Source organism: Streptomyces sp. NPDC057743 (assembly GCF_042798755.1).
GTDB lineage: Bacteria > Actinomycetota > Actinomycetes > Streptomycetales > Streptomycetaceae > Streptomyces.
In genome coordinates this window covers 113,814-223,380 of record NZ_JBHVJX010000010.1, presented here as the reverse complement: position 1 = coordinate 223,380, position 109,567 = coordinate 113,814, and the positions used below count along the sequence as shown (strand labels likewise).

The window sequence follows — 109,567 nt, the reverse complement described above, 5'->3', positions numbered from 1 at the left end:
CGTCGGTGGGCGGGGTGTGCATCATGCGTCCTTTCCTTCTCGGTCTTCCTGGGTCTTCCTCGCTCCAGCTCGCTCTTCCTTGCCGTTCCTCTCCTTGCCCTTCCTCGCTCCTGCTTGGTCGGGGCGTCGTGCGGGGGCGGCGCGGCGCGGACGGGAAGCTAAAAGCAATCTGTTTGCGTTAAGTCGAGAGTAGAGGCTATCGTCGGCTAAAGCAAACAGTTGGCTTTTAGTTGTGAGTGTGTCCGCACGCGATGCAGCGGAGCAACGGATCAACGGACCGATCAGGAGACGACACACATGCCTCTGCCCACCGCCGCACTCACGCCTCCGGAGGTCGCCCGCTGGGCCGCGCGCTCCGGGCTTCCGCTGCCCGACGATCGCCACGAGGCAGTGGCGGCCGTCGCCGCCCACATCGATTCCGTCGTCTCGACCCTGCGGGAGCTGGACTTCGCGGACGTGCCGCCCGCCGCCTCCTACCGCGCGGGAGAGGAGAAGCCCGATGCAGCCGCATGAGCTCTCCCTCGCCGCCGCGGCGGACGCGATCCGCGCCCGGCGGCTGTCGCCCGTCGAGTTGGTGGACTCCGTGCTCGACCGCATCGAGCAGGTCGAGCCACAGCTAGGCGCCTACGTGACCGTCACCACGGAGCGGGCCCGACGCTCGGCGCGCGCGGCGGAACGGGAGGCCGTGGCCGGCCAGTTCCGCGGCCCGTTGCACGGAATCCCCATGGGGATGAAGGACCTGATCGATGTCGCCGGCCTGGCGACCACGGCCAGTTCCCGGGTCCGCAGCGGCCACCACGCGGACGAGGACAGCACGGTCGCCGCGCGCCTGGCGGCGGCCGGGGCGGTGCTCGTCGGCAAGACGCACACCCATGAGTTCGCCTATGGACTGACCACCCCTCAGACCCACAACGCCCGGGACCGGAGCCGGACCGCGGGCGGCTCCAGCGGCGGTTCGGCCGTCGCGGTGGCCGCGGGAGCCGCCGGCTTCGCCCTGGGGACGGACACCGGGGGATCGATCCGGGTCCCCGCCGCGCTGAACGGGATCGTCGGCCTGAAGCCGACGTACGGCCTGGTCCCGCGGCACGGAGTCACCGCGCTCTCCTGGTCGTTGGACCACGTCGGCCCGCTCACCCGCACCGTCGAGGACGCTGCCCTGGTCCTGCCCACGCTGGCCGGGCCCGATCCGCGCGACCCCGCTTCCCTGGCCACGCCCCTCGCCGAACACCTGCCGCCCAGCGGTACCGACCTGACGGGACTGCGCGTCGGCGTCCCCCGGAACTACTTCTTCGACCGGATCGATCCGGACGTCGAGGCCGCAGTCCGGAGCGCCGTCGACCAGTTGGAGGCGCTCGGCGCGCGGCTCGTCGAGGTCGAGATCCCGATGGCGCGGTACATCCAGGCGACCCACTGGGGGTTGATGGTCCCCGAGGCCACCGCCTACCACGAGCAGACCCTCCGGACCGTTCCCGACCACTACGGCGACGACGTCCGCATCCTCCTCGAAGCCGGCGCGCTGATGCCCGCCGGGGACTACCTACGCGCCCAGCGCGCCCGCACCCTGATGCGGCAGGAGTGGGGGCGGCTGCTGGCAGAGGTCGATGTGATCGCCGCCCCGACCGTCCCGATGACCGCGGTGCCGGCCGGCCAGGAGACGGTTGCCTGGCCCGACGGCACGGTCGAGGGCGTCTCGGACGCCTATGTGCGGCTCTGCGCGCCGGCCAACGTCACCGGCCTGCCGTCGCTTTCGATACCGGTGGGCCACGATCGGGCGGGCATGCCGATCGGCATGCAGCTGCTCGCGCGGCCACTCGGGGAGCCCCTACTGCTGCGGGCGGGCCACGCCTACGAGCAGTCCGCGCCGGCCCGTGCGCTCACCCCGGTGGCGGGGTGCGGCCGGGTGGGCGAGGCGTCCGTGTCCCGCGCCCGCTAGGCCCTGTCGTCAAACTCCCGTCGCCCGCCCTCCGGGCGACGGGAGTTTGACGACAGGGCCTAGACGCAAGTGTTTTGCGTTAAGGGCTTAGAGTGAGGGTATGAGTCCCCGACCGATGGTGCGCCCCGGTGGTCGTAGTGCCCGCGTTCAGGAAGCGGTCCACACCGCCGTGCGCGAACTCGAAACCGAGCTGGGCCGCGACGCGTTGACCGTCCCGCTGGTCGCCGCACGGGCCGGTGTCACCCCGTCGACGATCTACCGGCGCTGGGGCGACCTGCGGGAGCTGCTCTCCGACGTGGCCGTGGAGCGCCTGCGTCCGGAGTCACCGCCCGAGGACCGCGGCAACCTCGTCTCCGACCTGCGGACATGGGCCGAGCATTTCCTCGACGAGATGGCGTCGCCACCCGGCCGCGCCTACATCCGCGACGCACTGCTCGGCGACCCGGACGGCAGCAACGCCGGCCAGTGCTCCGCCTACGCTGCCGACCAGATCGACATCATCCTCGCCCGCGCCACCGACCGGGGCGAGCAGGCGCCCGACGTCGACGTGGTCCTCGACCACGTCGTCGCCCCGATGATGTACCGCATCCTGTTCCGCCCCGGCCCTCTCGACGCCGACTACGCCCACGACCTGGTGGCCGGCCTCCTCGACGAACGGGCGTAGCGGCGGCTGCCCTGCCCTCCCGGACGTCATGGAAGGGCAGGGCAGCCGCCCAACGCCCGGGTCAGCCGTGGGTCTTGGCGAGCAGTTCCAGGATCTCCTCGGTGGTACCGCGCTCGCCGAGCCGGGGGAAGATCTTGCCGATGCTGTGCTGGTGAGCGTCCGCGTCCAGGTCGGTCATGGCGTCGGTGGCCAGCGTGAGGTGGTAGCCGTGCTCGTGCGCGGTACGGGCGGTGGACTCCACACCGATGCTGGTGGCCACCCCCGTCAGCACGATCTGGGTGACACCTCGACGTCGCAGGTGAAGGTCGAGGTCGGTGCCGTAGAAGGCCGACCAGTTGCGCTTGGTGACGGTGATGTCCCCCGCGTGGCCGGCGAGTTCGGGCACGATCTCGTCCCAGCCGGCGGGCGGGGTCTGGGCGCGGCGCGGCTCCTCGGTCCGGCCCGGAACGACATCGGCGCCGTCGGGCGCGAAGCTGACGCGGACCAGGACGACGGGCAACTCCCGGGCACGAAAGGCGTCGGCGAGCTGGACGTTCCGCTCGATCACCTCGCTCAGGGTGTGCGGCGCGCCCGGCACGCCCCGCAGGCCGTTCTGAAGGTCGATGACGACCAGGGCGGTCTTGGGGTCCAGGGCGCTGACGGTCATGGTGGGGTCTCTCCAACTGTGTGAAGTGCGCGAATTGCCTGCTGATTGCCGGTACTTGGGCATCTCGTGTGGTGTGGTGCGGCGGCACGGGCCTGAGGTAGGCCGGCGTGGCGATCAACGGCCGGTCGCCCGACTCCCGGGAGACGAGCCGACGTTGTCGGCATCGGCATTGGGGTCAGCATCCGTATCCCCGGCCCGACCGATGCGGTGCAGCGAGCGGTCGGCGACGCTCGCCACCAGGAACAGTGCGGCGGCGACGAGCAGGAGCCAGCCCAGGTGGCGCAGGCCGTCGGTGGTGGCGCCGTGCCGGAAGAAGGCGGCGTTGGCGGCCGAGGCCGCGAGCGCGCCGAGGTAGGTGAAGGTGCGCAGCAGCCCGGCGGAGGACCCCATCCGGGCCGGATCGGCCTGGGCGTACAGGGCGTTCTGGTTGGCCAGGCCGTTGAGCCCCTGCGGGATGCCGACTACGGCGGCGATGAGCGCCAGCAGCCACAGGGGGCTTGCCGCGTCGGCGAACAACAGGGCCGCACAGCCGACGAGTTGGACCACGGCCCCGACGATCAGCTTGCCGCGGACCGCGGCGCGCCGGCCGGTGATCGCGGTGACCACCACGGCCACCGCCGACATCGGCAGCAGGAGCAACCCGGCCGCCTTGGCGCTGAGCGAGCGCCCTTCTTCCAGCCACTGCGTGAAGCCGTACAGGAAGGCGTAGGCCGTGGTGTAGGCGAGCAGTTGACGGCCGTAGGTGGCCAGCAGCGGGGCGTTGCCGCGCAGGACCCGGAGGTCGACGAACGGCTCGGACGTGCGCAGTTCCCGCGCGGCGAACGCGGCGCCCGCCACCGCGCCGAGCGCCGGCAGGTACCAGGTGCCGACCCGCGGGTCCATCAGGAACAGCATGAAGGCGGTGAGCGTGACCGCGAACAGCGCCATCCCGGCGACGTCCGTCCGTCGCGCGGGACGGACGCCACTGACCTCCTTGAGGGTGGCCAGCCGCGGCAGGTGCAGCGCGCCCAGCACCAAACAGGCGGCGGACAGCGGCACGTTGATGCCGAAGATCAGATGCCAGCCGCCCGCCGAGATCAGCAGCCCGCCGACGGTCGGGCCGATGACGGCGATGACCTGGCCGCAGACGGACAGCGCGGCGAGGATGCCGCCGGGGCTCTTCAGGCCCGTACGGTCCGACTCGGCGCGCAAGAGGAACATCGATGCCGGGTAGGCCGCCGACGTACCGAATCCGAGCAGCACCCGGGAGAGGATCAGCACCCCCAGGTTCGGCGCGAACGCTCCCAACAGGCCGGCGATGCCCACCAGTGCGGTGCCGATCAGGTACAGCAGGCGGGGCCCGTAGGAGTCCACCAGGCGTCCGAGGACCGGTTGGCCGACGGCGGTGGCGAGGTAGAGCGCGGAGACCAGCCAGGCGGTCTGCGCGGGCGGGGCGCCGAAGGACTGCCCGATGGGGATCAGGGCCACGGCGAGCATCGAGGAGTTGACCGGGTTCAGGACCGTGCCCAGGACCATCGGCGCGATCAACTTCCGATCGAAGCCGGATCCGTCGCGGCCCGCGGTGTGCCGCGATGCGTGGAGGCGTATGGCGGGCCTCGTCATGCCCGGGCCGCCTGGTCCGGCAGCGTCATCGCCTCGATGAACATGCGGAGTTGCGGCCCTGACTGGAGGCCGTCGCGGCTTTCGCTCATGCTCTGCACGCTAAATATGTTCAAGCTGGGTTGTCAATGTTGGCTGATCAGATGGAGTTGAGGGGAGGTGGTGCTCGGGCGCTGCAGGTCAAGCTTTAGGTTGACCAAGTGGAAAAATTGAACTGTTGCACTTTTGTACTCGTTGAGTCTACGGTTCAGGGAGGAGGCGCTACGCCGGCGCCGACCAACGGGCGCTACGCCTGCGCCTACGGAAAGGACCCCATGACGACGAACAATCCACGCATCGCGATCATCGGCGGCGGCCCCGCCGGGTTGCTCTGTGCGCGCATCCTCCAGAACCACGGCATCGAACCGACCGTCTACGACGCGGACGACGCCGTGGACTCCCGCGACCCCGGCGGGACGCTCGACCTGCACGCCGACTCCGGCCAGATCGCCCTGGAGGACGCCGGACTGATGGACTCCTTCCGGGCGTTGGCGCGCCTCGAAGGGCAGGCCAAGAGCCGCCGCGACCACCACGGCACCGTGCTCGTCGCGTTCGTCCCCGAGGAGGGGGACGCGGCCGCGCCCGAGATCGACCGCGGGCAGCTGCGGGCCATGCTCCACGCCAACGTGCGGCCGGGGACGGTCCGTTGGGGACACAAGCTGGTCCGGGCGATGCCGGTCGGCGGCGGGGTGCACCGGCTGGAGTTCGCCAACGGGGCGGCAGCCGAGGCGGATCTCGTCATCGGGGCCGACGGCGCCTGGTCGAAGGTGCGGCCCCTGGTGACCGATGCGGCGCCGCGCTACCTGGGGGTCGCCTTCCTCGATGTCCGGTTCGACGACGTCGACGCCCGGCATCCCGAGGTTGCCGCACTCGTCGGCGACGGGCATCTGTTCACCACCGACGGGGACGGCCGCGCGGTGATCGTCCAACGCAACAGCAACGGCGTGGTCCGCGGCTATGTGGCGTTCCGCGCCCGGCCCGACTGGCACGTCCGGGCCGGCCTGGATCTCGCCGACCCCGCGGCCGTCCGGCCCTTTCTGCTACGGGAGTTCGGCGGCTGGTCCGCCGACCTGCGCCCGCTGCTCACGGACAACGACGGCGACTACGTTGCCCGTTCCTTCTGGGCCCTGCCCGCCCCGCTGACCTGGGACCGCGTCCCCGGCGTCACCCTGATCGGTGATGCCGCCCACCTCATGGCCCCCTTCGGCGGCCACGGCGCCAACCTCGCCCTGCTCGACGGCGCGGAACTCGCGCACGCCCTGCACGAGGAGGCCACCGTCGAGGACGCGCTCGCCCGCTACGAGGCGACGATGTTCCCCCGCTCCGGAGAACTCGCCGCGGGCGCCAATACCGGGCTGGAACGGTTCTTCGCCACGACCCCGCCGGACGCCCCGCACCTCCCGCCGGACCACGCCCAGGAGTACCGCAACTACCAGGCCAGGGCGGCGGAGTACCGGCGCCGACGGGCCGAAGAGCGGACTGAGGGGTGAACCGCGCGGCGGCGAGGAGGCGCAGGAGCGCTTCGACCGGATGACGACGTCTGACCCGACGCGCTCCCGTACAGCACGAGCTGCGCCGGGCTGTGCCAGCCACCCGCCCGATCACGGGCCGTGCGGTTTCCCTGCTTCCCCCCTTGCGCGGCCAGCCGTCGCTGGCTAGTTCGCCGCCTTCCGTTGCCCTGCCGACCAGCCCCGTTCGAGCAGGGCGAAGGCGCCGTTGACGACGGCCTCGGGGTCCGGGCTGTCGTGGCCCAGGTCGCGCGCCTCCAGGGCGAAGTGGGCGAGTGCGCGGCACATCGGGTCGTCGGCGGGCACGCCGCTCTCCTCGGCGATCACCGCGGCCAGATCGATCTCGTGCTGCATCCACATGCGCCGGGCGTAGGCGCGCAACGCGGGGGTGGCGTCGACGAGTTCGAGGAGTTGGACGAAGCGCGGATCGGCGTCCGCCCCCTTGGGGAGCCGGGCGCGCAGGACGTGGTCGCGCAGCGCGCGGGGGATGGACTGCCCGGCCGGCCGCTCGCGCACGGCGGCGAGCAGCGCGGCCTTGATCTCGTCGCCCTCGTCGAAGACCAGCGCTTCCTTGCTCGGGAAGTGCTTGAACAGCGTGGTGGTCGAGACATCGGCGGCCTCCGCGATGTCCCGGATGCCGACGTGGTCGTAGCCCCGCTCCGCGAAGAGCCGCAGGGCGGCATCGGCAAGCGCCTGGCGGGTGGCGGCCTTCTTGCGCTCGCGGCGCCCCAGCGGTGCGCGCTCACTCGCGGTATCGGTCATGTCCCCATCCTATGGGTGGGGTGACCTGGCCAAAAAGTTGCACGGTTGAGCCGGGGCCGGGGAACGCTGCAGGGGTCTTCTCGAACGTCGCGAACGCCGGTCTACGTCCCGCTGAAGGCTGACTCCTCTGGCCAGGCACACGATTCTCTGACCAAGGTCAGGGAATGGATATGGTGCAGATCGACCAGGTGCGGAAGTTCAACCGCACCGTCGCCGAACGTGTGGGCGTGCTCCATGACCACTACCTGGGCCGCGACCGGCCCATCGGTGAGGCCCGGCTGCTCTGGGAGATCGGCGAGAAGGGCCAGGACGTGCGGCAACTGCGCGAGCACCTCGCGCTCGACTCCGGGTACGTCAGCCGGCTGCTGCGCTCCCTGGAGTCCGACGGCCTGGTGACCGTGGAGCCACAGCCCCGGGACAGGCGGGTGCGCACCGTCCGGCTCACCGACGCAGGCCGCGCCGAGCGCGCTGTGCTCGATGGCCGCAGCGACGAGCTGGCCAGCTCTCTCCTGGAGCCGCTCAACATGGCCCAGCGCGCCCGGCTGACCGCCGCCATGGCCGAGGTCGAACGCTTGCTGACCGCCGCGACGGTCACACTGGACACGGTTGATCCAGACCACCCCGACGCCCAGCACTGCCTGCGGTCCTACTTCGACGAGGTGCAGGAACGCTTTGAGGCCGGCTTCGATCCCGCGCGGAGCCTGCTGCCCGACGCGGGCGAACTCCGGCCACCACACGGCCTGTTCCTGGTTGCCCGGCTGCACGGCGAGCCCGTCGGCTGTGCTGGCCTGAAGCTGCCCCCCCGACGCCCCGGCCGAGGTCAAACGCATGTGGGTTGCGCCCAGCACCCGGGGGCTCGGTCTCGGCCGCCGGTTCCTGGCCGAGTTGGAGACCCGAGCCGCCCAGCAGGGCTGCGGCGTACTCCGCCTGGACACCAACAAGGCGCTCACCGCGGCGATCGGTCTCTACCGCTCCAGCGGCTTCCGGGAGGTCGCTGCCTTCAACGACGAGCCGTATGCCCACCATTGGTTCGAGAAGCGGATCACCACACCGCCGTCGGGATGAGGGCCGAGGTGGACTGGCGGCCTGTCAGGCGGCTCTGGCCCGCTTCTGTGCGCTGTGGCACCGGTCATGGATGACGTCCAGCCAGGGAGGGGCAGTGCTACGAGCCGAACGCCGGCCAGTTGGCCCCCGCAGTGTCCGTTGGTGGACATGACGGGGGCCGGTCCGGACGCGTGGTGACTGGTCAGCCGTGCGACTTGGCGAAGGCGACGAGCCCGGCGAACGCCGAAGGGGTCAGCGTGAGTTGCGGGCCGTTCGGGTCCTTGCTGTCGCGGACCAGAACCTCGCCCGTGGCCGCTGCGTGCTCCGGCGCCCATTCGACACACTGGCCGCCGTTGTTGCTGTAGGTAGACCTGACCCAGTGGAGGGAGTCGGTTGTCACGGGGTGCCCCTTCTTAGCCGGTGGATCATGGCGACAGATGCTGTCTGGCTGAGCGCTTCAGCCTGCATCTGATGGTAGGCGGTAAGTATCACTGCTGCGGCGTCGCTTTCCCTGTCCAGGTGGCCGCGCTGTGCGGACTCGGCATAGGTCATGAGCTGCCGGTTCGGAAGAGTCAACACGGTGACCGGCAGATCGAAAGGGCGATGCTCGCCCATCTCGAACTGGGCTACCTGAAGCGTGGTGTTCGGCATCCTGGCGAACTCAAGCAACCTGTCAAGCTGAGCGTTCATTACGGCAGTTCCGCCAACGGGTCGGCGGAGGCAGCTTTCATCGAGCACGGCTAAGACCATGGGCGGCCGTGGGCGGGTGACTGCCGCTTGCCGCTTGGCGACGAGCGAGACCCGTTCATCGGCCTCGTTCTGCGTGATCGCCCCACGCATGACAGCGCTCTGGGCAAGTGCGGCTGCATACTCCGGGGTCTGAAGTAGCCCAGGTATGACGCCTACCTCGTACAGGCGGATCTCTACTGCGCGGCCTTCGTGATCTACGAACTCGGGGAAGCCCTCCAGCAGCGCACTTCCCCGAGTCACACGGCACTGCCGTTGTAGCTGATCGCCCGTACCGAGCGCCTTGTCAGCACTTGCCGCGAAGCGGGGAGTTGGCGAACGACGGCCAGTTTCTACGGCCGAAATGTGCGTGTCGGAACACCCCATGCGCTTCGCTAGCTCTTCCTGCGTCCAGCCGTGCTCATCCCGCAGCCTGCGTAAGAGCTTCCCGAAGCGCGCGTTGGGCGACTGGTCGGGATCGAGTTCTTTGCGGTTCACTATCTGGGCAGCCAACTCCCCAATCAAAAGCCGCAAGTTGAGGACATGACGACTGTAGTCCACGCTGAGGCAACCCGGTAGCGGAATGGCTACTGAGAGCCAAGGAGGCGAGTATGCGTGCTACCCCTGTCCCGGCCCGACTGACGGTCGAAGAGTTGTGCAAGCGCCTGCATGATGCGCTGCAAGCGGCCGGTTTCCTCGCTGCTGAACCGGTCGTCGCCACCATGAAGAGGGGCGACGGCACCCGCGTGGACAACGTCGTTCCCCCGCCCCTCTCCGACACGGACACCGAGCGCCTGTGCCGGATTCTGGAGGCGGCGCGACGGTGAGCGGAACGACTGACGACGTGAGCAGGAAGACCAAAGAGGTCAACAAGCGGAGCGAAGGCAGCGACAGCGGCAAGAACACCGGCCGGAAGTGGTGGCCGTGACCTACATCCCTGACGAATTCCGTGCCCAGGAAGAGCCCGTAACGCTGCGCGAACTCCCCGGGCTGGACCCGAACCCCACCCCGGATTGCAATAAGTGCCGGTCCTGGGACGAGAAGCGCAAGCAGGCGCGCGCTCACGGCGACTACGCGGCGGCTGCTGTTGCCAGCGAGGAGATGTGGCGACACCAGCTCAGGGCGAGGTGCCGTGGCTGAGTCTGCGGGGGCGACACGAGCGAACCGGAGCGCAAGATCACCGGATGCTCCCAGGGCATCGAGTGGCGAAACGTGGGAACTGCCCCGTGCGTGCGCTCTCCCATGGTGCGCGACGGGGCTTCGCTACCCGCTGACTAGGGATGCCCCGTGTCGATGACGCAGAAGCGGTTGCCCTCGGTGTCGGCCAGGACCACGAAATCGGCGTCGTCCGGGTAGTGCGCCCAGTCGACGCGCTCGGCACCCAGGGACAGCAGGCGCTCGACCTCGGCGGCCTGATCCGCGGCGTCTTTGGCGTAGAGATCGAGATGGACCCGCGGAAGCTCCTGCACGGGCGTCTCGCTGAGCCCGAGCGAGAGTTGGACGCCGGGCCCGTCTACCGGCACCAGGACCACCCAGTCGTCGGCTATCTCCTCGCGCGGGGCATATCCCAGCGCCGCGGTCCAGAACGCGGCCGCGCGTCGTACGTCCGATACACCCAGTACCACGGAACCCACTGTCAGCATGCGGCGATTGTGTCGCATGCGGCAGCCCCGCAACCAGCACTGTGGATAAGCGCCCGGTCTGCGGTGGAGGGGCGACCGGGACGGGCCGATAATGAACCGAAACCCGTTTCGGCTCTCCGTACGACGGGAGGCCGCGATGCGGATGTGCGTGGCGCGAATGCGCCTGGTCCGTGGCCGAGTTGGCCCCATGGGGCCGGTTGCCCCCTTGGCCATGGTCCTGGTGTTGGCCGGTGGGTGCGCCGCCTCGTCCGGTTCCGGTGCGGGAGGTGGTGGCGGCTCTTCGGGCGCACCCGTCCGCGTCGTCGCCTCGACCAACGTCTATGGGGACCTGGTGCGCACCATCGGCGGCGACCGGGTCACGGTCTACTCGATCATCAGCGACCCGGCGCAGGACCCGCACTCGTACCAGGCCAGCGCCTACGACCGCCTGGAGTTGGCCAAGGCACGGCTCGTCGTCGAGAACGGCGGCGGCTACGACGACTTCGTCGGCAGGCTCTTGCAGGGCGCGGTCAACCCTTCGCCCACGGTCATCGACGCGGTGCGGGTGTCGGGCAGGATGCCGAAGGCGGGCCGGGAGCTCAACGAGCACGTGTGGTACGACCTGCCGTCGATGGGGAGACTGGTGGAGCGGATCGCCGGTGTCCTCGGGAAGGCCGATCCGGCGGACGCGCCACGTTTCCGGCGCAACGCGGCGGCGTTGCAGGGTGAGTTGACGGCGTTGGAGCGGCGCGAGGCGCGGGTCAAGGCGGAGCACGGCGGTGCGGCGGTGGCGGTCACCGAGCCGTTGCCGCTCTACATGACCGGGGCCATGGGGCTGCGGAACGTCACGCCCGGCGACTTCAGCCGGGCCGTGGAGGACGGCAATGACGTCTCCGCGCGCACCCTGGAACGGACGCTCGCGCTGTTCACCGGCAAGCGCGTCAAGGCGCTGGTCTACAACGCGCAGACGTCCGGGCCGCCGTCGGAGAAGGTCGAGGCGGCGGCCAAGGAGCATGGCGTCCCGGAGGTCCCGGTGAACGAAACCCTGCCCCGGGGGCAGCACTACCCCGGCTGGATGTCGGCCAACATCGCGGCGATCGCGGACGCGTTGGAGCGGCGATGAGACGCGCGGAGTTCCGCTCACCGCTCCCGGGAGCGACGGGCCGGCGGGCCGGCCCGGGCGATGCTCCCGGGGCGCCGGTGATGAGCCTGCGGCAGGCGAGTCTGGCGTACGGCGATCGCGTGCTGTGGCACGAACTCGATCTGGACGTCGGCCCCGGGGAGTTCCTCGCCGTCCTGGGCCCCAACGGCGCGGGCAAGACCAGCCTGTTGCGGGTGCTGCTCGGCCGGCAGCGGCTGACCGGCGGCTCCCTCGCCGTCCTCGGCCAGCCGCCCCATAGCGGCGATGCGCGACTCGGCTATGTGCCCCAGCACACCCTCCAGCCCGCGCACACCCCGCTGCGCGCCCGCGACCTGGTGCGCCTGGGGCTGGACGGACACCGCTGGGGGCCACCGTTGGCCCGGCGCGGGCTCCACCGCCGCGTGGACGAACTGCTGGACGCCGTCGGGGCGGGTGCGTTCGCGGACCGCCCGATCGGGCAGCTGTCCGGGGGCGAGCAGCAGCGCGTCCGGATGGCGCAGGCGCTTGCCACCGACCCGCGCATTCTGCTGTGCGACGAGCCGTTGCACTCCCTGGACCTCAGGTCCCAGCGCACCGTCACCGACCTGGTCGGTGAACGGCGTCGCTCCGCCGGCACCGCCGTGGTCTTCGTGACGCACGAGATCAACTCCGTGCTGCGGCTGGTGGATCGGGTCCTGTACCTGACCCGCGGTGGGCACCGGATCGGGCCGCCGGACGAGGTGATGACCTCCCGCGCGCTGACGGAGCTCTACGGCGCCCGGATCGACGTGGTCCGGGCCGGGGACCGGATCGTGGTGGTCGGGGCGCCCGAGGGCGCTGCGGGGCACGCGCACTCCGACGGGCCGGCCGAGGCGGACGGGGGAGCGGGCTCGTGAGTGGGCCGTCGGCCGGATGCGCGCTGCTCGCCGACGGCGCGGGCGGCACCGGGATCTGGTCGGGGATCATCAACTTCGACCACTACGGCGAACTGCTCGGTCTGGTCCAGAACTCCCTGTTCGCCGGGGTGTTGCTCGGGCTGGTCGGCGGGCTCGCCGGCGTCTTCGTCGTGATGCGGGACCTGCCGTTCGCGGTCCACGGCATCAGCGAGCTGTCGTTCGCCGGTGCCTCGGCGGCGCTGCTGGCCGGGGTGAACGTCGTCGCCGGATCGATCGCCGGCTCCCTGATCGCGGCCGGGGCGATCGGCCTGTTGGGCGTCCGGGCCCGCGACCGGAACGCCGTGATCGGCATCATCATGCCGTTCGGGCTCGGCCTCGGCGTGCTGTTCCTGTCGCTCTACAAGGGCCGCGCGGCCAACAAGTTCGGCATCCTGACCGGCCAGATCATCGCCGTCAGCACACCGGAGACCGCCTGGCTGCTCGGCACCTCGCTGGTGGTGCTGCTCGCACTGGCGGTCGTCTGGCGGCCGCTGACCTTCGCCAGCGTGGATCCCGAAGTGGCCGCGGCGCGGGGCGTTCCGGTCCGTGCGCTGTCCCTGGGGTTCATGCTGGTGTTGGGACTGGCCGTGGCGCTGTGCGTACAGATCGTGGGGGCCTTGCTGGTGCTGTCCCTCCTGGTGACCCCGGCGGCCGCGGCGGCCCGGATCACCGTCTCACCGCTGCTGCTGCCCGTGTTGAGCGTGGTCTTCGCGCTGTGCGCGATGGAGGGCGGCATCCTGCTCTCGCTCGGCGGCATCGTCCCCGTCAGCCCCTACGTCACCACCATTGCCTTCGCCCTCTACCTCGGCTGTCGAGTGGTGGCGGCTCGGCGCACCGCGCGCACAACGAGGGCGCGGGCGCCCGGCTCGCCGCGCGAGGCCGTTCGGCCGCACACTTGAAGGACCGGTTCGGACGGAAGGAGTCCCCGATGCACCCCGTCGCGCTCGCCGGTACCGTCGCCGGACGCCTCGCGCACCACGCCGTCTCCGGTGTGGTGGGTGCCCTGATCGTCAAGGGTGCCGCCAAGCGCCTGCCCGAGGCGAAGCCCGCCGTCCGCAAGGCAGTTGTGGGTTCCGTGGCCGGCGGGATCGTCGCGGGGCGGTGGTTGGCGGCGGCCGCCGAGGAGGCCCGGCTCAAGGCCGGTGACGTGCTGGCCGAGGCCCGCACGTCACTGGGCGAGGAAGTCCCGCCCCCGTCCGCGGTCGCCACCGAGAGCCCCGACTCCGACCACGGGCACGAGCACTGACCATGGCCGGGGTGGAGGTCTGCTCCGTCGCCGCGGGCCGGGCGCGACTGACCGTGCCATGGGTGCGGGCCCGTCCGGGCAGCGCCGGCCTGGTGGACGAGCGGCTGACCGGCCTGCGCGGCTTCCGGGCCCTGCGGATCTTTCCGCGCACCGGCAGCGTGGTGATCTGGATGACCCCGGATCTGCTGGACATCGACCGTCTGGTCGCCGCCCTGCAAGACGCCCCGCCCGCCGCCGCACCCGCCAGGGCCACCCGCTCCACCCCCGACTCCTCCACCGGCGAACTGGCCCGGCTCGCGGTCGGCGGCGCGGTCCTCGCCGTCGTGGCGTTGCGGAGACTGCTGCGCCGCCCCCGCCTCGCCGTCGGATCCTCCGGACTCCTCGGCGCGATCACCCTGTTCACCGGTGTCCCGTTCTTCCGCGGCGCGCTGCGGACCCTGCGCGGCCGCGGCCACCCGGGGACGGACACCCTCGTCACCGCGGCCACCGTGATCTCGCTGGTGCTGCGCGAGAACGTGGTCGCCCTGACCGTCCTCTGGCTCCTCAACATCGGCGAGTTCCTCCAGACCCTGACCCTGCGCCGCACCCGGCGCGCCATCGCGGAACTGCTCACCGTGGGCGAGGAGCGGGTCTGGCTGGTGCGGGAGGCGGGCGTCGAGGTCGAGGTGGCGTTGGAGGAGGTCGCGCCCGGCGATGTCGTCGCCGTCTACGAGCACCACCGCATCCCGGTCGATGGCCAAGTCACCGGCGGCGACGCCCTCGTGGACCAGGCCGCGATCACGGGCGAGGCACTGCCCGTCTACGCCCGCGCGGGCGCCGAGGTGTACGCGGGGACGATCGTCACGTCCGGCTCCCTGACGGTGCGCGCCACTTCGGTGGGTGCGGACACCACCGTCGGCCGGATCATCAGCCGGGTCGAGGAGGCCCAGTCCGACCGGGCGCCGATCCAGACCGTCGCGACCCGCTTCGCCCGCCGCTTCGTCCCGGTCTCCTTCGCACTGGCTGCGCTGACTTATGCCGTCAGCCGCGACGCCCGCCGCGCCATGACCATGCTGCTGGTCGCCTGCCCGTGCGCCGCCGGGCTGGCCACCCCCACCGCGATCAGCGCCGCCATCGGCAACGGTGCCCGGCGCGGCACCCTGATCAAGGGCGGCACGCACCTGGAGGGCGTCGGCCGGGTCACCGCCGTCGTCTTCGACAAGACCGGCACCCTCACCTTCGGCCGCCCTCTGGTCACGAGCGTGGTCACCCTCAGCGCCGGCTACACCGCCGACCAGGTCCTGAGCCTGGCCGCCTCCGGCGAGTTGCACGCCCGCCACCCACTGGCCCAGGCGATCGTCGCGCACACCGAGCAGCAGCACCTGCGCGCCCCGATCCACCAGGCGTGCGAGGTAGTCCTCGGCATGGGCATGCGCGCCGAACTCGACGGCACCCGGCTGCTGGTGGGCAGCCCGGCCCTGTTGCGCCGGCACGGCGTCGAGCTCACCGAGGAGGCCCAGGGCTGGACGGAACAGCTGCGCGCCGGCGGCGAGACGGTCATCTGCATCGCCCACGACGAGGAGTTGATCGGCCTGCTCGGCGTCTCCGACGCGGTGCGGTCCGGCGCCGCCACCGTGGTCCGGCAGCTCACCGAACTCGGCGTCGCCCGGCTCGTCCTGCTCACCGGTGACGCGCCCGAGACCGCCCGGGTCGTCGCCGACACCCTCGGCATCACCGAGGTGCACGCGCACGCCCTGCCCGAGGGCAAGCTCCAACTGATCCGCGACCTCCAGGCAGAGGGCCACACCGTCGCGATGGTCGGCGACGGCACCAACGACGCCCCCGCACTGGCCCTCGCCGACGTCGGCATCGCGATGGGTGCACACTCGTCCCATGTGGCGCTGGAGACCGCCGACATCGCCCTGCCCGGTGACGACTTGCGGCAGGTCGCCGCGGTCGTCGAACTCAGCCGCCACACCCTGCGGGTGGTCCGCCAGAACTACGGTCTCGCCATCGGCGTCAACCTCCTCGGCCTGATCGCCGGCGCCGGCGGCACCATGAACCCGGTGCTCGCCGCCCTGCTCCACAACACCAGCAGCATCGCGGTGGTCGGCAACTCCGCCCGACTGGTCAACCACACCCCGCACCTGCCCCAGACCACCGAAACGGCGCTGCGCGCGGCCCCGTTGGAGGACCGGCGGGTGAGCTGACCAAGTGGGCCGGCCCTACCGCACTAGCGGTTCTGTGCCCACCACGTCACGAGGCCGATGACCGCGGTGCCCAACGTGTAGGACGCGCCGCGCAGGAAGTTGGTGGCGACGAGCCGGCCGTAACGGCGCCACGGGTTGGGGAATCGGCGGGTGGTTGACGGACGCTCCTCCATGGTCTGCATCTGGAGCCCCTCTCGTGAAACGCGGAGAACTGGCGGTTCCACTGGGGAGCCGCTCTCTTGCGTTACCTAAGAGCTTACGAGGTTGTGCGCTTGTGAACCCGTCCTGCGCCCCGGCGTGTTCGCACGAAAATGCGCCGGTCGGCGGCCTCGACGGCGCGCGACCGCCGCAATCCTGGTGCGGAGGCGGTGACTTGGCGTCCACGCCGTCACCCAGGGGCCGTTGGGCCCCGCCCGGTCCGTTACGCCCCGGCGCCCTCGTTGCCGTCCCCGGCCGGCTGCGCGGGGCTGGTGAGCGCATGGATGACGCGCGGGACGAGGTCGTCGGTGCGATGTGCGGTGCCGTGGATGAGCCGTTGGGCGGTCAGGCCCTCGAAGAGGGCGACGAGCAGACGGGTCAACTCCTCGGCGGGAACGGCCGGCAGGGCACCGGTCCGGGCCAGCGCCGCGGACAGCACCTCCGTCAGGCCCGCGGTGAGTCGCTCCTCATGGACCGCGAGCTGTTCGGCGACCGCCGGGTTGCGCGCCGCGTGCAGGGTGAACTCCATGGAGACCAGGAACCACTGCCGTTCCTGCCGGGTTCGCCCCGCGATCCGTTCCTGGAGCTGGACCAACGGGTGCTTGCCCGCTTCCGGATGCTCCGCGGCGTCCTTCAGTTCCGCCAGCAGCCGGTCGGTGTGGGTGTCGTAGAGGGTGAGGAAGAGCTCTTCCTTGTCGCGGTAGTTGGAGTAGAAGGCACCCCGGGTCAGTCCCGCGCGCTCCACGATGTCGCTGATCGACGTGGCGTGGAACCCCTTCTCGGTGAACAGCGCCCAGGCGCTCTCGGTGAGGGCGGCGCGCGTCAGGGGGCGGCGCTTGGTGGGTGACTTGGGCACGGCGGGGTCCTTCGGTGCCGCCCTCGGGGCGGCGGTCGATCGCGGTCAGTCCTGCCGAGCGTAGTCGTCGTAGAAGCCGCGCCCGGTCTTCACGCCCAGGTGGCCGGCGTCCACGTACCGCCGGAGCACCTCGCGCGGCCCGGTGGGCAGGGCGGGGTTCTCCGCCGCGTAGTGGTCCTCGATGTCCAGGACGACGTCCAGGCCGACCTGATCCATCGCCCGGAACGGGCCTGCGGACAGGCCGGTGTTGACCCGCCACATCGCGTCCACGTCCTGGGGCGTGGACACCCCCTCGGCGACGACGGACAGCGACTCGCGCTTGATGGCCGCCCAGATGCGGTTGAAGATGAAGCCGGTGCTCTCGCGGTGCGCCTCGAAGGGGAAGACGCCGTAGTGCGGCAGTTCCGCCAGGAGCAGGTCCATCACCGCCCGGTCCGTGTGGCCGCTGGACATCAGGTCCACCGCCGACTGTCGGGGCGGCATGTAGAAGTGCATGTTGAGCACGCGCTCGGGGCGGGCCACCCGGTCCACGAACTGACTGGTCGGGTACGACGAGGAGTTGCTCGCCAGGATCGCATCGGCGTCCGCGAGCGCGTCCAGCTCCGCGAAGATCTGCTTCTTCAGCTCCAGGCGCTCGGGCACCGCCTCGACCACCAGCCAGGCACCGGCCAGGGCCACGGCCAGATCCGTGGTGGCGCTCGCCGCGCCCGGCTCGCCGCCCTCGACGCCGGCGGCGGTCGTGACCACGTGCTGCGCGACATACGCCCGGGCCGCCTGCCCGGCCTCCGCCGACGGGTCGTAGACGCGGACCTGACCGCCGCGGGTGGCGAACATCAAGGCGATCCGTCGGCCCAAGGTGCCCGCCCCTATGACGGCGACCGGCCGGCGGTGGATGTCCGTGGGAAGCGTGAACGACATGGCATTTCCTCCTGTGTGGTGGCGCCGACGGCGCTGTTGCCGGGCGGGCCGCCACGGGGTTTGCGGCAACCAGCCATCAGATACAGAATGTATCCGATACATGGTGTATGTAAATGCGCGGGCCACCCCGCCACCGACCCCAGGAGAACCCCGATGCACCCCGCAGACGTCCGCCGCCACCTCGGCACCCCGCTGACCACGCCCGTTTACCCGCCCCGCGCCACCCGCTTCACCGACCGCGAATACCTCAACGTCGTCTACCGCACCGACCCCGACGCGCTCCGCGCCGTGGTGCCCGAACCGCTGGAGATCGACGAACCACTGGTCCGCTTCGAGATCATGAAGATGGGCGACGTCGAGGGCTTCGGCCCCTACCTGGAGTGCGGACAGGTCATCCCGGTCCGCCACGGCGCCGAACACGGCGAATACCTGCACGCCATGCACCTGGACAACTTCGGCGCCACCGCCGCCGGGCGGGAGCTCAGCGCCTACCCCAAGACCACCGGCAGCCCCGCCCTCTTCGTCGAACACGGCGCCCTCGTCGGCACGCTGGACTACGGCAGCCAGCGCGTGGCCACCGCGACCATGCCCTACAAGTGGCAGCCCCTCGACCCGGCAGCGGCCCGCGCGCAGATCACCGTGCCCACCTACGCCGTCAAGATCGTCCCCAACTACAGCGGTGAGCCGCGGGTCTGCGACCTGGTCCGCACCGAGATCACCGACCTCACCGTCAAGGGCGCCTGGACCGGCCCCGCCCGCCTCCAACTCGACGCCCACGTCATGGCGCCGCTGGCCGACCTGCCCGTCCTGGAGGTCGTCTCGGCCAGCCACCTCCTCACCGACCTCACCCTCGCCCCCGTACACCCCATCCACGACTACCTCACGGACTGACCGCACGGCCTCATCAACGGGCGCCGCACCGCTCCCCGCCCCTCGACGCCGATCGCCCGGTTGGCGGGGCGGACTGTTGGCCCGGGGGGCGGGCGGGGTACCTCGCCAAGGGCCGCGCACCGCACCCCGAGGAACCGCAAACCGAAGGAGCCGCTGTGAAGTTCGGTGTCTCGACCTTCCTCACCGACCAGGGCATCGCGCCGACCGCGCTCGGACCCGCCCTGGAAGAGCGGGGACTGGATTCCCTGTTCATCGCCGAGCACACCCACATCCCGGTGGACCGCCGCACCCCGTACCCCGGGGGCGGCGAACTCCCCGAGATCTACTACCGCACCCTCGACCCGTTCGTGGCGCTCGCCGCGGTCGCCGCGGTCACCGAGCGGCTCCTGTTGGGCACCGGCGTCGCGCTGGTGGTCGAGCGGGACCCGATCACCACCGCCAAGGAAGTGGCCTCGCTGGACCTGCTCTCCGGCGGGCGGGCGATCTTCGGCATCGGTATCGGCTGGAACCGCGAGGAGATGGCTAACCACGGCACCGACCCTCGCACCCGCGGCCGCCTGGTCGACGAACGACTGCGGGCCATCCGGGAGCTGTGGACCCAGGAGAAGGCCGAATTCCACGGGGAGTTCGTCGACTTCGACCCCGTCTACTCCTGGCCGAAACCGGTCCAACGGCCGCACCCGCCCCTCTACGTGGGCGGCGCCGAGGGCGCCTTCCCCCGGGTGGCCGCCCTCGGCGACGCCTGGCTGGCCAACAGCGCCTCACCCGACCAACTCGGGCCACAGATCGAGCGGTTGCGCAGCACCGCGGGCCGGGACGTGCCGGTGACCGTCTACGCGGTCCCCTCGGACCCCGACGTCATCGAGCGCTACGCACAACTCGACGTGGAACGCCTGCTGTTCTACCTGCCGACGGTCCCGGAGCCCGAGACGCTGGGACACCTCGACCGGTTCGCCGAGGTCGCCGGACGCTTCCAGTGAGAAGGCCGGGGGAGTGGCTGGCGGAGCGGACGGGGCGGTCGTGCCGACGATGACACCCGAGCGGGCCCGGGAGTGCTTCGCGCACTCCCGCGTCGCCCGCCTCGCCACCGTCGACGCCGGGGGCCGCCCCCACCTGGTGCCGGTGGTGTTCGTCCTCACCGGCGACACCCTGACCTTCGCCGTCGACCACAAGCCCAAGCGCACCACCGCGCTCAAGCGCCTGGCCAACATCCTCGCCAACCCCGCGGTCTCCCTCCTCGTCGACGCCTACGCCGAGGACTGGGACCGCCTGTGGTGGGCACGGGCCGACGGCACGGCCACCGTGCTGCCACCGGCCGCCGACGCGGAGACCTCCGCGGGCCATGTACGACTCCTGACGGCGAAGTACCGCACGCAGTACGCGGAACGCCCGCCGGAGGGCCCCGTGGTGGAGGTGACGGTGACCAACTGGTCCGGCTGGCACGCCACCTGAGCGACGGCCACCGCCTACCTCGACGGCGGCCTGGGCCCCGGGAACTCGCCTCCACCGCGCTCGCCGCCTACGTCGCCGCACGGTTGATACCGCATGCGGCACCGGGCCGTGGCCGTCAGCCCCGCGGCGTCCCGAGCGTGTAGGGCGCGAGCACATCGGCGATGGTCTGGTTGCGGGGCGCCGCGATGCCCAGTTCGGCGGCCATGTCAGCAACTCCACCGCTGAGCCAGGGAAGTTCCAGGCGGTTGCCGTTCTCCAGGTCGTGGTGCATGGAGGCGGTCATGGCCGCGGGCAGGGTGTCGACGAAGGCCAACCGGTCGTCGACGAACGCCTCGTCCAGTGCCACACCGGACGCCCGGGCCACCGCCACCGTCTCGGCCATCACGTCACGGAGCAGGGCCCGGGTGCGCGGGTCCTCACGGATGACGCCGATCGGCCGGCGCACGGCCGCGGTGGTGGCCGAGAGGCCGATGAGGAAGACGAACTTCTGCCAGATCACCCGGGCGATGTCGTCGCTGATCTCGGCCTCGATACCGGCGGCACGACAGGCGACGAGCAACTCCTCCGCCAGGGGCCGCCGGTCGGCTTGGTAGGGGCCGAACGCCATCTTCTGGAGCGTGCCGGTGTGCGCGACGACGCCGGGCTCCTCGATGTGGGCGGCGATGAAACAGGCGCCGCCGACGATGTCCCGCTCGGGGAGGTGACGCCGCAGCACGGTGTCCTTCTGCACCCCGTTCTGTAGGGACAGCACGGCGGTCCCCCGGGCGACCAGGGGCGCGAGCTGCTTGGCCACCTCCTCGGTGTCCCACAGCTTGACGGCGACCAGGACCAGATCCGTGGGCCCGAGTTCGTCGACGCTGCCCACCACCCGGTCCGGCGCGGTGCGGACGTCCCCCAACGCACTGCGGACCAACAGCCCTTCGCGCCGGATGGCTTCGAGGTGCCGGCCACGCGCGACGAGGGTGACGTCGGCGCCCGCCGCCGCGAGACGGGCGCCGAAGTAGCCGCCGACGCCGCCGGCGCCGAGAACCGCGATACGCACGCTGGTGCTCCTTCCTACGGGCGGCGGGCGCCCGCCCGGTACGCGTTGCTGTGGAGGCTACCCGCGGACCGCGCTGCCACAGGGGCCGTGCCTCGACGAGTGTGGTGAGCTTGATCACGAAGGTGGTGCTGATGCCGGCGCCGCGCCGGGCAACAGGTCACGCCACAGGGGGCAGCAGGGTCGAACCGCCCGCGAGGCCGATGCGTTGGAGGACCGCCGAGACGTGGCGGGTGAGCAGCTCGCGGGCGGTGGGGCCGTCGCCGCGGCGGAGGGCCTCGGTGATGACGGCGTGCTCGTCGAGGTCGTCGGCGGCGTGGCCGGGGCCCGCGGTCGAGGCTGCCGCGATGCGGATCTGCTGGTCCCAGAGGTTCTCGTAGAGCCGGGCCAGGACGGGGTTGCCGCCGGCCTGCACGAGCTGGGTGTGGAAGGCGCGGGCGACGTCCAGTGCCCGCTTGGGCGAGGTGTCGTCCGAGGCGTCGCCCTCGGCCTGCGGCAGCGCCTCGGCGGCCGCGCGCATCGCCTCCGGCCCGCGCGCCGCCAGCGCGTCCAGCGCGAAGAGCTCCATCAGCAGCCGCGCTTGGAGGACGGCGTGCGCCTCGCTGGGCGTCACGGGGACGACCAGCGCGCCGCGCTTGGGGTAGAGGCGCAGGAACCCCTCGGCCTGCAGGCGCAGGAACGCCTCGCGCACGGGGGTGTTGGACAGGCCCAGCTCGGTGGCGACGCCGCGTTCGGAGAGCAGCTCGCCGCCCGGATAGCGGCCGTCCAGGAGACCCTCCCTGACGTGGGCGTATGCGCGGTCGGCGGTCGGCTTCGACGGTGTCATGGCACCCATTGTGCCCCCTCGCCGCACGCATCCACCTAATCTTCCGTCTATGCTTACGTCCATCATGGTGATGTGCGCCCCCTCCGCTCCCTCGCCGGGCCGCTGGTCGGCGAGTGGGGCGGCGGGCGCGGCGCTCGGTGGGCATGGCCGGGGCGTAGCCGCTGGCCGGCCCGAGAACGCCGGCACCGCGGCGCGATCGCCTTGACCTCCGGAGGTCCCCCGCAGCCACCGCACGCAGTCACCGCACCTCACGAAAGCCGCCCCACATGCCCGACTTCCCGCCCTCGCCGAACAAGGAGACGCGATGCCCACCGCCCTCTTCGTGACCTGCCTCAACGACACGCTCTACCCGGGTACCGGCCAGGCGGCGGTGACGCTCCTGCGGCGGCTCGGCGTCGCGGTGGACTTCCCCCAACAGCAGAGCTGCTGCGGGCAGATGCACTACAACACCGGCTACCGCAAGGAGACCGCGAAGCTGGCCCGCCACTTCGTGGAGGTCTTCGGCGAGTACGACGAGATCGTCGTGCCCTCCGCCTCCTGCGGAGGGCTCCCCTCCGAGGCGTACGAGAGCGCGGCCGAGGCCGCCGGCGACGCCGGACTCCTCCGCGACGTGCGCGAAATCGCCCCGCGCGTCCATGAGTTGACGCAGTACCTCACCGACACCCTCGGCGTGGAGGACGTGGGCGCGCACTTCCCGCACCGCGTCACCTACCACCCCACCTGCCACAGCCTGCGGGCGATGGGGCTGGGCGACCGCCCGTACCGCCTGCTGCGCGCGGTCGGGGGCATCGACTTCGTCGAACTGCCCGCGCAGGAGGAGTGCTGCGGGTTCGGCGGCACCTTCTCGGTCAAGAACGGGGCCGTCTCCGGGGCGATGAACGGCGACAAGGCCCGGCACGTGCTGGAGACCGGGGCCCACGTCCTGGCCGCCGTCGACAACTCGTGCCTGATGAACATCGGCGGCCGGCTCACCAAGGACGGCCACGCCGTCCGCACCATGCACCTGGTCGAGATCCTGGCCCGCACCGAGGCCGACGGCCCGCTCGCGGGCGTGCCGGTGGCGCAGAACGGAGCACTGCGATGAGCAAGACGTTCATGGGTTGGCCCACCTTCCCCAAGGCCGCCGAGACCGCCACCGCCGACGAACAACTGCGCGCGAACGTGCGCCGCGCCACCCACACCATCCGCACCAAACGTGCCGCACTGGTCGAAGAGCGCCCGGACTGGCAGGACTTGCGGGACACCGCGGCCGCGCTCAAGGACGACGTGCTCGCCCACCTCGACACGTACCTGGAGCAGATCGAGGAGAAGGTCACCGCGGCCGGCGGGACCGTTCACTGGGCCGCCGACGCCGAGGAGGCCAACCGCATCGTCACCGGCCTCGTCCAGGACACCGGCGAGACCGAGATCGTCAAGGTCAAGTCGATGCTGACCGAGGAGATCGGGCTGGACGGCGCGTTGGAGGCGGCCGGCATCAGCGCCCGCGAGACCGACCTCGCCGCGACCATCGTGCAACTCGGCGACGACCTGCCTTCCCACGTCGTGGTCCCGGCGCTGCACCGCAACCGCAGGGAGATCCGCGACATCTTCGCGCGCGAGATGGGCAGGCACGGCCGCCCCGCCCCCGAGGACCTCACCGACGACCCCGAGGAACTCGCCGAAGCCGCCCGGCTGCACATGCGCGAGAAGTTCCTCAAGGCCAAGGTCGCCATCTCCGGCGCCAACTTCATGGTCGCCGAGACCGGAACCCTGTGCATCGTCGAATCCGAGGGCAACGGCCGGATGTGCCTCACCCTCGCCGACACCCTGATTTCCGTCGTCGGCATCGAGAAGGTGGTCCCCACCTGGCAGGACCTGGAGGTCTACCTCCAACTCCTGGCCCGCAGCGCCACCGGCGAGCGGATGGCCCCCTACACCAGCACCTGGACCGGCGTCACCGACGGCGACGGCCCGCGCGCCTTCCACCTGGTGCTCGTCGACAACGGTCGCACCCGCGCGCTCGCCGACCCGGTCGGCCGCCAGGCGCTGCGCTGCATCCGGTGCGGCGCCTGCATGAACATCTGCCCCGTCTACGAGCGCACCGGCGGCCAAACCTACGGCTCGGTCTACCCGGGCCCGATCGGTGCGATCCTCAACCCGCTGCTCAAGGGCGCGGACGACCCGCAGACCGCCTCCCTGCCGTACGCCTCCTCGCTGTGCGGCGCCTGCAACGAGGTCTGCCCGGTCAAGATCCGCTTCACCGACGTCCTCCTCAAGCTGCGCCACGATGTCGCCGAGGGCGATGCCAAGGTCAAGCACCGCGCGGAGAAGGTCGCCCTGAAGGCCGTCGAGGGCGTGATGGACCACGGCCCGCTGTGGAACGCCGCCGTCAAGGCCGCGGGCACCGCGGGTCGCCTCATACCCAAGGACATGAACCTGCCCGGCCCGCTGCGCGGTTGGACCGACAGTCGCGCCCTGCCCGACATCCCCAAGGAGTCCTTCCGCAGTTGGTGGAAGCGGACCGAAGGAGGCACCAAGTGAGCTCGCGCGAGACCGTGTTGCGCCGGATCCGTCAGGCCACCGCCGACCTGCCCCGGGACCCCACTCACATCCCTCGCTCCTACCTGGGCCACGCCCCCGCGGTGGCGCCCGGAGACCAGGAAGGCGTCCTCGCCCTGCTGATCGAGCGGCTGACGGAATACGGGGCCGAAGTGCGCCGCGTCGCCGATGCGGACCTGCCGGCGGCCGTGGCCCACGCCCTGGCGGCGGCGCGCTCCGTCGTCGCCCCCGACGGGCTGCCCGACGCCTGGCTCGCCCAGTGGTACGGCCTCGTCCGCCGCGACGCCCCACCGCTCACGCACGCCGAACTCGACGCCACCGACGCGGTGGTGACCACCTGCGCGGCCGCCATCGCCGAGTCCGGCACCCTCGTCCTGGACGGCGGCCCCGGCCAGGGCCGGCGCGCCCCCACCCTGCTGCCCGACCTCCACGTCTGCGTCGTCCGCGAGTCCCAGGCGCACTCCGCGATGCCCGAGGCCATCGGCCGCCTTGCCCCGTCCCGCCCGCTGACCTGGATCAGCGGCCCCTCCGCCACCGCCGACATCGAGATGATCCGGGTCCAAGGCGTCCACGGGCCACGGCGGTTGACGGTGCTTCTCGTGCTGTGACGCGAGCTGGCGCGAGCTGATGGCGTGACCTGACGCGACCTGATGGCACGACCTGACGCGACGTAGTGCGACGTGATGCGCCGTGCTGCGGGTGCCCGGCGCGGGCGAGGGAACTTGCTTGTGCCGGGCATCGCGCGGAACCTCGGAACCTCGGCTGTGGTGCCGTCTGGGGCTCGTCGAGGCGTTGCCCCTCATCGGGGCGCTTCCCCTCATCGCCGATGTGACCAAGATCATCGCGATATGGCCGGCTAATTGATCTTGTGTGCATACGAGTTGTGCCACGATCATGCCAACTATCCCGCGAGTGATCGCGTGGCCGGAGTGTCGCCTTCCTCCGGCCTCCCCCACACCATGCTCCCGAGGGGCCAACTGTGCTCAAGACCATCAGACGTGCCGTTTTGCCGGCCCTCGCCGCCACGTCCTTACTCGTCATCACCGGCTGTTCGCAGGGCTCGTCCGACACCCCCACGGACGGGAAGGGCGACGGCAAGGACTCGTCGATCACCGCCGAGAGCGCGGACGCCGACGCGCCGCTCGCGGTGGCCGCGGCGCCCACCGACGCCGCGTCGCCCACTGGTTCGGGCGCACCCAGCGCCGTGGCGAAGCCGGGCACGGGTGGCCGGCCGGCGGCCAAGTCGTCGCTGAAGATCGTCACCTTCGACGCGAAGAGCGGGCGGGCCGTCATCGCCGGGCCGGCTGGCAGCACCCCGTCGAAGGGCACCGGCGAAACCGGTGGCGGGCACGGGAACCGGGATGCGGAACGTGGAAACCGGGACGACGGCCACGGCAAGGAGCAGGGGGAGGGGCAAGGGAAGGGGAAGGACCAAGGGGAGGGGCCGGAGGAGGGCCAGGGGAAGACCCCGACCCCCAAGCCTTCGACTTCCCAGCCCGCAACGTCCAAGCCGCCGGCGCCGGTCGCGGTCGGGGACGTCTTCGCCAGTGCTCCCGTTGCCGGTGCGCCGCGCGGTGCGTTGGCCAAGGTCACCGAGGTCGTCGGCAAGACCGAGCAGGGCACCGAGGTCAAGACCACCCCGGCCACGCTCGGCGCCCTGCTCGGCGGTTCCACCGCCAAGGGCCGGATACCCGTCGACCCCTCGACCATGAAGGTCGAGCCCATCGCCCCCAACGTCCAGGTCTCCTGGGCGAAGACCGGCACGGTCCGCTTCGGGCCCCAGGGCGCACACCTGCCGCTCGGCAACCTGCGCCTCGACGTACGGGCCGCGCTCCCCACGGCCCAGACGCCCGCGGGCACCGCCGCCGCCTCGGCCTCCGGCTTCGTCCAACTCAAGCCCGAGGTCGACTTCTCCTACGACGGCAAGGGCACCACCACCGGCACCCCGGGCACCGCCTCGGTCGGCCTGACCGGCAACTGGGCCTCACAGTGGGAACTCAAGGGGCAGGCGGCCGGCGGCAAATCGCTGCGCTTGCCGTTCGCCAAGCTGCACTCCGACCCCGTCGTATGGATCGGCGGCGTGGTGCCGGTCGTGGTCAACCTCGACCTCACCTGCTACCTCCACATCGATGCCGACGGCAAGGCAAGCGTCGACGTCAAACAGGACATCAAGGGCCACTTCCAGGTCGGCGGCTCCTACAGCCGCGCCAAGGGCTGGGCCCCCGTTGCCCAGGCCGACATGCACGGCACCCCGCTGACGGCCACCGCGACGGCCGCCGGAAAGGTCAAGGCCGCCCTCGGCGCGGAAGCCAGCGTCGGCCTCTACGGCACCGTCGGCGTCACCGGCAGACTCGCCCCCTACCTGCGCGCCGAAGTCACCGGCACCGCCACCGGAACCTCCAACGGCACCGGCTCCCTCGTCGGAAAGTGGGCGGCCTACGGCGGCGTTGACCTCTCCGGCGACCTCTGGGCCCACCTGAACATCTTCGGCACCCCACTCTTCGAACGAAGCATCCCGCTCGGCCCGCTCAACCACGAATGGAAACTCGCCGGCGGCGAGGGCGCCGTCCGCACACCCACAAAGCGCCCCTGATCGCACCGCTGGAACAACTCCCAACCCCCTAACCCCCTGCCGGATCCGTTTTCCGGCGGGGGGTTTGGCATATCCCTCCATCGCGCCGCCGTGACCCAGGGCCAGCGCTACTTCCGAGTCCCCGCATCCCTGAATCGCTGAATCCCCGTATCTCCGCATCTCGTTCAGCAGGCTCAACCAGCACGGGCGAGGGCACCCGCGGCACCGTCGGCGGGCCCCATTACGGTTTGGCACATGACAGAGCGACGACGTGCGATCCTCAGCGGCTCGACCTTCGAAGAGCAGATCGGCTACGCCCGCGCCGTGGTTGACGGAGAGTGGATTCATGTGTCCGGCACGACCGGCTTCGACTACACCACGATGACCATCTCCGACGACATGGTGACGCAGGCCGAGCAGTGCCTGCGCAACATCGAGGCCGCACTGACGGAGGCCGGCGGCACCCTCGCCGACGTGGTGCGGGTGCGCTACCTGCTCCCCGAACGCGAGGACTTCGAGCCCTGCTGGCCGGTGCTCCGCCGCCACTTCGGCCCGGTGCGGCCGGCCGCCACGATGCAGGTGTGCGGCCTCGCCGACCCCCGGATGAAGATCGAGATCGAGGTGACCGCGCGCCGAAGTGCCGCCTGACGGGCGGTTCGTGTCGTTGGCACGCGAATTGACCGTTGCGGTCACCCGCGCACCACCGCGAGTCCCGCGCGATCAGTGGGCAAGAAATCAGTGGGCAAGAAGCAGACGGGGCCTGCGAACGATCCCACCCGCCATAGACCGGCCCGACCTCGCTCCGACCTCGCCCGGACTTCGGCCCGACCGCGGCGCGGGCCTCCCGTGCCACCACGGAACTTGAACGTGTTCGGATGCTGGCCTGGTGACGACTGCTGAGGCTTGGCGAGGAAAGTGCCGCGAACGCATCGGCCGCGCTCAGGGCCCTTGAGGCTCGGGGGATGCCTCTATGCGTTTGGCCAAGGTCGAAGCCAGTAGGTTCGTGTGGTCGAGGGTGGGGGCCGAGTCGTAGTGGTGTGCATGGGTGATAGCCAGGTCACGATCAAGCTGACGAGTGACGAGTGACGAGTGACGAGGCGCTGGTGCTGTCGCACTGGCTGGAGAAGCTCCAGATGACGGAGCTCAGTCGGGTTGTCGATGATGCGGCGGTCCGGGCGACGATCCATCGGATTGCCGGAACGTTGGACAAAGCGCTTCCTGAGCTGTTCGCGCCTGACTATGACCAGCGGCTTGCGGCGCTCGTCGGCGGCTTCGACCAGCGAGCTGACCGATCGGTGGTCTGAACTCCCACCCGGGCGCTGTGGGTTGGGGTTCGTAGAAGGTGCCGTCGCGGCGCATCACGAAGGGGAGGAAAGCTCGCTTGAGCTGCTTGTTTCCTTTCCGGGAGGGCTGTTCGCCGCGGATCGAGAACCCGAAGTCCGGACGCCCCATTGCGGAGCCACGAAAAAGGTAACGGGGGGCGGTGGGGCTTGGGGCCGTGGTTGGGCGTCGACGCTCCTGGGCGAGCAGGTCAACTCACCCGCACCAGGACGCCGATCTGATCGCCCCCCTCGCTGTGTCAGTTGTCCGGGCGTGTGACCGCTCGCCGAACGGAACCGTTGCAAGGGTCTTCGTGTCTCCCAACGGCCATCGGTATGCAGCGAGTTGGGGTGATCGAGGCTCACGCGTGATGCCGGCCCGGTTGTTCAAGGGATGGTAATGGGAAGGGAAAGGTATTGTCATGTCCATTCAACGCGCGTAGCGCTCGGCGCCGGCGCTGCGCTTTCCTCGAAGGGTGTCTCTCCAACCCCCCCACATTCCAGGAGACGTTGATGCCCCGCGCCGTTCTGGGCCTGTCGGCCGCTGCCGTGATCGTTGTCGGTGTGACCGCCGCCCCTGCGCTGGCCGATCCGCCGGCCCCGCCGTCGACGTCGACGATCCGCGCCGAACTGGCCGCCCTGAAGGTGGCCGCCCCGCACTCCATGGACGGCTACGCCCGCGACAAGTTCTCCATATGGGCCAAGCAGCCCGACGGCTGCACCACTCGCCAAGAGGTCCTCGCCCGCGACGGCAAGGACGTCCAGGACAAGCCCGGTAGCTGCCAGCCTTCGAGTGGCTCGTGGTACTCCGCGTACGACGACGCCACTGTCACCGACGTCGCCCAGGCCACCATCGACCACATGGTCCCGCTCGCCGAAGCCTGGCGCTCCGGCGCCGACGGCTGGACCGCCGACCAACGCAAGGCGTTCGGCAACGACTTGAAGGACCCCCAGCTGCTGATCGCCTCGGAGTCCTCCAACAGCTCCAAGAGTGACAGCGGTCCGGCGGACTGGAAGCCGACCAATCACGGCTTCTGGTGCACCTACGCCAAGGACTACACCCACATCAAGTCGATCTGGAAGCTCACCACGACCGACGCCGAGAAGAAGGCCCTGTCCTCCATGCTCGACAGCTGCACCAACTGACGCACCGCGCCATGATCCGCCTCCCACGCGCCCCAAGGGGCTCGGGTCGCGTGGGAGGCGATGCGCTGTCCGACCGCCGAGGCGCTCGCTACCTCTACCCCTACCGCTACTGCGGAGAGCGGCGATCGGTGCGGAAGTAGTGGCCCTGCTCTAGGTCGGCTATCAGCTCGGGGTGGGTCGGCTGCCACCCCAGGAGTGCGCGGGTCTTGTCGCTCGACGTCGGAACGTCGGCCGTGAGGAACCTCCCCAACCAGCCGAAGTGCCGCTCCGCGTCGTCGGGGCTCACGGAGGCCGTCGGCACGCCGAGATGCCGCCCGATGACCTCGGCGACCGTGCGGACCGGCACGCCTTCCTCCGCGACCCCGTGCAGCACCGACCCCGCCGGCGCCTGTTCCACCGCCAGGCGGAACAGCCGCGCGGCGTCGCGTCGGTGGACGGTGCACCAGCGGTTGGAGCCGTCGCCGATGTACCCGGAGACGCCCTTTTCGCGGGCGATGCCGATCAGTACCGGGATGAAACCGTGATCTCCCTCGTCGTGGACCGACGGAGGGAGCCGTAGCACCGAGGAGCGGACGCCGCGCTCGGCGAGGGAGAGGGTGGTCTGTGCCGCGGCCCCTCGTGTCGACGCGACGGAACCCGGTACGGGGAAGTCGTCTTCGGTCGCCACATGACCGGAGGGCAGCCCGACCGTTCCGGAGGCGATGACCAGCGGGCGGTTCGACCCTTCCAGTTCGGCACCGATCGCCTCGATGGCGCGCAGGTCGATGCGCGCGGCGTTCTCGTGCTGGGAGAAGTCGTGGATAAAGGCGAGATGGATGACTCCGTCAGCCGCCGCGGCGCCGGCGCGCAGGCTGTCGAGATCCTCAAGGGAGCCGCGGTGCACGGCGGCACCGGCGGCGGTCAACGCTTCGGCCGAGGCGTCCGAACGCGCGAGTCCGACGACTTGATGGCCCGCGCCGATGAGCTCGGGAACGACGGCGGAACCGATGAAGCCGGAAGCGCCGGTGACAAATACACGCATGAGAAGACCTCCTAGTGCTCAATCGCCCCGGGGTGCGCAGGGGGCGCCGCGGGACGGATCGATGTCAGTCACTGACATCAACGGTAGCACCGATGTCAGTCACTGTCATTGCGTCGACGTGATCACGTAGGATGCGGAGCATGAGTCGATGGGAGCCCAACGCGCGCGGCAGGCTTGAACAGGCGGCATTGGATCTCTACAACGAGCACGGTTACGAACAGACCACCGTGGCGGAGATCGCCAAGCGCGCGGGACTGACGGAGCGGACGTTCTTCCGGCACTTCGCCGACAAGCGCGAGGTGCTGTTCGCCAACGCCGGCTCCCTGCAAGATCTCTTCGTGCACGCCGTCATCGAAGCCCCCGACGACGCGGCGCCGATCGACGCGATGGCCGCGGCCCTCGACGCCGCCGCCGCACAGTTCCGAGGGCGACGGGACGGCGTCCTGCGGCGGCAGGCCGTCATCGTCGCCAACCCGGAGCTCCAGGAACGCGAGCTGATCAAACTGGCCTCGTTGTCCGCCGCCCTCGCTGACACCCTGCGCCAACGTGGCGTCAAGGACCCCACCGCCAGCCTGACCGCCGAGGCGGGGGTGGCCGTCTTCAAGGTCGCCTTCGAACGCTGGATCAGCGAAGACGCGAGCCAGGAACTTCCCGACCTCATCCGGGAGTTGCTCGAAGAACTCAAAGCGGTGACGGCGGGCGGCAACTAACGTCTCGGGTATGGCGAGCGACGGCCCCAAGGAGATCGTGCGGCGTGGCTACGACGCCGCGTCTCACCGCTACGACGAGGCGTACGGTGCCGAGACGAAGTACCAAGCCCTGCTCGACGAGTTGCGCGAGCGGATTCCGGCCGGTGGCACCGTACTGGACCTGGGGTGCGGCAGCGGAGTGCCGGTTGCCCGCACCTTGGCCGCCGCCGGTTACCGCGTCACCGGCATTGACATCAGTGAAGTGCAGATCCGCCGTGCCCGTGAGCGTGTGCCGCAAGCGCAGTTCCTGCACGCCGATGCCGTCACCGCCGCCTTCGAACCTGCCTCTTTCGACGCCGTCGTCTCCTTCTACGCACTCATCCACGTACCGCTGGCCGAACAGCCCCCTCTGCTACGCAACATTGCCCAGTGGCTCCGTCCGGGAGGGTGCTTTGTAGCCACCACGGGATCCGGCGCCTGGACGGGCACCGAGGGCAACTGGCTCGGCAGCGGCAGCACCATGTGGTGGAGCCACGCGGACGCACCCACCTGCCGCGAGTGGATCTCCGGGGCCGGCCTCACGGTCGAACGGGAGGACTTCCTCCCGGAGGGCGACGGCGGGCACGCCTTGTTTTGGGCACGGCGTGATTGACGGTCTGGTGCTCTGACGGCTCGGCAGCGTGATGACTTGGTGGCTTGGGCGACGGTGATCAACGGCCCGACGGGGCCCGCGGTTCGGCTGAGGCAGCCAATCCTGATGCGGGCTCTGGTTCGACAACTCCTCTGTCAGGCAAGTGTGTTGACTGAAGTGGGCGAGCCGGGCGTTACCCGAGGCCGCCAACGAGTGCCGGAACGTCGGCGAACGCGGCGTCGGCCGGCTGCCCGCAGACCTTCCCGGCCGTCTCACCAGCGAAGCTGAACACTCCGGCCAACTCCGGGCCGCGCCGCCCCTGGACGACCAGCGGGCTGCCGCTGTCCCCGAAGCACATCGTCGTACGGCCGCTGGGTATGTCGCGGGCGCAGAAGGCCGATGCCTCGTCCACGACCGCCGGGGTCTGGGCGGCGCACTGGGCATGGGTGCGGACGGTGAGGTCGCCGCGGCGCATCACGTCGCCGCGGATCTCCCGGCCCGGTCGAGCCGGGTCCGGCGCGGCCGTCGTGCCATGGCTGAAGATCGATACGCGGGTGCCGGGAGCCGGCCGGTGCGGGGCGAGAGCGAGCGGCGTGACGCCGGGCACCGGGCTGCTGAGTCGTATTTCCGCGATGTCGTAGGCCGCCGAGGAGAGTTCCGGGGAACCGGGATCGACGGGGGAGGGCAGAAGCCGGTACTTGGGATGCGGGGTGACGCCCCGGATGTCCCGCACGGCGCCCGGATCCCGCGACAGCACGGCGGAGCCGATGTGCACCTCCACCCGCCGGAAATCCGCGCCGTCAAGGCAGTGCGCGGCGGTGAGCACCCGGTCAGGGGCGACAAGCGCCCCGCCGCAGGACGCGCGATCCAGCAATGGGGCGTCGCCTTTCAGCGCCAGCGTTGCCAACCACGGTGCCGCGCCTGGCTGCGGTACCTGCGTACCACCCGACATGGCCTGGGCCGGGCCGGCCGTGACCAGGATTGCGGCCACCGCGACCATGCCGGTGCTGAACGTCGCCAGCCACCGCGCCCAGCGTCCACGCCACGCTCTCCGCTGCCGGTCCGCTGTATCCGCCCTACGCGCCCGTTCGCCCCACATGCCGCCCCCGCCCTTTCAGCATCCGAATGTCGGCTTGATCTCGTCTCAAGAAACGAACGTAGTGGGGGAGTTGGACGGCGTCGTCAGACCTCGGGTTGGTCCCTCGTCAACCCGTGGTTGTATGCGGTGGAAGCCGCCCCTCCGGGTGACCAGGCCCTGGGAGCCCAAGTGACGTACCACGCCGAACAGTCGGAGAACGGCCGGAGCGTGCCGTCCCCGCAACGCGCCGCCGAAATGCGGGAGATCACCGGCCGCATCACGCACTGGGCCGCCGGCCGCCTCGACATCGTCGGCCTGCTCCTCGTCGGGTCGTACGCCCGCAACGCCGCGCGTGCCGACTCCGACATCGACCTCGTCCTGCTCACGACGGACCGGTCCCGATACGCCGACGGAAGCTGGGCCGAGGGGCTCGCCCTTGGGGAGTTGGTGCGGACCCGGGCCTGGGGGCCCATCAGCGAACGGCGCTACGCGCTGGCCTCCGGCCTGGAAGTCGAGATCAACATCGGCTCTCCCCACTGGGCGCGGACCGACCCGGTCGACCCCGGCACACGGCGCGTTGTCACCGACGGCGCCCGCCCCCTGCACGACCCGGCCGGGCTGCTGGACGCCCTGATCCGAGCCTGCCGATCATGACGGGTGACGGGTGACGGGTGACGGGAGCCAACGGCCCGGCCCGGCGGCGCCTCAACGCGCCTGTTTGCCCGCCCGCCACTCGGGCGCGAGCACCGACCAGACCTCCATGTCGTGCCGCTTGCCCCGGTAGGGGTAGACCTCCCGCAGCACGCCCTCCTTGGTCATCCCCAGGCGTCGCGCCACGGCGATACTGGCCTCGTTCGCCGTCGAGACCAGCCACTCCACGCGGTGGATGCCCCGCTCCTCGACGGCCCAGTCGATGATCACGCGGGCGGCCCTGGTCACCAGCCCCTTGCCGGCCGCCGACGGCTCCAGCCAACAGCCCGCCTCGGCGGTGCCCAGCGCGACGTCCATCGTCCGGAAGAGGACGCCGCCCACCAGCTTGCCCCCGGTCCAGATGCCGTAGATCCGCCCCGTGTCGGCCGCCTCCTTCTCCGCGTACGACTGGAGGTACGAGCGGCTCGTGGCGAGGTCCGTGACCGCGTCCGGCAGCCCGATGTGCTGACCGATGTACTCCCGGCCCCGATTCATGTGGGTCAGGAACTCCTCGGCGTGCCACGGCTCCAGCCGGCGCAGCTCCGCGCCGTCGGCACCCAGGCAAATCGCGAACATCGTCCCCTCCAGGATCGGCATCGAGTACAGAGATCAAGAACAGAACAGAAACAAACAGGCGGAGAAGGAAACAGGCGCGTGGGTAAGCGCACGAACCCACGCGGATGCACAGGGAACCGGCGCAGATGCACGGCGCAGGGATCAATGCACACCGCGGGGAATGTTCTCACGGACGGTGACATGGGATGTCTGTGGCTGCCCCGCCCGAGGTCCGCAAAGCGCCCCTCACCAGGCACGAGCCGTCTCGGCGAGCGGGGCCGCGGCCCCAGGGCTGTACTGGGAGGGATGAAACGGCAGGTAGCGGCACGTCTCAGTACGGGGAGGCATCGTGGAACTGGGCTTCCTGAACGCGGTGTACGCGACCGGGGGACCGTATGCCTGCGCCTATCTCGACACCTCGCGGGACACCGACGCATCGGAACGGACGCTGGCACTCCGCCGGCGGCGGGTCTGCGCGGAGCTCACACAGCAGGGCGCGGACGCCGCCACGGTGGACGCGCTGGCCGCGGTCGCCGGCAGTGACGGGGAGATCGCCGGACGCCACGGGCAGGCCATCGTCGCCCACGGCGGGCAGGTGGTGCTGACCGAGGAACTGCCCGAGCCGCCGGAGCGCGACCAGGCCACCTTCGACGCGCTGCCCGACCTGATGCCGTTGGCGCTGCAGTGCGCGCCGGACATCCGCTACGTGGCCGCCACCGTGCACAGCCTGCCGGGCTTGCAGGGGGAGCCCCCGGACCGGCTGGAGGTGGCGTTCCAGGCCGGGGCGTGGCCGAGCAGCACCGTCGCGCCCGGAGACTGCCACCGGATGCGCGGCCCGGCCGTCGGCTGGTCCGAGGGGGCCCGGCCCATCGCCGACCGCGTCGCCGAACTGGCCAGGCGCGGCGACGCCGAGGCGATCGTGCTCGGCGGCATCCCCTGGGCCCGCAATGTGCTGGCCGACCGGCTGGTCGAACGGTGGCGCCGGCGCCTGGTCACCACCGAGGGCGACGGATATCCGGCCCCGCCCGGTAGGGCACTGATGGAGACGGAGCTCGCCGAGGTGTTCCAGGGGAAGCTCCGCTCCGCGGACCTGGCCCGGCTCGACCTGTTCCTGGCCCGGCGGACCAGCGGACACGGCGCCGTCGAGGGCTTGACCGACGTCGTGACCGCCCTTCGACGCTCCCAAGTCGGCGCCCTACTGGTCAACGAGCCCATGAGTTTCCCGGCACAGGCCCAAGTTGACGCGGGCGCGACGCCGTGCGACCTGCCCGAGGCGGCCCGGGAGCCCTACGGCGCACTCGGCTTCCACGCCGGGCCCGCACGCGCCGCCGTGATCCGGGCCGCGGTACGCACCGGCGCGAGCCTCGTGGTGGTGCCGCAGCACCAACTGGCCCTGGACGACGGGCTGGGCGCCCTGCTGCGCTACGCCGGACCGGCACGCACCGCGCTCTTCGCACGCCCGGCTCACCGCTGAACGGGCCCGAGCCGATGGCGCCTTGCTGCGCGGCGTGACGGGGGTGTGCCGTCCTCCAGGGCGGACGGGGTGCGTCCGGCCGTAGCCGACGTAGCATCGCGTGAACGCGATCAACACCACGTCGGAATTGCGGGGGCCGAGACGGGAGTTGTCCCGCTCAGCAGGCTGCTGACGGCACCGTCTCCCCCTGCCCAGTAAGGAACCACGCCATGACCACCCCGCACGCCTTCCCCTTGGAGCCCACGCCCCTCCATGTGGCCGACGAGGTCCTCGACGACCTGCGCGCCCGCCTCACGCTGACCCGTCCGCCGTTGGACGAGGGGAACGAGGACTGGTCCTACGGCGTCCCGAACAGCTATCTCCGCGAGCTGGTCGCCTACTGGCGGGACGGCCACGACTGGCGCGCGTCCGAGGCCGCCATCAACGCCTACGAGCACTACCAGGTGACCGTTGCCGGTGTCCCGGTGCACTTCCTGCGCAAGCCCGGCCACGGCCCCCGCCCGATCCCGTTGATCCTCACCCACGGCTGGCCCTGGACGTTCTGGCACTGGTCGAAGGTGATCGACAAACTCGCGGACCCGGCCGCGTTCGGCGGTGACCCCGCCGACGCGTTCGACGTCATCGTGCCGTCCCTGCCCGGCTTCGGCTTCCCCGGCCCGCTCACCGGCTTTCCGGACGTCAACTTCTGGAAGGTCTCCGACCTTTGGCACACCCTGATGACCGAGACCCTGGGATACCGGAAGTACGCCGCCGGGGGCTGCGACATCGGCGGGATCGTCTCCAGCCAGCTCGGCCACAAGTACGCCGACGAGCTGTACGGCATCCACATCGGCTCCGGGCTGCCGCTCGACTTCTTCACCGGCCCCCGCGCCTGGGACTTCGCCCAGAAACGGCCCCTCACGGACGACCAGCCCGCCGACGTCCGCGCCCGCATCATCGAGATGGACCACCGCTCGGCGTCCCACCTCGCCGTGCACATGCTCGACGGCGCCACCCTGGCCCACGGGCTGAGCGACTCACCCGCCGGACTGCTCGCCTGGCTGCTGGAGCGTTGGAACGCCTGGAGCGACAACGGCGGCGACATCGAGTCCGTCTTCAGCAAGGACGACCTGCTCACCCACGCCACGATCTACTGGGTGAACAACTCCATCGCCACGTCGATGCGTTACTACGCCAACGCCAACCGCTACCCCTGGGCCCCCGCCCACGACCGCACCCCGGTCGTGCAGGCCCCGGTCGGCCTCACCTTCGTCACGCACGAGAACCCGCCTGGCATCCACACCGCCAACGACCGCGTCCAGGCGTTCAAGAACGGCCCGCAGGCGGACTGGTTCAACCACGTCAACGTCAACGCCCATGATCACGGCGGCCACTTCATCCCCTGGGAGAACCCCGACGCCTGGGTGAACGACCTACGCCGCACCTTCCGCGGCCGCAGGCCCTGAGCGACCCCGCGAGCTCGTCCGGCGCCCGGCGGGAGGTCGGGGCGGTTCGCCGGTCCGTCCTGCCGGCTGTCAGTGGTGTGCGTCATGCTGGGGATCAACAGGCGGGCGCAGTGGGGCGGATGACGCCGGAGCGGGGGATTCGCTGGTCCCGCGCCCGCGGGACTACCGAGATGAGACGAGACGAGAAGGAGCGTGCACACCATGGACCAGGAGAACGTAACCGCCACCCTGATTGTCGCCGCACCCGCCGAGAAGGTGTTCGCGGTGTTGGCGGACCCGACGAGCCATGCCGCGATCGATGGCACAGGCTGGGTTCAGGAACCTGCCGACCGGGCGCCGTTGACCGAAGCGGGGCAGGTCTTCCGGATGGACATGTACCACGCCAGGCACCCCGAGGGGGACTACCAAGTGGCCAACAAGGTCCAGGTGTTCGACCCGCCGCGTGCCATTAGCTGGCTGACGGGTCAGGAGAAGGAGGACGGTCAGTTGGAGTTCGGCGGCTGGTTCTGGCGTTACGACCTCGCGCCGCTCGGGCCGTCCGAGACCGAGGTCACCCTCACCTACGACTGGTCGGCGGTGCCGCCGCCCGTCCGGGAGCGCATCCAGTTCCCGCCGTTCGACCCCGAGCACCTCACCAACTCGCTGCACCACCTGGCCGATCTCGTCTCCGGTAGATGAAGTCATCGGCCAAGGCGACCGTCAGCGCCAGTAGCGGGGAGATCAGCGCCAGTAGCGGGGAGAGAGGAGGAGGTGCGTCCGCTCCCGTTGCTCCGGCTGCCCTGTGGGCCGCCCTGCTGCGCCGGGATCATCTCCTTCATCAGGGGTGTCCGGCGGGCGGGCGCAGTCCCTGGCCTGTTCGGATGAACCCCCTGGCCGTCCGCTGCCTGGCTCGTGCGCGCCGCGCGGGCGTCAGTTGGCCGATGGCCAGACTGATGCAGCGCCGGGGGAACCGGCGCGGATCCGTCGAAGGAGCACCCCACCATGCTCACCACAGACTTTGTCACCGGCTCGCCGAACTGGCTCGACCTGGGCAGCCCCGACACCGATGCGGCCGCCGCCTTCTACACCGCGGTCTTCGGCTGGGAGTTCCGGTCCGCGGGGCCGGACTCCGGGGGCTATGGCTTCTTCCAGAAGGACGGCAAGACCGTCGCGGCGCTCGGCCCCCTCACGGAGGAGGGGGCGAGTTCGGCCTGGACGCTGTACTTCCAGACGCCGGACGCGGAAGCCACGGCCAAGGCCGTTGAGCAGCACGGCGGGCGGGTGCGCAGCGCGCCGTTCGACGTCTTCGAGGCCGGGCGGATGGCTCAGCTCACCGACCCCGGTGGCGCGGACTTCGCCGTCTGGCAGCCGGCCGCGGTCAAGGGCCTGGAGAAGGCGTCCGAGGCCGACGCCCTGTGCTGGGCGGAACTCCACACCGGGGACCCGGCGGGCGCGTTGGGCTTCTACAAGGCGGTGTTCGGCTGGCGCTCGCAGGCGATGGACGTGCCGGGCATGACGTACACGGTGCTCTCCACAGGAGAGGGGGACCAGCAGGACGCGACCTTCGGCGGCGTCGCCGGGCCACAGGGCGATGTGGAGGAGACGCGCTGGATCCCGTACTTCGCGGTGGACGACGTGGACGAGACCGTCACCAGGGCGCAGGGGACCGGGGGTTCGGTCCTGATGCCGGCCTCCGACATCCCGGACGTCGGGCGGGTGTGCTGGCTGTCGGATCCGTTCGGGGCGCCGTTCGCCCTCATCAGGCCGGAGCCGTCGCAGCAGTAGTCGTCTGACACCCGGGGCGGGCAGCTCTAACTTCCCCTCCTGCTCCCCTCCCGCTCCCCTCCCGCGTCAACTGCTGCAGGCAGGCGGTCGAGGGCCCCGCCCTCCACCAGCAACAGCATCGGTGCCGCCGCCGTCCCGTGGCCGACCAGCGCCCTCACGGAGGCCGGGTGCACGGAAATCGTCAACGAGTCGGGGCAGTTCACCCGTCCGTCATGACGGGTGTCAGTGGTGTGCGTCATGCTGGGGATCAATAGGCGTGCGCAGTGGGGCGGATGGCGCCAGGGCGGGGGGTTCGATGGTTCCGGGGACGGTGGCACAGCTGACGATCCTGTTGGTGCTGGTGTTGCCGGGGGTCTTCTACCAGGCCGTGCGGGAGCGGCTGTTGGGCAGTCTGGCCGCCGAACAGGAGCCGCAGAACCGGTTGGTGCGTGCCATCGCCGTGGGCGCGTTGCTCGATGCCCTGTACGCCCTGACGGTCGGCCCGTGGCTGGTCGGCTTGTTGGCCGGGGGCGGACACGGGCCGCTGGCCGGGGTGTTGGCGCATCCGCGGCGGGCGGGGATAGCCGCGCTGGTGTTGATCGTCGCCGTGCCGTCCGCCGCGGCCTGGGCGGAGAGCGCCTGGCGGAGTCGGCGCGCGGTCGCCACGTACGACCCCACGCCGACCGCCTGGGACGCGCTGTTCCACGAGCGCGGGTCCTGCTTCGTACGGGTGCGGCTCAAGAGCGGGCTGTGGGTGGGGGGTTGGTTGGGTTCGCGGTCGGCGGTGTCGGCCTATCCCCAGCAGGGCGACCTCTACTTGGAGGCGCAGTACCGGATGGGGGTCGACGGAACGTTCCTCGGACGGGTGCCCGGCACGGGCGGGGTCTACGTTCGCGCCGCCGACGTGGAAGTGCTGGAAGTCCTGCTGCCGCCGGCGGCAGGGGAGAGGGAGGGAGACGGTGATGGCGGAGCGTCAGGAGAACGGGAGCAAGGGGAGCAACGGGGGTAACGGGAGCAGCGGGAGTGATGATGCGGCGTTGGAGGACCTGGTCAGACGGTACTCGTCCCGCCGGACCTATCGGCCCACGGACGGCGTGAGCGAGCCCGAGGAGCCGCCGCAGGGGTCCTCGGGGACGACCATGGGGGACACCTCGGCGACCGGGTCGGGAAGCGGGGAAGCGGACGCGTCCTGAGTGTGGGGTGCGTGGCGCGTCAGGCCCCGGTGTGGATGTGTGCGGCCCAGAGGTGCGGTGCCTGCGCGAAGTGGTTGCGCAGCGATCGCATCGGGTGGTGTAGGGCCAGCGCCGGGTCCAACGGGCGATGGCGGGCCACGTCCTCGGCCAGCGCCGCGTAGAACTCCTGGGTGAGGCCGGTCGCCAGGGTGTCGGAGACGGTCCACAGGGTGCCGATCACATGTGGATAGCCGGCCAGTTGGAAGGACGACGCCAACTGCACCGCCTCGTCGGGCAGCATGATGCCGCCCTGGGAGGTGGAGCAGGCGGAGAGCACGGCCAGCTCCGGGCTGCCCGGGCGCTGGGCTGCGACCTGCTGCGCGGTCAACCTGCCGTCGTACAGGACCAGTCCGCTTTCCGAGGGGTTGAGCAGGTCGCTGACGCCGTGGCAGCTGAAGTGCACCCAGGGGTGCGCGGGCAGCGCCTCGGCAACGGCCGAGACGGTGGCGGCGCCGCCCGCCAACAGCCGGCCATCGGGGAACAGTTCGGCCAGCAGGGTGGCCTCGTCCGAGGCGCCGGGCAGCGGCGGGCCGTCGGGCGTCTCAGGGAGGGCGACGACCAGCGGTGCCGGGCGCTGTCGAGCGTCGCCGTCCAGACGCCCGCGCGCCCGGAGCAGGGCGCGCACCGTGGGCGTGTACGAGGAGACGGCGCGGTCCACGACCCAGGTGCCGGAGTCCGGCGTGCCGCGCCCGGCGGCGTGCAGCGGCAGGAAGGACAACCAGCCCGTGGGGCACCACCACACCCGAGGCCACGGCTCGCCGTCGCCAGGTACGGCCCGCAGGCCGAGCCGGTCGAGCACGGGAGCGGCGACGGTGTCCCACAGCCATTCCAGGACCTCGGTGAGGGTGCGCATCGCGGCCACCGCCTGCTGCACCCCGTGCTCCCCGTACGCCGCGTCGACGCCCTGGATGAAGTCCACGGCCCGGGTCATCACCGCGTCCGGCGTGAGGCCGGGCAGGGGCAGCACCTCGATGTCGGCGTCGGGGGTCAGGAGGAGGGCGTCGGAGCGGTAGGTACTGACGTTGAGGATCACCACCGGGCCGTCGGCGGCCGCGGTGAGCAGCTCCGGCAGCGCGGGCGGGCGGAGGAAGTCGGCGAAGTCGGGCAACGCCCGGATCTCCGCGAGCAGTTCGTCCCAGCGGCGGGCCAGGGCGTGCCGGGCCTCGGCCGCGCCCTCAACCGACGGCGCAGCAGACGGGACGGCGGTCGGCCCGGAGGGACCGAGCAGCGCCGGCGGGCGCGGGGCGGGCGCGCTGAGCCGCTCGCGGAGCTCCTCGAACTCCGCCGCGAGCGCGGGTACGACGGCCCGCAACCGCGAGGCGTCCGCGCGGTCCTCCACCCCCTGGGCGAGCAGTACACCCCGCCCCTGCTCCAGCAGGGAAAGGGCCCGGCCGGGGTCGCCGGCGCGCAGGGCGAGCGCCGCGGCATCGCCGGCCAGGCCGGCACTGGCACGCAGCCGGTCCTCCTGGTCGGCGCGGGCGAGGCTGCGCGGCGCCAGGCGCGGCAGCAACTCCACGGCGTACGCATGGCCGTCGAGCGCCTCGGCGTCCGCGCCCGCGTGCGCGGCAGCCTGGCCCCAGGTACGGGACGCCAACAGCCGGACGGTGAGCGGGGAGGCCGGATTCCGCGCGGACTCCCGGGCGAGGTGGACCGCCTCCGTCAGATCGACGTCCGCGCCGAGGAAGGCCAGCCGCTCCTGCGCGGCCGCCAGGATCCACTGGGCGCGGGCCTGGTCGGGATGGCCCTCGGAGAGTCCGGCGAGGGCCTCCCGGGCCGCGGTGACCGCCCGGTGCAGCATGCGCACCGCCGCGGGATCGGCACCGTCCTCGGCGACCTGGGCGCCGATCAGATGGGTCGCGGCCAGATTGACCAGCGCGAAGGCGCGCCAGGGATGGTCCGCACCGAACCCGGACACCGCCTCGTCGAGGGCGCGTTGGGCCTCGACGATCGTCGGGGCACCGGGGCCCTCTCCGGCGAGGGCCCGACTCTGGAGCAGCAGGCCCAGGTTGAGCGCGGCGAACTGCGGGCCGGACCGCTCGCCGTGCTCCCGCTCCCGCGCCCGGCGCAGCAGCGCGGCCGCCTCCTCGGCGGCGGCCGTGTCACCGGTGATCTCGTACCAACCGCGCAGCGCCTCGGCGAGGTTGTTCAGCAGCCCCGCCCGGTCGAAGGCGTCCGGCGGGCCCTCGTCCACGGCCCGCCGCAGCACCGCCACGGCCTCCGCCTGCCAGGTGCGGTCACCGGTGAGCTGGGCGCGCTGGGCCAGCACGGCGCCCAGATTGGTCAGCACATTGCCGTGTGTCGCATGGCCCGCGGGCACCGTGGCGGCCGCCTCGCGGAGCCGGTCGACGGCCGCGTCCATCAGCGCCTCGTCGCCGGTGGCGGCCGCACGGCCCCACGTGGCGTGCCCGAAACTGGTGAGGACGAGGCAGCGCTCGTCGGACGCCTCGGGGGTGGCGGCGAGGGCGGCGGCATAGTGCTCCAACGCCTCCTCGCGGTCCCGCTCGTCGCGGGTGTGCTGATACAGCTCCACCAACCCGTTGGCGAGGCCCGTCAACGCCCTGGGCGCCGGCGGCCCGGGCGGCACCGCGCACGCCTCCCGGTGCCGCTCGACGGCCTCCCGCAGCGGACCGGCCTCGCCGGTGAAGCGGGCCAGGGAACGCAGGGCGTGCCCGAGGCGGGTGAGGGTGTCGGCCCCGCTGGGCGTGCCCGGGCCGGCTGCCGCCAGGGCATCGCGCAGCACGGCGACGGCCTCCACCAACAGGGAACGGTCCGAGCGGACCTCCGCCACGTGTTGCAGCGCATCGCCGAGGTTGCCCATGCGGTGCACCCGGAAGTGGTCGTCCGGCGGCGTGAGTTCGACGGCCGCACGATGCGCCCGCACCGCCTCGGCCAGCAGCTCCACGTCCCCGTTGCGCCGGCCGAGCGTGGCCAGGGCGGCGCCGAGGTTCGAGTGCCGCACGGCCCGTTCGGACGGGCTGGTACGGGGCGCGCAGGCCAGCGCCTCGCGCAGCAGACGCACCCCCTCCTCGTAGAGCTCTGGGGTGCCGGTGGCGACGGCGCGCCCGAGGTGGGTGCCGCCGAGGTCGGAGAGGAACTCCGAGCGGCGCAGATCGCCCTCCGGGAGCAGGGCGATGCCCCGGTGCATCTCGTCGGCGCCCTCCCGCCAGGCGGCCGCGTCGTCAAGGGCCGCGCGGCCGGCGAGCGCCGCCCCCAGAGCGAAGCGCACCGTGGCCTCGAAGTCGCTGCTCGGGGCCGGCAGGGTCAGACAGGTGCGGAAGCAGTCGATCGCCTCGGCCAGGTCGGAGCCGGTGCCGGAGCCGGAGCCCGCGGTGACCGTGGACCAACCGTCCGACACCGCGCCGCCGTTGCGGCCGTTGGCCGTCAGACAGCGGGCGAGCTGGAGCAGGACCTCGGCCCGTTCCTCCGAACGCTCCGGGACCTCCCTGGCGAGGCCGCGCAGCAGCGCGATCGGCCCGGTGAGGTCGGTGGTCCCGCCGGGCGCACCGTCCGCGAGCGCCCGCAACCGCATCAGGTCCGCCAACTCCGCGCCACGTAAGGCCCGTTGGCGCACGTCCTGCTCCGCTGTGGCCTCGAACGCCCGCCGGGCCAGCTCCGCCGCCTCGTCCAGCTCGGCGAGCCGACCACTGGTGACATTGCGGGAACGCAGCACACCGGAGAGCACGAAACACGCCTGGGCGTAGACCGGATGGCCCGGTGGCGCGGCCTCGACGGCATCGCGGGCCGCCGCGTGCGCATCGGCCAGGACGTCGGTGCCGTCGGTGCGCACGGCCCGCCCCTTGAGGGCGAGGCCGAGATTGGTGAGGTATGCGGCGCGCTCGACCTGGTTCGGCGCCGCATCAGCGGCCCGGCGGCAGGCGTTGATGCCCTCGTCGTACCGGGCCGCGTCGTCGCCGCCTTTCATGGCGTGCATGATCAACGCCATGCCGAGATCGGCCAGGACGGCGGCGGAAGGGTGCGGCTCCGCCGTGGCGACCGCCTCGCGCAGCAGCGCTACCGCCTCCGGCAGCACGGACGGATCGTCGAGGACCGGCGCGGTGGTGGACAGCGTCGAACCCAGCGCGGCGCGGTGCAACAGGCCGTGCGGGTCCTCCGGAGTGCTCAGCCGCACGGCCGTCCGCGACTCCGCCACGCTCTCCCGTGCCGCGTCCCGATCATGGGTGGCAGTCGCCAGGAGCCGGAGCCCGAACCCCAAGTTGCCGTGCCTACGGGCCTGTTCGGCCGCTTCGCCGGGAGCGGCCGCGACCGCCGCACGGCTCCGCTCGATGCCCTCGGCCAGCACCTCCCGCCCGGCACCCTCCCGGAAGGCGTGCACGAGCGCCAGCCCGAGGTCCGACAGACAGGTGCCCTGCTCGGCGCTTCCGTCCGGAAAACCCGCCACGGCCTGCCGCAACAGGCTCTCCGCCGCCTGCAACGCCATGGGGTGCCGCCCCTGTTGATGCACCATCAAGGCCCCGACACCGGCCTCGTACGCCAGGAGCGGATCGATGTCGGTGGCGGCGGACCGACCGGCGAGCGCGTCCAGGACCGGACGCAGCGCCGGGGGAGCGTGTTCGGGCTCGCCCAGGCCCGCGAAGGACAACACGGACGAGCCGAGCGCCGCCCGATCCTGTCCGTCACCCGCGAGAAAGCGACACCAGTCGGCGTAGGCCAGCGCGAAGACCGCCAACGTCCGGACCGAGCCGTCGGGTAACACCGCATCGGCCCGCACGGCTTCGGCGGCCGCGGCCGCCTCCGGGCCGAGGAACCAGCGCAGGGCTTCGGTGTTGGTCTCGACCTGTTGCACCTGCGCCAGAATGCGCTGGGCTGCTTCGGCGGTCATGTGGTTGTCCCTCCCCCGGGAAGACGGGGGAGGGATCGGGAACGCCCCACTCCACTCACCGCCGTGGCAACGGCCGTCCGCGCCATCCGCACACCCCCGCCGGTACCGTCCCTGATCCACCCATGGCCAGCGATCCCGTCTTCCCCCATTGTGGGTCCGCCGCCCGGGAACCACCATGCGCATCGGGCATAGACAGCGTTAGGGCCTGTCCGATGGGTCATGGCCGGGGCCGGGGCGCCTGGCACGGCACCTCGCGGCGTTGCCGAAACGTCCCGATAGCTCCGCTATCAGGCCGCTTTGGCGCCTTGCGATGCGCCCCCAGCTACCGCTGGGAGGTGCCCCCTGCACCAGACGCCCCGGCCTACCCGACCCTGACCCATCGGACAGGCCCTAACAACGATCGCCCGCGCAGCGGCGGGAAGTAGCCTGAACAGGCCCACAGCCCGGCCTGATCCGTCGGTCAAGCAGCAGAGAGGGAGATGACCCGGCCATGCGCCCTCCCAGCCTCCTGGCGGTCTTCGCGCACCCGGACGACGAGTCACTGTCGGCGGGCGGCGTGCTGGCCCGCCACGCGGCCGGCGGAGCCCGCACCGCGGTCGTCACCGCGACCTGGACGGAAGGCGGCCGGCGCGCCGCGGAACTGGCCGACGCGCTGCGCATCCTGGGCGCCGGCGCACCCCGACTGCTCGGCTACGCCGACGCGAAGGTGCCCGAATCCGCCCCGAACAGCCCCCGACTCCGCGACGCCTCACTCGACGAGGCGGTGCGCCGACTGGTCGGGCACATCCGGGAGTTCCGCCCGGAAATCGTCGTCACCCACGACGCCTACGGGGGAATGACCGGCCACCCGGACCACGCCCACACCCACCGGGTGACCGTACTGGCCGTCCACGCCGCCGGGTTGGAGCGGTGCTACCCGGAATCCGGCGCCCCCTGGCGACCGAGCGCCCTGTACCTGGCCACCCATCCGCACTCCGCCGCACGGGAGTTGGGCCGCTGCCTGGTCCGGGAGGGCCGGCCGATGCTCAGCGTGCCCGACGAGTGGATCAGTGCAACCGTCGATGTGCGCCCGTGGCTGGCGCAGAAGATCGGTGCGATCCTGGCCCACCGTTCCGAGGTGGCGCGCGGCGCCCTGCCGGGCCGGCTCGCCGCCCTGCCACCGTCCGACCGGGAACAACTGCTGGCCACCGAGTGGTACATCCGCCACACCCCGGTCCCCACGGAGGCGACGCCTCCGGATCAGACGGAGCTGACCACCTGACCCTGCGTCAGTCCTCTGCGTCAGTCCTCGTCCTCGTCCGCGTCCGCGCTGGACAACGCCTCGGTGACCATCCGGGTGGCGAAGTCGGGGTCGTCGGTGATGCGGTTGATGTGCTCCGCGAGCAGGAAGGCGGTCACTTCCAGGGGAGTCATCTCCGCCTCGGTCCAGTAACCGTACTGATTGCGCCACAGGTTGGGGCTCAGGCCGGTGCCCGCGGCGATGACCAGCCCGGCCATGGTGGGGATGGCCTCCGGGCGAACGCTCTTGGGCATCATGCGCATCGTGGCCACGAGGTTTGGCACCACGTACTCGATGACGTCCTTGTCGTGCTCCTCGTGCGCCTTCCGCAGCCACGTCATGAAGACGTAGATGAGCGTGCACGCGCCGTCCAGTACGTCATGGGCTCCCTTGGGGCCCAGTGACGCGGTGAACTGGTCGATCAGCTCCTGTTGTTCGGGATCGGTCCCGGTCTTGCCGTCGTGAATGCTCTTGAGCCGGGAGTCGATCATCATGAGCGCCGCGCCCACATCGCCGACGGGAGCGTGCTGAGGGTCGTAGAGCGATGACACGGATTCCTCCTCGATGACTGCGCTGGGCAGCAGGGCGTATCCGTACAGTAGTCGGCGGAGGGAGTGAGGGTCGGCGGCTTATCACTTTTCAGACCAGGGAACCGCCCTGCCGCGACGCCATCGAATGGGGCGACGCCGGGTGACCTTGCGGTCAGACGTTCGTTAGGCGGAGGGTCATTTTCCGCACCCTTGGAGCAAGGCACCATGTCCCTCAACGATTTGGACCCGGTCGTCGCAAAGTTCGTCGACGCACTCAACACCGGTGACAGCACCGGCCTCTTCGACCTGCTCACGCCGGACGCGACCATGAGCGACGACGGCACCGACCGCGATCTTCGCAACTGGCTCCAGAGCGAGGCATTCGGCAGCAACGGCCGGATGGACGTCGAATCGGTGGCGGACGGCGGGACCGCGTTGGTGGCCAACTACACCAACGACCGCTGGGGCGCCATGCGCACCGCATGGCGCTTCACGGTCTCCGGCGACAAGATCTCCCGCTTCGAGACCGGGCAAGCCTGAGCGGGCCCAACGATCGGACGGGGGAGGGCGGCGCGCAGGCCCAGGCGGTGCTGACCGCCTGGGCCGGTGCCTGGGGCGTCAGTTGGCGGCCGCCAGGCGTGCGCGCCACCAGTCCACCGTTGCCTGGATCTGCTCGTCGAGGGGAGTGGCGCGGACCGTGAACTCCGCCTCGTAGGCGCTGGCGTCCACCACGAACGGGCTGACGAACTGGTAGCGGGTTTCCTTGAGTTCGCGGATCAGCGGGGAGAACAGGCCCGCCAGGCCCAGTACGACCGGAGGCAGCGGGCGCACCGCGACCGGGCCCGCATCCGCGCCGTCGGCGAGGCGGTCGACCATCTCCCGGACGGACCGCGCGGGCGCCGTGGGGACGTGCCAGGCACGCCCCCACGCCCGTTCCTCGCCCGCGATCTCGACCAATGCCCGGGCCACGTCGGGGAGATAGGTCCAGCTGTGCGGGGCGTTCGGATCTCCCAACGTGGAGACCGGCTTGCCGCGCAGCAGCCGCGGCATGACCCGCGCGGCCAGATGCCCGCCGTCGGTCACGCCGGGCCCGAAGAAGTCCGAGGCCCGCACCTCGACCGCCTTGATCCGGCCCTGCTCGTGCCGTGCCCGGGCCTGTTCCCAAACGGCCGCGCGCACCCGCCCCTTGGGGCCGGTCGCCGCCAGCGGCAACTCCTCGGTCAGGGGCCGGTCCACCGGGCCGTAGCCGTAGAGGTTGCCCAACATGACCAGGACGGCCCCGGTCGCCTCGGCGGCCGCGCAGAGCGCCGAGGCCAGCGGCGGCCAGTCACTCGCCCAGCGCGGCAGGGGAGGCGCGGCACAGCTGAAGAGCGCGGCGGCGCCCTGCACGGCCTCGGTCAGGCGCTCGGGGTCCGACGCGTCCAGCGCGAGGTGCTCGATGCCTGGCTCGGCGGCCCGGCCGGACGCGGTGATGACCCGTACCGAGTGGCCCCGTTCGGCCAGCAGCCGTGCCGTGGCCGCCCCCGCGGGCCCGAATCCTATGACGACGTAATGACTCACCCGGGCACACTAGCGCGGCTCCGGGGTGCCCGTTGTCGTGAGCTGCGCCAGGCACTCCGACAGCTGCGTTCGTGTCCGCAGGCATCCGGCCCGGTGGGGGTGACCGCGCAGCCTGCGGGACCTACCGACCCAAACGGGCGGCGGCGTCCTGCACCATCCGGCGCACCACCTCTCCCGCGGGCGGGATTTCCCCGATCCGGCCCACGCCCTCGCCGACGATCACCCCCGCGACGTCGTAGTCCTCCTCCGAGGCGCCGGCCCTGAACTCCGCGGCGGCCTCGGGGAGTTGCGCGTCGAGCGCGGACTCCCGGCCGTGCCACCGGTCGATGAACCGGTTGCGCAACAGGCGCCCGTCGTACTCGGCCGGCCAGTCGTACTGCCGCACGATGTCGTAGACCCTGGTGCGCACCGTGTCGTCGCCGCCGGCCGCCATCGCGCGGGCGTGCGCGCCACCGGAGACCACCGCCTCCTCCGTCGCCCAGAACCGGGTTCCGACCAGGACACCGTCCGCGCCGAGGACCAGCGCGGCGGCCAGCCCGCGACCGTCCACCACGCCACCGGCGCCCAACAGCAGCGTGCCGGGGGAGCGGTCGGCGATCAGGTTCGCGACGTCGGGTACCAGGGTGAACGTCGACCGGGTGCCGACGCCGTGCCCGCCGGCCTCGCCGCCCTGCGCGACGACGACGTCCGCGCCGGCGTCGAGGGCCTGCCGTGCCTGGTCGAGCGTGTGGACCTGGCAGATCAGCGGTACGCCGGCGGCGCGGACCTGGTTGGCGAACGGCGTCGGGTCGCCGAACGACAGCATCATGGCGGCGGGTTGGTGTGCCAGCGCGATGTCGAGGAGTGCGGGACGGCGGGCCAGGCTCCAGGTGATGAAGCCGCACCCCACGCGGGTGCCGGCCGCGGCGGCGAACTGGTCCTGCAGCCACTGCTCGTCGCCGTACCCGCCCCCGATCAGGCCGAGCCCGCCCGCGGCGGACACCGCCACGGCGAGCCGGGCCCCGGCGACGAAGTCCATGGGGGCGAGCACCACCGGGTGCTCGATTCCGAGGGTGTCGGTGAAGCGCGTCGTCAGCAAGGCGAAGTCCCCTCTGTTCAGGCGGCCCATTGGCCGCGCAACGGTGCGGCGTCAGGAGGGACAGTAGGTTCGCCGAGACTTCAGATCCAACGATTGCTGGTGATGGGAGCCATCGCCAGATGCGAACTCTGGTTTGGTCAAAGGGTGTTGGACCGGTGTGCGGCCCGCGGCTGCGGACTGTTGACCATGCGCAGGACGGGCGGTCCCGCATCCACCGCCTGCACATGCGTGAGGAACCGCGTCAGCGCGGGCAGCGGCGGTGCGTCCGCACGCCGGACGAAGACGGTCTGCGCGCCCGCCTCCTCCTGCGGCAACTCGTGCACCCGGACCTGTTCGCGGGCGGCGTGCCGCTCGACCACGGAAGCCGGCAGCAGACTGATTCCCATCCCCGCCCCGACACCGCCGAGGATGCCGTCCAGCGTCCCCAACTCCATACAGCGCACACCCACCGCGCCCCGCGCCTGGAGGATGCTCTCCAACCGCCGTCGATAGGAGCAACCGGTCCGAAAGACAAGGATCTTGGGATCGGTCAACACGGCGTTCAGGTCGGTGACCCGGCGAGCCGTGAGGAGGACCAGGCGCTCCTCGAACAGCGGGGTCTCCACCAGGTCGGGCTGCCGCACCGGCCCGCTGACCAGCGCGCCGTCGAGACGGTACGCCAGCACCTCCCGTATCAGTTGCTCGGTCGACCCGGTGGCCAGCGACAGGTCGACGCGCGGGCAGTCCTCGATGAAGGCGGCCAGCGCACCGGGCAGACGCAGGCCCGCCGTGGTTTCCATGGACCCGATCCGCAACGGTCCGGACGGGTCCGCCTCGTCACCGATCACGTGCCGCGCCTCGTCGACCAGCCTGTCGATGCGTTCCGCGTACGGCAACAGCCGCTCGCCCACGCTCGTCAGCGCCACGCCCCGGGCATGTCGACGGAACAGCGGAGCACCGAGTTCCTTCTCCAGCGCGTGTATCCGGGCGCTGACGTTCGACTGCACGGTGTGCAGCTCCTGAGCGGCTTTGGTGATGCCGCGGGTGCGCGCGACCGCCAAGTAGATCCGCAGATCGGACAGTTGCACGTTGACCTCCACAGACTGGACTCGGTTGTCTCGCTCACGTCGCCGACGGCAGTGCCGCGGCAGGCGACGTTCGCCCAGTCGACCACCTCGCGTAGCCGGGCGTCGACGGCGCGCTATACGCCGGTGGCGCCGTCGATGCGTTCCCGGAGCAGGTCGGCGTGGCCGTTGTGGCGGGCGTACTCCTCGATCATGTGGACGTAGATCCAGCGGAGGTTGACGTCCTGCCCCATGAAGCGACCGGTGTCCGTCAGGGCACGGTCGGCGCAGCACTCACGGGCGCGGGCGATCTCCGCGCGCCAGGTGGCGAGGGCGTCCCGCAAGGTTGCGCTCTCGGCCAACTCGAAGCCACCGTCGGGGCCGTTCAAGTCGGCCTGAGGGTCGTAGAGGGGCGGGGCCTCTTCTCCGGCGAACACGCGGCGGAACCAGTTCCGCTCCACCTCCGCCATGTGCTGGACGAGGCCCATCAGCGTAAAGCCGGACGGTGGCACGGACGCGACGGCGGCCTGCTCGTCGTCCAGACCGTCGCACTTCATGGCGAGCGTGGTGCGATGGAAGTCAAGCCAACCTTCGAGCGTGGTGCGCTTGTCGACGTTCAGCGGCGGTATGGGGCGATCGATGGTGCTCATTGGTCAATTATCGCCGGCGGCCCAACCCGCTGGCAGGCGGGCCGGCGCGGAGGGCCAACCGGCCCGGTTCGGCCCAGTCGCCGCGCTACCGACGAGCCGGCCGCAACACACAGTCTCCGCACAGCCCTCCGCCCGGAACGCGGTAGTACAGGCAACAACTGCGCCGGGAGAATCCGGGACCGACGGGGTCCAGCGTGCCCGTGCCGTGCAGCAACGGGTCGTCCAACACGGATGCGGTCAGTGCCACGGCCCGCTCCGCCGCCTCCCCGCGGCCCTCCTGGCGGCACCAACCAACCAACACCTGGAGGGCGCCGACCAACGCCGAGGCCGCGTTACCCCACAACAGCCGGGAAGAGAGCGGGGACACGCTGACGACGGCCCGCTGGAGCGGAACCAGATGGCCGTGCAGAACGGCCGCACGCAGCCGGCCCGCCAGGTCCTCGTGCGAGTCTTCCGCCAAGCCATCCGCCAAACCTTCCTCCGAGTCTTCCGCAGCGGCCGGCGGCATTGTGGCGGGGGAGGGGAGCCAGAGTTCGTCCGGCGTGCTGCGCTCCGGATGCCACCACAGGGCATCGCCGCCGAGATCGGGAACACGCCCCGCCAACACCGCCGGTGCGAGCGCGACCGACCACAGGCGCCCGGCGAGTCCCTGGTAGACGAGGGACGCCGCGACCCGCCGCTCCGCCGTCCCGAGCCGCGCGGCCACCGCCGCCACACGGTCGCGCAACGCCGGTATGGAGCCCCCGAGATACAGCTCCGCCAGGGGGAGAAAACCCTGGTCCCGCGGTGCGCCGGCGTCGGTCCGCACGGCGAAGAACGGTCCCACGGCGGCGGCGCGGCCAAGCGCCGCCGTCATCGACTCCTGCGGCATCGGTGCTCCTTGGTTCGGGTTGGGGGTTGGGGGATGCGGGCGGAAGGGTGAAGGCTCGGGCCGGTCGGGCCGATTCACGTGCCGGAATCATCGTGCCTGAGAGCTGTGCAACTGGCCGATGCCGGGCGGGAGTTCGTCGAGGCGTAGCTGTCGATCGGCGAGTGGAGTCCGCATGCGGTGCGTCCAGTCGGCACCGTGCCGGCTCGCGGTTCAGGTGAGGGAGGCGACCAGCAGGGCGAAGGCGGCGATGATGACGGCGACGCGGACGTAGTGGAAGCGGTCCCAGCGGTTCATCTGCTCCTTCCAGTCGGCGGGCCGGTTCTCGGGGGTCCACGTCTTGCCCCGGTTGTTGATCGGGACCAGCAGCAGGATCGACATGATCACGCTCACGATCAGCAGCGCGCCGGCGGTGACGACGAGGCCCGTGCCCTGGCGGTGCCACCTGGCGATGGCCCAGACCGCGACGAGGACGAGTGAGCCGATGTACCAGACCGGCATCACGGCGCCGAGCATCCGGCCCCCGTGGGCGCGGGCGAGTTGGTCGCTGTCCTCGGGGAGTGCGGTGAAGATCCGGTTCATGACGAAGGCGACGGAGAACTCCACCCCCACCATCATGCCGACGACCACGGTGGTGAAGACCTCAAGTGCGTTGAGCATGATGACCTCTCCCGGGATCTAGCGTTGCTAGCTGATGGGGCAACGCTAGCGCTGCTCTCGCTCGATTGTCTAGCGGTGCTAGAATCCGAACCATGTCGGTACAGGAGCGCAAGCAGCGCGAACGGGCGGACCGCGAACGCCTCATCGTGGCGACGGCTCGCGAACTCGCCGAGCAGCAGGGCTGGGACGCGGTCACCACCCGCCGGCTCGCCGAGCGCATCGAGTACAGCCAGCCCGTCCTCTACAGCCACTTCCGCGGCAAGCGGGAGATCATCGGCGCTGTCGCCCTCGAAGGCGCCGCCGAGATGGCCGCGGCGGTGCGTGCCGCGGTCTCCGTCGCGGACGGCCCGCGCGCCCGGGTCACCGCCCTCGCCCGCGCCTACCTCGACTTCGCCGAACGCAACCCGGCGCTCTACGACGCGATGTTCCAGCTCGACGGCGGCCTGGTGTTCGCGGACGAGGAAACCCCGGAACCCCTCAAGGACGCCTTCGCCGCGCTACTGGAGAGCCTGGGCGAGGTGGCCGGGGACGGTGTCCACCCGGGGATGTTCACCGAGGTGTTCTGGGCGTCCCTGCACGGGTTGGCGACCCTGACCCGGGCGGGACGGCTGCCGCCGGGGGACGCCGAGCGCAGGACGGAGCTGCTGGTGGATCGGCTCGCGGTACTCTGACGCTCCGTCATGGCAGGTGCACAGCCGGGGCGTTGGACCCCGCTGCCTGCCGGTGACAGTGTCTCTGGGCACTCGCGCCCACACGGCGCAGCCGCAGAGCACTGGGGCGCACACCCCGGACGAGGCACTCGCTCCGGGAGCGCCGGATGTGTGCTTCTGGCGCCCGACGGGCCTCAGCGCCGGGCGTGGCGGATCTGCAATCGTCCGTATCCCAGGGCCCCGGAGATGCGGATCTTCGGCCCGCCGGGGTGGGTGCCCCGCGGGGCCTTGTAGCGCAGGTCCTTCCATGTGGTGCGCAAACCCTCGACGTCAACGACCGCGTCGCGAGGCACCGTGATCCGGGCCCCGCCGGTGCCGAGTTGCAGCTCGATGTCGACGACCGGATGCTCGATGACCGCCCGGGACAGATCCAGGCGCACCTTTCCGAAGGCGGACTCGACCTTGAGGTTGCGAGGTACCCGCCATGCGCCGCGCCGCCGGATCCGTCCGCTGATGACGGCGATCGTCGACGCGGTGCCCGGGTGCTCCGCCGGGAGTGCGGCCAGCGCCGACGCGAGCTCGCCGTGCGCCTTGGCGGTGAGCACCTGATGGAGGCGGCTCTCCAACTCCTCGTGGGAGATGAGCTCTTCGCTGTACGCCTCCTGTAGGCGCCTAACGGCCGCATCGCGGTCGTCTTCGTCGATCCGTGGCGGAGGGGCTTCCGGTGGATCCGGTAAGGGAGTCACCGTCTCAGCCTACTGCTGCACCGGCGAAGCGAACGCTCCACGGTCCGTGAAGTGTCGACGCCCCCCCGCGCTTGGTCGTCAACGCACCCGCACCCGCCAAGTGCCCGGCGCGCGCGTGGTGTTGCTGAGTGCGAGTTCGCGGCTATGGACGGTAATCGTCTTCGTTGAGTGTCACGACGCGTGCCTGCTCGGCCAGGTCGGCCTCGTTTGCGGTATCGGGATCGGCGTCGGTCAGCGCATCGTCGTCGTGCGGGGCGGGGTCCCTGCGCTGCTCGGCCGCATCGGCCTCGGGGGTCTCGACATCGGAATCCGTGCCCGCATCCGCATAGGTGTCCGGGTCGGTCGGATCGGTCGTCATAGCTGCCTCCCGGTTGCTCGGTAGCAGGCGCCGTCGTCTGCTCGTGCCCATCAGTTGACGGAGTTGCACTCCCTGCTACCGACGCCGGCCTGACTGCTCATGCGTCCCTCTCCTGCCCTGAACCGACAAGAAAAAACTCGACAAGTAACTTGGTGAAGTTGCTTGACGGGTTTTACGCTGAAGCCATGGCCCGGAACCCGGAATCCAAGCCGCGACGGCGGTCCGTTGCCACCGCGCAACGCCTCAACGACGCGATGAAAAGGCTGCGAGCCCGCTTGCGCACGGAATCGGGGCAGCACGCCACCGGACTGACGCCCACTCAACTCGGCGTGCTGGCAAGCGTGGTGCGGGAAGGCCCCGTCACGGCGGCCAGGCTCGCCGCGTTGGAGCACGTCAGCACGCAGTCCATTGCGCAGAGCCTGAACGTGCTCAAGGCCGCCGGCCTCGTTCACGGCGAGCCCGATCCGCAGGACGGCCGCAAGAAGCTGATGAGTGCCGACCCGGGTGCGACCGAGTTGGTCGACGGACTCCTGGCCGGCCGCGCCGCCTTCCTGGCGCGGGCCATCGACCGTGTCGTCCTCCCGGACGAGATCAAGGAGTTGGAGAAGGCCGTCGAGCTGCTGGAGCGGCTCGCCGACGCCGATCTGCGCGACGGTGGCAGATGAGGCGAGGCTCCGAGCCGACCCGCGTCGCGCGCCGGGCGTTCGCCGCCGAGCCCTTCGGGCGGACGTTCACCACCCCGCTCTACGTCGGCTCCGCCCTGAACCCCGTCAACAGCTCGATCATCGCGACCGCTCTGGTACCGATCGCCACCGAACTGCACGTCGCGGTCGGCGCCACCGCCGTGCTCGTCTCCTCCCTCTACCTGGCGAGCGCCGTCGCCCAGCCCACGGCGGGCAAGCTCGCGGAGGTACTCGGCGCACGCCGCGTCTTCCTCTCCGGCATCGTGCTCGTCCTCCTCGGCGGTGTGGTCGGCGGCCTCGGGCGGAACCTGGCGATGCTCACCGCCGCCCGGGTCCTGATCGGCATCGGCACCTCCGCCGCGTTCCCCTGCGCCATGGTTCTGATCCGGCGCCGCGCTACGGAGGCCGGGATCGACTCACCGCCCGGGGGAGTGCTCGGCGGTATCGCGATCGCCGGCATGGCGACCTCCGCCGTCGGCCCACCGATCGGCGGACTGCTGGTCGGCGCCGCCGGCTGGCGCTGGGCCTTCCTGATCAACCTCCCGGTCACCGCGGCGGCCATGGCAATGGCCCTGCACTGGCTTCCCAAGGACCCGCCCCTCGACCGCGCGCACAGCAGCCTGCGCAAGATCGCCGACCGGATCGATCTCGCCGGCATTCTCGGCTTCGCCGTGTCGATGACCGCTCTGGTCGTCTTTCTCATGGACCTGCCGCGCGTCGCGTGGATCCCCTTGCTCGTCCTCGCCGTGGCCGCGGTGCCCACCGTCGCGTGGGAGTTGCGCCGGGCCGCGCCATTCTTCGACTTCCGGGGGCTGGCCGCCAACGGCGCCCTCGCCCGCACCTACCTACGCCAGGCCCTCACCCTGCTCGGCGTCTACTCCGTGATGTACGGGATGACGCAGTGGATGGAGGCCGCCCACGGCCTGTCGACCGTGGCCTCCGGGCTCCTGCTGCTGCCGATGGGCGCCGTCTCCGCCCTGCTCTCGCGCCCGCTCTCCCGCCGCAACCTGGTGCGCGGACCACTGGTCACCGCGGCCGTCACGATGGCGCTCGGCTCGGTCGGCATCATGCTGCTCACCTCGCACAGTCCGGCGCTCGCGATCGTGGTGGTGTCCCTGGTCTTCGGCATCACGTCCGCCGCCACCACGGTCGGCAACCAGACCGCGCTCTACCTCGCCGCGCCACCCGACCACATCGGCACCGCCTCCGGCCTGTTCCGGACCTTCGGATACCTGGGGTCCATCACCTCCGCAGTGATCGGCGGCATCGTCTTCCGCGATGGCGCGAGCGACCACGGCCTGCACACCCTCGGCCTCGTCCTGGCCACGGCGGGCGCCGCCGTCCTCCTACTGACCGTCCTCGACCGGCGCCTGATGCGCGGTCACACGGATCGGAAGGCCGGTGCGCCCACGGCCAGCGCAAGGCCCGCGCACACCCCCACCGAACCCCGCAGCTAGCGCAGCGGCTTGCCGGTTCCTGCACCCCTGCCCACGACCTCGGCGCGGCTGCTTTTCCACGGGCATGTCAACGCCCCGAGTGGCACACTGCCGTCGACCGGGCCGTGCGGTCATGCCGCCGGCCACCACAGCGCTCGGCGATGCACTATCGCCGCGGCTCCAGGGGGTGGGCTCCGCCGTCAACAACCGCACGCGTGGACTCATTCGTCCGCTGGATATTGTGTGCTTGGCGGCGTGGTCACCGACGACGACTACCGGGCTCACCTGCCGGTCGGCGCACTGCCGTCCGGAGTCTGCGCGAGGCATGCGGCCAGTGATCCGCATCGCCCTTACTCTTGGTCCTACCGACATCGGGTTGCCGTCCGGTGGTGCGGCATCAAATTGTGGGTGGCGAAGACTGGAGGCAACACCTCATGCTGATCGCTCAGCGTCCCTCGTTGACCGAGGAGATCGTGGAGGAATGTCGTTCCCGGTTCGTGATCGAGCCGTTGGAGCCCGGCTTCGGTTACACCCTCGGCAACTCCCTGCGCCGGACCCTGCTCTCCTCGATCCCCGGCGCTGCCGTCACCAGCATGCGGATCGACGGCGTGCTGCACGAGTTCACCACCGTGCCCGGCGTCAAGGAAGACGTCACCGACCTGATCCTGAACGTCAAGCAGTTGGTGGTGTCCTCCGAGCAGGATGAGCCGGTCGTGATGTACCTGCGTAAGCAGGGCCCCGGCGTCGTCACCGCCGCCGACATCGCGCCGCCGGCCGGTGTCGAGGTGCACAACCCCGACCTGGTCCTGGCCACGCTGAACGGCAAGGGCAGGCTGGAGTTGGAGCTGACCGTCGAGCGCGGTCGCGGCTATGTCTCGGCCGTCCAGAACAAGCAGGTCGGCCAGGAGATCGGCCGTATCCCGGTCGACTCGATCTACTCGCCGGTGCTCAAGGTCACGTACAAGGTCGAGGCGACCCGTGTCGAGCAGCGCACCGACTTCGACAAGCTGATCGTCGATGTCGAGACGAAGGAGGCGATGCGTCCGCGCGACGCCATGGCCTCGGCCGGTAAGACGCTGGTGGAGTTGTTCGGTCTCGCCCGCGAGCTGAACATCGACGCCGAGGGCATCGACATGGGCCCGTCCCCGACGGATGCCGCACAGGCGGCCGACCTGGCCGTGCCGATCGAGGAGTTGGAGCTCACGGTCCGCTCCTACAACTGCCTCAAGCGCGAGGGCATCCACTCGGTGGGTGAGCTCGTGGCGCGCAGCGAGGCGGACCTGCTCGACGTCCGTAACTTCGGTGCGAAGTCGATCGACGAGGTCAAGGCGAAGCTGGCCGCCATGGGCCTCACGTTCAGGGACAGCCCACCCGGATTCGACCCGACCGCCGCGGCCGACGCCTTCGACGCGGGCAACGACACGGGCTTCACCGGGACCGAGCAGTACTGAACCGCTCTGATCCACGACGATGCCGCGCAAGGCCGCTTCGGGGTCAGCTTCGACCGTCCGTGCCGAAGCGGTGGACCCGTCGTTCCGGTCCGTACGGCGGCCAGCCCGGGTCGCCGCTGCGCGCGAAGGCGACCCAGGCCGCGTGCAGCTCGGCGGCGAGCGACGCGGGCGGCTCGGCCGGGCCCAACAGCCCCCGCGGACCGCGCAGTTCGGCCAGGTCGAGGCGGTCGAAGACGAAGGGGAGTTCCACGGTGTGCGCGGCGCCGAGGTGGCCGTCGACCGCCGGTGAGCGCCAGCCGAACTCGTAGACGTGGGCGTCCCCGTGCGCCTCGGCCAGTCTGCGGCTGCCGTTGCCGAACAGGGCGTCGGCGAGCAGTGCCGAGCGCACTTCGCCGTGGCCGGCGCCCGGCCGGCGGTTCCGGGTCGCGGCGATGAGCGCCTCGGGCTGGTCGGATGCGGCGGCCGCGGTGCGGCGGACGTCCTCGGCGGTCGAGGTCGTCAGGTTCCCCTGCGGTGCGAGATAGAGGTTGGCCTCCTCGGTGTTGGTGCCGACGAGGAGGCCAACGCGGGCCAGCGGACTCTCGGCGGGCTGTCGTTCGCACACGAGACTGAACGGGCTGAGCCCCATGAGAGGGTCGGGGTGGTCCGGCGTTCGCAGGTCCAGGCCGCTCAACTCAGGGATGACCGCGATGAGTTGGTCGTCGGGAACGGTGGCGAAGGCGGCGGCCGTTGGCGCGGTGCCGAGCGCTGCCGCGGCGGCGTGCGTCACCCGGGCGGCCTGTTCGGGGGAGAACGCCCCGAGGCCGCTGCCGCTCTGCACGATCGCGCGCCGGAACAGTCCCGCCGCCGAGGGCTCGGCGAGCAGCCCCGCGACGAGCGTGGCCCCGGCGGACTGGCCGAACAGCGTGACGTTGCCCGGATCGCCGCCGAAGACCTCGATGGTGCGGCGCACCCAGCGCAGTGCGGCGATGACGTCGAGCAGGCCGCGGTTGGGCGGCGCCCCGGGCAGGTCGAGGAAGCCCGCGATGCCGAGGCGGTAGTTGAGGGTCACCAGGACCACGCCGTCCCGGGCGAAGGCCGCGCCGTCGTAGAGGGGGGCGCGGCCCGATCCGGCGACGAAGCCGCCGCCGTGCACGAACACCATCACCGGGCACCGTTCGGCGTCGCGCGGGGCCCACACGTTGACGGTGAGGTGGTCGTCGCCGCGGATCCAACCGGGGCCGAAGTAGGGCGACATGTCGAGCGCACCGAAGGCGTCGCGGCGCGGCTGCGGCGCGGTGGGGCCCGGGGCGACGGCGTCACGGACGCCAGTCCAGGGTGCGTGGGGGAGGGGTGGCGCGAAACGGCCGATGCCACGCGGCGGCGCGGCGTAGGGGACGGCGAGGAAGCGCCGCACCGCGCCGTCGCTGGTGGCGGCGCCGCGGACGGACCCGTCGGCGGTGGCGACGACCAGATCGGATAGTTCGGATGGAACGGATGGTTCGGACATGGAAATCTCCTGCTCTCAGGGGACGAAGAGAACCGCTGGCGTCAGATGCGGGCGAACGGCGCCCATGCCTTGATGGCGAACGTGTTGCCGTCGCGGACGACCTCCGCCCCGCCGTGTCCCCCCAGGTGTGCCGGCAGGACCAGGGAGTTGGTGTCGCTGGCGTTTCCGAGCAGTCGGTGGCGGGTGGCGCGTGCGGCGGCCGGGTCCTCGCAGAAGCAGCTGTTGGTGTCGGGCGCCACGAACTGCAACGGGGTGTGCAGCAGATCGCCGACGAACAGCGCCCGGTCGGTGCCCGAGGCCAGCGTCAACACCGAGGAACCGGGCGTGTGTCCGGGGGCGAGGTCGAGCCGCAGGTTGGCGTCGATGGTGTGGCCGTCGTCCCACAGCAGGGTCTGCCCCGCCTCGTGCACCGGGGCCACGCTGTCCTCGAACACGTTCTGGTTGCCGCGGCCCAGCCTGGCGGCGTAGCCGTTCGCCGGGTTCCAGAAGTCGAAGTCGCGGCGCGGCATCAGATAGGTGGCGTTGGGGAACGTCGGCACCCAGGTGCGGCCGTCGAGCCGGGTGTTCCAGCCGACATGATCGACGTGGAGATGGGTGTTGATGACGAGGTCGACGTCCTCCGGTCGTACGCCGGCCCGGGCCAGTTCGCCGAGAAAGTCGGTGTCGAGGCGGCTCCAGACCGGCGAGTAGGGGCGTTCCTTGTGGTTGCCGACGCCGGTGTCGACCAGGATCGTGCGACCCTCGCTGCGCAGCAGCCAGGTCTGGATCGCACTGATGCAGGCGTTCGCGTCGAGGTCGACGAAGTCCGGCGCCAGCCAGGCGCGGTGTGCGTGCCAGGCATGTTCCGGCGCGTCGGGGAAGAAGGTTGCCGGGGCCAACTCGACCGATCCGTAGTACTCGACGATCCGGGTGATCGAGACGTCCCCGAGCACGATGTCCGGCATGGCAGATCCCGTCCTGTTGCCGATGGTGCGGGTGCCTGGCACCCCTGGTTCCCGGCGTCCGGGCATTCCGGTGCTCCGGTTGCCTGGTGCCGCGGCTGCTTTCAACCTGGCGTCACAGCGTGGTGGGGACCAGTCCCGGGCCGTGCCTATGCACGGCAGGGGCAGGCTGACGGACGGGGCGGCGGGCATACTCGGGGCATGGCGGATTCCCCCCAACTCGGCGCGTTCCTGCGGGCCCGGCGGGCGCGGCTGCGGCCCGATGACGTGGGCCTGTCGACGCTGCCCGGCGTGCGGCGGGTGGCGGGGCTGCGGCGCGAGGAGGTTGCGCAGTTGGCGGGCGTCAGCGTCTCGTACTACACCCGCCTCGAACAGGACCAGCCGGTCCGCGCCTCCGACGGCGTGCTGGCGGCGCTCGCCGGCGCCCTACGGCTGGACGAGCACGAGCGGACCCACCTGCGGGAGCTCGCCGCCCGGCGCCCACGGCCCCTCGGCCGCCCTCCTGTGGAACGCATCGACGCCCTGACCCGCGACCTGTTGCGCTCGGTCGGGCCCACCCCGGCGCTGGTCCTGGGCCGCCGTACGGACGTGTTGGCCTGGAACGCCCCGGCCCACGCGCTCCTCGCCAGTCATCTGGATGCCACCGCGCCCGACCGGCCCGCCGACCGGCCGAACCTGGCCCGCATGACCTTTCTCGACCCGCACGCCAGGGACCTCTACGCGGACTGGGAACGCAAGGCACGGGCGGTCGTCGGGCATCTGCGACAGGTCGCCGGACGCCACCCCGAGGACGCGCTGTTGGCCACCCTGGTAGGCGAACTGTCCGAGCAGTCCGCCGAGTTCGCCGCGCTCTGGAACGACCATCGGATCCGGCCGTGCGAAGCGGACGCGTACCGGCTGCGCCACCCGGTGGTGGGTGAGCTCACGGTCACCCAGCAGATCCTGGTACTCGCCCGCACACCGGACCAGTCACTGGTGCTGGTCACCGCGGAGGAGGGGAGTCGCTCGGAGGGCGTGCTCAGGGGGTTGGTGCGGGGCGTCGCGTCCGCCCGGGCGCACTGACGGCATGCGTCGGCCCGCCGCCCGTTCCCAGGTGGAAACGGACGGCGGGCCGGCGTTGTTGCCCCGCTCCGGGCACCGCCCGGGCGTGCGCCTACTTGAGCGCGGCGAGGGCGGCGTCGTACTCCGGCTCCTCGGAGATCTCCGGGACGAGCTGGGCGTGCACGACCTTGTCCTCGGCGTCCAGCACGATCACGGCACGGGCCGCCAGGCCGGCCAGCGGGCCGTCCTCGATCGCCACGCCGTACTCGGTGAGGAACTCCCGGTTGCGGAAGGCGGACAGGTTGTGGACGTTCTCCAGGTCCTCCGAACCGCAGAACCGCGCCTGCGCGAACGGCAGGTCGGCGGAGATGCACAGCACCACCGTGTCCGCGAGCTCGTTGGCCACGGAGTTGAACTTGCGCACGGAGGCCGCGCACGTGGGGGTGTCGACGCTGGGGAAGATGCTGAGGACCTTGCGCTTGCCGGCGAAGTCCTTGAGGGAGCGGTCCGCCAGGCCCGCGCCGACCAGCGTGAACGCCGGAGCGGTGTCGCCCGGCTGGGGAAGGGAGCCGCCGACCGAAACCGGGTTGCCCTTCAACGTGACCTTCGCCATGAGAAAACGCCTCCTGAGAGTGCTTGTGCCAACGCTGCGATCCTATCGAGCGCGCACCAGTGCACCCCGGGCGAGGCGACACCTCGACCACTGGGCGCGCATCGGCCCCGGCCGCTCCCCGGCGATCCGGGTCCGCGGCGTCAGTCGAAGCTCACACCGCTCACCTTGTTGGTGAAGTTCTCGGCGTGCGAGGCGACCGTCTGGGCGTGCGCGGCCAGCGTCTCCGAGCGGGCGTGCAGTTCCTGGGGGTGGACGGAGAAGCTGCCGCCCGCCCCGCCCCCGCCGGCCGGCACCCCGAGGGCCTTGGCGGTGCCCTCGTAGACGAGCCCGCTCACCGCCTTCCCGACCACCTCGACGAGCGGGGTGATGGCGGCCTCGATCACCTCGCCGATGACGTACTGCTCCAACTGCTGTTCCAGATAGCTCGTCGCCTTGCGGGCCGCCGCGATGATGCCGGCCTCCGCCGCCTCGGCGATGCCGAAGGTGACGGCCGCGGCGGCCTGGTCCGCGACGAACGAGATGGCCAGCGCCACCAGTTCGGCGATGGCCGCCACCTTCATGCCGACGATGACGCCGGCCGCGGCGTCCAGGGCGGTCGCCACGGTGTTGCACGCGGTGACCAGTTCCTGCATGTGGCTGGAGGACATCTGGCTCCACTTGGACATCAGGGCCTCGTAGGACTGGCCCTGGTAGACCTCGGAGAGCTGCTCCACCAGCGAGCTGGCGTCCTGGTGGCTCTGCTGGAGGTTGTTGCTGAACTCCCTTACGTGCTCGGCGAATTCGCGGACCTTGTCCTCGTTGACGTTGGGCCAGTGGACGCCGATGAAGTCGAGAAACGACACCACCGCGTCGGGTAGTTCCAGTGCCACCGCGCGCTCCCCCCGAATCCGGACTGCCCCGTCGTTGCAACGTAGCGCCGGCACTCAAAAGCAGGGCAAACGGACGGTCAGGTTTCGTCCAGGAGACGCGATGGGTTGTCGATATCGGTGATTGGCGCTCACCGAAGGTGCGTTCCGGTGCCCTACGGCACCGGGGTTACCGTACGCGGCTGCGCAGTACGCAGTCCCCGCACGGAGTCACGCCGGGCTTGCGGTGGTAGAGGCAGCAACTCAGGCGTCGATAGCCGAAGTTGGGCCGCGGTGCCCCGGGTATCCAGGTGCCCAGTCCCGCATGCCGGCCGTGCTCGGTCAGTGCCGCGCCCAGCCCGCGGGCCCGTTCCGTCAGGTCGGGGCGGGCCGCGGTGACGGCACCGAGCGCCTCGGCCACCGTGGACGCGGAGTTGCCCCACAGCACCCGCGGGGAGATCGGCAGCAGGCCCCGGAGCGCCGCGGCGACCGGCTCCAGCAGGCGAAGGCCGCGTTCGTACACCGCGGCCGGTGCCGCGTCGCGGAGCACGGCGGGCCGGGGGTGGTGCAGCGGCACCGCGCCGCCCGGGGCGGGGAGCCAGGCAAGCGTGTCGGGGGAGAGGTCGAGCAGGGCGTCGTGGCAGAGGTGGGAGCCGATCAGCGGGGACCAGACCCGGGCCGCCAGGCCCTGGAACATCACCGAGGCCGCCACCCGCCGTTCCACCGGCGCCAGGCGGTGCGCGACGCCGTCGACCCGGCCGGCGAGCGCGGCGCGGTCGGTCGCCAACTCGGTCCAGGGGCGGGCCTCGACGGGAACCGGGCCCGTACCGACGTCGAAGAAGCGGCCGAGGCCGGCGAGTTGCGGCAGGATCCGCAGGGCGCGGTCGGTGTCCGGGGAGGCAGCCATGGCCGGACATCCTGTCACACGCCAGGAAAACCGAACCTTTAGAATGACGGCGGATGCCAGGAAGCCGGTGCAAATCCGGCGCGGTCGCGCCACTGTGACCGGGGAGCGAACCTCAACAGAAGGCCACGGCCGCAAGGCGGGAAGGCCGAGGGGAGCGTCGATCCGGGAGTCAGGAGACTGGCCCACTGCCGTACCCCGACTCCGGCCCGGTTCCGGTGAGAGGATTTCCCCTTCGTCATGCGCATACGCGTGCTTCCCGGCCTGGCCGCAGCCCTCTGCCTGCTGCTGGTCGCCGGTTGTGGCTCCGCCACCCCCACGTCCGGCCCGACCTCACCGGCGCCCGCCGCCAAGGGCTTTCCGTACGCCGTGCACAACTGCGGCGTCACCACCACCTATCAGCGCCCACCGACCCGGGCGGTGACGCTCAATCAGCACGCCACCGAGATCATGCTGGCGTTGGGACTCCAGAAGTCCATGGTCGGCACCGCCTACCGCGACGACACCGTGCTGCCCCCATACCGGGCCGCCTACGACGGGATCCGGGTGCTCGCCAAGCACTACCCGGACGAGGAGACGCTGCTGTCCGCCGAACCGGACTTCGTCTACGGCGGTTTCGCCAGCGCCTTCGACCAGTCCCAGGGCCGCGGCCGGGCCACGCTCGGCAAGGCCGGCATCGACACCTACCTCAACATCGAGAACTGCCCCGGCGGACCGGTGACGCAGGACACCGACGACCGCGAGATCCGCACCATCGGCCGGATCTTCGGGGTGCCGGACCGGGCCGAGAAACTGGTCGCCTCCCATCACCGCACCCTCGACGGCGTTGCGTCCCAACTGGCCGACACCCAGCCGGTCACGACGTTCGTCTACGACAGCGGGGAACAGACCGCGTTCACCGCGGGCGGCGCCGGCATCGGCAACGACCTGGTCAAGCGGGCCGGGGGCCGCAACGTCTTCGCCGACCTCGACAAGACCTTCGGCAACGTCTCCTTCGAGCAGGTCGCCCAGCGCGCCCCCGAGGTCATCGTGCTCTACGACTACGGTGACACGCCGATTTCCGCCAAGAAGGACTTCCTGCTCTCTCAGCCGGCCCTGAAGGACGTGCCGGCCATCCGTCACCGGCGGTTCGCCGTACTGCCGTTGAGCTCGACGGTGTTGGGCGTGCGGGTGCCCGCGGCCGTCGAGACGCTGGCCCGGCAACTGCATCCGGGCTCCTTCCGGTGACCCGATACCGGTACGGGGCGCTGGTGATGGGACTGATCGTTCTGCTCCTGGCAGTGGCCACCTGCGCGGTCGCGCTCGGCTCGGTCGCGGTGCCGCCCGGGGAGGTCTGGCGCGTCCTGGCCCACCGGGTCGTGCCGTCCCTGGTCGATGCCGACTGGCCGCGGGTGCGGGAGACCATCGTGCTGGACGTCCGGATGCCCAGGGTGTTGCTCGGCGCCACGGTGGGCGCCGGACTGTCGGTCTGCGGCATGGCGCTCCAGGCACTGGTCCGCAACCCCCTCGCCGATCCCGGCCTGTTGGGCGTCTCCTCCGGCGCCGGCGTCGGCGCGGTCCTGGTGGTGGTCTGCGGCGTCACGGTCTTCGGGCACTACTCGGTCTCCGCCGCCGCGTTCCTGGGCGGACTGGCGGCCCTGCTGATCGTCTACGCACTGGCGCGGGCCGGCGGTCGGATGACCACGGTCCGGCTGATCCTCGCCGGGGTCGCCACCGGACAGGTCCTGTCGGCCGTGGCCAGCTTCCTGATCGTCACCTCCGACCAGGCGCAGAAGGCCCAGTCGGCGCTCCAGTGGATGCTCGGCGGACTGGGCGGCACCGGTTGGGACGCCCTGTGGCTGCCGGCCGCCGCCGTACTGCTCGGTACCATCGCCCTGTTGGGCACCGCCAGGCACCTCAACGTGCTGCTGGCCGGCGACGAGGCCGCCGCCGCACTGGGGTTGAACGTCGGGCGCTTCCGGGCCCTGCTCTTCGTCCTGTGCGCCCTGCTGACCGGGGTGATGGTCGCGGTCAGCGGCGCGATCGGCTTCGTCGGGCTGATGATGCCGCACATCACCCGGCTGTTGGTCGGCGCCAACCACCGGCGCGCCCTGCCCGTCGCCGCGCTGCTCGGCGCGGCCTTCCTGATCTGTGCGGACCTGCTCGCCCGTACGGTGATCAGCCCCGAGGAGATCCCCGTGGGCATCGTCACCGCCCTGGCCGGCGGTCCCACCTTCCTGTGGCTGATGTACCGCAAGGGGTTGGCATGAGCGAGCGTAGCGAGCGCATCATGAGAAGGTGCGCGCCTCGCGAATGCGAGGGCGAGCGAAGCGAGTTCTCGGCATGAGCGAACTGCGCATCGAGTCGGTGACCGTCGAGGTGGCCGGCCGCACCCTGGTCGACTCCGTCTCACTGCGGGCCGGGCCGGGCGAGGTGGTCGGGCTCGTCGGCCCGAACGGGGCCGGCAAGTCCACCCTGCTGCGCACCTGTTACCGGGCGCTGCGGCCGAACTCCGGGCGCGTCCTGCTCGACGGCACGGACATCCGGCGCCTGCCGGCCCGTCAAGTCGCCCGCACGCTCGCCGCGGTGCTCCAGGAGATGCCCTCCGACTTCGGCCTGACCGCCCGGGACGTGGTGGCGATGGGGCGCGCCCCCTACCGCCGGGCGTTCCAGGCAGACAGCCGGGATGACACCGAGGCGGTCGGCGCCGCGTTGGCGTCGCTGGGCGTGGCCGAACTGGCCGACCGGCGCTTCGACCGGCTCTCCGGCGGCGAGAAGCAACGCGTGCTGATCGCCCGCGCACTGGCCCAACAACCCTCGGTCATGGTGCTCGACGAGCCGACCAACCACCTCGACCTGCGCCACCAACTCGACGCCCTGCGACTGGTCCGGACGCTCGGCGTCACCGCCGTCATCGCGGTCCACGACCTCAACCTCGCCGCGGCCTTCTGCGACCGCATCTGCGTCCTCGACCAGGGCCGCCTGCTCGCCGACGGCCCCCCGGAGGCGGTGCTGACCGAGGAGTTGATCGCCGAGGTCTACGGCGTGCGGACCGAGGTCAGCAGGCACCCGGCGAAGGGCAAGCCGCACATCGTCGTGCTGCCCTGAGTGGCGCCCGCCCCGGCCCCCTGCCTGTGGCCAGGCAGGGGGCCGGGGTTCAGGCAGGGGTAGATTTACTAGGACGTCCAACTATATATTCGAGGGCGAGGCCCACGGTGCAGGGAAGCCGGTGCGAATCCGGCACGGTCCCGCCACTGTTACCGGGGAGCGCGCCGTCGAGCAGTACGCCACTGACGTGGAGGCGGTCGGGAAGGCGGACGACGCGCGCTGATCCGGAAGTCAGGATACCGGCCGTGGGGCGTTCCGTGTTGTCCACGAGGATGGAGCAGACACGCATGGCACCGGTGCGTACCCGCGACCCTGGTCAACCGCCCGGACGGGCAACGAAGGCCGCCCCCGCGGCTCCCACCGTCTGAGCGGTCCCTCCGCCCTGCGCGATCCCGCGCCCCCACGGCCCGCCCGCCACCGCGCGCGGCGTGGTCCGGCGCGCCATCCCCGGATCCCACCTGACGAGAGCAGGCAACCATGGTCCGTGCACACAGCCCCCAACCCGCCCGCGAACTCACCCACTTCGTCGGCGGCAAGCCCACCCCGGGAACCTCGGGGGCCCACGGCGACGTCTACGACCCCAACACCGGCGAGGTCCAGGCCCGCGTCCCGCTCGCCACCCGCGGCGAGACCGAGGCCGCCATCACCGATGCCACCGAGGCCCAACGTGCCTGGGGCGAATGGAACCCCCAACGCCGGGCCCGAGTCCTGCTCCGCTTCCTCCAACTCGCCGACCGCGACAAGGACTCGCTGGCCCGCCTGCTCTCCTCCGAGCACGGCAAGACCCTCCCCGACGCCCACGGCGACCTCCAACGCGGCCTGGACGTCGTGGAGTTCGCCGCCGGCATCCCGCACCTGCTCAAGGGCGAGTTCAGCGACAATGCCGGCACCGGCATCGACGTGCACTCGCTGCGCTCCCCGATCGGCGTGGCCGCCGGGATCACCCCGTTCAACTTCCCCGCGATGATCCCCCTGTGGCAGGCCGCCCCCGCCCTGGCCTGCGGAAACGCCTTCATCCTCAAGCCCTCCGAGCGCGCCCCCTCGGTCCCGTACCGGATCGCCGAACTGTTCCTGGAGGCGGGCCTGCCGCCCGGCGTGCTCAACGTCGTCCACGGCGGCAAGGAAACCGTCGACACCCTGCTCACCGACCCCCGCGTCGGGGCGCTCGGCTTCGTCGGCTCCACCCCGATCGCCGCCCACGTCTACGCCACCGCCGCCGCCCACGGCAAGCGCGCCCAGTGCTTCGGCGGCGCCAAGAACCACCTGATCGTCATGCCGGACGCCGACCTCGACCAGGCCGTGGACGCCCTCATCGGCGCCGGCTACGGCTCCGCCGGCGAACGCTGCATGGCGGTCTCGGTCGCCGTACCCGTCGGACAGGACACCGCCGACGCCCTGGTCGCACGACTGACGGAGCGCATCGGCCAACTCCGCGTCGGCCGCAGCGACGACCCGGACGCCGACTTCGGGCCGCTGGTCGGCCGGGACGCCGTCGACCGGGTGCGCTCCTATGTCGACCTCGGCGTCGAAGAGGGCGCCGAACTCGCCGTCGACGGACGGGACTTCACCCTCCCCGGACACGCGGGCGGCTTCTTCGCCGGCCCGTCGCTCTTCGACCGCGTCACCCCGGACATGCGGATCTACCAGGAGGAGATCTTCGGCCCCGTCCTCTCCGTCGTCCGCGCCGCCGACTACGAAGAGGCGCTGCGGCTGCCCAGCGAGCACCCCTACGGCAACGGTGTCGCCCTCTTCACCCGCGACGGCGACACCGCCCGCGACTTCACCCGACGCGTCAACACCGGCATGGTCGGCGTCAACGTCCCCATCCCGGTCCCCGTCTCCTACTACACCTTCGGCGGCTGGAAGCGCTCGGGCTTCGGCGACCTCAACCAACACGGCCCGGACGCCATCCGCTTCTACACCCGCACCAAGACCGTCACCTCCCGCTGGCCCGCCGGCCTCAGGGAGGGCGCCAGCTTCACGATCCCGGTGATGGGGTGAGCACGGTGACCGCGACCTACCTCACCGAGGACCAACTGGCCCTGGTCGAAACCACCTTGGACTTCACCCAGGATCACCTCACCCCACACGCCCTGGACTGGGACCGCGACAAGCACTTCCCCCTCGACGTGCTCCGCAAGGCGGCCGGCCTGGGACTCGGCGGCGTCTATGTGCGCGAGGAGTCCGGCGGCAGCGGGCTCGGCCGCGCCGACGGCGTCCTGATCTTCGAGACCCTCGCCTCCGGCTGCCCCGCCATCGCCGGCTACCTCTCCATCCACAACATGGTCGGCTGGATGATCGACCGCTATGGCACCCCCGGCCAGCGCGAACGCTGGCTGCCCCGGCTGTGCGCGATGGACGACCTCGCCAGCTACTGCCTGACCGAACCGGGCGCCGGCTCCGACGCCGCCGCCCTCCGCACCCGCGCCGTCCGCGACGGCGACGGCTACGTACTGACCGGCGTCAAACAGTTCATCTCCGGCGCCGGCGCCTCCCAGCTCTACGTCGTCATGGCCCGCACCGGCGACGAGGGCTCCCGCGGCGTCTCCGCCTTCCTCGTCGACAAGGACGACGCCGGCGTCTCCTTCGGCGCCAACGAACGCAAGATGGGCTGGCACGCCCAACCCACCCGCCAAGTCGTCCTCGACGGCGTCCGGATACCCGCCGACCGGCTGCTCGGCGGCGAGGGCCAGGGCTTCCGGATCGCCATGAACGCCCTCAACGGCGGCCGCCTCGGCATCGCCGCCTGCTCCCTCGGCGGGGCCCGCAGCGCCCTGGACCGCAGCCTGGCCCACCTCGCCGACCGCGAGGCGTTCGGCGCCCGCCTGTTGGACGCCCAGGCACTGCGCTTCCGCCTGGCAGACATGGCCACCGAACTCGCCGCCGCCCGGGCCCTGGTCCACCAGGCCGCCCAGGCACTCGACCGGGGCGATCCCCAGGCACCCCAACTCTGCGCCATGGCCAAGCGCTTCGCCACCGACACCGGCTACTCCGTCGCCGACCGTGCCCTGCAACTCCACGGCGGCTACGGATACCTGGCCGAATACGGCATCGAGAAGATCGTGCGCGACCTGCGCGTCCATCAGATACTGGAAGGAACCAACGAGATCATGCGCGTCATCGTGGCCCGCGGCCTGACGGAGGCGTTCCAGTGACCGGCGCCGACGACCAGCCCGTCCTGCTGGAGACCCGCGGCCGGGCCGGCTATCTGACCCTCAACCGCCCCCGTGCCCTCAACGCCCTCACTCACCCCATGGTCCGCCGCATCGACGAGGCCCTCACCGCCTGGGAGAACGATCCAGGCATCGAGACCGTCGTACTGACCGGCGCGGGGGAGCGGGGCCTGTGCGCGGGCGGTGACATCCGCGCCGTCCACGACGACGCACGGGACGGCGACGGCGCCGGGTCCGCCGCCTTCTGGGCCGACGAGTACCGGCTCAACGCCCGCATCGCCCGCTACCCCAAGCCCTATGTCGCCCTCATGGACGGCATCGTGATGGGCGGCGGCGTCGGCGTCTCCGCCCACGGCAGCGTCCGCGTCGTCACCGAACGCTCCCGGATTGCCATGCCCGAGACCGGCATCGGCTTCATCCCCGACGTCGGCGGCACCTACCTCCTCGCCCTCGCACCCGGATCGCTCGGCCTCCACCTCGCCCTGACGGGCGCTCAACTCACCGCAGCCGACGCCCTCTTGTGCGGACTCGCCGACCACTACGTCCCCTCCGACGCCCTCCCGGCACTCCGCGACGAGCTCGCCGAGCGGCCCACCCACGCGGTCCTGGAACGCCACGTCCGCCCGGCCCCGCCCGCCCAACTCGCCGACCACCGCCCGTGGATCGACGCCTGCTACACCGCCGACACCGTCGAGGAGATCATCGACCGGCTCTCCTCGCACGGCGACCCGGCGGCCAAGGAAGCGGCCGAGACGCTGCTCACCAGGTCACCCACCGCCCTCAAGGTCACCCTCAACGCCCTCCGCCGGGCCCGGCACCTCGGATCCCTCGAAGCGGTGCTCAACCAGGAATACCGCGTCTCCTGCGCCTCCCTCACCACCCCGGACCTGGTCGAGGGCATCCGCGCCCAGATCGTCGACAAGGACCGCAACCCGCGCTGGTCCCCACCCACCCTCGCCGACGTCACCGAAGCGCACCTCGCCCGCTTCTTCGCCCCCCTGGGCGACGACGAGCTGGGACTCGCCCAACCCGGCACGACACAGGAGGTCCCCTGGTGACCGTGACCCTCGCCTTCATCGGACTGGGCAACATGGGCGGTCCGATGGCCGCCAACCTGGCCGCGGCAGGCCACCGCGTGCGCGGCTACGACAGGGCGGCCAGCTGCCTGGACGCGGCCGCCACCGCCGGCGTGACACCCGCCGCATCCGCGACACAGGCCGTCGCCGACGCCGACCTGGTCTTCACCATGCTGCCCGCCGGCCGCCACGTCCTCGCCCTCTACGACGACATCCTCCCCGCCGCCCGCCCCGGAACGCTCTTCGTCGACTGCTCCACCATCGACGTCACCGACGCCCGCGTCGCCCATGACAAGGCCACCGCGGCCGGGATGCGGATGCTCGACGCACCGGTCTCCGGCGGCGTCGTCGGCGCCGAGGCCGGCACCCTCACCTTCATGGTGGGCGGCGCAGCGGACGACGCGGCCCAAGTCGCGCCGTACCTCGACGTGTTGGGTCGCAAGACCGTGCACTGCGGCGGCCCCGGCGCCGGCCAGGCGGCGAAGATCTGCAACAACATGATCCTCGGCATCTCGATGATCGCGGTCAGCGAGGCGTTCGTGCTCGGCGAGCGCCTCGGCCTCTCCCACCAGGCGCTCTACGACGTCGCCGCCACCTCCTCCGGCCAGTGCTGGGCCCTGACCACCAACTGCCCCGTCCCCGGCCCGGTACCCACCAGCCCCGCCAACCACGACTACCGCCCCGGCTTCGCCGCACCCCTCATGGCCAAGGACCTCGGCCTGGCCGCCAACGCCGCCAAGGCCACCGGCACCCGCACCGAACTCGGCCAACACGCCGCCGAGTTGTATGCCGCCTACGCCCAACAGAACGGCTCGGACGCCGACTTCTCCGGCATCGTCCGGGGCATCAGGGAACAGCGCGACGGAGGGCCGGCATGACCACCACGCCCCCGGCCGACACCTACGAGACGATCCTGGTCGAACGCACCGGCCGCACCGCCCTGATCACCCTCAACCGACCCAAGGCCCACAACGTCCTGAACCTCCAGCTCATGCACGAGGTCGTCGCCGCCACCGAAGCCCTCGACCGGGACCCGGACTGCGGTTGCATCGTCCTCACCGGCTCGGCCAGGGCGTTCGCGGCCGGCGCCGACATCAAGGAGATGCAGCCGCAGGGCTACCTCGACATGTACCTCAGCGACTGGTTCGGTGCCTGGGACCGGCTCGGCCGGCTCCGCACCCCGACCGTCGCCGCCGTCGCCGGCTACGCCCTGGGCGGCGGCTGCGAACTGGCCATGCTCTGCGACGTGTTGCTCGCCTCAGACACTGCCGTCTTCGGCCAACCGGAGATCAAACTGGGTGTCCTGCCCGGCATCGGCGGCTCACAACGGCTGACCCGCGCCATCGGCAAGGCCAAGGCGATGGAGATGTGTCTGACGGGTCGCACCATGGACGCCGAGGAGGCCGAACGCGCCGGCCTCGTCTCCCGTGTGGTGCCCGCCGACCAACTGCGCGCCGAGGCGCTGGCAGTCGCCGAAACCATTTCCGGCATGTCACTTCCGGTCGCAATGATGACCAAAGAAGCGGTCAACCGGTCCTTCGAAACCACCCTCGCCGAAGGCGTCCATTTCGAACGCCGGATCTTCCACGCGGCCTTCGCCACCGCCGACCAAAAGGAAGGCATGACCGCCTTCATCGACAAGCGCCCACCCCACTTCACCCACCGCTGACCCGCACGAACTACCCGTCGGGCCGCCCGCCCGGATCACCGCGCACCGCGCACCGATCCGTCGTGGGCGGCCCGATAATGCTCCGGGCAATTCCCACTCGACCCTTCACCACCGCCCCCACACACTCACGTCACCCCCACCCCTGAAGTCCCACTAACTACCCCCAATTGTTGGCTACTTACCGGGCACCGCGACGCCAGCATCGGGATATACGATCTTGATCATGCTTCTCAGTTGCCTGAGTGCTTCCGCTGTGCCCTCCCCTGACGCCCCCGCACAGCCGACCGCCGACGGGCCCGGCCGCCCCGCCCAGGAGACGGGCCCCCGCTCATGAGGCCAACATCCCTGCCCGCCGAGGCGGTCGACCGGCCCTGGCCCGTGCCCACCGTCGGCGTGGAAGAGGAGTTCCTCCTCGTCGACCCGCACAGCAGGCGACTGGCACCCAAAGGCCCGGAGGTCCATGCGGCGCTGTCGTCCGCCATCCCGCGCGCCGAGCCCGAAATGCACGCCGCACAACTGGAACTCGTCACCGACGTCTGCCACGACCTGAAACAACTGAGAAGCCAACTGGTCACCGGACGCCGACGATTCGCCCAGGCAGCCGAGGAGAACGGCTGCCGACTCATCGCCGTCGGCATGCCACCGGTCGAAAGCCCGCCCCTCTTCACCCCCAAGGACCGGTACGCCTACATACAGGAGACCTACGGCTCGCTCGCCCACACCTCCTGCGTCGGCGGCGCCCACATCCACATCGGCGTCGACGGCCTGGACGACGCGCTGCAGGTCTGCAACCTCATGCGGCCGTGGCTCCCCACCCTGCTCGCCCTGTTCGCCAACTCCCCGGTGCACAACGGCACCGACACCGGCTACGCGAGCTGGCGCACCATGGTCTGGTCCCGATGGCCGACCGCGGGACCGCCCCCGCACCTCCCCGACGCCGCCACCTACCGCGGCACCGTCGACCAACTGGTGCGCTCCTCCGCCGGCCTGGACGAGGGCATGCTCTACTGGTACGTCCGCCCCTCGGTCAGATGGCCGACCGTGGAACTACGGGTCGCCGACGTCTCCCTCACCGTGGACGAGGAACTGCTGCTCACCGCCCTCTGCCGCGGCCTGGTGCAGACCGCCCTCCACCCCGCACACCGCACGCCCACCGAACCACCCATCCGCAGCGAGGTGTTGCGCGCCTCCTGCTGGCGCGCGGCCCGCTACGGAATGACCGGCGACCTGCCGGACGCCGCGACCGGCAACCTCGTCCCCGCCTGGCAGGCCGTCGACGCGCTGATAGCCCACATACGACCGGCGCTACTGCACTCCGGCGACCTCCCCTTCGTCGAGCAGGCCACCGGCTGGCTGCGCACCCAGGGCAACGGCGCCCAGCGACTCCGCGCGGTCTACCAACGCTCGGGCCAGAACCCGGCGGACGTCGTCGACTACGCGATCCAGGCCACCAGGGGAACCCGTTCCCTCCTCAACTGAGTTCTCCGTTGAGAAGATGACGCCCCATCGTGAGCAGTCCGCCCAAGACGTCCGGATCGGCGAGGACGGCCTCCGCCACCTCTGCCGCAGTGCGCCCGTCGGTGGCGATGCGCCGTTCGCCGACCCCGGCAGCGTCCAGGGCGGCGGCCGATGCCACCGCCCGGTCTGCCACCCGGAGTAGTTCCGCCTCGGAGCGCCCCCGCAGCGGGTCACCCGGCTGGTCCCAACTCCCGCCTCCCGCACGCGACATGACGCGCCGCGTCAAGGCGTCCGGCCCGGCGTGCAGACGGTAGAGCGCCCACCGCGCGTCCGGCAGGGCCTTTGCGTACGCCGCGGCCGTCGCCTCGTCCTCGACCGGCCCGGACAGGATCAGGCACTGCGCCCCGGCCGCCCGATAAGTCCGCCATACCGCCCCCAAGTTGCGTGCCTTGAGCCGGTGATGGAGCGGATCATCGTCCGGCACCGGATGGCGGAAGCCGAGCTGATCGAGATCGAGGTACGCCGCGACGACCCCGGCACGCAGGACCCTCTGGAAGACCTCGAAGCCGACCGTCGACTTGCCGACGCCCGTCGCCCCGCACAGCCACAGGACGGGAACGCGCTCGACGTCCGCCGTCTGCGGTGGGGGCGGGCCCACCTCCGCGGCGACCCACCGCCCGTCGGCCGGCGCAGGCCAGCCACCCATCCGCTCGCCGACCAACCGCGCCACCTCACCCACCCGCAAACCACCGGTGTCCACACAGGCATCCGCGAAGTCGCTCGCGTCCAGCGCATCGGCCTCCCGCAGCACGGCATCGACCAACCCGGCGGGACCCCCGCGCCCGAGAAACCGCTGCCGCAGCACCTCCCGGTCGGCACGCAACCGACAGACGGTCACCGCGGCCTGCGGCACGTCCTCCGGGCGCACCCCGCCGGCGGGATCGACGACGCCGGAGACGATCAGGCACCGGACGCCCGCGGCCCGGAAGCCGGCCGCCACCGCACCGAGGTTGCGCGCCTTCAGCCGGTGCCGGCCCGGATCCGTCGCGGGGGCGGGGTAGCACATCCCCAGCTGGTCGATGTCGACGTACCCGACCGCCCCGCGCCCGCCACGCGTTGCCTGGGAATACATCTCCCAGGCAACCGTGGTCTTCCCGACTCCTGGCGGACCACAGATCCACAGCACCGGCAGCACCATGGCCGGGATTATCCCCAGCCAGCCACGCAGCGTCGACGGGATTACCGACCGTCAGCGACCGGCGTGAATGACCTTCTTCCCGTTCTGGCTGAGCGGCACGGGCGTCATCCGCGCGACGTTGCCACGACTGGTCCCGTCGAGGTCCTTCTGGACGACGTTGACATTGAGGGACACGCCCTGCCCGCCGCCGAACGTCCCGCTCGCGTAGGCGTCCACGCCGTCCGCGGTGATCTCGTAGCCGGTGGTGTCCACGATGGAGTTGGCGCGGCAGTCGCGGAACACCTCCTCGATGGGGACGAACCACAGCCAGTGGCGGTCGCCGTCGTGATTGAGATCGACCTTCTCCTCGAACCAGATCGCCACGTTCCCGGTCATGTTCACGGTGGCGGACCAGTCGATGTCGTACTGCTGGGTGCCGACGACGAGCGACGCCTCGATGGCCGACTTCGGCGGAATCCTGAGCGGGAGGTCAACGCTCCAGGTCTGCGTCTCCTTGTGGGTGAACTCCTGCGTGGACGAGAGGTTGGTCTCGATCGAGGTGGTCTCGCTGACCTTCGCCACCGCCGGGATCTCGGCCGACACCTCCATGCTGATGCCGATCTTCAGCGACTCGGTCACCGATATCCGCAGGTCCTGCTCGGTCGTCTTGCTCTGCTTGTACGTGACGGTCTGCTCGACCGCGGAGCCGTTGCGGTAGTTGGTGGTCACGGAGCTGACCTGGCCCGGGATGGGGGAGGGGGCGCTGGGGTCGTAGGTGATGCCGCGGTACTTCGCGCCGACCTGGTAGCGGTGGTAGTCGTTGAGCGCGCTCTGCTTGCCGTACTCGGTGGACGCGGTGAAGCGGCAGCCGTTGGAGGCGGGGAAGCGCTCCTTGGCCATCCAGCTGCCCCAGGCGTCCGTGATCTCCTGGAGGGAGCGGGTCGCGGCCTTGTGCTGCTGGGTGCGCTGCGCGGCGTTCGGTCGACTGGGCGCGGCCGCCGAGGCGTTGGGGGCGGCGAGGAAGGTGGGCAGTGCTCCGGCGAGGCCGGCGGCCGGAGCGAGGGCGAGAACGCGCCGTCTGGAGACGTGGCTCATGAGGGTCCCAATGCGGTAGGAGCGGAAGGGGAAAGGCGACCGGCCGGCTTGGACAGCAATGCAATCGGTGATCTTCCGCCCCGCATAGGGACTTTGGTCCTGAATCACCCGACTTCGTAGCAGGAGCTGGCGGGTGAGGGCCGTCGGTGCAGCCTGCTCATGGCGTGGCCGGATGGTGCGGCTGGGGCTCCCGCGTCGAGAAGGATCGCTGCGGTGACTTCCGCTCGTGCGCACGGTAGTTGACGCGGCGGTTGGCGTGTCGGTTGACGAGAAGCCACGCGAAATCGGGAAGTCGCGCGGATCCCCCTCCCGGTAAGGTTGCGGTATTGCGCACGTGGGCAAGTGTTGTGCACTGGGCGAGCGACTACGCATATCGGGAGGCTGTAGGTGGCACGGGGCGGGATGTCAGCGACAGGCAGCGCCAACCTGCGCATCGGCGCGGCGGTGGCGCGAATCGAGGGCCTGTACACCGCGTTGCGTAGCGCGCGCAACGAGCGCGAGCGGGAGCGCATCCTGGCCGACCTTGCAGACGCCGGGCGGCGCCTCACCGCGCGCTCGCTTGCACCGCAGGGCACCCAAGGGGGCGGCGCCCGACCGCGCTCCCGCTGGGAGCGACGACGCCTCCTGGCGGCGCGCGGCGCCGACCTGGTTGCGGCACTGGCCACCGGCGAGCGGCGCCGGGGCAAGGGGTAGCCGGCGTCCGAGGAAGGCGACGGGGCAATCTCCCTTCCGGGGCCGCTTAGTAGCCACCCGTCAATGTTGCCAGGGGAGTTGACGGGGCGTCGCCGGAATCCGTCCGGCGACCAGCTCCGCCGCCAGGTCGCCCAGCGCGAGCGGATAGATGGTCTCACTGCTGGAGCGCAGCTCGTCCACCGTCCACCAGCGGTGCCCCGCGTGCGAGGCGCGCTCGTGCTCCTCCTGGCCGTCGAGCCGAACCCGGTGGTCCGTGACCCGGTGATGGAAGTAGACGTCCCGGAAGTACCCCGCCGCCCAACCGAGTTCGGCGTACCCGGAAGCCTCGGCCACCTGAGGTCCGAGCGCTTCCGGGGCGACGGCCAGTCCGATCTCCTCGCACAGCTCCCTGGCGGCGGCCTCCGCCAGGCTCTCGTCGCCTTCCACGCCCCCTCCGGGGGTGGCCCACCCGTGACCGTCCTCGGGCCGTCCCGGCGTGACATGGAACTTGAGCAGCAGGACCCTGTCCCTCGCGTCGATCAGCACAACACGGGCGGACTGTCGACGGTAGTTTCTCTCCCGATCAGGCATCGCCCCAGGTTAGCGACCGATCCAACCCGCCCTCGCGGGCGCGGGCGAAGCGGGCGGGCGCGGGCCGCCGTCGCGAACGCCAGTACCAGGGTGGCCTGTTGGTGACGGTCCGCATCCAACGGGAGGAGCTCGCCCAGGACTGCGCCCGCGGGTGGCCGAACGGGACGACGACTCGCGCGCGGTGATCACCCACGTCCTACGGGAAGCCCGGCGCGCCGGCGACCTCCCACCCGACATCGACATCCCCCTTGCATAGGAACCCGCACCAGCGCATACGTGCGGAGGGCGGCCCCCATGCCCCAGCACCGTTGCCAGGCGAGCCCGCGACTCTTACCCCACTCTGGAAGTGAGGGGGTGTGGCGACCGAGGGAGTGGTGGGGATGCAGATCGTCGTTGACCTCACGCGCTGCCAGGGCTATGCACAGTGCGTGTTTCTCGCGCCGGAGATGTTCCAGCTCCACGGGGAGGAGGGGCTGCTCTATGCCCCGTCCGTCCCCGAGGACCAGCAGGAGCGCGTGCGTCAGGCCGTGGCCGCGTGCCCGGTCCAGGCCATCCTCATGGGCGAGGGAGTGAACGCCGATGGACAGTGAGTTGCACGACGGGCACATCGTCATCATCGGAGCCTCACTGGCCGGACTGCGCGCCGCCGAGAAGCTGCGCGAGGAGGGCTTCACCGGCTCACTGACCGTGGTCGGGGACGAGCCCTATGCGCCCTACGACCGGCCCCCGCTGTCCAAGCAGGTGCTGCTCGGCCTCGCGCCGGCGGACACCACCGGACTGCCCATGCGCCAGGACCCGAAGGCCCACTGGCGGCTCGGGGTGCGCGCCACCGGACTGGATCCCATCGCCAAGCAGGTATCCCTGTCCGACGGCGAAGCGCTCCCGTACGACCGGCTGTTGATCGCCACCGGGACCCGGGCACGGCCCTGGCCCAACCCCGAGGAGGCCGCCCTCGACGGGGTGTGCACGCTGCGCACCCGCGACGAAGCGGCGAGTCTGGCCGCGCATCTGGCTGCCGGGCCGCAACGCGTGCTGGTGATCGGTGCCGGTTTCACCGGTTCCGAGATCGCCTCGGCCTGCCGGGAGCGCGGTATCGAGGTGACGGTCGCCGAACGCGGCCCGGCACCCCTGGTGGGCGCGGTCGGCGGCACCCTGGCCAAGCTGGCCGTCAGCATGCACCGCGAGCACGGCGTGGACCTGCGCTGCGGGGTGACGGTCACCGCCCTGCGCGGGGACGGCAACGGCCGGTTCGTCGGCGCTGACCTCTCCGACGGCAGTCACCTCGACGCGGACGTGTGCGTCGCCGCGCTGGGGGCGATCCGCAATGTCGAGTGGTTGGCCGACTCCGGACTGGCAGCGGGCCCCCGCGGCCTCGCCTGCGACGCCGGATGCCGAGCCTTCAACATGTACGGGATCGTCACCGACGACGTCTTCGTGGCCGGCGACGTCTCCCGCTTCCCGCACCCGCTCTACGAGTACCAACTCCTCTCGCTGGAGCACTGGGGCAACGCGGTCGAACAGGCCGAGGTGGCGGCCCACAACATGGTCAATCCGGGGCCGTTGCGCCGCCCGCACCTCGCCGTCCCGGTGTTCTGGTCGACCCAGTTCGGCCACAACATCAAGTCGGTGGGCGTCCCCACCTTCTCCGACCACGTCGTCATCGCCCAGGGCACGTTGGAAGCGGGCCGCCTGGCGGTCGTGTACGGCTACCGCGGACGGGTCACCGCAGCGGTCACCGTCAACATGGCCAAGTCGCTGGAGCACTACCGGAACCTCATCGAGGCCGCCGCCCCGTTCCCGCCGGAGCCCGGCGCCGCGGACCGCCCGCTCGCGGCCGAGATCGCGATCCCCTCCGACGTGCCGTCTCCCGCGGGGCTTTCGCACGGCCCCACCGTGGCACTCACCGGCCACCTGCCGGACCGCCGGCTGGTCACGGTGCAGCACGGCTGAGCCCGTCAGCCAACCCGAGGAGCCCAATCCCATGCCCGCCGAAACCCTGTTGGCACGCATCACCGACTACGCCAACCGCCCCAACCCCTACCCGCTGTACGCGGAACTCCGCGAGGCCGGTCACGTCGTACGGCAGACGGACGGCACCTATCTGATCGGTACCTACCACGTCCTGTCCGCGCTGCTCCATGACCCGCGCATGAGCGTCGAGGTCCGCGGCCGCGACGTCTCCACGGACCCGTCCCAGGAGCCGGTGAAGCCCTCGTTCCTCCAGCTCGACGACCCCGAACACCACCGGCTCCGCACCCTGGCCATGCGGCCGTTCGGTCCGCCGCACAGCCCGAAGATGGTCGACTCGATGCGCGGCGAGATCAACGCGATCACCGAGGAACTGCTCGCCGGGATCCGGGACCGTTCCGAGATCGACCTCGTCGACGACTTCGCCTATCCGCTGCCCGTCACGGTCATCTGCCGACTGCTCGGCGTCCCGCGCGAGGACGAGCCGATGTTCCGGCAATGGTCCGACGCGCTGGTCGCGGCCGCGGACATCAAGCCCGGCGAGGAAGCCGCCAAGCCGGACCAGGCGACCCTCCAGACCCTGGACGAGATGGGCGGGTACCTGGCCAACCTCGGCGAGCAACGCCGCGGCCACCCCAGCAACGACCTGCTCGCCGCCTTCGTCAACGAACCGGACCCGACCCTGCGGCTCACCCGCGAGGAACTCGCGCAGACCGCCGTGCTGTTGCTCATCGCCGGACACGAGACCACCGTCAACCTGATCACCAACGGGGTGCTCACCCTGCTGCGCCACCCCGACGCGATCGAGCGGCTGCGCCGCGAACCCGAGCTGATGCCCAGCGCGGTGGAGGAGCTGCTGCGCTACGAACCCCCGGTCCACATGCGGCAACGCATCGCCCTCGCCCACATGGAGGTTGCGGACACCGTGATCCCCGAGGGCAGCAAGGTCGTGCTGGCGCTCGCCTCGGGCAACCGTGACCCCGCGCAGTTCACCGACCCCGACCGCTTCGACATCGCCCGCCAGGACAATCAACACCTCGGCTTCGGCGGCGGCATCCACCTCTGCTACGGCGCACCGCTCGCCCGCATCGAGGCCCAGACCGCACTCGGAGCACTGCTGCCCAGCCTCGGCGCCACCACGCTGTTGCAGGACCCGCCGCCCTACCGCCAGAACGCGATGCTGCGGGGGCCCCGGCATCTGCCGCTCGCCATACGGGAGTTCGCTTGAACGTGTCGTGAGTGACTGTGTGGTGAGTGGCCGTGCGTGACCGTGTCGTGGTCAGTTGGTCGTCTCCGGCCGCGGGTTGAGGGTGAGGGAGGCACCCTGACGGCGGTATTCCGCGGCGTTGTGTGCGGAGAAGATCCGGACCCGGTCGCGGTGGCCGGGCGCGCCGCCGTGGCCACCGCGCTCGCTCGGCCCGTGGGCCAGCTCGCGCAACCGTTGCTGGTTGTGCAGCCGGGCCCGCCTCTCGGTCTGCACCATCGACTCGAACAGGGCCAGCGCGGGCGGGCAGTGCGGTCGGACCGGATCGAGTTCGCCCGGGTGGAAGTAGGCGTCGCCGGCGTGCAGTAGCCAGCCGCGGCCGGTGTCGACGGCGACCCCGGCATGGCCGCGGGTGTGGCCGGCGAGCGGCACGAGCAGGATCTCCGGCGGCAGCCCGTCGAGTTGCCGCACGGCGTCGAAGCCCCACCACGGTTCGCCGAGTCCGGCGTGCGGCGCCCACTTCGGCCCGTGCGCGAAGTGGGCAGCCCGATACCGGTTGCGCTCTTGTGGGGTGCGGGGCTGTTGGGCCGCGCGAAGCTCCTCGGCGTAGACGTGGACGGTGGCCTGGGGGAAGTCCACGAGCCCGCCTGCGTGGTCGAGGTCGAGGTGGGTGAGGACGATGTGTCGCACGTCGCCCGGGTCGAATCCCAGGCGCGCGATCTGTCGGACGGCCGACTGCTCGACATCGGTGATCGGGTGCGTCCGGCGCACGAACTTCCGACCGAGCCACTCCACGGGCCGATGACTGGCCGGGGTCCCGAACCCGGTCTCGACCAGCACCAGACCCGCATCGGTCTCCAGCAACAGACAGTGGCAGACCATCTCGGCGCGCCGGAACAGCCCCGGCTCGCCGTCGATCAGCCGACCGCCGAGCGGCCTGAGGGGCCCGCAGTTGAGGTGGTGGACGCGCATCAGGGGAGCTCCCTCTCGATCGTGGCGCGCAGATGGTCGGCGACCGCGCGCAACGGGACGGTGTCGTGACTGGCCTTGGCCAACAGCAGGCCGCCCTCGACCGACGCCAGGACAACGGTTGCCAGCGCATCGGCCCGGTCCGCGGCCAGTCCCTGGTTGCCGAGGAAGTCGGCGATCAACTCGCGCCAGGAGTCGTAGCCCTCGGCGCATGCCTGGCGGATCTGTTCGCTGTCCGCCGCGGCGTCCAGGGCGACGGCCGCGAGTGGACACCCACGGTGGAAACCGGAGCCGGTCAGCGCACCGATCAAGCCCTCCACGACCGCATCGATCCCACTCGCCGCATCCGGGGCCTGGGCCGTCATCTCCCGTAGGACTTCGCAGAGTTGACCGCCGGACATCCGCAACGCCTCGGCCGCCAACTGCTCCTTCCCGCCCGGGAAATGAAAGTACAGCGACCCCTTCGGGGACCCGCTGGTGGTGACCACCTGGTTCAGGCCGGTGGCGTGGTAACCCTGCGCATGAAAGAGCTCGGCGGCGGACTCCAACATCCGCTGCCGACTGTCAGATCGACGAGCCATGCCCGGAACGCTAACCCAACTATGACGACTGGTCTAGTGAGTTGGACTCATGGGAAGAGAAGTGGCCCTGGTTGCCCGACGAAGATCCGCCAACTTCCGTCAATGTCGCTGTATGGGCGGTGAGTTGGGGTGGGGTGGCCGTCATCGGGCATGCATTGGTATGGACATGTCGGTGCGCGCGCTCGTAGTGTGACGTTGGTCTAGACCGCCGTCGCTTGCTCGCCGGTCACAACGATGTCCTCTGCGCCCCCACTGGATGCCAACTCGCCTGACCCGTACGGGACATGTACGCCAACCCCCACCTCGGTCGCCCGCCCCGCCGTCCGCGGGCTCGGCCGCACGAAGGAGTCACCGCCATGAAATCCCGACTCGCCGTCCTCCTGAGCGCCACCACCATGGTCGCCGGACTCGCCCTCGCCTTACCGGCTTCGCCCGCGGTGGCCGCGGCGGGTTGCGCCTCCTCCTGTACGGCCCAGTCCGGCGCCGGTACCCGGGCCGAGGGATTCGTCGTCAGCGAGGCGCAGTTCAACCAGATGTTCCCGAACCGGAACCCGTTCTACACCTACAACGGCCTGGTCGACGCGCTGAGCGCCTACCCGGCGTTCGCGAACACCGGCAGCGACACCGTCAAGCGTCAGGAGGCCGCGGCCTTCCTTGCCAACGTCGGCCACGAGACCGGCGGCCTGGTCTACGTCGTGGAACAGAACACCGGCAACTACCCGCACTACTGCGACGCCACCCGCCCCTACGGCTGCCCGGCCGGCCAGGCGGCCTACTACGGACGCGGGCCGCTACAGCTCAGCTGGAACTTCAACTACAAGGCCGCGGGCGACGCGTTGGGAATCGACCTGCTCAACAACCCCTACCTGGTCGAGCGGGACGCCGCCGTCTCCTGGAAGACCGCGCTCTGGTACTGGAACACCCAGAACGGCCCGGGCACCATGACCGCGCACGACGCCATGGTCAACGGCGCCGGCTTCGGCGAGACCATCCGCAGCATCAACGGCTCCATCGAGTGCAACGGCGGCAACCCCGGCCAGGTGCAGAACCGCATCGACAACTACAAGCGCTTCGCGCAGATCCTCGGCACCACACCGGGCGACCACCTGAGCTGCTGACCCCCACGGGCCGCGGATCCACGCCCTTCCGCTCTCCTCGCGCCCTCACCCTCATCAGCCGCACGTATTATGTCGACCGTATGGGAAACGAGGGTGTGGAGAGCCAGGCGATGCCGAAACAGGTGGACCACCGCGAACGCCGCGAGGAGATCGCCCGCGCGCTGTGGCAGGTGGTGGAGCAGCGCGGCGTCTCGCAGCTGTCCGTGCGCGAGGTCGCGAAGGAGGCGGGCATCTCCCACGGGGCGTTGCAGCACTACTTCACGTCCCGCGAGGCGATGCTCTCCTTCGCCATGGAGCTGGCGACCGAGCAGCGCACGCGGCGCGTCAACCAGGGCCTCAAGGAACTGGGGGACCAGCCGCACCCCCGCGACGTGCTGCGGGTGATGCTCACGGAGATGCTCCCCCTGCACGGCGACGCCCGCGCGGCCAGCCGGATGAGCGCCGCCTACGTCCTGGAGGCGCTGCACAACGACAACATCCACGCCCAGGCACGCGAAGGCATGGCCCAAGGGCGCCTGCTCGTCGAGGAGTTGGTCCGTCAGGCGATTGCCGACGGCCACATCGCCCCAGACCGCGACCCGGCGGCCGAAACCAACCTCCTGCTCGCCCTCACCGGCTTCGCCACCCTGATCGAGCTGGACGTGGTCGCGCCCGCCGAAGCCCTGACCGCCATCGACCACCACCTGGACAGACTGTTCCGCCGGTGACGACGCCCCCGCTCGATCCCCGGCGTCGCCCCCGTTGAACCCCGCCCGCCCGGTGGCCAACTCCCGCCAGGCGCCCTCCCGGCCGCGCGGCGCCTGGTCTACCGTGACATGCATGCCGCACGGGACTCCGGGCAACGACCCGACATCCGGGACGAGCGAACGCCGCCACCTCTTCGGCGAGGACGCCGAACAGTACGACACGGGCCGACCCGACTACCCCCACCAACTCATCGCGGACGTCCTGGACTTCTCCGCCCTGGGCGCGGGCGATGCGGCGTTGGAAGTGGGAGCCGGCACCGGCAAGGCGACGCTGCCCTTCGCCCGCTCCGGCGTACCGGTGACATGCGTCGAACCGGACGCCCGGATGGCCAAGGTGCTGCGTCACCGCTGCGCGTCACTGCCTCAAGTCACCCTCGCCGTAGCCGACTTCGAGAACTGGCGGCCGGAACGGCGCTACGGGTTGCTGTACTGCGCCCAGGCATGGCACTGGGTCGATCCGGCCGTCCGCTGGACCCGGGCCCGGGCGGCGCTCTCTCCCGGCGGCGCGATAGCCCTCTTCTGGAACCACTGGCTCCTTCAGAGCGACGAGCTGGAGCACCAGTTGACGGCCGCCCACACCCGCCTCGGCATCGAGATACCGCCGGACACCCTCCTCGCTCCCCGGCCCCGCCCCGCACGCCGCGGCCCCGACGCCCGCCAGTGGCGCGACATGACCGCGAACGGCTTCGTCGACCCGGACCACCGCCTCTACACCTCCGTACACGAACGCTCCACGCCCGCGCTGATCGAGCTGCTCGCCTCCTTGAGCGGCTACCGGGCGCTCCCCGCCGACGCCCGCGAGCGGATCTTCGCCGAGACCGCCCGCATCGTGGACACTCACGGAGGCCGCGCACAAGTGAAGGTCATCACCAGCCTGTTCCTGGGGCGGGCGGGGACCGCGCCCGTGTGAAGAGCGGCGAAGCCGCGACAAGCGACGCTGGAAGTCCTTCGACGACCCCGACGGCAACGGCTGGACCGTCCAGCAGGACGCCGCGTTCTGGCCTCCCTTCGCTGCGTCCCCGAGGGTCTGGATAGAGTCCCTGCTCATGACGTTCGGGGGTTCGGATACTGGTCAGGGGAGTGGGCTCGGGCGACGGGGTGGCCGGTCAACCGGCCGTCGTCGGGGGAGCCCTGGCGGGTATGTGCGCGGGGGTCTCGGGCTGCTCTTCGCGTCGGTGCTGTGCTACCTCGGCGCGTCCAATGCGGCCGTCGCCGTCGGGCTCGCGGGTACGCACGGCACGTTCACCGTGGGCACATGCGAGGCGCGTCCGGGTGGGGCGCACAGGGGGCCGTCGCGGGAGTGCGAGGGCGTCTTCCGGCCGGACGGCGTTCGCGGGCCGGGCGGCGAGCGGGGCGGTGATCGGTGGGGTGATGAGGACGCCGGTGGGCGGGAGACGCGGGCGAGCATCGGGTCGTGGACCTTGCAGCCGGGTCAGGTGATCGAGGTGCGGCAGGGGACCGGTGACTACCTGCCTCCCGGCGACAGCGCGCCTTGGGGGTATCTCGCCATGATCTTCGGCGGGCTGCTGGTGGCTTCGGTGATGCTGCCCTACGCGGTCCGTGGGACCGAGCCGGACTGGGCGTTCCGAGGGCGCCGCGGGCTCGCGGGGGAGGAGCGGCGTCCATGGGCCGACCGGATCTCGAAGTGGCTGGCGATCAGCGGCGCTGTGGGGATGGCGGTGGACATTCTCCTTGCCGTTGTCGGCCCGTGAGGGAAGCGGTGGGGGCGGAGCCGTCCTGTGCCGCCGTAGGCGGTCGGAGCCGTCCGCCTCCGCGCCAGGCCCGGGCCGCGGAAACCGCGTGGCGGCCCGCCCGCGCCTCGGCTCAGCCGCGCGTGTCAAAAAAGTCTGACGGCGATGTCGAGAACCCGTGGCCGGCTCCGTCCCCGGGGTGAACGCGACCACAATGGGTTGCACCCGCACCAAGGAGAACCACGATGGCCAAGTACCTGCTGCTCAAGCACTACCGCGGCGCTCCGGCCCCGGTCAACGACGTGCCCATGGACAAGTGGACGCCCGAGGAGATCTCGGCGCACGTGCAGTACATGCAGGACTTCGCGGACCGGCTGGAGAAGAGCGGAGAGTTCGTCGACGGTCAGGCGCTCGCCCCCGAGGGAACGTGGGTGCAGTACGGCGGCGCCGGGCGTCCGCCGGTCACCGACGGACCGTTCGCCGAGACCAAGGACCTCATCGCCGGCTGGATGGTGATCGACGTCGACAGCTACGAGCGCGCGGTCGAGTTGGCCGGGGAGCTGTCGGCCGCCCCCGGGGCCGGCGGGCGGCCGATCCACGAGTGGTTGGAGCTGCGCCCGTTCCTGACCGCGCCGCCCACCATCTCGGAGTGACCTTCCCGGTGACCTCTCAGATGGACGAGGCCCTGCTGAGGAGCCTCACCCCGAGCGTGCTCGGAATCCTCGTCCGCCGCGGAGCCGACTTCGCGGCGGCCGAGGACGCCGTGCAGGACGCGCTGGTCGAGGCGGTCCGCGTCTGGCCGGCCGACCCTCCGCGGGACCCGAAGGGCTGGCTGGTCACCGTTGCCTGGCGCAAGTTCCTCGACGCGACCAGGGCGGACGTCGCCCGCCGCCGGCGTGAGGACCTCGTTGACGAGGAGCCGGCGCCGGGCCCCGCGTCGGCGGTGGACGACACGCTCCAGCTCTACTTCCTGTGCGCACACCCGTCGTTGACCCCCGCGTCCGCGGTCGCGCTCACGCTGCGCGCCGTCGGCGGGCTCACCACCCGCCAGATCGCCCAGGCGTACCTGGTGCCGGAGGCGACCATGGCCCAGCGCATCAGCCGGGCCAAGCGCACCGTTTCTGGCAATGGGGTCTCCCCTGGTCGAGCGGAGTCGAGAGCTCGGGGAAACTTTGACCAGCCCGGCGACGTCGCCACCGTGCTGCGCGTCCTCTATCTGGTCTTCAACGAGGGCTACTCCGGCGATGTTGACCTCGCCGCCGAGGCCATCCGGCTCACCCGGCAGCTCGCGGCCGCGATCGACCACCCCGAGGTGGCCGGGCTGCTCGCCCTGATGCTGCTGCACCACGCCCGACGGGCCGCCCGTACGGCGCCCGACGGCAACCTGGTGCCGCTCGCCGAGCAGGACCGCGGCCGGTGGGACACGGAGTTGATCGCCGAGGGCGTCGAGATTCTTCAAGCGGCCCTCGCCCGCGACCGGTTGGGCGAGTTCCAGGCCCAGGCCGCCATCGCGGCACTGCACGCCGATGCGCCCACCGCCGGGGAGACCGACTGGGTGCAGATCGTCGAGTGGTACGACGAGCTCGCGCGACTGACCGACAGCCCGGTCGTCCGGCTCAACCGCGCGGTGGCCGTGGGGGAGGCCGACGGACCGCGCGCGGGGCTGGCGGCGCTCGCGACGCTGGACGACTCGCTGCCCCGCTACGCCGCGGTGGCGGCATACCTCCACGAGCGCGCCAGCGATCTGGCGGAGGCGGCGCGGCTGTACGCGGTGGCCGCACACAAGGCGCCCAACCTCGCCGAACGCGACCATCTGACGCGCCAGGCCGCCCGGCTCAACGCCCGCCGGAACGGCTGACGGGTCGTCACGAGGGCTGCGGTCCCGGTGCCTTGGCCTCACCGTTTGTCTCCCGGCCACCAAGGCCCGCGGCGAGCCACGGACCCGCCGGGCCGCACCCAACCCCTTGCGCCGACGCCGCACCACAGGGTGCCCCCGACGCGCGCTCGCAAAGGGCCAGGCAAGAGATGGCAATGGTTTTCATCTGTGATTGAGATGAAAATCGTTTTCGTCTAGCGTGTGGTGCGTCGCTCTGTGGCTGGATCGCGCCCCTCCGCGTCCGGCGTCGCCTGAAGGAGGCCCGCATGTTCCCCATGTCCTTTCCCACCCCGCGTTCCGGCCGACGCACCGTGCGCCTCGCGCTCGGTGCCGCGGTGGCCCTCGCGACCGCCGCGACGGCGACGGCCTGCTCGACCTCGTCGGCGAAGGGCGGCACCACCGCGGCCGCCACCGGTGGCGGGTCGGGCAAGACGCTCCAGGTGGTGGCGGGGGAGAACTTCTGGGGCAGCATCGCCGCCCAGCTCGGCGGCAGCCACGCGAAGGTGACCAGCATCATCACCAACCCCAACACCGACCCGCACGACTACGAAGCGACCGCCGCCGACGCCCGCACCGTGGCCGGTGCCCAGTACGCGATCGTCAACGGCATCGGCTACGACGGCTGGGCCGACAAGCTGCTCGCCGCCAACCCGGCCAGCGGGCGCGCCGAATTGAAGGTCGGCGACCTGGTCGGGGTCAAGCCGGGCGGCAACCCGCACCGTTGGTACGCCCCGGGCGACGTCCACAAGGTGGTCGAGCGGATCACCGCCGACTACAAGAAGCTGGACCCGGCCGACGCCGGCTACTTCGAGCAGCAGAAGACGACCTTCGAGACCAAGACCCTCGCCGACTACAACAAGCTCATAGCCGACATCAAGGCCAAGTACGCGGGCACCCCGATCGGCGCTTCGGAGTCGATCGTCACGCCGCTCTCGGAGGGGCTGGGGCTGAAGATGCTCACCCCCGAGACGTTCCTGGACGCGATGAGCGAGGGCTCCGACCCGACGGCCAAGGACAAGGCCACCATCGACCGGCAGATCGCCGACAAGCAGATCAAGGTCTACGTCGACAACACCCAGAACTCCACCCCGGACGTGCAGGCACAGGTCAAGGCCGCCAAGGCGGCGGGCATCCCGGTCGCCACCGTGACCGAGACCCTCGCCCCCGCGGGCGCCACCTTCCAGCAGTGGCAGACGGCCCAACTGAGGGGCATCGAGCAGGCGTTGGCCAAGGCGACCGGGAAGTGAACTGACGCCATGAACCCGACAGCGAAGGTGCGCGAAGCCGCCCCCCGAACCGACCGCAGCGGCACCACCCTCCCCGCACCCCGAACCCACGCCCCGGCCGCGGAAACCGGAAGCGGCCCGGTGGTCGCCCTGCGGGACGCCGCCGTGCGCGTGGCGGGCCGCACGCTGTGGACGGGGGCGGACCTGCGCGTCGGGCCCGGCGAGTTCACCGCCGTCCTCGGCCCCAACGGCGTCGGCAAATCCACCCTGCTCAAGGTCCTGCTCGGCGCGCTGCCCGCCGCGGCCGGCGAGGTCCGCGTCCTCGGTGCCCGCCCGGGGCAGGCCAACGACCGGATCGGCTACCTGCCGCAGCGCCGCAGCTTCGACTCCTCGATGCGCATCCGCGGCATCGACATCGTCCGGATGGGCCTGGACGGCGACCGTTGGGGTGTGCCCCTGCCGTTCCCGACCGCCCGCTGGCGGGCCGCGCGCGAACGGGTCGCCGAGGCCATCGAGTTGGTCGGGGCGTCGGGGTACGCGCGCCGGCCGATCGGCTGGTGTTCCGGGGGTGAGCAGCAGCGGCTGCTGATCGCGCAGGCACTGGTCCGTCGGCCCGAACTGCTGTTGCTGGACGAGCCGTTGGACAGCCTGGACCTGCCCAACCAGAGTGCGGTGGCCGCGCTGATCGGCCGGATCTGCCACCAGGAGGGGGTGGCGGTGGTGATGGTCGCGCACGACGTGAACCCGATACTCCACCACCTCGACCGGGTGGTGTACCTGGCCGAGGGCGGCGCGGCCACCGGCACCCCGCAGGAGGTCATCACCTCCGAGACGCTGACCCGGCTCTACGGCACCCCGGTCGAGGTGGTGCGGACCTCCGGCGGGCGGCTGGTCGTGGTCGGACAGCCGGAGCCGCCCGCTCGCCACACCGACCGCCACGAGACGCCGGGAGACGCCCATGCTGCTGGCTGACGCCGCCGCGCCCGCCTGGTCCTGGAACCTCGTCGCCGACTTCCAACAGATGTGGTCGTTCCCGTTCATGGTCAACGCCTTCCGCGCGGGGGCGATCACCGCCGTGGTGTCGGCCGTGGTCGGGTGGTTCGTGGTGCTGCGGCGGGGGACCTTCGCCGCGCACACCGTCTCCACGGTCGCCTTCCCCGGCGCGGCCGGGGCGGTCCTGCTCGGAGTCGGCGCGGTCTACGGCTACTTCGCCCTCTGCGTGGCCGCCGCACTGGTCATCGCGGCGCTGCGCGGCAGCGGCGACCGCGAGGATTCCGCGCTCACCGGAACCGTCCAAGCCTTCCTCCTCGCCACCGGCTTTCTCTTCATCGCCCTGTACAAAGGGCTGTTGGAGGGCCCGCAGACCATCCTGTTCGGCACGTTCCTCGGCATCACCTCGACGCAGGTGACCGTGTTGGCGTGGGCCGGCATGGGGGTGCTCGCGGTACTGGCGCTCATCGGGCGTCCCCTGCTCTTCGCGTCCATCGACCCCCAGGTCGCCGCCGGACGGGGGGTCCCGGTCCGCGCCCTCTCGGTGCTCTTCCTCGTCCTGCTCGGCGTGGCGACCGCCGAGGCCAGCCAGATCACCGGGACCCTGCTCGTCTTCGCCCTGATGGTCATCCCCGCCGCCACCGCCCAAACCCTCACCGCCCGACCGGGATTGAGCCTCGGGCTCGCCGTGCTCCTCGCCTTCGCGGCCACCTGGCTCGGCCTGACCGCCGCCTACTACTCGCCCTACCCCCTGGGCTTCTTCGTGACGTCGTTCGCCTTCGCCGGCTACGTGCTCGCCCGGGGCGGGCACGCGCTGTACGCGGTCCGCGGCCGCCTCAGGCCGTCCCTGCCGGCCAAGGAGGTCACGGCATGACCAGTCTGCTGGCCGCCTCACCACTGGCCCAACCCTTCTTCCTGCACGCCCTGTTGGCCGGCACCGCCATCGCCACCGCCTCGGGCCTCGTCGGCTACTTCCTCGTCCTGCGCGCCCAGGTCTTCACCGGCGACGCCCTCAGCCACGTCGCCTTCACCGGCGCCATGGCCGCCCTCGCCTTCGGCTACGACCTGCGCCTCGGGCTGTTCGCCGCCACCGTCGCCATCGCCTTGCTCTTCGGCACCCTCGGCCGCGCGGCACGCCCCGACGACGTGGTCATAGGCAGCGTCTTCTCCTGGCTCCTGGGCCTCGGCGCCTTCTTCACCACCCTCTACACCACCTCCCGCAGCACCACCAACGGGAACGCCGGTGTCAGCGTCCTGTTCGGCTCGATCTTCGGCATTTCCGCGAGCAGCGCGATGGTGGCCGCCCTGGTCGCTGCCGGCATCTGCCTGACGGTGCTGCTCCTCGCGCGCCCTCTGCTCTTCGCCACCCTCGACGAAGCCGTGGCCGCCGCCCGCGGAGTGCCCGTCCGGCTCCTCGGCCTCGGCTTCCTGGCGATCGCGGGCGTCAGCGCCGCCGAGGCCACCCAGGCCGTCGGATCGCTGCTCCTGCTCGGCTTGTTGGCGGCCCCCGCCGGCGCCGCGATCCGGCTTACCAACCGCCCCTACCGCGCGCTCGCCCTCTCCGCCGTGCTCGCCGTATTGGAGATGTGGGCGGGACTCTTCGCCGCCCAGGCACTGCCCCGGATTCCGCCGAGCTTCGCCATCATGACCGCCGCCACCGCCGTCTACGCCGCCACCTTCCTGATACGACGCCCCGTCACCCGCACCCGGACAGCGGCCCCCGCGGGGGCATGAACGAAAGCACGGTGAGAGCACGGCGATGGCAAGCAACCGACCGCGCACCTCCGCGCCGGCGCAAGAACTGGCCCTGATCGGCCGCCTCACCCAACAGCGCGCCACCGTGCTGGCGGCCCTCATGGCGGTGGAAGGCTTCGTCGGCGCCCAGGCCCTGCACAACCAACTGACCGATGACGGAACCCCGGTCGGCCTGTCCACGGTCTACCGCACCCTGACCGCCTTCGCCGCCGCGGGCCGCGCCGACGTCGTCCGCGACAGCAACGGCGAACGCCTCTTCCGCTACCGGCCCGGTCCCGACCACCGCCACTACCTGATCTGCACCGCATGCGGCCTCAGCCTCGCGGTCGACGCGGAACCCGTGGAGACCTGGGCCGACAAGGTCGCCCGGACCTCCGGCTTCGCGGACGTCCGCCACACCGTCGAACTCGCCGGCGTTTGCCCGGACTGCAAACAGGAGCGGGCGCGCGTGCGATGACAATCGCTGTCCCGCGGCTTCGCAATTCTTGCAGTTCTTGAGTGTTTTCGGGTCGGTCGCGTCGCCAGCAACGGGCCTGTTGTAACGACTGAAACGCTTTTCCGGAATGGGTCTTCGGGCTCAAGAACGCGTCAAGTCATCCTCAAGAGCGCAAAGATGGGGCGGGCGTGACCGCGGGGCCCCGGAGCGGGGCAACCTTCGCCGTCAACTTCCTGCGTCCCGTGGATCACCCGGGCCCGACATTCGTGCGTACCCGGCCGATTCTTCCGCCGCCCGGTCGCCGATCCCGCCAGGCGATCTCCTTGCCCCCGGCGTCCTGGCCCGGGCGTCAGGTGTGAAATCACTGCGCGCGCTTGCTCGTTGCCCCAGGTCAACGCCGCATCTCCGGCCACTCGGCGGCAGATCGCCCCGCCGCCGATTCCGTCGAAAGCCCTGGGTCGAAACGATTCTTCGGGATTTCGTACACGAGTGCATTTATGTGTTATACGCACTCAGGCCACAGGATCACGCCGCCCCCGCTATGCTCGCTGTCGCGCAGTGAGTTGTGGCGATTTCCCAACGTCGCGACTGGCTGTCGTGGTGCCGCTGATCGCACAAGGGCACGGGCGTCCTGGGACCCGGCCCCATGCGTGCGGAACGCCGCCTTGGAATGCGCTGCGGCCAAGCAATTGGTGCGCGTGGTCCCACGGTCGTCGATCTCGTGCAGGCGGCCTTCTCGTGGTGCCTATATCCGCCATGTATGGCGCCCTGTCCATTCCTTTAGCACTTGAGGAAGCCGATGGTTCGTGCTGGTTCGCCCTCCGGAGGGCCGAGTCCCGCCCCCACCCCAATATGGCTAGTGCCATCCACACTCCTGGCCGTGGGCACGTCCGTAGCAGCGTCGTTGACGCCCGCCGCGGCCCTCGTCCCGGTCATCTCGATCGGTGCCGCCGCGACCGCGGTAGTCGCCTTCACGACCGGGAAGACGGCACGCCAAGCCCGTGCGCTCGAAAGACTGCGTACGGAGAGCGCCGAGCGGGAGGCCGTCCTGAAGGGCCACCTGGCCCAACAGGAAGCCGAATCCGTACGGATGGCCAAGGAGACCCTGCCCGCGGCCCTGGCCCGCCTCCAACAGGGGGACCGGGCCGAGGAGGTGATGCAGAAGATCGTCCATGTCTCCGCCGTCAGCCCCGAGTTCGAGGCCGCGTACCGGGCGGTGCTGCGCTACGTCCTGGAGGCCGTCGAGGTCGAGGAGGACCTGCGTGACTCCGCACAGCGGGCCTTCGTCAACATCGCGCGGCGCGTCCAGGCCATCGTCCACCAACAGTCCCAGGAACTACGGGAGATGGAGGACAAGCACGGCCACGACCCGGACGTCTTCGGGGACTTGCTGCGCCTGGACCACCGCACCGCGCTGATCGGCCGCCTCGCGGACAGCATCGCCGTACTCGGCGGCGCCCGGCCCGGCCGCCAATGGCAGCAGACCATCCCGCTGTTCAACGTGCTCCGCGGTGCGATGTCCCGGATCCTCGACTACCAGCGGGTCGATCTGCACTCCGTGGCCGAGGTCGGCATCCTCGGCCGAGGGGTCGAGCCGCTGATCCACGCCCTGTCCGAACTACTGGACAACGCCACCCGTTACTCACCGCCCCAGACCCGGGTCCATCTGACCGCGACCGAGATCCAGACCGGCGTGGCCATCGAGTTGGAGGACGCCGGGATCGGCCTGACCGACGAGGCCCGCACGCGCGCCGAGCGGGCCCTGGCACAGGACTCACCCACCGGACTCGACCTCGACGACCTCGGGGAGTCGCCGCGACTGGGCCTGGCCGTGGTCGGCCGACTGGCCCGCACCAACAACTTCAAGGTCTCCTTCCGGAGTTCGGCATACGGAGGCGTCCGCGTCGTCCTGATCGTCCCGCCGGAACTGATCACCGCGACTCCGGTGCCCGGCGGGGCCATCGCCAAGGCCACCGTCCTGCCGCCGCCGCGACGTCACGGCGGTCCGATGCGCCGCTCGCCGGGGACCGAGGAGGTCATGCCCGCCGCCGCTCCGCGCAGCGCCAACGGGCTCCCGCAGCGCAGGCGTCGCACCCGCGCCGTGATCCCACCCCTGCGGCAGAAGTCCGCGCCCTGCGCCCCCGGACCCGACGCGCCGGTGTCGGCCGGCCCGCCCGCGCAGGCCGGATTGTGGCTGGCCGCCTTCCAGGAGGGCATCTCCGGTGAGCCCCGGGTCGACTCCTCAAGCCGTCCCGAAGGCCCGAGCGATGAAGCGCCCGAGAGTTACTGAGTCATTAGGTAAGGATGAGTAAGTAAGTGGCGACACAGCAGCGGCTCAATATGAATTGGATGTTGGAGGGTCTGGCGTCCAGTGTTCCGCACACCCGCGACATCGTGGTGCTGTCCTCGGACGGCTTGTGCATGGCCCAGCACGGTACGGACGAGGAGACCGCGGATCGCCTCGCCGCGGCCTGTGCCGGTCTACAGAGCCTGTCCGCGGCCATCGCCACGGAATTCCCCAACGGCGACGGCCAGATGAAGCTGGTCGTCATCGAGGTCAACGGCGGCTTCTTCTATCTCATGGCTGCCGGCGCCGGGGCGTATCTGGCGGTGCTGGCCGATGACGACGTGGACGCCGGTCTGATGGGGCAGGGAATGCGGGACCTGGTCGCCCGGATCGGCCAACACCTCACCAGCCCGCCGCGGGCCGACCAGTAGGCCCGATGAGCGACTCGAAACCAGAAGAGCACGGGCATTGGGAAGAAGGCGGCCCCGAGCGCCTCTACGTCCTGACCTCAGGCCGGAGCGTACCGGGCGAATCGGCGACCTTGGACATGGTCACGCTGATCGTCACCCGCAACCGTGCCTCTTCGAGCATGCAGCCAGAACAGGCCGCCATCCTGCGGATATGTGACTACCCGCTGTCGATCGCCGAGATCTCCGCGTACGTCCATCTGCCGGTCAGCGTGGTCACGGTACTGCTCGCGGATCTCTTGGGGAGCGGTCATATCGAAGCCAGGGCACCGATTCCGACCGCATCGTTGCCCGATGTCGAAGTGTTGGAGGCGGTGATGCATGGACTGCAAAATCTCTGAGCCCGTCGTCGGCCCCCGGAGCGAGGACATCCTGCCGGCCTCGGTCTCCGCCGCGGTCAAGGTGGTGATCGTCGGTGGTTTCGGAGTGGGGAAGACCACGCTGGTCGAATCGGTCAGCGAGATTCGCCCGCTGACCACCGAAGAGACCATGACACAGGCCGGTGTGGGGGTGGACGACCTCGCCGGAGTCGAGCGCAAGACCCAGACGACCGTGGCGATGGACTTCGGCCGGATCAGCCTCAGCAACGAAATGGTGCTGTACCTCTTCGGCACCCCGGGTCAGCAGCGTTTCTGGTTCCTGTGGAACGGCCTCTTCGAGGGCGCGTTGGGCGCGGTGGTCCTGATCGACACCCGACGCCTGGACGACAGCTTCGACGTGATCGGCCGGCTTGAGGAGCGCGGGCTGCCCTTCGTCGTGGCCATCAACGCCTTCCCGGACGCCCCTTCCTACCCCATGGCGGAGATCCGCGCGGCCATGGACCTCCCCGACGACGTACCCATGGTCGACTGCGACGCCCGTGACCGTGGCTCCAGCCGCGATGCACTGCTGACCCTCATGCACTACCTGTACACCCTCACCACCCAAGCCTCGGAGCCCCGGTGACCTCCTTTCAGACCAACCAACCCCGTACGACCCCGGCGTCCGGACCCCCGCCTCAGTGCCCCGCCCATGTCCCCACCGGGAACACCGACGGCCTGGCACGGCTCTTCGGGCCCGAGATCGCCGACGACGCGCCGGGCTTCTTCGAACGGCTGCGGGCCCAACACGGCCCCGTGGCACCCGTTCTCGTGGACGGCGACCTGCCGGCCTGGCTCGTCCTCGGCTACCGCGAAAACCTCGAAGTGCTGCGCACGGCCTCCCGCTTCTGCCACGACTCGCGCATCTGGCACTGCTTCAAGGAAGGCCGGGTGCCGGCCGACTCCCCGCTCATGCCGGCCCTCGCCTGGCAGCCCGTCTGCCTCTTCATGGACGGCGAGGAGCACGAGCGGCTCCGCGTCGCGATCACCGAGAGCATGGGTCGGTTCGACCGCCGCGGCATCCGCCGCTGCGTCACCCGATCCGCCAACCAACTCATCGACGACTTCATCGCCGACGGACAGGCCGACCTCGTAAGCCAGTTCGCGGTCCAACTTCCCCTCCGCGTGGTGGCGCAACTCCTTGGAATGCCCGAGGAGGATGGGCCGCGGTTGGTCGACGCAGCCCGAGACCTGCTGAAGGGTTCGGAGACTGCGGTCGAGAGCAACGCCTACCTGATGAAGTCGCTGGAGCAGCTCGTCGCCACCAAACGAGCCGTGCCCGGCCCCGACTTCACCTCGTGGCTGATGGCACACCCGGCCCAACTCACGGACGAGGAAGTAGCACACCACCTGCGGATCGTCCTTCTCGCCGCGAACGAGAACACCACCAACCTGACCGCCAACACCCTGCGCATGGTCCTCACCGACCCGCGCTTCCGGGCGTCGTTGACGGGCGGCAGCATGACCCTGCCCGACGCGCTGGAACAAATGCTGTGGGACGAGCCGCCGACCGCGGTGATGCCCGCGAGGTGGGCCACCGGTGACACGGAGCTCGGCGGACAGTCCATCAAGGAGGGGGACATGCTCCTCCTCGGCCTGGCCCCCGGTAACAGCGATCCCGCCATCCGCCCCGACCTCTCGGTCGCCATGCAGGGCAACCGCTCCCACCTCGCCTTCAGCGGCGGGCCGCACGAGTGCCCCGGCCAGGACATCGGTCGGGCCATCATCGACACGGGCATCGACGTCCTGCTGACGCGGTTGCCCGATATCGAACTAGCCGTTCCCGAGGGCGAGTTGAAGTGGGTGTCCCACTGGATCGCTCGCCACCTGACGGAGCTACCGGTGAGGTTCACCGCGAGCTCCGGTGCGGCACATTCCCCGTCGGCCGGTACGTCGGGGCCCGCCGAGCAGGGTGAACAGGTCCTTCAGGGTTCCGCGGTCGGCGGTCCGGCCGTCGTGGGTGACGTTCCCGGGGCAACGCCCTCCGTGGGCACGCCCGAGGCACGTCCGTCCTGGTTGGGCCGGCTGAAGCGGTGGCTGTCAGGAAAGTAGCCCGGTGCCGAGGGGCGCACACCGTGCGCCCCTCGGCACGGCAAGGGGCGCCGTCTCTCCCCTCACCGGTGCGGCCGCAGTGGTGCCGGATGCCCAACCATCAGACGCTCAGTGGTGTGCCTGCCTCTTCTGCCGGCGCGGGTTGCGGTGCGTACACGGTGCTGTAGGAGTTCGCGGCCAGAATCCGGTCCAGTCCTCCCGCTGCTACGAGTCCCTCGTAGACCAACTCGATAGCGGCATCCTCACAGGACCCTCCGCAGGGGCTGGCTATGGCCGAGCGTAGCCACCCTGCGATGTCGTGGATGACGTCAGGCCGGTGCCAGCCGTCCGCGTAGCCCAGCCCCGAACTCTCCGCGTCACGACGTGCGGTCAGGCGGGCGGCACCGGCGGCACAGGGCTCGTGGACCGGGCAGTGCCGCAGCTGCCGCACCATGTCCTGCCATGTCGTCGCCGGGGCGTCGAACGCGGTGGCGTGGATGCTCGGGCGTCGGGCTGCTGCCATGTCGGCAGCGGACTGCGCCCTGGCCAGCCGCTCTGCGAACCGGTGACGTTCCCCCACCAGCCCGTACATGTCGGAGGTCAGCAGCACCAGGCGCGGTGGCCAATCCCGCGCCGCGCAGATCAGCCCGCGCACCCCCATGATCAGGGCGGCTCCGGTGCCCATCCAGCGGGCGGTGTTCCCGGTCTCGTCCACTTCGATGAACTGGTCGTAGATGTCCGCGACCGCCTTGGAGTGCCCGCTGGACAGCAACCGCCGCCGAACAGCCAGGATGTCCCCTTCGAGGGCCGGGAGTGGCCCCCACTCAATGACGTTGCACAGCATCCCGGTGGCCTTGGCCAACTCCAGGGCATCAGCGGGCAGTTGAACCTCGTGCCACGGCACGTTCCCCCAGGCCAGGTCTGTGATGGCCCGGATCTTCAGGGCCTCGCGTACCAGGTACATCCGCCGGCACAGGAGGATCAGGTCATCGAGGGTGTGCGTCGCGTCATCGGGGATCTCGTCCAGCCTCGCCTCGATGTGCTTCCGCAGCTCACGGCCCTGGTCCCAATGGCCTTCTCCGTAGTCGGAGAAGCCGTAGTAGAGGTTGATCAACGTTGCGAGCTGCTGGACGTTGTCGGACTCTCCCCGTCGCCCAAGGCGTGACGTGAGACCCCAGCCGAGGTGGATGGACAGGCTGGTGCGGGGGTTGCCGTCCACCATCCTCGGAGTCTCCTTCCAAGGGGTGGGGCCACCGTGGGTGGGGCCGTCGTCCGGTCGCGCATGGGCGATGTGGACGCACGAATTCAGCACGGTGGCGAACCACGCCCCTCTGTGCACCTCCCACTCGAACTGCCCGTTCTCGCCCTTGGCGTACCCGAGGCCGCACACGGCCAGGCCCTGTCGCAGGCAGGCGTCGAGGTCACCGTTGCGGGCCAGGGCTACGCGCACCACCCGGTGGGCTTCGACGGACAGGGCGTCATCGGCACGCCACCAAGAAGCACCGGTCCCGGCGGGACGAGACGTCCCCAGCAGCTTGGCGTACAGGTCGCGCAGGGCGAAGTCGAGCGCGGTGTCCTCCGGGCTGGCGCCCAGAAGAAGTTCGCTGGCGCGCGCGATCCAGCGGATGCCCGTACACACCAGGCAGCTGTCGGAGTCGTCGGGGCGGAGTCCGCCCGCGCTGTACGGCGCGCCCTTCCCGAACCGGGTGGCCGTGCAGAGATAGAGGTCGTAGGCCAGCCGGTGGGGCACGAGGGTGCTGTCGGCCTGCCAGGCCGGGGCATCCAGCAGTGCTCGCAGGGCGTCCTTCCGTCCCATCGCAATTCCTCCGCTGACGTAGAAACAGGAAGACCTGTGCCGTCGGATCGAGGCCGGGTCCACGATCGCCGACCGGCCTCAGTCCACGGATCCGGCCTCAGCCGCCCGGCTGCCACACTGCCGTGGCTGAGAAGGGTCCATCGGTCGCAGCCGACCGCGAGGCGCGTGGGAGAGCACGGCCCGCAGGTCCGCGCGCGCAACGCGTCGTGCCGCCTCCGTGCGAAGACGGGCGGCACCCAGCACGAGGCACTATGTGCGGTAGGGACGCGGTTTGCGGCACAGCGAGGCTCCTCACGAACGTGGTAGAGCACCTGGCGCACTTGCCTCGGGAATCGGCCACTTGGTTCGAGGGAACAGAATCGCGCAGCAACGCACACGTGTATAGAGGGCTTCCCGGGTCATTGCACGTCAGCGATGCGCGCCTTTGGCCGATTTGTGAGCATGAGGGGGCGTCGCGCAGCAGGTGTGGTGCTGCGTGGCTCGGCCGGGGGCCGCCCAACTCTGCGGAAGCGGAGGGGAGTTCGGGGGCGCGCGCGACCACGCGTGCGCCCGTGATTGCCGGGGAGGGTACCGGCAATCACGGGCGTCGCGGGGCGGGCGCAACTAGGTGCGGTGCACCTTGTGTTGGGCGGCCTGGGCCTGTGGGCGTACCGCCAGGAGGCCGACGTTCACATGGCTGGGACGGGTGACCGTCCAGGCGATCGTGTCGGCGACGTCGTCGGCCGTCAGCGGCTCCGCCACGCCGGCGTAGACCCGGTCGGCGGCCGTCTGGTCACCGCGGAAGCGGGCAGCAGGGCCCGGGTGACGTGCACCACGCCGAGGACGTTCACCTCGTGCATGCGACGCCAGTCGTCGGGGTCGGCGTCCGCGACCGGCTCGCTGTTCGGTGTCGGTGTCATGGTGCGGTTCCCGTCGAGGGTTCGGCGACGGGAGCTACCCGGGGCCGGGCCAGCCGGCGGTAGTCGTCCGTGTCCAGGGCCAGGGACAGGTGCAGTTCGGCCGCGTTGAAGAAGATCTCGCGGTGGGCGAGGAGTTCGGGGTCGACGATCAGCTCCAACTCGGGGTCGAAGGAGAACGGGACGATGGAGCCGCTGACGCAGCCGGAGAGGCGTTCCGCGGTGTCCTGGTCGGCGAAGGACACGTGGCGCGCCTGGTACAGCCCCTTGATCCGGTCGAGGTCCACCCGCCGGTCGCCGGGGACGACGGCGAGGGCGAACCGCGAGGACTTCTTGGTGACCTTGACGCGCATGATGATGCACTTGGCCGCCTGGTTGAGGGGGTGCCCGCGGAGCTCGCTGACGATGTCCGTGCGGCCCTCCGGGGCGTGTTCGATCAGGCGGTGGCGGGCTCCGCCGTCCTGGAGCAGGGCCAGGAGCCGGTCCGACGTGGTGGTGGGTGCGCCGTCGGCCGGCGGGGCTGGCTCGGTCGCCGGCGCGTGGGTTGCGGGGGAGATCGTGTCTGTCGTCATCAGCCCCACACCACCGCGGAGTTGAGCGAGTCGTCGGCGAAACCCATGAAGAAGCCCATGGTGAGGCGGTCGGTGCCGGTGACCCGCTCGATGGAGTGGTACTGGGTGGGGTTGATCAGGTACACGTCCCCGGTCTGCGGCTTGAACGCGTGGCAGGGGTGGCCCTCGACCACGGTCTCGTCGTACCCGAGACCGCCCTGGATCTTGTACCTCTCGTCCGCGGGCTGCCAGGGCTTGCGGTACATCCGCAGCTCGCCGCCCTCGTCGCACTCCTGGAGGCAGACCACACAACTCAGCTGGTACGCAAGGTCGGTGAGGGCGATGCCGGTGTCCCGGGCGTCCCGCATGATGTTGTCGTTGTGCAGCGGGTTGCGCACGCCGTCGGCGTGGATGCGCACGACCGAGGCGGCGTAGTCGCGGCCGTCCGGCTCCTGCGCGACGGCGACCGCATCGAGGCCGAACGCGTCCCGCAGGCCGGTGCGGACCTGGTCGGCGAGGTCGAAGTCGGCGGTGTCCAGCATGGCGCGGGCCTCGTCGGCGGCCTGGAAGTAGCCGTCCAGGTCGTTGAGGTACTTGGCCAGGTAGGGGCCGATGGTGGTGAGGGCGCCGTTGGCGTAGCTCGTGGTGGAGGCGTTGGCGAAGAGCTTGCCGACGCGGGTCAGGTTGTCGGCGAACGCCTCGGCCGGCAGCAGGTTGCGCAGGACGACCACCGCGGTTTCGCCGTGGGCGAGTTGGCGGAGCAGGTCGGGGTCGGGCCGCTCGGCGGCGGCGTCGATGACGACGCGGGTCCAGGTGTCAGTCGTGGGCATGGGTCGGCGCTCCTTCGAGGTCGTAACGGTTGTGGGGGCTGGAGCCCGTGGTCCACGGGATCCTTGTGACGCTGTCGGGCTTCAGCGGCTCCCAGTGGTCCGCGGGGGCGAGGTCGGGGATCACCTCCGAGGAGATCACCAGCGAGCGTTCGGTCTGGAGCCGGAACATGCCGAAGTAGCGCGGTGCCATGGTGTCCGGCGAGGTCCAGTGGATGACGTAGGCCCCGTACGGGTTCACCGCGATGGCGTTGCCCGAACTACCGCCCCGGGGAATGGCGTTGAGGCGGTCCAGGGTTTCCTGCTCGTCCAGTCGGCGGGCGCCGGCGGGGACGATGTAGTCGAAGTACTCGCGGGAGTCGAACTCCGAGCTCTCCATGCCGAGCAGGCGGTGGACCGTCGGCTGGAAGCCGTTGTGCAGGAACAGCCAGGGGAACGAGCCGTCGCGTTCCAACGGGTGGGTGAACTGCGGGCCGTGGTTCTTGGCCAGGGTGGCGTGGCGGGCGTGCACGGCCAGGAAGTCGGTGGAGAGGTGCGGTACGGGCGAATCGTGGCTGCTCTCGGCGAGCGGACGGACGTCCCGGTGACGCCCCAGTCCGAACGGGGCGTCCGACTGGCGCCAGACCGCGCCCCAGCCGTTGGGGTGCACATTGGTGGGTCCGTCGTGGTCGGCGGTGCGGCCACAGCTCATCGCCTCGGCGGCGGCCAGGATGTCCGCGGCGCGGAAGTCCCCTGTGGCCACGATGAGTCGGCACATGGCGGGTCAGCCTCGCAATCGGTGGGCGACGAGTGAGTGCAGCAGTGCGGGGACGCGGTCGGCTGGGCCGCCGCTGACGACGACCCGGCCGGCGGAGCCGGTGTGCCGGGCGAGGTCGGAGGCGAGTGCTGGCAGGTCGTCCGCGGGCAGTGCGGAGCGGTCCGGTGGGGGAGTGGCGCGTTGGACCTCGATGGTGATGCCTGGCTCCTGGAGCGCCTCGGCGGCGGCCAGTTCGTCCTCGGACACGGCCGAGATCTGGCCGGCGATGCCACCGGTGCCGGTGACTGGCGAAGGCGGCCGCACGGGTGCCGCGTCGCCGAGGTGACTGGCGAAGGCCCGTTCCGCCCAGTCGGCGCCGGTCGCCTTCTCGACGAGCGCCACCAGTCCTCCGCCGGAGAGCCGGAACCCCATCTCCACGAAGACCGGACCGGTCGGGCCCTGGAGGACGTCGAGGTGGAAGGGGCCGGCGCGGTAGCCGACGGCGTCCAGGCATGCCTGGGCCAGTGCGTGCAGTTCGGGCGGTGCGTCCGTGCCCGGTCGAGCCACGTGGCCGACCTCCCGGAAGCCCGACAGCCCGGGCTCGCCAGGCACCTCCTCCAGGCAGGTGAGCTTCTCGCAGACGCTCAGCAGCACGGCACTGCCTTGCTGGGCGACGCCCTGGAGCGAGAGTTCCGGTCCCTTGACGAACTCCTCCGCCACGATGCCGGAGAACGCGCCGCCCCCGTAGTTGGTCAGCTCCCGGATGCGGTCCAGGGCGCGGCGGCGCTGTGCCGCGCCGTCCACGAGTAGCACACCGAGCCCACCGCCGCCGTCCGCCGGCTTGATGACCTGCGGGAAGCCGAGCCCATCGGCCGCGCCCTGGTCGCCCAAGTCCAGTGGGAGGAAGCGGGGTTGGGCCACCTGCGGGGCGCCGCGCAGCAGGGCCTCGCGTTGCTCGCGCTTGTCCAGCGGCCGGAAGTCGACGCCGGCGCCCGGCCATGGTGCCACCCGCAACGCCTCGGCCAGGGCGAACCCGGCGTAGACGTAGCGCTCGAAGCCGGTCAGGACGAGGCCGGGGGTCACCCCGGCCGCGGTGAGTGCGGCGCGGACCGCGTCCGGGTCCTGCGGCCGGGCCACGGCGAGCTCGACGTCGAACTCCCGCCGGCCGAGCAGCCGTCGCCAGCGCAGAAAGGCGGGCGTCTCCACCAGCACCGCCCGCATGCCGCGGCGGCGCGCGCAGTCCAGGTACGGGTCCAGTCCGTCGCGGGTGGCGCCTACTTGTACGAAGTCCCCCGGGGGATTGCCGGTCGTCACGGTCACCGGCCGGAGAGCAGTTCGGGCACGACGGGGCCGTCGGCGCTGTGCCGGGTGTGCACGATCTGCTTGTGCGGGTCACCTTCGAGGATGGCGTCGATGAGTTCGCCGCCGACGGGGGTCGGGCTGGGCAGGCGGAGCGAGCTGGCGTACAACACCTGGAGCTGATCGATCGTCAAACCCGTGATCTTTTCGAGGTGTTCGGTGACCTGGGCAGCTGCTACGCCCGTGCTCGGGGTCGAGCCGCCCAGAAGTTCGTGGATGAGCTGGGCGTGCGGCAGGAGGTCCGGCTGCTCGGCGGTGAGGTACGCCTGAAGGTTCGTGCCCTTCTCGGTGAACGGCGCGTGGACCATGGCGACGAGCTGTTCCTCGGTGAGGCCGTATGCCTGGGCCGCGTAGGCGTCCATGGCCTGACGCATCTGGTCGGCCCGGCCCTCGTAGCGTTCCCGCATGAGCGTGACGAGCTGCGGCGGGAACTCCTTCTTGTGCATGAGGGAGATGGCGAACTCGACGTAGCCGGCGAGCCCTTCGGCGTAGGTCTGGCCGTAGCGGCGCTCGCACTTGAGGGCGCGCAGGTGTGCCATCAGCGCCGGGTTGCCGCAGTCGGACTCGGTGAAGCTGAAGGCGATGTCGTCGAAGCGGAAGCCGAGGTGGTCGGTGAGCAGTTCCCAGTGGTCGCCGGAGGCGTAGGCGGTGTCGTCGTAGATCGAGAAGAACTGCAGACCGGTGCGGACGTCGGTGGTGATGGCGTGCTCGGCGATCACCTCCGGGGCGTCGGGGCCGTGGATGTCGGTGAAGTACGCCTGCGAGATGTTGTTGAGCGAGGCGAGGAAGCCCTGGAAGCCGGCGCGCATGTCGCGCGGTGGCTGGAGGCCGAACCGCCGGGCGAGCCGGGTGACCCACAGGTAGTAGTCCCGCTGCTCCTGTTGGGAGTCGCCGGTGATGATCAGGTCGACGCCGCCGTCGTATCCCGCGGCCAGGCCGAAGGAGTTGACCATGCTCAGGTTGCAGGCGTTGCAGAACGTCGGGCGGGCGTCGGCGGCCGTGCGGTGGCCGGTCATCAGGATGTCGAGGCGGTTGCGCCGCACGACGTCGTCCATCTGCGGCAGCGTGGCGTCGAAGGGGCGCACCTGCTGGCCGTCGATCAGCAGCAGCTCGCAGTCGGGGTCGCCCAGCAGGTGCAGCGAGCGGTAGGCGCGGTCGATGTTGTCCATCACGGCCTGCGGCATGCCCGCGTGCCGGTTGGTGGCGACGCGCATCCTGAAGGTCTGGCCGTGCTCCTGGGAGAGGATGAGCTGCATGGTCCGAACGAAGGCGAGGGTGTAGGAGCTGTCCTTGCCGCCGCCGTAGGCCACCAGGACGACATTGCGGGCGAGTTGGGCCTTGTCGGGGAGGGCGTCGTAGAGGCGGCCGGCGCAGCGGACGGCGCCCTCGTAGTTCTCTTGGGACAGTACGGTCCGCAGCTCCCGGAGGGCCGTGGCGTGGTCGGGCGCCGCTGAGGGCGCGGTCGTGGACACGTCAGTCGTCATGACGGACAAGCACCTCTTTCAACCGAACTAACGGTGGGCCGGCACCATGAGCAGGCGCGGGTTAGGAAGAAACTGGTCTGATGGCCTGGCGGTGGCGCCAGAAGAAGGGAGGAAAGCAAGGCGGCCGGGCGGGACACCCGTCAACTCGACGCGGCGAGAGGGGAATTCGGATCAGCGCGGCCAGGCGCCTGCACGGGAAACACCCGATGGCACACCAGGGGATCTGGTGCGGTCCCATAGGGACTCCCCATCAGGTGTGCGGGAGAAAAGGAAAGCCATCCGGAATGTGCCCCCGTCCGGAAACTTGAGTGCTTACGGACTTGCTGTCCGGGGCCCACTCTTGATCACGAATCTCAGCCTTGTCAATCATTCTGTTTCAGGATGTGGACCGCCCGAGTAATCGTTAAATTCTGAACAGGGTGGTGGGGGTTGGCCCGTTGTTCACCCGGCGTCTCGGGCCGGTTGGCCGGAATTGGTGCCCGGCCAGCGCCCGCGCAATGCCGCCAATGCGGCGTGGAGGGCGGGCCGGCGCCCGGCCTGGGAGCGCCAAACGGCCGAAACTCGACGGTTGGGCGGCGGCTGCATCGGGACGACGCGCACGGCGGACGGCAGGTCACCGCGGCCCAATCGAGGCAGCATCGTGACACCCAACCCGGCCGTCAGAAGGGCGATTTGGGACTCGTATTCCTCGATCTGATAGGCAATGTCCGGTTCAATGCCGAGATCCGAGAAGCAACGCACCAGCCACTCATGACACATGGCCCCCGACCCCTGCCCGATCCACCGCTCTTCCCGAAGGTCATACGGGGTCAGCGCGTCCCGGTCGGCGAGCGGGTGACCGGCCGGCAGTGCCACGTCGGCGATGTCCTCGCCCAGTTCGACGACCGACAGCGAGGCGGGCAGCGTCAGCGGGGTGTTGTGCCAGTCGTGCACCACCGCGAGGTCCGCCTCGCCGCGCACCACCAGGCTGACCGCGCGATTGGGGTCGGATTCCAGCAACCGGCAGACCAGCGCGGGATGGCGCCCGGCCAGAGCGGCGAGCGCGGCGGCGACGAAGCCGCGGCAGGCGGTGGGGAAGGCGGCGAGCACCAGGCGCCCGGTGGGCTGATCGCGCTGTTCCTCCAGGCGAGAGCGGGTCCGCTCCAGTACCGCCACGACCTCGTCGGTGGCCTCCGTGAGCAGCCACGCCGCGGGGGTGAGCTCCACCTTGCCGCCCTGCCGGTCGAGCAGCACGGAGCCGGTCTCGCGCTCCAACTTGGCGATCTGCTGGGAGATGGCGGAGGGGGTGTAGCCCAGTGCCGAGGCGGCGCCCGTCATCGAGCCGTGGGTGGCCACGGCGCGCAGGGCGCGCAGGCGATTGAGGTCGAACATGAAGCGATGCTAATACCCCACCTTCAGCAGCCTTCGCTGGCCCTGACGTGCGAAGACTGTTGAGATGGAGCATCCAGAAGGAGCACGTCCACAGGAGCCATCGGCATGAAGCCCGTACACGTTGCCTTGGCGGTGGTCGTCGCCGCCGTATGGGGCGCCAACTTCGTTGTGATCGACGTGGGGTTGCGCGATTTCCCACCGCTGCTCTTCTCCGCGGTGCGGTTCCTGTTGGCCGCCCTGCCGGCCGTCTTCTTCGTCGGACCGCCAAGGGTCCCCTGGCGCTGGGTGATCGCGGTCGGCGTCGCGCTCGGCATCATGAAATTCGGCATGCTCTTCATCGGCATGCACGAGGGGCTGCCCGCGGGCCTGGCCTCCCTGGTGCTCCAGGGGCAGGCGGTGTTCACCGTGGTGTTCGCCGCGGTACTGCTCAAGGAACGCCCCCGGCGGGTGCAGATCGTCGGCATGGTGATCGCCGCGGCGGGCATCGTGCTCGCCGGACTGGACTCGACGGCCGGCACGCTCGGCGGATTCCTGCTGGTCGTGGGCGCCGGAGCGTGCTGGGGCCTGTCGAACATCGCGATGCGCAGGGCCAGTCCGCCGGACACCTTCCGCTTCATGGTCTGGGTGAGCGTCGTGCCGCCCGTCCCGCTCGCCCTCCTCTCCATCCCCTTCGAGGGCTGGGACGCGGACCTGCGCGCGCTACAACACCTCAACGTCAGCGGGGTGGGCGCCGCGCTCTATGTGGCCTGGGCGGCAACGCTGTTCGGATTCGCCGCCTGGGGATATCTGCTGCGCACCTATGACGCGCCGACCGTGGCACCGTTCTCGTTGCTCGTCCCGATATTCGGTCTGGCCTCCGCCTGGGTTTTCCAGGGGGAGCGCATGACGGCACTGACCTACTGCGCCACCGCGCTCGTCATCGCCGGTATTGCGGTCGGAATGCTGCGCCGCCCGAAGAAGCCGGTGACGCGGGAAAGCGAGCCGATGGTCGCCCCGGTCGCGGCGCCCTGAGGTCCGTACAGCTGACGAGTTCGTCAACGCACCACGAGGACCGCCCCTTTCGCGGGGGCGGTCCTCGTCATGTCTGCGCCCCGGTCGACCACCTTGGCGAATTCGATGGAATCGGTTGACTCCTTCCGGGAGGTGAATTTACCTGTTATTTAGCGGGAGTTCACTCTCCGTGAATGGTGAAGTGTAGGTGTTGTGACGACCGTCTCACGCCCGCTTCCCGTGCCCTTGAAACACCGTTCCCGACCCTCAAAAAACCGGGCATACGGGCGCAATTACTCGGCGTGATGGATCTTGACGTCACGACTTTCCGACTGCCAGGCTTACGGGAATTCGACGAGCACGGCCCTCAGTTGCCGACTCGTCGGGCGTAGCTGCGGCGATTGCCGGCACGCGCCAACGGGGGCATTTCCGCGAAGGGACATTGAGGTCCCACGCACAATTCTCTTCCCCGCTGCTTCACGCATCGTCAATCGAGGGGAATCACCCATGTCCGTAAAGACCGCCGAGCCGCCGGTGTCCGCGCCGGCCGACGCCGCCGAGGCCGTGGTGCGTGAATTCCTCGATCAGGGATTCACCCACTTCACCGGCGTCCCCTGCTCGTTGCTCAAGGGCATCTTCCGCTACCTGGAGAGCCCGGCCAGCCCCGCCGCCTACCTGCCCGCACCCCGCGAGGACAGCGCCCTCGGCGTCGCCTCCGGGCTGGCCGTGGCCGGCGAACGCCCCGTCGTCCTGATGCAGAACTCCGGACTCGGCTACTCGCTGAACGTCCTCACCTCCTTCAACCTCATCTACGACGTCCATCTGCCGCTCGTCGTCAGCTGGCGCGGCCACGACGGCAACGACGCGGTCGAGCACGACGTCATCGGCCGCGAACTGCCGCGCCTGCTGGACGTCTTCGACCTACCGTGGACGGTGCTCGACCCACAGGCACCCCGCCGCTCGGTCCGGGAATGCCTGGCGCACCACGACGGCGGCCGCCGCACCTCCGTCCTCGTCGTCCGGGAAGGGGTGTGACCATGCTGGACATCCGCGAGGCCATCACGGCGCTCCTCGACCGCGACCCCACCGCGCTCTACGTGTCCACCTGCGGGTACATCACCCGCGACGTCTACAACATCGCCGACCGGCCCGGGAACTTCTACCTCGTCGGCTCGATGGGCATGGCCGCCCCGATCGGCCTCGGCGTGGCCCTCGCCCGCCCCGACCGCCGAGTGGTGGTGCTCGACGGCGACGGGTCCTTCGCCATGAACCCCGGCTGCCTCCCGATGATCGCCGAACACCGCCCCGACCTGCTGCACATCGTCCTCGACAACGGAGCGCACGAGAGCACCGGCGGGCAGCGCACCGCCGCACTGGGCGACCCCGCCGCCCTGGCCCGCGCCGCCGGCTACCTTGCCGCCCACACCGTCGACAGCCTCGACGCACTCGCCGCCGCCCACCCCGCGCGCGGCACCGCCGGCCCCACCCTGCTGCACCTGCGCTGCCACCCGCGCACCCACAAGGCCGGCAGGCGCGTCGAGTTGACGCCCCAGGAACTCGTGACGCGCTTCCGCACCGAGGCCGCCGCCCCCGTGCCGGCCGCCGCCGAAGGGAGCCCGCTGTGAAGAAGCCCGTCCTGCTCGACTGCACCCTGCGCGACGGCGGCAACCAGAACAACTGGGAGTTCACCCCGACCGACGTCCACACCCTCGTCACCACCCTGGACGCCGCCCGCATCGACGTGATCGAGGTCGGCTACCGCGGCGGCTCCGGCAGCCGCAGCAGCGTCGACGCCGGCATCACCGCCCACTGCACCCCCGAATT

At 70.9% G+C, this 109,567-nt stretch carries 111 protein-coding genes, 2 pseudogenes and 2 riboswitches (2 of these 115 only partly in view); of the genes and pseudogenes, 70 read left to right on the top strand and 43 right to left on the bottom strand.

Annotated elements, in window-relative coordinates:
* Positions 1-22: the beginning of an MBL fold metallo-hydrolase gene (locus ACFVFQ_RS14305; protein WP_383414406.1), read on the bottom strand. It extends 917 nt beyond the left edge of the window; the window shows 22 of its 939 coding nt (coding positions 1-22); its start codon is at positions 20-22; its stop codon lies off the left edge, out of view.
* 281 nt (positions 23-303) lie between these two features.
* On the opposite strand from ACFVFQ_RS14305, the gene ACFVFQ_RS14300 reads away from it, so the two are divergent.
* The 3 genes from ACFVFQ_RS14300 (at position 304) to ACFVFQ_RS14290 (ending at position 2,597) form a co-directional block, all read left to right on the top strand.
* Positions 304-513, top strand: coding sequence for a hypothetical protein (locus tag ACFVFQ_RS14300; RefSeq protein WP_383414403.1), 210 nt, complete (start codon positions 304-306; stop codon positions 511-513).
* Positions 500-1,933, top strand: a complete 1,434-nt coding sequence (locus ACFVFQ_RS14295; RefSeq protein ID WP_383414287.1) for an amidase — start codon at positions 500-502, stop codon at positions 1,931-1,933. Before ACFVFQ_RS14300 ends, ACFVFQ_RS14295 begins: the two co-directional genes overlap by 14 nt.
* Before the next feature lie 100 nt (positions 1,934-2,033).
* On the top strand, positions 2,034-2,597 hold the full coding sequence (locus ACFVFQ_RS14290; RefSeq protein ID WP_383414284.1) for a TetR/AcrR family transcriptional regulator: 564 nt from the start codon (positions 2,034-2,036) through the stop codon (positions 2,595-2,597).
* A gap of 61 nt (positions 2,598-2,658) precedes the next feature.
* On the opposite strand, the gene ACFVFQ_RS14285 is transcribed toward ACFVFQ_RS14290, so the two are convergent.
* Both ACFVFQ_RS14285 and ACFVFQ_RS14280 read right to left on the bottom strand, forming a co-directional pair.
* Positions 2,659-3,243, bottom strand: a complete 585-nt coding sequence (locus ACFVFQ_RS14285; RefSeq protein WP_383414281.1) for a hydrolase — start codon at positions 3,241-3,243, stop codon at positions 2,659-2,661.
* A gap of 114 nt (positions 3,244-3,357) precedes the next feature.
* The gene (locus ACFVFQ_RS14280; protein WP_383414279.1) at positions 3,358-4,845 is read right to left on the bottom strand and encodes an MFS transporter; all 1,488 of its coding nucleotides are present in this window, start codon (positions 4,843-4,845) and stop codon (positions 3,358-3,360) included.
* A gap of 311 nt (positions 4,846-5,156) precedes the next feature.
* Between ACFVFQ_RS14280 and ACFVFQ_RS14275 the strand changes: the two genes are divergently transcribed.
* Positions 5,157-6,371 (top strand): FAD-dependent oxidoreductase, encoded by a 1,215-nt coding sequence (locus ACFVFQ_RS14275; protein WP_383414275.1) that lies wholly within the window; start codon positions 5,157-5,159, stop codon positions 6,369-6,371.
* Between the two features lie 165 nt (positions 6,372-6,536).
* On the opposite strand, the gene ACFVFQ_RS14270 is transcribed toward ACFVFQ_RS14275, so the two are convergent.
* Positions 6,537-7,151 (bottom strand): TetR/AcrR family transcriptional regulator, encoded by a 615-nt coding sequence (locus ACFVFQ_RS14270; protein WP_383414272.1) that lies wholly within the window; start codon positions 7,149-7,151, stop codon positions 6,537-6,539.
* Between the two features lie 164 nt (positions 7,152-7,315).
* Between ACFVFQ_RS14270 and ACFVFQ_RS14265 the strand changes: the two are divergent.
* Positions 7,316-8,216, top strand: a pseudogene (locus ACFVFQ_RS14265) (GNAT family N-acetyltransferase).
* Positions 8,217-8,397: 181 nt separating this feature from the next.
* Here the strand turns inward: ACFVFQ_RS14265 and ACFVFQ_RS14260 are convergent.
* Together ACFVFQ_RS14260 and ACFVFQ_RS14255 are read right to left on the bottom strand one after the other, a co-directional pair.
* Positions 8,398-8,595: a DUF397 domain-containing protein gene (locus tag ACFVFQ_RS14260; protein WP_383414269.1), complete on the bottom strand. Its 198-nt coding sequence runs from the start codon at positions 8,593-8,595 to the stop codon at positions 8,398-8,400.
* Positions 8,592-9,422: a Scr1 family TA system antitoxin-like transcriptional regulator gene (locus tag ACFVFQ_RS14255; protein ID WP_383414400.1), complete on the bottom strand. Its 831-nt coding sequence runs from the start codon at positions 9,420-9,422 to the stop codon at positions 8,592-8,594. Before ACFVFQ_RS14255 ends, ACFVFQ_RS14260 begins: the two co-directional genes overlap by 4 nt.
* A 110-nt stretch (positions 9,423-9,532) precedes the next feature.
* On the opposite strand from ACFVFQ_RS14255, the gene ACFVFQ_RS14250 reads away from it, so the two are divergent.
* Together ACFVFQ_RS14250 and ACFVFQ_RS14245 are read left to right on the top strand one after the other, a co-directional pair.
* A complete protein-coding gene (locus ACFVFQ_RS14250; RefSeq protein ID WP_383414266.1) occupies positions 9,533-9,748 on the top strand; it encodes a hypothetical protein in 216 nt (71 codons plus the stop codon).
* Positions 9,749-9,845: 97 nt separating this feature from the next.
* Complete coding sequence (locus ACFVFQ_RS14245; protein WP_383414263.1) at positions 9,846-10,061, top strand: hypothetical protein; 216 nt, start codon at positions 9,846-9,848, stop codon at positions 10,059-10,061.
* A gap of 134 nt (positions 10,062-10,195) precedes the next feature.
* Here ACFVFQ_RS14245 and ACFVFQ_RS14240 read toward each other — a convergent pair whose 3' ends face one another.
* The gene (locus tag ACFVFQ_RS14240; RefSeq protein ID WP_383414260.1) at positions 10,196-10,564 is read right to left on the bottom strand and encodes a VOC family protein; all 369 of its coding nucleotides are present in this window, start codon (positions 10,562-10,564) and stop codon (positions 10,196-10,198) included.
* 187 nt (positions 10,565-10,751) lie between these two features.
* Between ACFVFQ_RS14240 and ACFVFQ_RS14235 the strand changes: the two genes are divergently transcribed.
* Genes ACFVFQ_RS14235 through ACFVFQ_RS14215 form a run of 5 tightly spaced genes read left to right on the top strand, consistent with a single transcriptional unit; the run spans position 10,752 to position 16,033 of the window.
* Complete coding sequence (locus ACFVFQ_RS14235) at positions 10,752-11,666, top strand: metal ABC transporter solute-binding protein, Zn/Mn family (RefSeq protein WP_383414257.1); 915 nt, start codon at positions 10,752-10,754, stop codon at positions 11,664-11,666.
* Positions 11,663-12,559, top strand: a complete 897-nt coding sequence (locus tag ACFVFQ_RS14230; RefSeq protein WP_383414254.1) for a metal ABC transporter ATP-binding protein — start codon at positions 11,663-11,665, stop codon at positions 12,557-12,559. The genes ACFVFQ_RS14235 and ACFVFQ_RS14230 overlap by 4 nt, the downstream gene beginning before the upstream one ends.
* 23 nt (positions 12,560-12,582) lie before the next feature.
* Positions 12,583-13,497: a metal ABC transporter permease gene (locus tag ACFVFQ_RS14225; RefSeq protein WP_383414397.1), complete on the top strand. Its 915-nt coding sequence runs from the start codon at positions 12,583-12,585 to the stop codon at positions 13,495-13,497.
* 29 nt (positions 13,498-13,526) lie between these two features.
* Positions 13,527-13,844 carry a DUF1490 family protein gene (locus tag ACFVFQ_RS14220; RefSeq protein WP_383414251.1) on the top strand — a complete coding sequence of 106 codons (318 nt, stop codon included), beginning with the start codon at positions 13,527-13,529 and terminating at the stop codon, positions 13,842-13,844.
* Positions 13,845-13,846: 2 nt separating this feature from the next.
* The gene (locus ACFVFQ_RS14215) at positions 13,847-16,033 is read left to right on the top strand and encodes a heavy metal translocating P-type ATPase (RefSeq protein WP_383414246.1); all 2,187 of its coding nucleotides are present in this window, start codon (positions 13,847-13,849) and stop codon (positions 16,031-16,033) included.
* 23 nt (positions 16,034-16,056) lie between these two features.
* Here ACFVFQ_RS14215 and ACFVFQ_RS14210 read toward each other — a convergent pair whose 3' ends face one another.
* From ACFVFQ_RS14210 to ACFVFQ_RS14200, 3 genes are all read right to left on the bottom strand, one after another.
* Positions 16,057-16,215 (bottom strand): hypothetical protein, encoded by a 159-nt coding sequence (locus ACFVFQ_RS14210; RefSeq protein ID WP_383414239.1) that lies wholly within the window; start codon positions 16,213-16,215, stop codon positions 16,057-16,059.
* 239 nt (positions 16,216-16,454) lie between these two features.
* A complete protein-coding gene (locus ACFVFQ_RS14205; protein WP_383414233.1) occupies positions 16,455-17,087 on the bottom strand; it encodes a TetR/AcrR family transcriptional regulator in 633 nt (210 codons plus the stop codon).
* Positions 17,088-17,132: 45 nt separating this feature from the next.
* On the bottom strand, positions 17,133-18,005 hold the full coding sequence (locus ACFVFQ_RS14200; RefSeq protein WP_383414226.1) for a 3-hydroxyacyl-CoA dehydrogenase family protein: 873 nt from the start codon (positions 18,003-18,005) through the stop codon (positions 17,133-17,135).
* 153 nt (positions 18,006-18,158) lie between these two features.
* On the opposite strand from ACFVFQ_RS14200, the gene ACFVFQ_RS14195 reads away from it, so the two are divergent.
* The 3 genes from ACFVFQ_RS14195 to ACFVFQ_RS14185 all read left to right on the top strand — a co-directional run bounded on the left by ACFVFQ_RS14195 (position 18,159) and on the right by ACFVFQ_RS14185 (position 20,348).
* The gene (locus ACFVFQ_RS14195; RefSeq protein WP_383414224.1) at positions 18,159-18,896 is read left to right on the top strand and encodes an acetoacetate decarboxylase; all 738 of its coding nucleotides are present in this window, start codon (positions 18,159-18,161) and stop codon (positions 18,894-18,896) included.
* A gap of 155 nt (positions 18,897-19,051) precedes the next feature.
* The gene (locus ACFVFQ_RS14190) at positions 19,052-19,876 is read left to right on the top strand and encodes an LLM class F420-dependent oxidoreductase (protein WP_383414221.1); all 825 of its coding nucleotides are present in this window, start codon (positions 19,052-19,054) and stop codon (positions 19,874-19,876) included.
* Between the two features lie 49 nt (positions 19,877-19,925).
* Positions 19,926-20,348: a TIGR03668 family PPOX class F420-dependent oxidoreductase gene (locus ACFVFQ_RS14185; protein ID WP_383414393.1), complete on the top strand. Its 423-nt coding sequence runs from the start codon at positions 19,926-19,928 to the stop codon at positions 20,346-20,348.
* Between the two features lie 115 nt (positions 20,349-20,463).
* Here the strand turns inward: ACFVFQ_RS14185 and ACFVFQ_RS14180 are convergent, their stop codons facing one another.
* Both ACFVFQ_RS14180 and ACFVFQ_RS14175 read right to left on the bottom strand, forming a co-directional pair.
* A complete protein-coding gene (locus ACFVFQ_RS14180; RefSeq protein ID WP_383414218.1) occupies positions 20,464-21,390 on the bottom strand; it encodes a ketopantoate reductase family protein in 927 nt (308 codons plus the stop codon).
* Between the two features lie 157 nt (positions 21,391-21,547).
* Positions 21,548-22,213 (bottom strand): GntR family transcriptional regulator, encoded by a 666-nt coding sequence (locus ACFVFQ_RS14175; protein ID WP_383414215.1) that lies wholly within the window; start codon positions 22,211-22,213, stop codon positions 21,548-21,550.
* Between the two features lie 304 nt (positions 22,214-22,517).
* Here ACFVFQ_RS14175 and ACFVFQ_RS14170 point away from each other — a divergent pair, with 304 nt between their 5' ends.
* The 7 genes from ACFVFQ_RS14170 (at position 22,518) to ACFVFQ_RS14140 (ending at position 29,788) form a co-directional block, all read left to right on the top strand.
* Entirely contained in the window at positions 22,518-23,297 is a 780-nt protein-coding gene (locus ACFVFQ_RS14170) for a (Fe-S)-binding protein (RefSeq protein ID WP_383414212.1), read from the top strand.
* Positions 23,294-24,733 (top strand): LutB/LldF family L-lactate oxidation iron-sulfur protein, encoded by a 1,440-nt coding sequence (locus ACFVFQ_RS14165; RefSeq protein WP_383414209.1) that lies wholly within the window; start codon positions 23,294-23,296, stop codon positions 24,731-24,733. Before ACFVFQ_RS14170 ends, ACFVFQ_RS14165 begins: the two co-directional genes overlap by 4 nt.
* A complete protein-coding gene (locus ACFVFQ_RS14160) occupies positions 24,730-25,359 on the top strand; it encodes a lactate utilization protein C (RefSeq protein WP_383414206.1) in 630 nt (209 codons plus the stop codon). The genes ACFVFQ_RS14165 and ACFVFQ_RS14160 overlap by 4 nt, the downstream gene beginning before the upstream one ends.
* Positions 25,360-25,730: 371 nt before the next feature.
* Complete coding sequence (locus ACFVFQ_RS14155) at positions 25,731-27,344, top strand: hypothetical protein (protein WP_383414203.1); 1,614 nt, start codon at positions 25,731-25,733, stop codon at positions 27,342-27,344.
* Positions 27,345-27,578: 234 nt separating this feature from the next.
* Complete coding sequence (locus tag ACFVFQ_RS14150) at positions 27,579-27,971, top strand: RidA family protein (RefSeq protein WP_383414200.1); 393 nt, start codon at positions 27,579-27,581, stop codon at positions 27,969-27,971.
* A gap of 434 nt (positions 27,972-28,405) precedes the next feature.
* Positions 28,406-28,627, top strand: a complete 222-nt coding sequence (locus tag ACFVFQ_RS14145) for a hypothetical protein (protein ID WP_383414198.1) — start codon at positions 28,406-28,408, stop codon at positions 28,625-28,627.
* Between the two features lie 528 nt (positions 28,628-29,155).
* On the top strand, positions 29,156-29,788 hold the full coding sequence (locus tag ACFVFQ_RS14140; RefSeq protein ID WP_383414195.1) for a DUF1524 domain-containing protein: 633 nt from the start codon (positions 29,156-29,158) through the stop codon (positions 29,786-29,788).
* Between the two features lie 106 nt (positions 29,789-29,894).
* On the opposite strand, the gene ACFVFQ_RS14135 is transcribed toward ACFVFQ_RS14140, so the two are convergent.
* Positions 29,895-30,809 carry an SDR family oxidoreductase gene (locus ACFVFQ_RS14135; RefSeq protein WP_383414188.1) on the bottom strand — a complete coding sequence of 305 codons (915 nt, stop codon included), beginning with the start codon at positions 30,807-30,809 and terminating at the stop codon, positions 29,895-29,897.
* A 140-nt stretch (positions 30,810-30,949) separates the two neighbouring features.
* Here ACFVFQ_RS14135 and ACFVFQ_RS14130 point away from each other — a divergent pair, with 140 nt between their 5' ends.
* Positions 30,950-31,519 carry a TetR/AcrR family transcriptional regulator gene (locus ACFVFQ_RS14130; protein WP_383414184.1) on the top strand — a complete coding sequence of 190 codons (570 nt, stop codon included), beginning with the start codon at positions 30,950-30,952 and terminating at the stop codon, positions 31,517-31,519.
* A 10-nt stretch (positions 31,520-31,529) separates the two neighbouring features.
* A complete protein-coding gene (locus tag ACFVFQ_RS14125; RefSeq protein WP_383414181.1) occupies positions 31,530-32,150 on the top strand; it encodes a class I SAM-dependent methyltransferase in 621 nt (206 codons plus the stop codon).
* A gap of 172 nt (positions 32,151-32,322) precedes the next feature.
* Here ACFVFQ_RS14125 and ACFVFQ_RS14120 read toward each other — a convergent pair whose 3' ends face one another.
* Entirely contained in the window at positions 32,323-33,081 is a 759-nt protein-coding gene (locus ACFVFQ_RS14120) for a S1 family peptidase (RefSeq protein ID WP_383414388.1), read from the bottom strand.
* A 315-nt stretch (positions 33,082-33,396) separates the two neighbouring features.
* Here ACFVFQ_RS14120 and ACFVFQ_RS14115 point away from each other — a divergent pair, with 315 nt between their 5' ends.
* A complete protein-coding gene (locus tag ACFVFQ_RS14115; protein ID WP_383414178.1) occupies positions 33,397-33,861 on the top strand; it encodes a nucleotidyltransferase domain-containing protein in 465 nt (154 codons plus the stop codon).
* Positions 33,862-33,912: 51 nt separating this feature from the next.
* Here ACFVFQ_RS14115 and ACFVFQ_RS14110 read toward each other — a convergent pair whose 3' ends face one another.
* A complete protein-coding gene (locus ACFVFQ_RS14110) occupies positions 33,913-34,473 on the bottom strand; it encodes a GNAT family N-acetyltransferase (protein WP_383414175.1) in 561 nt (186 codons plus the stop codon).
* Positions 34,474-34,801: 328 nt separating this feature from the next.
* Between ACFVFQ_RS14110 and ACFVFQ_RS14105 the strand changes: the two genes are divergently transcribed.
* From ACFVFQ_RS14105 to ACFVFQ_RS14085, 5 genes are all read left to right on the top strand, one after another.
* A complete protein-coding gene (locus ACFVFQ_RS14105; protein ID WP_383414172.1) occupies positions 34,802-35,926 on the top strand; it encodes a hypothetical protein in 1,125 nt (374 codons plus the stop codon).
* Between the two features lie 209 nt (positions 35,927-36,135).
* On the top strand, positions 36,136-37,371 hold the full coding sequence (locus ACFVFQ_RS14100; RefSeq protein WP_383414169.1) for an epoxide hydrolase family protein: 1,236 nt from the start codon (positions 36,136-36,138) through the stop codon (positions 37,369-37,371).
* Positions 37,372-37,572: 201 nt separating this feature from the next.
* Complete coding sequence (locus ACFVFQ_RS14095) at positions 37,573-38,049, top strand: SRPBCC family protein (RefSeq protein ID WP_383414166.1); 477 nt, start codon at positions 37,573-37,575, stop codon at positions 38,047-38,049.
* A 303-nt stretch (positions 38,050-38,352) separates the two neighbouring features.
* Positions 38,353-39,135 carry a VOC family protein gene (locus tag ACFVFQ_RS14090; RefSeq protein WP_383414164.1) on the top strand — a complete coding sequence of 261 codons (783 nt, stop codon included), beginning with the start codon at positions 38,353-38,355 and terminating at the stop codon, positions 39,133-39,135.
* 310 nt (positions 39,136-39,445) lie between these two features.
* Positions 39,446-40,123, top strand: coding sequence for a DUF6338 family protein (locus tag ACFVFQ_RS14085; RefSeq protein WP_383414161.1), 678 nt, complete (start codon positions 39,446-39,448; stop codon positions 40,121-40,123).
* Between the two features lie 203 nt (positions 40,124-40,326).
* On the opposite strand, the gene ACFVFQ_RS14080 is transcribed toward ACFVFQ_RS14085, so the two are convergent.
* Positions 40,327-45,186 (bottom strand): CHAT domain-containing protein, encoded by a 4,860-nt coding sequence (locus ACFVFQ_RS14080; protein WP_383414158.1) that lies wholly within the window; start codon positions 45,184-45,186, stop codon positions 40,327-40,329.
* 490 nt (positions 45,187-45,676) lie between these two features.
* Between ACFVFQ_RS14080 and ACFVFQ_RS14075 the strand changes: the two genes are divergently transcribed.
* Positions 45,677-46,447: a PIG-L deacetylase family protein gene (locus ACFVFQ_RS14075; protein WP_383414155.1), complete on the top strand. Its 771-nt coding sequence runs from the start codon at positions 45,677-45,679 to the stop codon at positions 46,445-46,447.
* Positions 46,448-46,467: 20 nt separating this feature from the next.
* Here ACFVFQ_RS14075 and ACFVFQ_RS14070 read toward each other — a convergent pair whose 3' ends face one another.
* On the bottom strand, positions 46,468-47,016 hold the full coding sequence (locus ACFVFQ_RS14070) for a hypothetical protein (protein WP_383414152.1): 549 nt from the start codon (positions 47,014-47,016) through the stop codon (positions 46,468-46,470).
* Positions 47,017-47,220: 204 nt separating this feature from the next.
* Here ACFVFQ_RS14070 and ACFVFQ_RS14065 point away from each other — a divergent pair, with 204 nt between their 5' ends.
* Positions 47,221-47,535: a nuclear transport factor 2 family protein gene (locus ACFVFQ_RS14065; protein ID WP_383414149.1), complete on the top strand. Its 315-nt coding sequence runs from the start codon at positions 47,221-47,223 to the stop codon at positions 47,533-47,535.
* Positions 47,536-47,613: 78 nt separating this feature from the next.
* On the opposite strand, the gene ACFVFQ_RS14060 is transcribed toward ACFVFQ_RS14065, so the two are convergent.
* The 6 genes from ACFVFQ_RS14060 to ACFVFQ_RS14035 form a co-directional block, all read right to left on the bottom strand.
* Positions 47,614-48,555: an NAD-dependent epimerase/dehydratase family protein gene (locus ACFVFQ_RS14060; RefSeq protein WP_383414146.1), complete on the bottom strand. Its 942-nt coding sequence runs from the start codon at positions 48,553-48,555 to the stop codon at positions 47,614-47,616.
* Between the two features lie 121 nt (positions 48,556-48,676).
* Positions 48,677-49,633: an NAD(P)H-dependent flavin oxidoreductase gene (locus ACFVFQ_RS14055; RefSeq protein ID WP_383414143.1), complete on the bottom strand. Its 957-nt coding sequence runs from the start codon at positions 49,631-49,633 to the stop codon at positions 48,677-48,679.
* A 137-nt stretch (positions 49,634-49,770) separates the two neighbouring features.
* Positions 49,771-50,700: a LysR substrate-binding domain-containing protein gene (locus ACFVFQ_RS14050; RefSeq protein ID WP_383414135.1), complete on the bottom strand. Its 930-nt coding sequence runs from the start codon at positions 50,698-50,700 to the stop codon at positions 49,771-49,773.
* Between the two features lie 113 nt (positions 50,701-50,813).
* Positions 50,814-51,326, bottom strand: a complete 513-nt coding sequence (locus tag ACFVFQ_RS14045; protein ID WP_383414132.1) for a DinB family protein — start codon at positions 51,324-51,326, stop codon at positions 50,814-50,816.
* 85 nt (positions 51,327-51,411) lie between these two features.
* Positions 51,412-52,197 (bottom strand): (2Fe-2S)-binding protein, encoded by a 786-nt coding sequence (locus ACFVFQ_RS14040; RefSeq protein WP_383414129.1) that lies wholly within the window; start codon positions 52,195-52,197, stop codon positions 51,412-51,414.
* 210 nt (positions 52,198-52,407) lie between these two features.
* Complete coding sequence (locus ACFVFQ_RS14035; protein ID WP_383414126.1) at positions 52,408-52,854, bottom strand: anthrone oxygenase family protein; 447 nt, start codon at positions 52,852-52,854, stop codon at positions 52,408-52,410.
* A gap of 92 nt (positions 52,855-52,946) precedes the next feature.
* Here ACFVFQ_RS14035 and ACFVFQ_RS14030 point away from each other — a divergent pair, with 92 nt between their 5' ends.
* Positions 52,947-53,525, top strand: a complete 579-nt coding sequence (locus ACFVFQ_RS14030) for a TetR/AcrR family transcriptional regulator (protein WP_383414123.1) — start codon at positions 52,947-52,949, stop codon at positions 53,523-53,525.
* 173 nt (positions 53,526-53,698) lie between these two features.
* Here ACFVFQ_RS14030 and ACFVFQ_RS14025 read toward each other — a convergent pair whose 3' ends face one another.
* Together ACFVFQ_RS14025 and ACFVFQ_RS14020 are read right to left on the bottom strand one after the other, a co-directional pair.
* Positions 53,699-54,250 (bottom strand): DUF1707 domain-containing protein, encoded by a 552-nt coding sequence (locus ACFVFQ_RS14025; protein WP_383414120.1) that lies wholly within the window; start codon positions 54,248-54,250, stop codon positions 53,699-53,701.
* A 142-nt stretch (positions 54,251-54,392) separates the two neighbouring features.
* The gene (locus ACFVFQ_RS14020) at positions 54,393-54,608 is read right to left on the bottom strand and encodes a hypothetical protein (RefSeq protein WP_383414117.1); all 216 of its coding nucleotides are present in this window, start codon (positions 54,606-54,608) and stop codon (positions 54,393-54,395) included.
* A 185-nt stretch (positions 54,609-54,793) separates the two neighbouring features.
* On the opposite strand from ACFVFQ_RS14020, the gene ACFVFQ_RS14015 reads away from it, so the two are divergent.
* The 3 genes from ACFVFQ_RS14015 to ACFVFQ_RS14005 all read left to right on the top strand — a co-directional run bounded on the left by ACFVFQ_RS14015 (position 54,794) and on the right by ACFVFQ_RS14005 (position 58,178).
* Positions 54,794-55,273, top strand: a complete 480-nt coding sequence (locus ACFVFQ_RS14015) for a MarR family winged helix-turn-helix transcriptional regulator (protein WP_383414114.1) — start codon at positions 54,794-54,796, stop codon at positions 55,271-55,273.
* The gene (locus tag ACFVFQ_RS14010; RefSeq protein WP_383414111.1) at positions 55,270-56,748 is read left to right on the top strand and encodes an MFS transporter; all 1,479 of its coding nucleotides are present in this window, start codon (positions 55,270-55,272) and stop codon (positions 56,746-56,748) included. Before ACFVFQ_RS14015 ends, ACFVFQ_RS14010 begins: the two co-directional genes overlap by 4 nt.
* Before the next feature lie 413 nt (positions 56,749-57,161).
* Positions 57,162-58,178, top strand: coding sequence for a DNA-directed RNA polymerase subunit alpha (locus ACFVFQ_RS14005; protein ID WP_383414109.1), 1,017 nt, complete (start codon positions 57,162-57,164; stop codon positions 58,176-58,178).
* A 43-nt stretch (positions 58,179-58,221) separates the two neighbouring features.
* Here the strand turns inward: ACFVFQ_RS14005 and ACFVFQ_RS14000 are convergent, their stop codons facing one another.
* Both ACFVFQ_RS14000 and ACFVFQ_RS13995 read right to left on the bottom strand, forming a co-directional pair.
* Positions 58,222-59,667, bottom strand: coding sequence for a carboxylesterase/lipase family protein (locus tag ACFVFQ_RS14000; RefSeq protein WP_383414106.1), 1,446 nt, complete (start codon positions 59,665-59,667; stop codon positions 58,222-58,224).
* Between the two features lie 41 nt (positions 59,668-59,708).
* Entirely contained in the window at positions 59,709-60,611 is a 903-nt protein-coding gene (locus tag ACFVFQ_RS13995; protein WP_383414103.1) for an MBL fold metallo-hydrolase, read from the bottom strand.
* A gap of 198 nt (positions 60,612-60,809) precedes the next feature.
* Between ACFVFQ_RS13995 and ACFVFQ_RS13990 the strand changes: the two genes are divergently transcribed.
* Positions 60,810-61,670 (top strand): helix-turn-helix domain-containing protein, encoded by an 861-nt coding sequence (locus tag ACFVFQ_RS13990; protein ID WP_383414100.1) that lies wholly within the window; start codon positions 60,810-60,812, stop codon positions 61,668-61,670.
* A 91-nt stretch (positions 61,671-61,761) separates the two neighbouring features.
* On the opposite strand, the gene tpx is transcribed toward ACFVFQ_RS13990, so the two are convergent.
* From tpx to ACFVFQ_RS13975, 3 genes are all read right to left on the bottom strand, one after another.
* Positions 61,762-62,262 (bottom strand): thiol peroxidase, encoded by a 501-nt coding sequence (gene tpx, locus ACFVFQ_RS13985; protein WP_383414097.1) that lies wholly within the window; start codon positions 62,260-62,262, stop codon positions 61,762-61,764.
* Positions 62,263-62,402: 140 nt separating this feature from the next.
* Positions 62,403-63,131: a WXG100 family type VII secretion target gene (locus ACFVFQ_RS13980; protein ID WP_383414095.1), complete on the bottom strand. Its 729-nt coding sequence runs from the start codon at positions 63,129-63,131 to the stop codon at positions 62,403-62,405.
* Between the two features lie 166 nt (positions 63,132-63,297).
* Complete coding sequence (locus ACFVFQ_RS13975; RefSeq protein ID WP_383414092.1) at positions 63,298-64,014, bottom strand: ferric iron reductase; 717 nt, start codon at positions 64,012-64,014, stop codon at positions 63,298-63,300.
* A gap of 30 nt (positions 64,015-64,044) precedes the next feature.
* Positions 64,045-64,215: riboswitch (cobalamin riboswitch) on the top strand.
* 36 nt (positions 64,216-64,251) lie between these two features.
* Here ACFVFQ_RS13975 and ACFVFQ_RS13970 point away from each other — a divergent pair.
* The 9 genes from ACFVFQ_RS13970 (at position 64,252) to ACFVFQ_RS13930 (ending at position 74,495) form a co-directional block, all read left to right on the top strand.
* The gene (locus tag ACFVFQ_RS13970; RefSeq protein WP_383414089.1) at positions 64,252-65,238 is read left to right on the top strand and encodes an ABC transporter substrate-binding protein; all 987 of its coding nucleotides are present in this window, start codon (positions 64,252-64,254) and stop codon (positions 65,236-65,238) included.
* A 26-nt stretch (positions 65,239-65,264) separates the two neighbouring features.
* The gene (locus tag ACFVFQ_RS13965) at positions 65,265-66,260 is read left to right on the top strand and encodes a FecCD family ABC transporter permease (protein WP_383414386.1); all 996 of its coding nucleotides are present in this window, start codon (positions 65,265-65,267) and stop codon (positions 66,258-66,260) included.
* A 73-nt stretch (positions 66,261-66,333) separates the two neighbouring features.
* Entirely contained in the window at positions 66,334-67,098 is a 765-nt protein-coding gene (locus ACFVFQ_RS13960) for an ABC transporter ATP-binding protein (protein WP_383414087.1), read from the top strand.
* An 81-nt stretch (positions 67,099-67,179) separates the two neighbouring features.
* Positions 67,180-67,361, top strand: a riboswitch (cobalamin riboswitch).
* A gap of 214 nt (positions 67,362-67,575) precedes the next feature.
* On the top strand, positions 67,576-69,099 hold the full coding sequence (locus tag ACFVFQ_RS13955; RefSeq protein WP_383414084.1) for a CoA-acylating methylmalonate-semialdehyde dehydrogenase: 1,524 nt from the start codon (positions 67,576-67,578) through the stop codon (positions 69,097-69,099).
* A gap of 5 nt (positions 69,100-69,104) precedes the next feature.
* Positions 69,105-70,253, top strand: a complete 1,149-nt coding sequence (locus ACFVFQ_RS13950) for an acyl-CoA dehydrogenase family protein (protein WP_383414383.1) — start codon at positions 69,105-69,107, stop codon at positions 70,251-70,253.
* A complete protein-coding gene (locus ACFVFQ_RS13945; RefSeq protein ID WP_383414081.1) occupies positions 70,250-71,329 on the top strand; it encodes an enoyl-CoA hydratase/isomerase family protein in 1,080 nt (359 codons plus the stop codon). Before ACFVFQ_RS13950 ends, ACFVFQ_RS13945 begins: the two co-directional genes overlap by 4 nt.
* Positions 71,326-72,225 (top strand): 3-hydroxyisobutyrate dehydrogenase, encoded by a 900-nt coding sequence (gene mmsB, locus ACFVFQ_RS13940; RefSeq protein WP_383414078.1) that lies wholly within the window; start codon positions 71,326-71,328, stop codon positions 72,223-72,225. Before ACFVFQ_RS13945 ends, mmsB begins: the two co-directional genes overlap by 4 nt.
* Positions 72,222-73,016 carry an enoyl-CoA hydratase gene (locus ACFVFQ_RS13935; protein ID WP_383414075.1) on the top strand — a complete coding sequence of 265 codons (795 nt, stop codon included), beginning with the start codon at positions 72,222-72,224 and terminating at the stop codon, positions 73,014-73,016. The genes mmsB and ACFVFQ_RS13935 overlap by 4 nt, the downstream gene beginning before the upstream one ends.
* 330 nt (positions 73,017-73,346) lie before the next feature.
* Complete coding sequence (locus ACFVFQ_RS13930) at positions 73,347-74,495, top strand: glutamate--cysteine ligase (protein WP_383414073.1); 1,149 nt, start codon at positions 73,347-73,349, stop codon at positions 74,493-74,495.
* Here ACFVFQ_RS13930 and ACFVFQ_RS13925 read toward each other — a convergent pair.
* A complete protein-coding gene (locus ACFVFQ_RS13925; RefSeq protein ID WP_383414070.1) occupies positions 74,488-75,672 on the bottom strand; it encodes a hypothetical protein in 1,185 nt (394 codons plus the stop codon). The genes ACFVFQ_RS13930 and ACFVFQ_RS13925 overlap by 8 nt on opposite strands.
* A gap of 51 nt (positions 75,673-75,723) precedes the next feature.
* Complete coding sequence (locus ACFVFQ_RS13920; protein WP_383414067.1) at positions 75,724-76,746, bottom strand: ETX/MTX2 family pore-forming toxin; 1,023 nt, start codon at positions 76,744-76,746, stop codon at positions 75,724-75,726.
* A 402-nt stretch (positions 76,747-77,148) separates the two neighbouring features.
* Here ACFVFQ_RS13920 and ACFVFQ_RS13915 point away from each other — a divergent pair, with 402 nt between their 5' ends.
* Positions 77,149-77,439, top strand: a complete 291-nt coding sequence (locus ACFVFQ_RS13915) for a hypothetical protein (protein ID WP_383414064.1) — start codon at positions 77,149-77,151, stop codon at positions 77,437-77,439.
* Between the two features lie 60 nt (positions 77,440-77,499).
* Here ACFVFQ_RS13915 and ACFVFQ_RS13910 read toward each other — a convergent pair whose 3' ends face one another.
* A complete protein-coding gene (locus ACFVFQ_RS13910) occupies positions 77,500-78,009 on the bottom strand; it encodes an NUDIX hydrolase (protein WP_383414061.1) in 510 nt (169 codons plus the stop codon).
* A gap of 380 nt (positions 78,010-78,389) precedes the next feature.
* On the opposite strand from ACFVFQ_RS13910, the gene ACFVFQ_RS13905 reads away from it, so the two are divergent.
* The 3 genes from ACFVFQ_RS13905 to ACFVFQ_RS13895 are packed head-to-tail and all read left to right on the top strand — an operon-like array spanning position 78,390 to position 81,205.
* A complete protein-coding gene (locus ACFVFQ_RS13905; protein WP_383414058.1) occupies positions 78,390-78,599 on the top strand; it encodes a ferredoxin in 210 nt (69 codons plus the stop codon).
* Positions 78,589-79,959 (top strand): NAD(P)/FAD-dependent oxidoreductase, encoded by a 1,371-nt coding sequence (locus tag ACFVFQ_RS13900; protein WP_383414055.1) that lies wholly within the window; start codon positions 78,589-78,591, stop codon positions 79,957-79,959. Before ACFVFQ_RS13905 ends, ACFVFQ_RS13900 begins: the two co-directional genes overlap by 11 nt.
* A 31-nt stretch (positions 79,960-79,990) precedes the next feature.
* The gene (locus ACFVFQ_RS13895; protein WP_383414052.1) at positions 79,991-81,205 is read left to right on the top strand and encodes a cytochrome P450; all 1,215 of its coding nucleotides are present in this window, start codon (positions 79,991-79,993) and stop codon (positions 81,203-81,205) included.
* Positions 81,206-81,256: 51 nt separating this feature from the next.
* Here the strand turns inward: ACFVFQ_RS13895 and ACFVFQ_RS13890 are convergent, their stop codons facing one another.
* Positions 81,257-82,153, bottom strand: a complete 897-nt coding sequence (locus ACFVFQ_RS13890; RefSeq protein WP_383414049.1) for an MBL fold metallo-hydrolase — start codon at positions 82,151-82,153, stop codon at positions 81,257-81,259.
* A complete protein-coding gene (locus ACFVFQ_RS13885; protein ID WP_383414046.1) occupies positions 82,153-82,731 on the bottom strand; it encodes a TetR/AcrR family transcriptional regulator in 579 nt (192 codons plus the stop codon). Before ACFVFQ_RS13885 ends, ACFVFQ_RS13890 begins: the two co-directional genes overlap by 1 nt.
* Positions 82,732-83,087: 356 nt before the next feature.
* On the opposite strand from ACFVFQ_RS13885, the gene ACFVFQ_RS13880 reads away from it, so the two are divergent.
* From ACFVFQ_RS13880 to ACFVFQ_RS13805, 16 genes are all read left to right on the top strand, one after another.
* Positions 83,088-83,849 (top strand): chitinase, encoded by a 762-nt coding sequence (locus ACFVFQ_RS13880; protein WP_383414044.1) that lies wholly within the window; start codon positions 83,088-83,090, stop codon positions 83,847-83,849.
* 80 nt (positions 83,850-83,929) lie between these two features.
* The gene (locus tag ACFVFQ_RS13875; protein ID WP_383414041.1) at positions 83,930-84,556 is read left to right on the top strand and encodes a TetR/AcrR family transcriptional regulator; all 627 of its coding nucleotides are present in this window, start codon (positions 83,930-83,932) and stop codon (positions 84,554-84,556) included.
* Between the two features lie 112 nt (positions 84,557-84,668).
* Positions 84,669-85,505 (top strand): class I SAM-dependent methyltransferase, encoded by an 837-nt coding sequence (locus tag ACFVFQ_RS13870; protein WP_383414038.1) that lies wholly within the window; start codon positions 84,669-84,671, stop codon positions 85,503-85,505.
* Between the two features lie 232 nt (positions 85,506-85,737).
* Complete coding sequence (locus tag ACFVFQ_RS13865; protein ID WP_383414035.1) at positions 85,738-86,307, top strand: hypothetical protein; 570 nt, start codon at positions 85,738-85,740, stop codon at positions 86,305-86,307.
* A gap of 224 nt (positions 86,308-86,531) precedes the next feature.
* Entirely contained in the window at positions 86,532-86,939 is a 408-nt protein-coding gene (locus ACFVFQ_RS13860; protein WP_383414029.1) for a YciI family protein, read from the top strand.
* 20 nt (positions 86,940-86,959) lie between these two features.
* Positions 86,960-88,144, top strand: coding sequence for an RNA polymerase sigma factor (locus ACFVFQ_RS13855; RefSeq protein WP_383414381.1), 1,185 nt, complete (start codon positions 86,960-86,962; stop codon positions 88,142-88,144).
* 284 nt (positions 88,145-88,428) lie between these two features.
* On the top strand, positions 88,429-89,409 hold the full coding sequence (locus ACFVFQ_RS13850; RefSeq protein ID WP_383414022.1) for a metal ABC transporter solute-binding protein, Zn/Mn family: 981 nt from the start codon (positions 88,429-88,431) through the stop codon (positions 89,407-89,409).
* 9 nt (positions 89,410-89,418) lie between these two features.
* The gene (locus ACFVFQ_RS13845; protein WP_383414019.1) at positions 89,419-90,360 is read left to right on the top strand and encodes a metal ABC transporter ATP-binding protein; all 942 of its coding nucleotides are present in this window, start codon (positions 89,419-89,421) and stop codon (positions 90,358-90,360) included.
* Positions 90,347-91,252, top strand: a complete 906-nt coding sequence (locus ACFVFQ_RS13840; protein ID WP_383414016.1) for a metal ABC transporter permease — start codon at positions 90,347-90,349, stop codon at positions 91,250-91,252. Before ACFVFQ_RS13845 ends, ACFVFQ_RS13840 begins: the two co-directional genes overlap by 14 nt.
* Positions 91,249-92,112, top strand: a complete 864-nt coding sequence (locus tag ACFVFQ_RS13835; protein WP_383414013.1) for a metal ABC transporter permease — start codon at positions 91,249-91,251, stop codon at positions 92,110-92,112. Before ACFVFQ_RS13840 ends, ACFVFQ_RS13835 begins: the two co-directional genes overlap by 4 nt.
* 25 nt (positions 92,113-92,137) lie before the next feature.
* Positions 92,138-92,590, top strand: coding sequence for a Fur family transcriptional regulator (locus ACFVFQ_RS13830; RefSeq protein WP_383414010.1), 453 nt, complete (start codon positions 92,138-92,140; stop codon positions 92,588-92,590).
* A gap of 778 nt (positions 92,591-93,368) precedes the next feature.
* Positions 93,369-94,859, top strand: a complete 1,491-nt coding sequence (locus tag ACFVFQ_RS13825) for a sensor histidine kinase (RefSeq protein ID WP_383414008.1) — start codon at positions 93,369-93,371, stop codon at positions 94,857-94,859.
* Positions 94,860-94,909: 50 nt separating this feature from the next.
* On the top strand, positions 94,910-95,287 hold the full coding sequence (locus ACFVFQ_RS13820; RefSeq protein ID WP_383414378.1) for a roadblock/LC7 domain-containing protein: 378 nt from the start codon (positions 94,910-94,912) through the stop codon (positions 95,285-95,287).
* Positions 95,288-95,292: 5 nt separating this feature from the next.
* Complete coding sequence (locus ACFVFQ_RS13815) at positions 95,293-95,664, top strand: DUF742 domain-containing protein (RefSeq protein ID WP_383414005.1); 372 nt, start codon at positions 95,293-95,295, stop codon at positions 95,662-95,664.
* On the top strand, positions 95,645-96,268 hold the full coding sequence (locus ACFVFQ_RS13810) for an ATP/GTP-binding protein (protein WP_383414002.1): 624 nt from the start codon (positions 95,645-95,647) through the stop codon (positions 96,266-96,268). Before ACFVFQ_RS13815 ends, ACFVFQ_RS13810 begins: the two co-directional genes overlap by 20 nt.
* Complete coding sequence (locus ACFVFQ_RS13805; protein ID WP_383413999.1) at positions 96,265-97,734, top strand: cytochrome P450; 1,470 nt, start codon at positions 96,265-96,267, stop codon at positions 97,732-97,734. The genes ACFVFQ_RS13810 and ACFVFQ_RS13805 overlap by 4 nt, the downstream gene beginning before the upstream one ends.
* A gap of 100 nt (positions 97,735-97,834) precedes the next feature.
* On the opposite strand, the gene ACFVFQ_RS13800 is transcribed toward ACFVFQ_RS13805, so the two are convergent.
* From ACFVFQ_RS13800 to ACFVFQ_RS13765, 8 genes and pseudogenes are all read right to left on the bottom strand, one after another.
* Positions 97,835-99,529, bottom strand: a complete 1,695-nt coding sequence (locus tag ACFVFQ_RS13800; RefSeq protein WP_383413996.1) for a hypothetical protein — start codon at positions 99,527-99,529, stop codon at positions 97,835-97,837.
* A gap of 603 nt (positions 99,530-100,132) precedes the next feature.
* Positions 100,133-100,410 (bottom strand): annotated as a pseudogene (locus ACFVFQ_RS13795) (hypothetical protein); the annotation flags it as partial.
* A 14-nt stretch (positions 100,411-100,424) separates the two neighbouring features.
* Positions 100,425-100,997, bottom strand: a complete 573-nt coding sequence (locus ACFVFQ_RS13790; protein WP_383413993.1) for a YbaK/EbsC family protein — start codon at positions 100,995-100,997, stop codon at positions 100,425-100,427.
* Positions 100,997-101,806 carry a hypothetical protein gene (locus tag ACFVFQ_RS13785; protein WP_383413990.1) on the bottom strand — a complete coding sequence of 270 codons (810 nt, stop codon included), beginning with the start codon at positions 101,804-101,806 and terminating at the stop codon, positions 100,997-100,999. The genes ACFVFQ_RS13790 and ACFVFQ_RS13785 overlap by 1 nt, the downstream gene beginning before the upstream one ends.
* Entirely contained in the window at positions 101,793-102,560 is a 768-nt protein-coding gene (locus tag ACFVFQ_RS13780; RefSeq protein WP_383413987.1) for a class II glutamine amidotransferase, read from the bottom strand. The genes ACFVFQ_RS13785 and ACFVFQ_RS13780 overlap by 14 nt, the downstream gene beginning before the upstream one ends.
* A 6-nt stretch (positions 102,561-102,566) precedes the next feature.
* The gene (locus ACFVFQ_RS13775; protein WP_383413984.1) at positions 102,567-103,859 is read right to left on the bottom strand and encodes an acetyl-CoA carboxylase biotin carboxylase subunit family protein; all 1,293 of its coding nucleotides are present in this window, start codon (positions 103,857-103,859) and stop codon (positions 102,567-102,569) included.
* Positions 103,856-105,382 carry a PqqD family protein gene (locus ACFVFQ_RS13770; protein ID WP_383413981.1) on the bottom strand — a complete coding sequence of 509 codons (1,527 nt, stop codon included), beginning with the start codon at positions 105,380-105,382 and terminating at the stop codon, positions 103,856-103,858. Before ACFVFQ_RS13770 ends, ACFVFQ_RS13775 begins: the two co-directional genes overlap by 4 nt.
* 441 nt (positions 105,383-105,823) lie before the next feature.
* Positions 105,824-106,753 (bottom strand): LysR family transcriptional regulator, encoded by a 930-nt coding sequence (locus tag ACFVFQ_RS13765; protein ID WP_383413978.1) that lies wholly within the window; start codon positions 106,751-106,753, stop codon positions 105,824-105,826.
* A gap of 105 nt (positions 106,754-106,858) precedes the next feature.
* Between ACFVFQ_RS13765 and ACFVFQ_RS13760 the strand changes: the two genes are divergently transcribed.
* The 4 genes from ACFVFQ_RS13760 to ACFVFQ_RS13745 form a co-directional block, all read left to right on the top strand.
* Entirely contained in the window at positions 106,859-107,764 is a 906-nt protein-coding gene (locus tag ACFVFQ_RS13760) for an EamA family transporter (RefSeq protein WP_383413975.1), read from the top strand.
* Between the two features lie 486 nt (positions 107,765-108,250).
* Positions 108,251-108,778, top strand: coding sequence for a thiamine pyrophosphate-binding protein (locus ACFVFQ_RS13755; RefSeq protein WP_274918617.1), 528 nt, complete (start codon positions 108,251-108,253; stop codon positions 108,776-108,778).
* A 2-nt stretch (positions 108,779-108,780) separates the two neighbouring features.
* Complete coding sequence (locus ACFVFQ_RS13750; RefSeq protein ID WP_383413971.1) at positions 108,781-109,368, top strand: thiamine pyrophosphate-dependent enzyme; 588 nt, start codon at positions 108,781-108,783, stop codon at positions 109,366-109,368.
* Positions 109,365-109,567 carry the 5' end (the start) of a hypothetical protein gene (locus ACFVFQ_RS13745; RefSeq protein WP_383413968.1) on the top strand. It continues 808 nt past the right edge of the window, so 203 of the gene's 1,011 nt are visible here — the first part of the coding sequence; it begins with the start codon at positions 109,365-109,367; its stop codon lies beyond the right edge, outside the window. The genes ACFVFQ_RS13750 and ACFVFQ_RS13745 overlap by 4 nt, the downstream gene beginning before the upstream one ends.

Excerpts from the sequence above, each read along its gene's own strand:
- ACFVFQ_RS14295 (WP_383414287.1), top strand. The coding sequence starts at position 500 with ATGCAGCCGCATGAGCTCTCCCTCGCCGCCGCGGCGGACGCGATCCGC.
- ACFVFQ_RS14290 (WP_383414284.1), top strand. The coding sequence starts at position 2,034 with ATGAGTCCCCGACCGATGGTGCGCCCCGGTGGTCGTAGTGCCCGCGTT.
- ACFVFQ_RS14285 (WP_383414281.1), bottom strand. The coding sequence starts at position 3,243 with ATGACCGTCAGCGCCCTGGACCCCAAGACCGCCCTGGTCGTCATCGAC.
- ACFVFQ_RS14280 (WP_383414279.1), bottom strand. The coding sequence starts at position 4,845 with ATGACGAGGCCCGCCATACGCCTCCACGCATCGCGGCACACCGCGGGC.
- ACFVFQ_RS14275 (WP_383414275.1), top strand. The coding sequence starts at position 5,157 with ATGACGACGAACAATCCACGCATCGCGATCATCGGCGGCGGCCCCGCC.
- ACFVFQ_RS14270 (WP_383414272.1), bottom strand. The coding sequence starts at position 7,151 with ATGACCGATACCGCGAGTGAGCGCGCACCGCTGGGGCGCCGCGAGCGC.
- ACFVFQ_RS14250 (WP_383414266.1), top strand. The coding sequence starts at position 9,533 with ATGCGTGCTACCCCTGTCCCGGCCCGACTGACGGTCGAAGAGTTGTGC.
- ACFVFQ_RS14240 (WP_383414260.1), bottom strand. The coding sequence starts at position 10,564 with ATGCTGACAGTGGGTTCCGTGGTACTGGGTGTATCGGACGTACGACGC.
- ACFVFQ_RS14235 (WP_383414257.1), top strand. The coding sequence starts at position 10,752 with ATGGGGCCGGTTGCCCCCTTGGCCATGGTCCTGGTGTTGGCCGGTGGG.
- ACFVFQ_RS14230 (WP_383414254.1), top strand. The coding sequence starts at position 11,663 with ATGAGACGCGCGGAGTTCCGCTCACCGCTCCCGGGAGCGACGGGCCGG.
- ACFVFQ_RS14220 (WP_383414251.1), top strand. The coding sequence starts at position 13,527 with ATGCACCCCGTCGCGCTCGCCGGTACCGTCGCCGGACGCCTCGCGCAC.
- ACFVFQ_RS14215 (WP_383414246.1), top strand. The coding sequence starts at position 13,847 with ATGGCCGGGGTGGAGGTCTGCTCCGTCGCCGCGGGCCGGGCGCGACTG.
- ACFVFQ_RS14210 (WP_383414239.1), bottom strand. The coding sequence starts at position 16,215 with ATGCAGACCATGGAGGAGCGTCCGTCAACCACCCGCCGATTCCCCAAC.
- ACFVFQ_RS14200 (WP_383414226.1), bottom strand. The coding sequence starts at position 18,005 with ATGTCGTTCACGCTTCCCACGGACATCCACCGCCGGCCGGTCGCCGTC.
- ACFVFQ_RS14195 (WP_383414224.1), top strand. The coding sequence starts at position 18,159 with ATGCACCCCGCAGACGTCCGCCGCCACCTCGGCACCCCGCTGACCACG.
- ACFVFQ_RS14185 (WP_383414393.1), top strand. The coding sequence starts at position 19,926 with ATGACACCCGAGCGGGCCCGGGAGTGCTTCGCGCACTCCCGCGTCGCC.
- ACFVFQ_RS14175 (WP_383414215.1), bottom strand. The coding sequence starts at position 22,213 with ATGACACCGTCGAAGCCGACCGCCGACCGCGCATACGCCCACGTCAGG.
- ACFVFQ_RS14170 (WP_383414212.1), top strand. The coding sequence starts at position 22,518 with ATGCCCACCGCCCTCTTCGTGACCTGCCTCAACGACACGCTCTACCCG.
- ACFVFQ_RS14165 (WP_383414209.1), top strand. The coding sequence starts at position 23,294 with ATGAGCAAGACGTTCATGGGTTGGCCCACCTTCCCCAAGGCCGCCGAG.
- ACFVFQ_RS14150 (WP_383414200.1), top strand. The coding sequence starts at position 27,579 with ATGACAGAGCGACGACGTGCGATCCTCAGCGGCTCGACCTTCGAAGAG.
- ACFVFQ_RS14140 (WP_383414195.1), top strand. The coding sequence starts at position 29,156 with ATGCCCCGCGCCGTTCTGGGCCTGTCGGCCGCTGCCGTGATCGTTGTC.
- ACFVFQ_RS14135 (WP_383414188.1), bottom strand. The coding sequence starts at position 30,809 with ATGCGTGTATTTGTCACCGGCGCTTCCGGCTTCATCGGTTCCGCCGTC.
- ACFVFQ_RS14130 (WP_383414184.1), top strand. The coding sequence starts at position 30,950 with ATGAGTCGATGGGAGCCCAACGCGCGCGGCAGGCTTGAACAGGCGGCA.
- ACFVFQ_RS14125 (WP_383414181.1), top strand. The coding sequence starts at position 31,530 with ATGGCGAGCGACGGCCCCAAGGAGATCGTGCGGCGTGGCTACGACGCC.
- ACFVFQ_RS14120 (WP_383414388.1), bottom strand. The coding sequence starts at position 33,081 with ATGTCGGGTGGTACGCAGGTACCGCAGCCAGGCGCGGCACCGTGGTTG.
- ACFVFQ_RS14110 (WP_383414175.1), bottom strand. The coding sequence starts at position 34,473 with ATGTTCGCGATTTGCCTGGGTGCCGACGGCGCGGAGCTGCGCCGGCTG.
- ACFVFQ_RS14100 (WP_383414169.1), top strand. The coding sequence starts at position 36,136 with ATGACCACCCCGCACGCCTTCCCCTTGGAGCCCACGCCCCTCCATGTG.
- ACFVFQ_RS14095 (WP_383414166.1), top strand. The coding sequence starts at position 37,573 with ATGGACCAGGAGAACGTAACCGCCACCCTGATTGTCGCCGCACCCGCC.
- ACFVFQ_RS14090 (WP_383414164.1), top strand. The coding sequence starts at position 38,353 with ATGCTCACCACAGACTTTGTCACCGGCTCGCCGAACTGGCTCGACCTG.
- ACFVFQ_RS14080 (WP_383414158.1), bottom strand. The coding sequence starts at position 45,186 with ATGACCGCCGAAGCAGCCCAGCGCATTCTGGCGCAGGTGCAACAGGTC.
- ACFVFQ_RS14075 (WP_383414155.1), top strand. The coding sequence starts at position 45,677 with ATGCGCCCTCCCAGCCTCCTGGCGGTCTTCGCGCACCCGGACGACGAG.
- ACFVFQ_RS14065 (WP_383414149.1), top strand. The coding sequence starts at position 47,221 with ATGTCCCTCAACGATTTGGACCCGGTCGTCGCAAAGTTCGTCGACGCA.
- ACFVFQ_RS14045 (WP_383414132.1), bottom strand. The coding sequence starts at position 51,326 with ATGAGCACCATCGATCGCCCCATACCGCCGCTGAACGTCGACAAGCGC.
- ACFVFQ_RS14040 (WP_383414129.1), bottom strand. The coding sequence starts at position 52,197 with ATGCCGCAGGAGTCGATGACGGCGGCGCTTGGCCGCGCCGCCGCCGTG.
- ACFVFQ_RS14035 (WP_383414126.1), bottom strand. The coding sequence starts at position 52,854 with ATGCTCAACGCACTTGAGGTCTTCACCACCGTGGTCGTCGGCATGATG.
- ACFVFQ_RS14030 (WP_383414123.1), top strand. The coding sequence starts at position 52,947 with ATGTCGGTACAGGAGCGCAAGCAGCGCGAACGGGCGGACCGCGAACGC.
- ACFVFQ_RS14020 (WP_383414117.1), bottom strand. The coding sequence starts at position 54,608 with ATGACGACCGATCCGACCGACCCGGACACCTATGCGGATGCGGGCACG.
- ACFVFQ_RS14015 (WP_383414114.1), top strand. The coding sequence starts at position 54,794 with ATGGCCCGGAACCCGGAATCCAAGCCGCGACGGCGGTCCGTTGCCACC.
- ACFVFQ_RS14010 (WP_383414111.1), top strand. The coding sequence starts at position 55,270 with ATGAGGCGAGGCTCCGAGCCGACCCGCGTCGCGCGCCGGGCGTTCGCC.
- ACFVFQ_RS14005 (WP_383414109.1), top strand. The coding sequence starts at position 57,162 with ATGCTGATCGCTCAGCGTCCCTCGTTGACCGAGGAGATCGTGGAGGAA.
- ACFVFQ_RS14000 (WP_383414106.1), bottom strand. The coding sequence starts at position 59,667 with ATGTCCGAACCATCCGTTCCATCCGAACTATCCGATCTGGTCGTCGCC.
- ACFVFQ_RS13995 (WP_383414103.1), bottom strand. The coding sequence starts at position 60,611 with ATGCCGGACATCGTGCTCGGGGACGTCTCGATCACCCGGATCGTCGAG.
- ACFVFQ_RS13990 (WP_383414100.1), top strand. The coding sequence starts at position 60,810 with ATGGCGGATTCCCCCCAACTCGGCGCGTTCCTGCGGGCCCGGCGGGCG.
- tpx (WP_383414097.1), bottom strand. The coding sequence starts at position 62,262 with ATGGCGAAGGTCACGTTGAAGGGCAACCCGGTTTCGGTCGGCGGCTCC.
- ACFVFQ_RS13975 (WP_383414092.1), bottom strand. The coding sequence starts at position 64,014 with ATGGCTGCCTCCCCGGACACCGACCGCGCCCTGCGGATCCTGCCGCAA.
- ACFVFQ_RS13970 (WP_383414089.1), top strand. The coding sequence starts at position 64,252 with ATGCGCATACGCGTGCTTCCCGGCCTGGCCGCAGCCCTCTGCCTGCTG.
- ACFVFQ_RS13965 (WP_383414386.1), top strand. The coding sequence starts at position 65,265 with ATGGGACTGATCGTTCTGCTCCTGGCAGTGGCCACCTGCGCGGTCGCG.
- ACFVFQ_RS13960 (WP_383414087.1), top strand. The coding sequence starts at position 66,334 with ATGAGCGAACTGCGCATCGAGTCGGTGACCGTCGAGGTGGCCGGCCGC.
- ACFVFQ_RS13955 (WP_383414084.1), top strand. The coding sequence starts at position 67,576 with ATGGTCCGTGCACACAGCCCCCAACCCGCCCGCGAACTCACCCACTTC.
- ACFVFQ_RS13935 (WP_383414075.1), top strand. The coding sequence starts at position 72,222 with ATGACCACCACGCCCCCGGCCGACACCTACGAGACGATCCTGGTCGAA.
- ACFVFQ_RS13930 (WP_383414073.1), top strand. The coding sequence starts at position 73,347 with ATGAGGCCAACATCCCTGCCCGCCGAGGCGGTCGACCGGCCCTGGCCC.
- ACFVFQ_RS13925 (WP_383414070.1), bottom strand. The coding sequence starts at position 75,672 with ATGGTGCTGCCGGTGCTGTGGATCTGTGGTCCGCCAGGAGTCGGGAAG.
- ACFVFQ_RS13920 (WP_383414067.1), bottom strand. The coding sequence starts at position 76,746 with ATGAGCCACGTCTCCAGACGGCGCGTTCTCGCCCTCGCTCCGGCCGCC.
- ACFVFQ_RS13915 (WP_383414064.1), top strand. The coding sequence starts at position 77,149 with ATGTCAGCGACAGGCAGCGCCAACCTGCGCATCGGCGCGGCGGTGGCG.
- ACFVFQ_RS13910 (WP_383414061.1), bottom strand. The coding sequence starts at position 78,009 with ATGCCTGATCGGGAGAGAAACTACCGTCGACAGTCCGCCCGTGTTGTG.
- ACFVFQ_RS13905 (WP_383414058.1), top strand. The coding sequence starts at position 78,390 with ATGCAGATCGTCGTTGACCTCACGCGCTGCCAGGGCTATGCACAGTGC.
- ACFVFQ_RS13900 (WP_383414055.1), top strand. The coding sequence starts at position 78,589 with ATGGACAGTGAGTTGCACGACGGGCACATCGTCATCATCGGAGCCTCA.
- ACFVFQ_RS13895 (WP_383414052.1), top strand. The coding sequence starts at position 79,991 with ATGCCCGCCGAAACCCTGTTGGCACGCATCACCGACTACGCCAACCGC.
- ACFVFQ_RS13890 (WP_383414049.1), bottom strand. The coding sequence starts at position 82,153 with ATGCGCGTCCACCACCTCAACTGCGGGCCCCTCAGGCCGCTCGGCGGT.
- ACFVFQ_RS13885 (WP_383414046.1), bottom strand. The coding sequence starts at position 82,731 with ATGGCTCGTCGATCTGACAGTCGGCAGCGGATGTTGGAGTCCGCCGCC.
- ACFVFQ_RS13880 (WP_383414044.1), top strand. The coding sequence starts at position 83,088 with ATGAAATCCCGACTCGCCGTCCTCCTGAGCGCCACCACCATGGTCGCC.
- ACFVFQ_RS13875 (WP_383414041.1), top strand. The coding sequence starts at position 83,930 with ATGGGAAACGAGGGTGTGGAGAGCCAGGCGATGCCGAAACAGGTGGAC.
- ACFVFQ_RS13870 (WP_383414038.1), top strand. The coding sequence starts at position 84,669 with ATGCCGCACGGGACTCCGGGCAACGACCCGACATCCGGGACGAGCGAA.
- ACFVFQ_RS13860 (WP_383414029.1), top strand. The coding sequence starts at position 86,532 with ATGGCCAAGTACCTGCTGCTCAAGCACTACCGCGGCGCTCCGGCCCCG.
- ACFVFQ_RS13855 (WP_383414381.1), top strand. The coding sequence starts at position 86,960 with ATGGACGAGGCCCTGCTGAGGAGCCTCACCCCGAGCGTGCTCGGAATC.
- ACFVFQ_RS13850 (WP_383414022.1), top strand. The coding sequence starts at position 88,429 with ATGTTCCCCATGTCCTTTCCCACCCCGCGTTCCGGCCGACGCACCGTG.
- ACFVFQ_RS13845 (WP_383414019.1), top strand. The coding sequence starts at position 89,419 with ATGAACCCGACAGCGAAGGTGCGCGAAGCCGCCCCCCGAACCGACCGC.
- ACFVFQ_RS13840 (WP_383414016.1), top strand. The coding sequence starts at position 90,347 with ATGCTGCTGGCTGACGCCGCCGCGCCCGCCTGGTCCTGGAACCTCGTC.
- ACFVFQ_RS13835 (WP_383414013.1), top strand. The coding sequence starts at position 91,249 with ATGACCAGTCTGCTGGCCGCCTCACCACTGGCCCAACCCTTCTTCCTG.
- ACFVFQ_RS13830 (WP_383414010.1), top strand. The coding sequence starts at position 92,138 with ATGGCAAGCAACCGACCGCGCACCTCCGCGCCGGCGCAAGAACTGGCC.
- ACFVFQ_RS13825 (WP_383414008.1), top strand. The coding sequence starts at position 93,369 with ATGGTTCGTGCTGGTTCGCCCTCCGGAGGGCCGAGTCCCGCCCCCACC.
- ACFVFQ_RS13820 (WP_383414378.1), top strand. The coding sequence starts at position 94,910 with ATGAATTGGATGTTGGAGGGTCTGGCGTCCAGTGTTCCGCACACCCGC.
- ACFVFQ_RS13815 (WP_383414005.1), top strand. The coding sequence starts at position 95,293 with ATGAGCGACTCGAAACCAGAAGAGCACGGGCATTGGGAAGAAGGCGGC.
- ACFVFQ_RS13810 (WP_383414002.1), top strand. The coding sequence starts at position 95,645 with ATGGACTGCAAAATCTCTGAGCCCGTCGTCGGCCCCCGGAGCGAGGAC.
- ACFVFQ_RS13800 (WP_383413996.1), bottom strand. The coding sequence starts at position 99,529 with ATGGGACGGAAGGACGCCCTGCGAGCACTGCTGGATGCCCCGGCCTGG.
- ACFVFQ_RS13790 (WP_383413993.1), bottom strand. The coding sequence starts at position 100,997 with ATGACGACAGACACGATCTCCCCCGCAACCCACGCGCCGGCGACCGAG.
- ACFVFQ_RS13785 (WP_383413990.1), bottom strand. The coding sequence starts at position 101,806 with ATGCCCACGACTGACACCTGGACCCGCGTCGTCATCGACGCCGCCGCC.
- ACFVFQ_RS13780 (WP_383413987.1), bottom strand. The coding sequence starts at position 102,560 with ATGTGCCGACTCATCGTGGCCACAGGGGACTTCCGCGCCGCGGACATC.
- ACFVFQ_RS13770 (WP_383413981.1), bottom strand. The coding sequence starts at position 105,382 with ATGACGACTGACGTGTCCACGACCGCGCCCTCAGCGGCGCCCGACCAC.
- ACFVFQ_RS13765 (WP_383413978.1), bottom strand. The coding sequence starts at position 106,753 with ATGTTCGACCTCAATCGCCTGCGCGCCCTGCGCGCCGTGGCCACCCAC.
- ACFVFQ_RS13760 (WP_383413975.1), top strand. The coding sequence starts at position 106,859 with ATGAAGCCCGTACACGTTGCCTTGGCGGTGGTCGTCGCCGCCGTATGG.
- ACFVFQ_RS13755 (WP_274918617.1), top strand. The coding sequence starts at position 108,251 with ATGTCCGTAAAGACCGCCGAGCCGCCGGTGTCCGCGCCGGCCGACGCC.
- ACFVFQ_RS13750 (WP_383413971.1), top strand. The coding sequence starts at position 108,781 with ATGCTGGACATCCGCGAGGCCATCACGGCGCTCCTCGACCGCGACCCC.